Source organism: Flexivirga endophytica, assembly GCF_014640635.1.
Lineage (GTDB): Bacteria > Actinomycetota > Actinomycetes > Actinomycetales > Dermatophilaceae > Flexivirga > Flexivirga endophytica.
Genome location: NZ_BMHI01000004.1, coordinates 230687 through 344521 on the forward strand (window position 1 = coordinate 230687; position 113835 = coordinate 344521).

General features: G+C 67.0%; 108 protein-coding genes, 1 pseudogene and 1 riboswitch (1 of these 110 running past the window's edge). Of the genes and pseudogenes, 71 read left to right on the plus strand and 38 right to left on the minus strand.

Translation table 11 applies throughout. The features are described from left to right. On the plus strand, nt 1–4 hold the 3' portion of the coding sequence (locus IEX71_RS13060) for an enoyl-CoA hydratase family protein (RefSeq protein ID WP_188837480.1). It extends 755 nt beyond the left edge of the window; the window shows 4 of its 759 coding nt (coding positions 756–759); its start codon lies beyond the left edge, outside the window; its stop codon occupies nt 2–4. 14 nt (nt 5–18) lie between these two features. Here the strand turns inward: IEX71_RS13060 and IEX71_RS13065 are convergent, their stop codons facing one another. Further along, complete coding sequence (locus IEX71_RS13065; RefSeq protein ID WP_188837481.1) at nt 19–828, minus strand: SURF1 family cytochrome oxidase biogenesis protein; 810 nt, start codon at nt 826–828, stop codon at nt 19–21. Between the two features lie 33 nt (nt 829–861). On the opposite strand from IEX71_RS13065, the gene moaA reads away from it, so the two are divergent. After that, nucleotides 862–1878, plus strand: coding sequence for a GTP 3',8-cyclase MoaA (gene moaA, locus IEX71_RS13070; protein ID WP_188837482.1), 1017 nt, complete (start codon nt 862–864; stop codon nt 1876–1878). 76 nt (nt 1879–1954) lie between these two features. Here the strand turns inward: moaA and IEX71_RS13075 are convergent, their stop codons facing one another. Together IEX71_RS13075 and IEX71_RS13080 are read right to left on the minus strand one after the other, a co-directional pair. Next, nucleotides 1955–2176 (minus strand): hypothetical protein, encoded by a 222-nt coding sequence (locus tag IEX71_RS13075; RefSeq protein ID WP_188837483.1) that lies wholly within the window; start codon nt 2174–2176, stop codon nt 1955–1957. Further along, nucleotides 2173–2442 carry a DUF3099 domain-containing protein gene (locus tag IEX71_RS13080; protein WP_229749707.1) on the minus strand — a complete coding sequence of 90 codons (270 nt, stop codon included), beginning with the start codon at nt 2440–2442 and terminating at the stop codon, nt 2173–2175. Before IEX71_RS13080 ends, IEX71_RS13075 begins: the two co-directional genes overlap by 4 nt. 274 nt (nt 2443–2716) lie before the next feature. Here IEX71_RS13080 and IEX71_RS13085 point away from each other — a divergent pair, with 274 nt between their 5' ends. The 3 genes from IEX71_RS13085 (at nt 2717) to IEX71_RS13095 (ending at nt 6475) form a co-directional block, all read left to right on the plus strand. Continuing rightward, the gene (locus IEX71_RS13085) at nt 2717–3427 is read left to right on the plus strand and encodes a beta-ketoacyl-ACP reductase (protein ID WP_188837484.1); all 711 of its coding nucleotides are present in this window, start codon (nt 2717–2719) and stop codon (nt 3425–3427) included. 73 nt (nt 3428–3500) lie between these two features. Continuing rightward, nucleotides 3501–4268 (plus strand): enoyl-ACP reductase FabI, encoded by a 768-nt coding sequence (fabI, locus tag IEX71_RS13090; RefSeq protein ID WP_373284625.1) that lies wholly within the window; start codon nt 3501–3503, stop codon nt 4266–4268. 14 nt (nt 4269–4282) lie between these two features. Continuing rightward, the gene (locus IEX71_RS13095; RefSeq protein WP_188837485.1) at nt 4283–6475 is read left to right on the plus strand and encodes a tetratricopeptide repeat protein; all 2193 of its coding nucleotides are present in this window, start codon (nt 4283–4285) and stop codon (nt 6473–6475) included. A 44-nt stretch (nt 6476–6519) separates the two neighbouring features. Here IEX71_RS13095 and IEX71_RS13100 read toward each other — a convergent pair whose 3' ends face one another. Genes IEX71_RS13100 through glgC form a run of 5 tightly spaced genes read right to left on the minus strand, consistent with a single transcriptional unit; the run spans nt 6520 to nt 13451 of the window. After that, on the minus strand, nt 6520–7182 hold the full coding sequence (locus IEX71_RS13100) for a hypothetical protein (protein WP_188837486.1): 663 nt from the start codon (nt 7180–7182) through the stop codon (nt 6520–6522). Continuing rightward, nucleotides 7179–10028: a cyanophycin synthetase gene (gene cphA / locus IEX71_RS13105; protein ID WP_188837487.1), complete on the minus strand. Its 2850-nt coding sequence runs from the start codon at nt 10026–10028 to the stop codon at nt 7179–7181. Before cphA ends, IEX71_RS13100 begins: the two co-directional genes overlap by 4 nt. A 39-nt stretch (nt 10029–10067) precedes the next feature. Then, nucleotides 10068–10952 (minus strand): cyanophycinase, encoded by an 885-nt coding sequence (locus IEX71_RS13110; protein ID WP_188837488.1) that lies wholly within the window; start codon nt 10950–10952, stop codon nt 10068–10070. Beyond that, on the minus strand, nt 10945–12171 hold the full coding sequence (serB, locus tag IEX71_RS13115; protein WP_188837489.1) for a phosphoserine phosphatase SerB: 1227 nt from the start codon (nt 12169–12171) through the stop codon (nt 10945–10947). Before serB ends, IEX71_RS13110 begins: the two co-directional genes overlap by 8 nt. A gap of 29 nt (nt 12172–12200) precedes the next feature. Continuing rightward, nucleotides 12201–13451 carry a glucose-1-phosphate adenylyltransferase gene (gene glgC / locus IEX71_RS13120; protein WP_188837490.1) on the minus strand — a complete coding sequence of 417 codons (1251 nt, stop codon included), beginning with the start codon at nt 13449–13451 and terminating at the stop codon, nt 12201–12203. Between the two features lie 42 nt (nt 13452–13493). Here glgC and glgA point away from each other — a divergent pair, with 42 nt between their 5' ends. Beyond that, complete coding sequence (gene glgA / locus IEX71_RS13125) at nt 13494–14708, plus strand: glycogen synthase (protein ID WP_188837491.1); 1215 nt, start codon at nt 13494–13496, stop codon at nt 14706–14708. Here glgA and IEX71_RS13130 read toward each other — a convergent pair. Beyond that, on the minus strand, nt 14688–15440 hold the full coding sequence (locus tag IEX71_RS13130) for an Rv1486c family protein (protein ID WP_188837492.1): 753 nt from the start codon (nt 15438–15440) through the stop codon (nt 14688–14690). The two genes, glgA and IEX71_RS13130, sit on opposite strands and share 21 nt — an antisense overlap. A gap of 85 nt (nt 15441–15525) precedes the next feature. Here IEX71_RS13130 and IEX71_RS13135 point away from each other — a divergent pair, with 85 nt between their 5' ends. The 4 genes from IEX71_RS13135 to IEX71_RS13150 all read left to right on the plus strand — a co-directional run bounded on the left by IEX71_RS13135 (nt 15526) and on the right by IEX71_RS13150 (nt 19052). Beyond that, nucleotides 15526–16338 (plus strand): ABC transporter ATP-binding protein, encoded by an 813-nt coding sequence (locus IEX71_RS13135; protein WP_188837493.1) that lies wholly within the window; start codon nt 15526–15528, stop codon nt 16336–16338. Nucleotides 16339–16364: 26 nt separating this feature from the next. After that, nucleotides 16365–17132: a sulfite exporter TauE/SafE family protein gene (locus tag IEX71_RS13140; RefSeq protein WP_188837494.1), complete on the plus strand. Its 768-nt coding sequence runs from the start codon at nt 16365–16367 to the stop codon at nt 17130–17132. A 28-nt stretch (nt 17133–17160) separates the two neighbouring features. Then, nucleotides 17161–17988 carry a TrmH family RNA methyltransferase gene (locus tag IEX71_RS13145; protein ID WP_188837495.1) on the plus strand — a complete coding sequence of 276 codons (828 nt, stop codon included), beginning with the start codon at nt 17161–17163 and terminating at the stop codon, nt 17986–17988. Nucleotides 17989–18050: 62 nt separating this feature from the next. After that, the gene (locus tag IEX71_RS13150; RefSeq protein WP_188837496.1) at nt 18051–19052 is read left to right on the plus strand and encodes a hypothetical protein; all 1002 of its coding nucleotides are present in this window, start codon (nt 18051–18053) and stop codon (nt 19050–19052) included. Between the two features lie 16 nt (nt 19053–19068). Here the strand turns inward: IEX71_RS13150 and IEX71_RS13155 are convergent, their stop codons facing one another. Continuing rightward, nucleotides 19069–19608 carry a YbhB/YbcL family Raf kinase inhibitor-like protein gene (locus IEX71_RS13155; RefSeq protein WP_188837497.1) on the minus strand — a complete coding sequence of 180 codons (540 nt, stop codon included), beginning with the start codon at nt 19606–19608 and terminating at the stop codon, nt 19069–19071. A gap of 13 nt (nt 19609–19621) precedes the next feature. Then, nucleotides 19622–20653 carry an LLM class flavin-dependent oxidoreductase gene (locus tag IEX71_RS13160; RefSeq protein ID WP_229749708.1) on the minus strand — a complete coding sequence of 344 codons (1032 nt, stop codon included), beginning with the start codon at nt 20651–20653 and terminating at the stop codon, nt 19622–19624. Between the two features lie 78 nt (nt 20654–20731). Between IEX71_RS13160 and IEX71_RS13165 the strand changes: the two genes are divergently transcribed. The 5 genes from IEX71_RS13165 to IEX71_RS13185 all read left to right on the plus strand — a co-directional run bounded on the left by IEX71_RS13165 (nt 20732) and on the right by IEX71_RS13185 (nt 27139). Beyond that, entirely contained in the window at nt 20732–21499 is a 768-nt protein-coding gene (locus IEX71_RS13165) for a lysophospholipid acyltransferase family protein (RefSeq protein ID WP_188837499.1), read from the plus strand. A 122-nt stretch (nt 21500–21621) separates the two neighbouring features. After that, the gene (locus IEX71_RS13170) at nt 21622–23709 is read left to right on the plus strand and encodes a RecQ family ATP-dependent DNA helicase (protein WP_188837500.1); all 2088 of its coding nucleotides are present in this window, start codon (nt 21622–21624) and stop codon (nt 23707–23709) included. Nucleotides 23710–23771: 62 nt separating this feature from the next. Further along, complete coding sequence (locus tag IEX71_RS13175) at nt 23772–24818, plus strand: glucose 1-dehydrogenase (protein WP_188837501.1); 1047 nt, start codon at nt 23772–23774, stop codon at nt 24816–24818. Between the two features lie 140 nt (nt 24819–24958). Beyond that, nucleotides 24959–26350, plus strand: a complete 1392-nt coding sequence (locus IEX71_RS13180) for a DNA polymerase IV (protein WP_188837502.1) — start codon at nt 24959–24961, stop codon at nt 26348–26350. A gap of 33 nt (nt 26351–26383) precedes the next feature. Continuing rightward, complete coding sequence (locus tag IEX71_RS13185; protein WP_188837503.1) at nt 26384–27139, plus strand: class I SAM-dependent methyltransferase; 756 nt, start codon at nt 26384–26386, stop codon at nt 27137–27139. Nucleotides 27140–27149: 10 nt separating this feature from the next. On the opposite strand, the gene IEX71_RS13190 is transcribed toward IEX71_RS13185, so the two are convergent. Together IEX71_RS13190 and IEX71_RS13195 are read right to left on the minus strand one after the other, a co-directional pair. Further along, complete coding sequence (locus IEX71_RS13190; protein WP_188837504.1) at nt 27150–27602, minus strand: MaoC/PaaZ C-terminal domain-containing protein; 453 nt, start codon at nt 27600–27602, stop codon at nt 27150–27152. Continuing rightward, entirely contained in the window at nt 27593–28426 is an 834-nt protein-coding gene (locus IEX71_RS13195; RefSeq protein WP_188837505.1) for a PIG-L family deacetylase, read from the minus strand. The genes IEX71_RS13190 and IEX71_RS13195 overlap by 10 nt, the downstream gene beginning before the upstream one ends. A gap of 46 nt (nt 28427–28472) precedes the next feature. Here IEX71_RS13195 and IEX71_RS13200 point away from each other — a divergent pair, with 46 nt between their 5' ends. After that, entirely contained in the window at nt 28473–29315 is an 843-nt protein-coding gene (locus tag IEX71_RS13200; RefSeq protein ID WP_229749710.1) for a uracil-DNA glycosylase, read from the plus strand. A gap of 11 nt (nt 29316–29326) precedes the next feature. Here IEX71_RS13200 and IEX71_RS13205 read toward each other — a convergent pair whose 3' ends face one another. Then, complete coding sequence (locus IEX71_RS13205) at nt 29327–30058, minus strand: VOC family protein (protein WP_188837506.1); 732 nt, start codon at nt 30056–30058, stop codon at nt 29327–29329. Nucleotides 30059–30191: 133 nt separating this feature from the next. Here IEX71_RS13205 and IEX71_RS13210 point away from each other — a divergent pair, with 133 nt between their 5' ends. Beyond that, nucleotides 30192–31322, plus strand: coding sequence for a pyridoxal-phosphate-dependent aminotransferase family protein (locus IEX71_RS13210; protein ID WP_188837507.1), 1131 nt, complete (start codon nt 30192–30194; stop codon nt 31320–31322). A gap of 118 nt (nt 31323–31440) precedes the next feature. On the opposite strand, the gene IEX71_RS13215 is transcribed toward IEX71_RS13210, so the two are convergent. From IEX71_RS13215 to IEX71_RS13235, 5 genes are all read right to left on the minus strand, one after another. Beyond that, nucleotides 31441–32070 (minus strand): superoxide dismutase, encoded by a 630-nt coding sequence (locus IEX71_RS13215; protein WP_188837508.1) that lies wholly within the window; start codon nt 32068–32070, stop codon nt 31441–31443. A gap of 69 nt (nt 32071–32139) precedes the next feature. Further along, the gene (locus tag IEX71_RS13220) at nt 32140–32739 is read right to left on the minus strand and encodes a peroxidase-related enzyme (protein ID WP_229749711.1); all 600 of its coding nucleotides are present in this window, start codon (nt 32737–32739) and stop codon (nt 32140–32142) included. A gap of 17 nt (nt 32740–32756) precedes the next feature. Then, nucleotides 32757–33638, minus strand: coding sequence for a crotonase/enoyl-CoA hydratase family protein (locus IEX71_RS13225; RefSeq protein ID WP_188837509.1), 882 nt, complete (start codon nt 33636–33638; stop codon nt 32757–32759). Between the two features lie 95 nt (nt 33639–33733). Beyond that, nucleotides 33734–35344 carry a 4-hydroxyphenylacetate 3-hydroxylase family protein gene (locus IEX71_RS13230; protein WP_188837510.1) on the minus strand — a complete coding sequence of 537 codons (1611 nt, stop codon included), beginning with the start codon at nt 35342–35344 and terminating at the stop codon, nt 33734–33736. An 11-nt stretch (nt 35345–35355) separates the two neighbouring features. After that, on the minus strand, nt 35356–35931 hold the full coding sequence (locus IEX71_RS13235; protein WP_188837511.1) for a flavin reductase family protein: 576 nt from the start codon (nt 35929–35931) through the stop codon (nt 35356–35358). A gap of 188 nt (nt 35932–36119) precedes the next feature. On the opposite strand from IEX71_RS13235, the gene IEX71_RS13240 reads away from it, so the two are divergent. From IEX71_RS13240 to IEX71_RS13255, 4 genes are read left to right on the plus strand one after another with little or no spacing between them, the layout of a single operon-like run. After that, nucleotides 36120–37091 carry an AraC family transcriptional regulator gene (locus IEX71_RS13240; protein WP_188837512.1) on the plus strand — a complete coding sequence of 324 codons (972 nt, stop codon included), beginning with the start codon at nt 36120–36122 and terminating at the stop codon, nt 37089–37091. A 42-nt stretch (nt 37092–37133) separates the two neighbouring features. After that, entirely contained in the window at nt 37134–38951 is a 1818-nt protein-coding gene (locus IEX71_RS13245) for a glycoside hydrolase family 15 protein (protein ID WP_188837513.1), read from the plus strand. Beyond that, nucleotides 38948–40273, plus strand: a complete 1326-nt coding sequence (locus tag IEX71_RS13250) for a lipase family protein (protein WP_188837514.1) — start codon at nt 38948–38950, stop codon at nt 40271–40273. Before IEX71_RS13245 ends, IEX71_RS13250 begins: the two co-directional genes overlap by 4 nt. Before the next feature lie 21 nt (nt 40274–40294). Then, nucleotides 40295–41347, plus strand: coding sequence for an alpha-hydroxy acid oxidase (locus tag IEX71_RS13255; RefSeq protein WP_188837515.1), 1053 nt, complete (start codon nt 40295–40297; stop codon nt 41345–41347). Nucleotides 41348–41468: 121 nt separating this feature from the next. On the opposite strand, the gene IEX71_RS13260 is transcribed toward IEX71_RS13255, so the two are convergent. After that, nucleotides 41469–41915, minus strand: coding sequence for a pyridoxamine 5'-phosphate oxidase family protein (locus tag IEX71_RS13260; protein WP_188837516.1), 447 nt, complete (start codon nt 41913–41915; stop codon nt 41469–41471). Between the two features lie 145 nt (nt 41916–42060). Here IEX71_RS13260 and IEX71_RS13265 point away from each other — a divergent pair, with 145 nt between their 5' ends. The 4 genes from IEX71_RS13265 (at nt 42061) to IEX71_RS13280 (ending at nt 45909) form a co-directional block, all read left to right on the plus strand. Then, a complete protein-coding gene (locus IEX71_RS13265; RefSeq protein WP_188837517.1) occupies nt 42061–42969 on the plus strand; it encodes a universal stress protein in 909 nt (302 codons plus the stop codon). Between the two features lie 67 nt (nt 42970–43036). Beyond that, nucleotides 43037–44764 carry a sensor histidine kinase gene (locus IEX71_RS13270; RefSeq protein WP_188837518.1) on the plus strand — a complete coding sequence of 576 codons (1728 nt, stop codon included), beginning with the start codon at nt 43037–43039 and terminating at the stop codon, nt 44762–44764. Between the two features lie 6 nt (nt 44765–44770). After that, complete coding sequence (locus IEX71_RS13275) at nt 44771–45424, plus strand: response regulator (RefSeq protein WP_188837519.1); 654 nt, start codon at nt 44771–44773, stop codon at nt 45422–45424. A 38-nt stretch (nt 45425–45462) separates the two neighbouring features. After that, complete coding sequence (locus IEX71_RS13280) at nt 45463–45909, plus strand: pyridoxamine 5'-phosphate oxidase family protein (protein WP_188837520.1); 447 nt, start codon at nt 45463–45465, stop codon at nt 45907–45909. A 68-nt stretch (nt 45910–45977) separates the two neighbouring features. Here IEX71_RS13280 and IEX71_RS13285 read toward each other — a convergent pair whose 3' ends face one another. Together IEX71_RS13285 and IEX71_RS13290 are read right to left on the minus strand one after the other, a co-directional pair. Continuing rightward, nucleotides 45978–46412 carry a hypothetical protein gene (locus tag IEX71_RS13285; protein ID WP_229749712.1) on the minus strand — a complete coding sequence of 145 codons (435 nt, stop codon included), beginning with the start codon at nt 46410–46412 and terminating at the stop codon, nt 45978–45980. Between the two features lie 172 nt (nt 46413–46584). Further along, nucleotides 46585–47253, minus strand: a complete 669-nt coding sequence (locus IEX71_RS13290) for a hypothetical protein (RefSeq protein WP_188837521.1) — start codon at nt 47251–47253, stop codon at nt 46585–46587. A gap of 396 nt (nt 47254–47649) precedes the next feature. Between IEX71_RS13290 and IEX71_RS13295 the strand changes: the two genes are divergently transcribed. Genes IEX71_RS13295 through narI form a run of 5 tightly spaced genes read left to right on the plus strand, consistent with a single transcriptional unit; the run spans nt 47650 to nt 55692 of the window. Continuing rightward, on the plus strand, nt 47650–48864 hold the full coding sequence (locus IEX71_RS13295; protein WP_229749713.1) for an MFS transporter: 1215 nt from the start codon (nt 47650–47652) through the stop codon (nt 48862–48864). Further along, nucleotides 48861–52541: a nitrate reductase subunit alpha gene (locus tag IEX71_RS13300; protein ID WP_188837523.1), complete on the plus strand. Its 3681-nt coding sequence runs from the start codon at nt 48861–48863 to the stop codon at nt 52539–52541. Before IEX71_RS13295 ends, IEX71_RS13300 begins: the two co-directional genes overlap by 4 nt. Nucleotides 52542–52562: 21 nt before the next feature. Beyond that, nucleotides 52563–54227 (plus strand): nitrate reductase subunit beta, encoded by a 1665-nt coding sequence (narH, locus tag IEX71_RS13305; protein WP_188837524.1) that lies wholly within the window; start codon nt 52563–52565, stop codon nt 54225–54227. Nucleotides 54228–54268: 41 nt separating this feature from the next. Continuing rightward, nucleotides 54269–54943, plus strand: coding sequence for a nitrate reductase molybdenum cofactor assembly chaperone (gene narJ / locus IEX71_RS13310; protein ID WP_229749714.1), 675 nt, complete (start codon nt 54269–54271; stop codon nt 54941–54943). After that, entirely contained in the window at nt 54943–55692 is a 750-nt protein-coding gene (gene narI, locus IEX71_RS13315; protein WP_188837526.1) for a respiratory nitrate reductase subunit gamma, read from the plus strand. Before narJ ends, narI begins: the two co-directional genes overlap by 1 nt. A gap of 39 nt (nt 55693–55731) precedes the next feature. Here narI and IEX71_RS13320 read toward each other — a convergent pair whose 3' ends face one another. Genes IEX71_RS13320 through IEX71_RS13330 form a run of 3 tightly spaced genes read right to left on the minus strand, consistent with a single transcriptional unit; the run spans nt 55732 to nt 58959 of the window. Further along, nucleotides 55732–57120, minus strand: coding sequence for an MBL fold metallo-hydrolase RNA specificity domain-containing protein (locus IEX71_RS13320; RefSeq protein WP_188837527.1), 1389 nt, complete (start codon nt 57118–57120; stop codon nt 55732–55734). Then, nucleotides 57110–58045, minus strand: a complete 936-nt coding sequence (locus IEX71_RS13325) for a universal stress protein (RefSeq protein WP_188837528.1) — start codon at nt 58043–58045, stop codon at nt 57110–57112. Before IEX71_RS13325 ends, IEX71_RS13320 begins: the two co-directional genes overlap by 11 nt. Beyond that, on the minus strand, nt 58042–58959 hold the full coding sequence (locus IEX71_RS13330; RefSeq protein WP_188837529.1) for a universal stress protein: 918 nt from the start codon (nt 58957–58959) through the stop codon (nt 58042–58044). The genes IEX71_RS13325 and IEX71_RS13330 overlap by 4 nt, the downstream gene beginning before the upstream one ends. 240 nt (nt 58960–59199) lie before the next feature. Between IEX71_RS13330 and IEX71_RS13335 the strand changes: the two genes are divergently transcribed. From IEX71_RS13335 to IEX71_RS13380, 10 genes are all read left to right on the plus strand, one after another. Further along, complete coding sequence (locus IEX71_RS13335; RefSeq protein ID WP_188837530.1) at nt 59200–60237, plus strand: alcohol dehydrogenase catalytic domain-containing protein; 1038 nt, start codon at nt 59200–59202, stop codon at nt 60235–60237. A gap of 29 nt (nt 60238–60266) precedes the next feature. Continuing rightward, entirely contained in the window at nt 60267–60779 is a 513-nt protein-coding gene (locus IEX71_RS13340; protein WP_188837531.1) for a GNAT family N-acetyltransferase, read from the plus strand. Between the two features lie 3 nt (nt 60780–60782). Beyond that, entirely contained in the window at nt 60783–61811 is a 1029-nt protein-coding gene (locus IEX71_RS13345) for an ABC transporter ATP-binding protein (protein WP_188837532.1), read from the plus strand. Next, the gene (locus tag IEX71_RS13350; protein ID WP_188837533.1) at nt 61808–63388 is read left to right on the plus strand and encodes an ABC transporter permease; all 1581 of its coding nucleotides are present in this window, start codon (nt 61808–61810) and stop codon (nt 63386–63388) included. Before IEX71_RS13345 ends, IEX71_RS13350 begins: the two co-directional genes overlap by 4 nt. A 137-nt stretch (nt 63389–63525) precedes the next feature. Then, nucleotides 63526–64932, plus strand: coding sequence for an MFS transporter (locus IEX71_RS13355; RefSeq protein ID WP_188837534.1), 1407 nt, complete (start codon nt 63526–63528; stop codon nt 64930–64932). Between the two features lie 3 nt (nt 64933–64935). Beyond that, the gene (locus IEX71_RS13360) at nt 64936–65370 is read left to right on the plus strand and encodes a pyridoxamine 5'-phosphate oxidase family protein (RefSeq protein ID WP_188837535.1); all 435 of its coding nucleotides are present in this window, start codon (nt 64936–64938) and stop codon (nt 65368–65370) included. A 48-nt stretch (nt 65371–65418) separates the two neighbouring features. Continuing rightward, nucleotides 65419–66120 carry an ABC transporter ATP-binding protein gene (locus tag IEX71_RS13365; protein ID WP_188837536.1) on the plus strand — a complete coding sequence of 234 codons (702 nt, stop codon included), beginning with the start codon at nt 65419–65421 and terminating at the stop codon, nt 66118–66120. Further along, on the plus strand, nt 66117–67007 hold the full coding sequence (locus tag IEX71_RS13370) for an ABC transporter permease (RefSeq protein ID WP_229749715.1): 891 nt from the start codon (nt 66117–66119) through the stop codon (nt 67005–67007). The genes IEX71_RS13365 and IEX71_RS13370 overlap by 4 nt, the downstream gene beginning before the upstream one ends. Then, nucleotides 67004–67684 (plus strand): BON domain-containing protein, encoded by a 681-nt coding sequence (locus IEX71_RS13375; RefSeq protein ID WP_188837537.1) that lies wholly within the window; start codon nt 67004–67006, stop codon nt 67682–67684. The genes IEX71_RS13370 and IEX71_RS13375 overlap by 4 nt, the downstream gene beginning before the upstream one ends. Before the next feature lie 121 nt (nt 67685–67805). Then, complete coding sequence (locus tag IEX71_RS13380; protein ID WP_229749716.1) at nt 67806–69134, plus strand: glycoside hydrolase domain-containing protein; 1329 nt, start codon at nt 67806–67808, stop codon at nt 69132–69134. A 105-nt stretch (nt 69135–69239) separates the two neighbouring features. Here IEX71_RS13380 and IEX71_RS13385 read toward each other — a convergent pair whose 3' ends face one another. Beyond that, nucleotides 69240–69689: a universal stress protein gene (locus tag IEX71_RS13385; RefSeq protein ID WP_188837538.1), complete on the minus strand. Its 450-nt coding sequence runs from the start codon at nt 69687–69689 to the stop codon at nt 69240–69242. Nucleotides 69690–69709: 20 nt separating this feature from the next. Then, complete coding sequence (locus IEX71_RS13390) at nt 69710–69937, minus strand: SHOCT domain-containing protein (protein ID WP_188837539.1); 228 nt, start codon at nt 69935–69937, stop codon at nt 69710–69712. Nucleotides 69938–70173: 236 nt separating this feature from the next. Between IEX71_RS13390 and IEX71_RS13395 the strand changes: the two genes are divergently transcribed. The 5 genes from IEX71_RS13395 to IEX71_RS13415 are packed head-to-tail and all read left to right on the plus strand — an operon-like array spanning nt 70174 to nt 73225. Continuing rightward, complete coding sequence (locus tag IEX71_RS13395) at nt 70174–70443, plus strand: hypothetical protein (RefSeq protein ID WP_188837540.1); 270 nt, start codon at nt 70174–70176, stop codon at nt 70441–70443. Further along, nucleotides 70440–71384: an FAD:protein FMN transferase gene (locus tag IEX71_RS13400; protein ID WP_188837541.1), complete on the plus strand. Its 945-nt coding sequence runs from the start codon at nt 70440–70442 to the stop codon at nt 71382–71384. The genes IEX71_RS13395 and IEX71_RS13400 overlap by 4 nt, the downstream gene beginning before the upstream one ends. After that, a complete protein-coding gene (locus IEX71_RS13405) occupies nt 71381–71941 on the plus strand; it encodes a ferric reductase-like transmembrane domain-containing protein (RefSeq protein ID WP_188837542.1) in 561 nt (186 codons plus the stop codon). The genes IEX71_RS13400 and IEX71_RS13405 overlap by 4 nt, the downstream gene beginning before the upstream one ends. Next, the gene (locus tag IEX71_RS13410; protein ID WP_188837543.1) at nt 71938–73020 is read left to right on the plus strand and encodes an NADH-ubiquinone oxidoreductase-F iron-sulfur binding region domain-containing protein; all 1083 of its coding nucleotides are present in this window, start codon (nt 71938–71940) and stop codon (nt 73018–73020) included. The genes IEX71_RS13405 and IEX71_RS13410 overlap by 4 nt, the downstream gene beginning before the upstream one ends. Then, nucleotides 73007–73225: a ferredoxin gene (locus IEX71_RS13415; protein WP_188837544.1), complete on the plus strand. Its 219-nt coding sequence runs from the start codon at nt 73007–73009 to the stop codon at nt 73223–73225. The genes IEX71_RS13410 and IEX71_RS13415 overlap by 14 nt, the downstream gene beginning before the upstream one ends. Before the next feature lie 307 nt (nt 73226–73532). On the opposite strand, the gene IEX71_RS13420 is transcribed toward IEX71_RS13415, so the two are convergent. Continuing rightward, on the minus strand, nt 73533–74477 hold the full coding sequence (locus IEX71_RS13420; RefSeq protein WP_188837545.1) for a Dyp-type peroxidase: 945 nt from the start codon (nt 74475–74477) through the stop codon (nt 73533–73535). A 230-nt stretch (nt 74478–74707) separates the two neighbouring features. On the opposite strand from IEX71_RS13420, the gene tkt (IEX71_RS13425) reads away from it, so the two are divergent. The 6 genes from tkt (IEX71_RS13425) (at nt 74708) to IEX71_RS13450 (ending at nt 81408) form a co-directional block, all read left to right on the plus strand. Then, nucleotides 74708–76858, plus strand: coding sequence for a transketolase (gene tkt, locus IEX71_RS13425; protein WP_188837546.1), 2151 nt, complete (start codon nt 74708–74710; stop codon nt 76856–76858). Between the two features lie 97 nt (nt 76859–76955). Beyond that, nucleotides 76956–78092 carry a transaldolase gene (gene tal, locus IEX71_RS13430; RefSeq protein ID WP_188837547.1) on the plus strand — a complete coding sequence of 379 codons (1137 nt, stop codon included), beginning with the start codon at nt 76956–76958 and terminating at the stop codon, nt 78090–78092. Then, on the plus strand, nt 78089–78781 hold the full coding sequence (gene rpe, locus IEX71_RS13435; protein WP_188837548.1) for a ribulose-phosphate 3-epimerase: 693 nt from the start codon (nt 78089–78091) through the stop codon (nt 78779–78781). The genes tal (IEX71_RS13430) and rpe overlap by 4 nt, the downstream gene beginning before the upstream one ends. Nucleotides 78782–78813: 32 nt before the next feature. Beyond that, nucleotides 78814–79287, plus strand: coding sequence for a ribose-5-phosphate isomerase (locus tag IEX71_RS13440; RefSeq protein WP_188837549.1), 474 nt, complete (start codon nt 78814–78816; stop codon nt 79285–79287). A gap of 66 nt (nt 79288–79353) precedes the next feature. After that, a complete protein-coding gene (fbaA, locus tag IEX71_RS13445) occupies nt 79354–80373 on the plus strand; it encodes a class II fructose-bisphosphate aldolase (protein WP_188837550.1) in 1020 nt (339 codons plus the stop codon). A 9-nt stretch (nt 80374–80382) separates the two neighbouring features. Next, complete coding sequence (locus tag IEX71_RS13450) at nt 80383–81408, plus strand: 6-phosphofructokinase (protein WP_188837551.1); 1026 nt, start codon at nt 80383–80385, stop codon at nt 81406–81408. Between the two features lie 63 nt (nt 81409–81471). On the opposite strand, the gene IEX71_RS13455 is transcribed toward IEX71_RS13450, so the two are convergent. Continuing rightward, the gene (locus IEX71_RS13455; RefSeq protein WP_188837552.1) at nt 81472–82779 is read right to left on the minus strand and encodes a helix-turn-helix domain-containing protein; all 1308 of its coding nucleotides are present in this window, start codon (nt 82777–82779) and stop codon (nt 81472–81474) included. Between the two features lie 197 nt (nt 82780–82976). Between IEX71_RS13455 and hxlB (IEX71_RS13460) the strand changes: the two genes are divergently transcribed. The 3 genes from hxlB (IEX71_RS13460) to IEX71_RS13470 all read left to right on the plus strand — a co-directional run bounded on the left by hxlB (IEX71_RS13460) (nt 82977) and on the right by IEX71_RS13470 (nt 85710). Next, complete coding sequence (gene hxlB, locus IEX71_RS13460; RefSeq protein WP_373284644.1) at nt 82977–83579, plus strand: 6-phospho-3-hexuloisomerase; 603 nt, start codon at nt 82977–82979, stop codon at nt 83577–83579. Between the two features lie 70 nt (nt 83580–83649). Further along, on the plus strand, nt 83650–84273 hold the full coding sequence (gene hxlA, locus IEX71_RS13465; RefSeq protein ID WP_188837554.1) for a 3-hexulose-6-phosphate synthase: 624 nt from the start codon (nt 83650–83652) through the stop codon (nt 84271–84273). A gap of 138 nt (nt 84274–84411) precedes the next feature. Beyond that, a complete protein-coding gene (locus IEX71_RS13470; protein ID WP_188837555.1) occupies nt 84412–85710 on the plus strand; it encodes a helix-turn-helix transcriptional regulator in 1299 nt (432 codons plus the stop codon). Between the two features lie 15 nt (nt 85711–85725). Here the strand turns inward: IEX71_RS13470 and IEX71_RS13475 are convergent, their stop codons facing one another. Both IEX71_RS13475 and tal (IEX71_RS13480) read right to left on the minus strand, forming a co-directional pair. Continuing rightward, nucleotides 85726–86811, minus strand: a complete 1086-nt coding sequence (locus IEX71_RS13475) for a dipeptidase (RefSeq protein WP_188837556.1) — start codon at nt 86809–86811, stop codon at nt 85726–85728. A 6-nt stretch (nt 86812–86817) separates the two neighbouring features. Continuing rightward, nucleotides 86818–88035, minus strand: a complete 1218-nt coding sequence (tal, locus tag IEX71_RS13480; protein ID WP_308420979.1) for a transaldolase — start codon at nt 88033–88035, stop codon at nt 86818–86820. A gap of 159 nt (nt 88036–88194) precedes the next feature. On the opposite strand from tal (IEX71_RS13480), the gene zwf reads away from it, so the two are divergent. The 3 genes and pseudogenes from zwf to IEX71_RS13495 all read left to right on the plus strand — a co-directional run bounded on the left by zwf (nt 88195) and on the right by IEX71_RS13495 (nt 90287). Then, a complete protein-coding gene (zwf, locus tag IEX71_RS13485; protein WP_188837558.1) occupies nt 88195–89748 on the plus strand; it encodes a glucose-6-phosphate dehydrogenase in 1554 nt (517 codons plus the stop codon). Between the two features lie 60 nt (nt 89749–89808). Beyond that, nucleotides 89809–90048: pseudogene (locus IEX71_RS13490) on the plus strand (metal-dependent transcriptional regulator); the annotation flags it as partial. A 17-nt stretch (nt 90049–90065) separates the two neighbouring features. Continuing rightward, nucleotides 90066–90287: a FeoA domain-containing protein gene (locus tag IEX71_RS13495; RefSeq protein ID WP_188837560.1), complete on the plus strand. Its 222-nt coding sequence runs from the start codon at nt 90066–90068 to the stop codon at nt 90285–90287. Nucleotides 90288–90396: 109 nt separating this feature from the next. Here the strand turns inward: IEX71_RS13495 and thiC are convergent, their stop codons facing one another. The 5 genes from thiC to thiO are packed head-to-tail and all read right to left on the minus strand — an operon-like array spanning nt 90397 to nt 94813. After that, on the minus strand, nt 90397–92118 hold the full coding sequence (gene thiC / locus IEX71_RS13500; RefSeq protein ID WP_188837561.1) for a phosphomethylpyrimidine synthase ThiC: 1722 nt from the start codon (nt 92116–92118) through the stop codon (nt 90397–90399). Continuing rightward, complete coding sequence (locus IEX71_RS13505; RefSeq protein ID WP_188837562.1) at nt 92115–92738, minus strand: thiamine phosphate synthase; 624 nt, start codon at nt 92736–92738, stop codon at nt 92115–92117. Before IEX71_RS13505 ends, thiC begins: the two co-directional genes overlap by 4 nt. Continuing rightward, nucleotides 92735–93508: a thiazole synthase gene (locus IEX71_RS13510; RefSeq protein ID WP_188837563.1), complete on the minus strand. Its 774-nt coding sequence runs from the start codon at nt 93506–93508 to the stop codon at nt 92735–92737. The genes IEX71_RS13505 and IEX71_RS13510 overlap by 4 nt, the downstream gene beginning before the upstream one ends. A 1-nt stretch (nt 93509) precedes the next feature. Continuing rightward, the gene (gene thiS / locus IEX71_RS13515) at nt 93510–93716 is read right to left on the minus strand and encodes a sulfur carrier protein ThiS (protein ID WP_188837564.1); all 207 of its coding nucleotides are present in this window, start codon (nt 93714–93716) and stop codon (nt 93510–93512) included. Continuing rightward, entirely contained in the window at nt 93713–94813 is a 1101-nt protein-coding gene (gene thiO, locus IEX71_RS13520) for a glycine oxidase ThiO (RefSeq protein WP_188837565.1), read from the minus strand. Before thiO ends, thiS begins: the two co-directional genes overlap by 4 nt. A 36-nt stretch (nt 94814–94849) precedes the next feature. Next, a riboswitch (TPP riboswitch) is annotated at nt 94850–94962 on the minus strand. Nucleotides 94963–95335: 373 nt separating this feature from the next. Between thiO and pqqB the strand changes: the two genes are divergently transcribed. Further along, nucleotides 95336–96229 (plus strand): pyrroloquinoline quinone biosynthesis protein PqqB, encoded by an 894-nt coding sequence (pqqB, locus tag IEX71_RS13525; RefSeq protein WP_188837566.1) that lies wholly within the window; start codon nt 95336–95338, stop codon nt 96227–96229. On the opposite strand, the gene eda is transcribed toward pqqB, so the two are convergent. Both eda and edd read right to left on the minus strand, forming a co-directional pair. Next, entirely contained in the window at nt 96172–96915 is a 744-nt protein-coding gene (gene eda, locus IEX71_RS13530) for a bifunctional 4-hydroxy-2-oxoglutarate aldolase/2-dehydro-3-deoxy-phosphogluconate aldolase (RefSeq protein WP_188837567.1), read from the minus strand. The two genes, pqqB and eda, sit on opposite strands and share 58 nt — an antisense overlap. Continuing rightward, nucleotides 96912–98801, minus strand: a complete 1890-nt coding sequence (gene edd / locus IEX71_RS13535) for a phosphogluconate dehydratase (RefSeq protein WP_188837568.1) — start codon at nt 98799–98801, stop codon at nt 96912–96914. Before edd ends, eda begins: the two co-directional genes overlap by 4 nt. A 202-nt stretch (nt 98802–99003) precedes the next feature. On the opposite strand from edd, the gene hxlB (IEX71_RS13540) reads away from it, so the two are divergent. The 13 genes from hxlB (IEX71_RS13540) (at nt 99004) to IEX71_RS13600 (ending at nt 113771) form a co-directional block, all read left to right on the plus strand. After that, nucleotides 99004–99588, plus strand: a complete 585-nt coding sequence (hxlB, locus tag IEX71_RS13540) for a 6-phospho-3-hexuloisomerase (protein ID WP_188837569.1) — start codon at nt 99004–99006, stop codon at nt 99586–99588. Between the two features lie 128 nt (nt 99589–99716). Then, entirely contained in the window at nt 99717–101648 is a 1932-nt protein-coding gene (gene tkt, locus IEX71_RS13545) for a transketolase (protein WP_188837570.1), read from the plus strand. 127 nt (nt 101649–101775) lie between these two features. Next, a complete protein-coding gene (locus IEX71_RS13550) occupies nt 101776–103182 on the plus strand; it encodes a DNA-binding protein (protein WP_229749718.1) in 1407 nt (468 codons plus the stop codon). Nucleotides 103183–103599: 417 nt separating this feature from the next. Further along, the gene (locus IEX71_RS13555) at nt 103600–105012 is read left to right on the plus strand and encodes a DNA-binding protein (RefSeq protein ID WP_188837571.1); all 1413 of its coding nucleotides are present in this window, start codon (nt 103600–103602) and stop codon (nt 105010–105012) included. Between the two features lie 29 nt (nt 105013–105041). Then, nucleotides 105042–107270 carry a catalase/peroxidase HPI gene (gene katG / locus IEX71_RS13560; protein WP_188837572.1) on the plus strand — a complete coding sequence of 743 codons (2229 nt, stop codon included), beginning with the start codon at nt 105042–105044 and terminating at the stop codon, nt 107268–107270. A gap of 368 nt (nt 107271–107638) precedes the next feature. Then, nucleotides 107639–108256: an acetate uptake transporter gene (locus IEX71_RS13565; protein WP_188837573.1), complete on the plus strand. Its 618-nt coding sequence runs from the start codon at nt 107639–107641 to the stop codon at nt 108254–108256. 439 nt (nt 108257–108695) lie between these two features. Continuing rightward, nucleotides 108696–109154, plus strand: coding sequence for an MSMEG_3727 family PQQ-associated protein (locus IEX71_RS13570; protein WP_188837574.1), 459 nt, complete (start codon nt 108696–108698; stop codon nt 109152–109154). A 12-nt stretch (nt 109155–109166) separates the two neighbouring features. Then, nucleotides 109167–110891, plus strand: a complete 1725-nt coding sequence (locus tag IEX71_RS13575; protein WP_188837575.1) for a PQQ-dependent dehydrogenase, methanol/ethanol family — start codon at nt 109167–109169, stop codon at nt 110889–110891. 45 nt (nt 110892–110936) lie between these two features. Next, a complete protein-coding gene (gene pqqA / locus IEX71_RS13580) occupies nt 110937–111041 on the plus strand; it encodes a pyrroloquinoline quinone precursor peptide PqqA (RefSeq protein ID WP_188837576.1) in 105 nt (34 codons plus the stop codon). Between the two features lie 78 nt (nt 111042–111119). Beyond that, complete coding sequence (gene pqqC / locus IEX71_RS13585; RefSeq protein ID WP_188837577.1) at nt 111120–111812, plus strand: pyrroloquinoline-quinone synthase PqqC; 693 nt, start codon at nt 111120–111122, stop codon at nt 111810–111812. After that, on the plus strand, nt 111799–112077 hold the full coding sequence (pqqD, locus tag IEX71_RS13590; RefSeq protein ID WP_188837578.1) for a pyrroloquinoline quinone biosynthesis peptide chaperone PqqD: 279 nt from the start codon (nt 111799–111801) through the stop codon (nt 112075–112077). Before pqqC ends, pqqD begins: the two co-directional genes overlap by 14 nt. Further along, entirely contained in the window at nt 112070–113218 is a 1149-nt protein-coding gene (gene pqqE, locus IEX71_RS13595) for a pyrroloquinoline quinone biosynthesis protein PqqE (RefSeq protein ID WP_188837579.1), read from the plus strand. Before pqqD ends, pqqE begins: the two co-directional genes overlap by 8 nt. 10 nt (nt 113219–113228) lie before the next feature. Next, complete coding sequence (locus IEX71_RS13600) at nt 113229–113771, plus strand: manganese efflux pump MntP (RefSeq protein WP_188837580.1); 543 nt, start codon at nt 113229–113231, stop codon at nt 113769–113771. Nucleotides 113772–113835 lie beyond the last annotated feature (64 nt).

Consider the following 113835-nt stretch of genomic DNA (forward strand, 5'->3'; position numbering starts at 1 on the left):
GTAGCTGGTCGGGGCCTTCTACTCGTCTTCCTCGTCCCAGATGCGAACCTTCTTGGGCTTCTTCGGTTTCGGCGGTTTCGGGCCGTGCACCGCTTCCTGCTCCTCCTTCCAGCACCGGTAGAGCATCAGCAGGATCCCGCCGATGGCCGCGGCCCACCACTGCAGCGCGTAGCTGAAGTTGATCCCGGCATACGTGCCGGGGTCGGGCTTCGGTAGCGCGGCGAGGCCCTTCGTCGTCGCGGGCGCCGCCGGCTTCTCCGAGCGCATCAGCACATAGCCGCCGGTCAGCAGGTCGTCGTTGGTCAGCTCTGCGATGGTGTCGAGGTTGATCGAGGCGACCTGCCCGGGGACCGGCTTGTTGTTCTTGGCCTGCTCGCCGGGTTGCAGCCACCCGACGACGGTGACGGGGCCGCCCGGTGTCGGCGGGACGGTCTTTGGCTCGTTGGCGGTGCGGCCGTTCTCGAGCCAGCCACGATCGACCAGCACGGTCGGCCCGCTCTGCTGATCGAACGGTATGACGAGTTCGTAGCCGAAGTAGCCGTCGTTGGGACGGTTGCGCACCAGCAGCTTCTTCGCCGGCTCGTAATGACCGACCAGCTTCACCTGTCGCCACTTGTCGTTCGGCGACAGCTGGGTGTCCTTGTCGTGCAGGATCGAGGTGACCGCGACGGGTGCTGCGTTGTAGTTGTCGGAGACCTGGTGCTGAGACAGCGACTTGTCCTCGTACCGGTGCCACTGCCAGCGGCCGAGGAAGACACAGGCGACGGCCCAGACGACTGCGATCAACAACCAGGTGAGCCAGCGTCGGGTAAGTAGCCTGCGGAGCACACCCTGACGGTAACTGGCCTAGGCTGGAGTCCTATGAGCAGCCTCGAGAAGAACAGCGCAGGCCTGCCCGACACCTTCGGTCGGGTGGCCACCGACCTTCGTGTGTCGCTGACCGATCGATGCAATCTGCGCTGCACCTACTGCATGCCGGCCGAGGGACTGGACTGGCTGCCGAAGCCGGAGATGCTCACCGACGACGAGCTCGTGCGGATCGTGGACATCTTCACCCGGTTGGGTGTCACGTCGATCCGGCTGACCGGTGGCGAGCCGTTGCTGCGGCGTGGCCTGCCGGGCGTGATCCGCAGGTTCGCCGAGCTCGAGCATGCTCCGCGGATCGCCATGACGACCAACGGCATCGGGCTCGATCGGCTGGCCCAGCCGCTCGCTGACGCCGGTCTGCAACGCATCAACGTCTCGCTGGACACCGTCGACCCGGACCGTTTCCAGGAGCTGACGCGGCGCGATCGCTTCGCCGACGTCGAGCGTGGCATCAAGGCAGCACAGGACGCCGGCCTGCACCCGGTCAAGATCAACGCCGTCGCCATGCACGACCCGAGCGGCAAGGACAACCCCGCCGACCTCCTGCAGTGGTGTCTGGACCGCGGGCTGGAGCTGCGTTTCATCGAGCAGATGCCGCTGGACGCCGGACACACCTGGGAGCGGGACCGGATGCTCACCGGCATGGAGTTGCAGGAGCGTCTGGGGGAGCGATTCACCCTCACCGCGCTGCCTGACGAGGCGCGTGGCAGCGCCCCTGCGGAGCTCTTCGTCGTCGATGGTGGCCCGGCCACGGTCGGCGTCATCGCGAGCGTCACGGCGCCGTTCTGTGCGGCATGTGACCGCGTGCGACTCACGGCTGACGGTCAGGTCCGCAACTGCCTGTTCGCGCGTGACGAGGGCGACCTGCGTGGTCCCTTGCGGGCGGGTGCGAGTGACGAGGAGCTGGCCGACGTCATACGAGGGACGATGCTGGCCAAGCGTCGCGGCCACGGCATCGGCGACCCGGACTTCGAGCAGCCCGACCGCCCGATGTCCTCCATCGGCGGCTAGACCCCCACGAAGCTTCTGCCGCGCTGCGCTCCTCCGAGTACTTTGCGGGGCCCCGATCCTGGTGCAGCAATCTCGACTACTTGAGTTCCTCGATCGACTTGATCTCCAACGGGAAGCCGCGGAAGCTCAGGAATTCCGACAGCGTCGTGCGGTGCTCCGCGCAGGCCAGCCAGGTCTTGTGCCGGTCCTCGGCGTGGATCTTGGGGTTGCGCCATACGAGTGCGTACGACGCATCACGCCGGCACCCCTTCGCACTGCACTGGGTGGGCTGATCCGGCGCCGTTCCGGGGAGTCTCACGTGTGGTTGTGCAGCTGTCGGCGCTGGTCGGTGACCGGCCCCCGCCCGCGCACCTTCTGGCGTTTCTGGTTGGCGGCGTTGGCGCCGATCACCGCGACCTCCGGCAGCAAAACTGCGAGGCCCACGCAGATCCAGCGCATCGGTCCGTCGAGGTAATAGGCGAGCACGAAGGCGGCGGTGCGGATCCCCATCGCGATGGCGTAGTTGCGCATCCGGGAATCGAGGTCGTGTTTGCCCGGCAGCGGCAGATCGGTTGCCGACTGCACTGAAGGTTGATCGTTCCGCCGCGACACCCTGTAAGTCTAGGCGGGGTCCCCCGCGAAGTATCTCGGGGGAGCGGAGCGGAGGAGAGAACTTCGTGGGGTGCCTTGGCGGGGTCCCCCGCGAAGTATCTCGGGGGAGCGGAGCGGAGGAGAGAACTTCGTGGGGTGCCTTGGCGCCACGCCTGTGCGGCCCGTGCGGGCTACCGTCTGGTAGTCCAATAGCCTGTGCAGTCGTGGCTGTCCGGGCCACGTCAGTCCTGATGGAGGAGAGCGCCAGATGCCGCAGCACGTGTTGATCACCGGGGGAAACCGAGGCATCGGCCGGGCGATCGCGGAGGCGTTCGTGACGGCCGGTGACGACGTCGTGGTCACCTCACGCAGCGGCACCGACGGGCCGGACGGGGCGACGACAGTCGCCTGCGACGTCACCGACACCGCCTCGGTCGACGCCGCGTTCACGGCCGCCGAGGAGCACTTCGGCGGCCCGGTGGAGGTCGTCGTGGCCAACGCCGGCATCACCCACGACACGCTGCTGATGCGGATGACCGACGACGACTTCGACAGTGTCCTGGAGACCAACCTGACCGGCGCGTTCCGCTGTGCACGGCGCGCGACCAAGGGCATGATCCGCCGCAAGGGTGGCCGAATCATCTTTGTTTCCAGCGTGGTCGGTCTGATGGGTGGCCCGGGGCAGGTCAACTACGCAGCCTCCAAGGCTGGTCTGGTCGGTATGGCGCGCTCGATCGCCCGGGAGCTCGGCAAGAAGGCGATCACCGCCAATGTCGTCGCCCCCGGGTTCATCGACACCGACATGACCCGTGAGCTGCCGGAGGCGCAGCGCAAGGCGTATGTCGACTCGATCCCGGCTGCCCGGATGGCCGAGCCCGACGAGGTCGCCCAGGTGGTGCGGTTTCTTGCGAGTGACGCGGCGGGATACATCAACGGCGCCGTGATCCCGGTCGACGGCGGCCTCGGCATGGGCCACTGACCGCCATACGCACTCCGCCATACAGGCACTGACGACAACAACACCGAAGCAATACCGAGGCAAGGGAGTCGACGTGGCAGGCATCGTCGAAGGTAAGCGACTGTTGATCACGGGCATCACGATGGAGTCGTCCATCGCGTTCCACGTGGCCAAGATCGCGCAGGATCAGGGCGCCGAGGTGGTCCTCACGTCCTTCGGCCGCGTCATGCGGATCACTCAGACCATCAGTAAGCGGCTGCCGAAGACGCCGGAGCTGCTGGAGTTGGATGTCACGAAGAACGATGATCTCGACAGTCTCGCCGATCGGCTGAAGGAAGCGGGCTTCGACTCGCTCGACGGCGTCCTGCACTCGATCGGTTTCGCACCGCCCGGGGCGTTCGACTTCATGGCCGGGACCTGGGAGGACGCTGCGGTGGCGTTGCAGGCCTCGGCATTTTCCCTGAAATCCCTTGCCGTTGCTGCGCTTCCGCTGATGACGGCCGGGTCGTCGCTCGTCGGCCTGACCTTCGACGCGAAGTTCGCCTGGCCGGTCTACGACTGGATGGGCGTCGCGAAGGCGGCCTTCGAGTCGACCAACCGCTATCTGGCGCGTGACCTCGGTCCGAAGCAGGTGCGTTCCAACCTCGTGGCCGCCGGCCCGATCCGGACCACGGCTGCCAAGTCCATCCCGGGTTTCGAGCAGTTCGAGCAGGTGTGGGGCGAGCGGGCTCCGCTGGGCTGGGACATCACGGACCCGACCCCGGCGGCACAGGCGTGCGTGGCGTTGCTGTCCGACTGGTTCCCCGCGACCACCGGTGAGATCGTGCACGTCGACGGCGGCGTGCACGCCATGGGTCAGTAGCTACGATCACGATCATGGAGACCTCGGACGGCGTCACGGTCGTCGGGGCCCGCATCCTGCGCGGCCCGAACCTCTACTTCACCCGGCCGGCGGCCAAGATCACGTTGCGCGCGCCGTCCTATCTCGGCGGCGACTCGGAGCAGCTGAGGTCGCTCGCTCGCGAGATGGCGGTGCGGGCACGCGACACGGGTCGTCCCGACACCGAGGCGCGCCGCGGATTCGTGTTGCGCGTCGTGGAGCGTGCCGTGCGGCTGTTGATGCGGCAGGCCGGGGTCGTGCGGATCGGGGTGCGGGTGCGTCCGGGCGAGACCCTGGACGAGGTCGTCGTGGTGTTCGCGCTCAACAACGCAGGACGGGCTCGGGCGGTCACGGACGTCATCGGGCCGCTGCTGAGCGGACTGCTCGGCGCCGAACCTGTCGCGGACGTCTTCGCGAGGGCCGGCGAACACGTGCGATCCCAGCCGCCCGGTGAACGCGTGCGCGCACTACGACCGAAGGTTCCCGTGGTGGCGGTCACCGGCACCAACGGCAAGACCACGACAACCCGGCTGATCGCACATCTCGGTATGACGGCCGGCCTGCGCACCGGGTGGAGTTCGACCGACGGTGTGCTGGTGCAGGGCGAGGTGGTCGAGTCCGGCGATTACTCCGGACCGGGTGGCGCGCGTGCGGTGCTCGGTACGTCGGGTGTGCAGTTCGGAGTGCTGGAGACGGCTCGCGGCGGCATGTTGTGGCGTGGGCTCGGCACGGCATACAACGACGTGAGCGTCGTGACGAACGTCAGCGCGGATCACCTGGGAATGGACGGGATCGACACCCTCGACCAGCTCGCCGAGGTGAAGGCGATCATCACCAAGGTGACCAGGCCCAAGGGCTGGGTCGTGCTCAACGGCGACGATCCGCGCGTGTGGGCCATGCGCGCGACCGCCGGCGGGCGGCCTTGGTGCTTCAGTCTGAACTCCGAATCTCCTTCATTGCGTGAAGCGCTCGACGGTCACGGTCGGGGGATCACCGTCCTGGACGGCGACATAGTGGTGCTGCACCCAGGTGCCTCGCCGGACCGGCTGATCAGCCTGGTGGACGTGCCGATGACGCTCTCGGGACTGTCCGAGCACAACATCGCGAACGCCCTCGCCGGTGCGGCAGCAGGGCTGGGTGCGGGCTTGTCACGCGAGTCGGTGATCGAAGGGTTGCGGACGTTCACGCCCGATCACCGGCTGAACCCCGGCCGGATGAACATCTACTCCGTGTCGTTGCCGCAGGGCGGCGCGGCCACGGTGGTCCTCGACATGGCACACAACGAGGCCGGCCTCGAAGCGCTGCTTCGCGTCGGCCGAGGAATGGTGCGACCCGGGTCGCAGCTGCAGCTCGGGCTCGGCACCGGTGGGGACCGCACCGACGAGATCCTGGTGCGCATGGGGGAGCAGGCGGGCCTGGGCGCCGACCGGGTCCAGATCCAGCACAAGGAGCACTACTTGCGCGGGCGCTCCATGGAGGAGCTGGAATCATTTCTGCGGCAAGGCCTTTCGCGGGTCGGTGTGCTTCCGACGGCGTCGTGGCCCGACGAGTTCAGTGGTCTGACCGGGCTGCTGACCGCTGCGCACGACGGTGATGTGCTCGCGCTGATGACACACTCGCACTGGGCGAAGCTGCATCAGTGGTTGATGGAGCACGGAGCCACTGCGGACGACGCTTCCGTCGTACGCCGCAAGGTCGTGGCGGCGCGGGGCGAGCACGAGGCGGAGTCGGAGATCGCGCGGATCTGGTCGCTGGACGACGACCAGGCCCGGATCGAGGCCGCTCTCGTGCTGCACCGCCGGTTCCCCAAGGACGGACGGGTGCTCTACGAGCTGGCCGGTGCTCATGACTCCGCGGGTCGCGAAGCCGAGGCGCTGGAGCATTACGACCAGGCCCTCGCAGTCCGGCTCGACGAGCCTTACCGACATCGGGCGCTGCTGCAGAAGGCCTCCACTCTGCGGCACTTGGGCCGTCTGGAGGAGTCTCTCGCCATACTCGATCAGCTGGCGGAGGACTACCCGGACAACAGCGCCGTGGTGCTCTTCCGCGCGCTGACGCTGCACGACCTCGGGCGTGACGTCGAGGCATTGCGCGGTGCTGCAAGGCAATTGGTGGCCACGAGTGCTGAGCCGGATGTGCAGCGCTACCTGAACTCGCTCACGCGTTTCACGGCTGCCATAGGCGAATAACGGTCCAACACCCAGGGCCGTGTGGTCTCGATACGGCCTCGGGGCTACTCCGGGCGGCGCTCGGCCAGCGTGCGTATCCAGCGGTGATCGGGCAGGGTGCGCAGCAGCATCTCGTGCAGCCATTCGCGGCGTACGGGATCCAGCAGCGGCCAAGCCGCTTCGAAATCCTGCTGATCCTTCGGGCGCAGCCCGCGTGCCTTGTAAAGCAACTGGATCTCGGGGCGCAGATAGGGGATCCCGTCCTTGGTCCACAGTGCCTCGGACATCGGCATGGTGATCGATGGATCCCGTTTGTAGACCCACGTTTTCGCGTCGCCGGGCGCTAGCAGGACGTCATACTCCCAGGGTTGGTTCCAGGCGGGCCGCAGCCACACCTGACCGGAACCCTCGTGCGACACTTCGTCGAATGTCGCCGGGTCGTCGGCGAATATCGGCTTCAACGCTCCGGATCCGGCCGCCCAGACGTCATAACGACCGTGCACGAAGGCGCGAAAAGCGTCAACCTCCGAGCGCAGCACCGACACGTCGCAGTCGTCGTGCCGACGCGACACACCGGTGAAGGCTTCGATCGCCCAACCACCCGCGATGAACCACCTGCCGTCATACGCTTCGAGAAACGTCCGCACATCGTCCGGCGTACGCGGACGCCAGGGCCCGTAGACCGACTCGAACTGCTCGTCCGTCGGTGCCCACGACCCCGCGGTCATGACGGCTGGTCGGCGGGCTGCGCCTCGACCGCCTCACGCCACTCGGCATCCTCGAGCGCCGATGCCTCGGTCGCCTCGGTGGCGAGCTGCCGGGGATCCAGGTCCGGGTCGCCGGGCTGGTCGTCATCGGTGCGGGCGCCCGCATTCGCCTGGTGCGTAAAGCTTTCCAGCTCCGCAAGCACTGTGGAGTGCTGGTCGGCACACAGCATCACCAGGTCACCGGGGTTGGCCAGGTGCACGGCATGCCGCGTTGCGTCGAGCTCGTCGAGCACGGTCAGGACCTGGCGACAGCGTGCACCGTCGGCCATGGCCTCCCGCACACCCTCCTCGACGAGCGCCGCGGACTCACCGGGTGCGCGGCGACGCAGGTTGTCGTCCTCACGCAGCACCAGCACATCGAAGTACTGAGCAGCCGCCCGACCCAACTCCCGTATGTCGTCATCGCGCCGGTCACCTGCCGCGCCCACCATGCCGATGCGCGAGATCCGATGGTCCGCTGCGCCCTGCCGCTGGTCGACATACCCCTGCACGAACTCGCCGAGACGGTGCATTCCGGGCGGATTGTGGCAGTAGTCGACGAACACCTCGGCGTGATTGACCTCCACACGGTTCAGGCGGCCGGGGGAGAGATAGTAGGTCGTCGTGAACGTCCGCAGACCCTGCCGTATGTCGTGCAGCGGTGCACCGGCGGCGAACGCCGCACCGGCGGCGGCCAGGGCGTTGGCGACATTCATCCGCGCAGTGCCGCCGAAGGTGGAGGGCAGCAGGTGGGTCCACGCCAGTGGCATCGATCGGCGACCCTGCTTGAGAACGATCATCTCGCCGCGGTCGGACGGCTCCAGCACCACTGCGCGCGCACCGCGCCGGCACTTCTCGTCGATGAAGTCGCGCACCCGACTGCCGGGCGGCTCCATCGAGAACCACACGATCGTCCCCGAGCACCGGCGCCGCATGGCGCGGACCAGGGCGTCGTCGGCGTTGAGCACGGCATACCCGTCGCGTGGAACCGCTTCGACGACAACGGATTTGACCCGGGCCAGTTGTTCGAGAGTGTCGATGCCGTGCATGCCGAGGTGATCGGGCTGCACGTTGGTCACGATCGCGATGTCGTTGCGGTCGTAGCCCAGTCCCTCCCTCAGGATCCCCCCGCGCGCGACTTCCAGCACCGCGAAGTCGACTCGTGGGTTCTGCAGCACCATCCGGGCGGATCGGGGACCGGACGCGTCGGCCTTGATCACCAGGCGTTCATCGATCACGACACCGTCGGTCGAGGTCATGCCCACCTTGCGGCCCAAGCTCTTCATGATGTGCGCGAGCATCCGTGACGTCGTGGTCTTGCCGTTGGTGCCGGTCACCGCGACCACCGGAACACGCGAAGGCGAGCCGGGCGGGAAGAGCAGATCCACGACCGGCTTGGCGATGAACTGCGGCTCGCCCACCGTCGGATGGGTGTGCATGCGGAACCCGGGAGCGGCGTTGACCTCACAGATCGCGCCGCCCGTCTCACGTACCGGCGCAGTGATGTCGGGACAGATGAAGTCGATGCCGGCGACGTCGAGACCGATGAGTTGTGCTGCCTCCTCGGCGATCTCGACGTTGTCCGGGTGCGCGTCGAAGGTGCGGTCGATCGAGATGCCGCCGGTCGACATGTTGCCGGTCAGTGCCAGCTTGATCATCTCGTCCTGCGGCGGCACGTCGCTCATCGCATACCCCTGGTCGAGGACCAGCTCGACGGCGGCGTCGTCGACGACGATGCGGGTCAGCACCTTCTCGTGTCCGACGCCGCGGCGTGGGTCGGCATTCGTGATGTCGACGAGCTCCTGGACGGTGTGTTCACCGTCGCCGACGATGTGCGCGGGCACTCGCTCGGCGATGGCCGCCATCCGGCCGCCGATGATCAGGCACCGGTAGTCCTTGCCGGTGATGAACGACTCGACCTGCACCACGCCACGGCGGCTCTGCTCCGCGGCGAGCGGGAACGCATCCTGCACCTCGTCGGCCGACATCAGACCGAGGATGACGCCGCGTCCGTGGTTGCCGTCGAGCGGTTTGATGACCACCGGGAAGCCGATCTTCGTCGCGGCAGCGGCGGCGTCCTCGGCAGTGCGCACGGTGACGGCCTTCGGCACCGGAAGTCCTGCCGACCCCAGCAGGGTCGCGGTGAGGTTCTTGTCGCCGGCGATGTCGACGGCCAGCGCCGAGGTGCGCGACGTCATCGTCGCCCGGATCCGTTGGGCGTGGACGCCTTGGCCGAGTTGGACGAGGGAGTACTGGTTGAGGCGGTGCCACGGTATGTCGCGGCTGACGGCCTCGTCGATGATCGCAGCGGTCGACGGGCCGAACGCCTTGCGGCTCGCCACGCGGATGAACTTGTCCAGCTCGTCCTGGAAGACGAATTCGCCTGTCGGGACTACGAGTTCGTTGACGATCCGCACAGCAAGCTCACCGGCTGCGACGCCGACCCGCTCGTCGAAGAAGCCGAAGATCACGTTGTAGACGCCGGGACGACCCCGCTCGCCGCGTGTCTTGCCGCGGCGCATGTCGTGCCCAGCCTCCTGCTGGAGTTGCAATGCGACGTGCTCGGCGACGTGTCCGAGCCAGGTGCCCTCACGCAGCCGCTCCAGGAACCCACCACGGTGCCCCCGCGAGCAGGTGTGCTCGCTCAACCCGGGCAGCCACTCCACCAGTTGGTCGGTGAAACCGGGGAGCTTGTCGGTCGGGAAGTCTTCGAGTTCGCCGAGGTCGACCAATAGATGAACCGCCTGGTCGTATGCCCAGATGTTCGGGCCGCGATAGACCCGGGTGCGCAATATGTTCAGCTGCCCGGTGGTCGGCGACTGCTCCATGGTGGCTGCTCCTCTCGAGGATGTGATGGACGAAACCTGTTATCGACGAAGTGCGGCAGCAGCTGTGGCGGTGTCGTGGCGATCTCGGCTGGTGGAGACTGCCAGATCGGCATACTTCTCGGAAAAGTCTGTCAATGTTGCGGATTCGAGGTTGAACGTCGCACCGAAGGGCAGGGTGTGCACGATGGCACCGGTCACCAGCAGCGGGGCGTCGCGCTCGGCCTGATGAGCGTCGGTGACCGCGTTGCGTGCATCGACGACGAACACGGCGCCCGACCCGACGACGGTCAGCTCGGTGCCGTCGGTGATCTCCGCGGCAGTGTCCTCGTCGATGCCCATGCCGAGCAGGTTCGGAGAGGTCGCGACGAGCGACAGCAGCCGACCGTAGCGGGCCCGCTGGTCGAAATGCTGGTCCACGATGACGCCGGGGAGGAGTCCGAGCCCGGCGGTGAGCTGGCTCGAGCGTTGACGCGGAGTGACACCCTCGTCGCCCATCGAGATCATGAACTGGCTCATGATCGAGGCACCGGCAGAGGTCCCTGCGACCACCGCCCCACGCTCGTAGGCGCGCAGGATCGCGGCACCGAGAGGTGTGCCCACGATCAGTTGGCTCAACTTCAGCTGGTTGCCACCGGACAGGAAGATACCGGTGGCCCCGTCGACGAGCGCCTGTAGGTCAGCATCGCTGCTGTGTGCGCGGTCCGAGGGGTTGACCGAGTCGATCTGTGGCGCACCGAGCCGGGAGAAGACGGTCGAATAGACCTCGATGACCTCGTCCGGGACCGACGACGCGGTCGGGATGATCACGATGCGGGACTTGCGTCCGCCTGCCAGTCGCACGAACCGGCGCAGGATGGTGACACGACCGACCTTGTCCTCGGCACCACCGATGATCAGCAGGGATCGCGTGGCTGGATCAGACATGGGGCGAGTCTAAGCAGGCGCCGGGCTCCCTGTCGGGGTCGTCCGCCGAAGTGAGCCGGTCAGCCTCCTCCACATCCTCACGGGATATTCCGAGCATGAACAGCACGGTGTCCAGGTAAGGCACGTTGACACTGGCATCGGCCTGCTCGCGCACCACCGGCTTGGCGTTGAACGCGATCCCGAGGCCGGCCGTGGCCAGCATGTCGAGGTCGTTTGCGCCGTCGCCGACCGCGACCGTGCGCGACAACGGCAGGCCTTCGGCCTCGGCGAACCTGCGCAGCGCACGGGCCTTCTCGGCCCGATCCACGACCGGGCCTTCGACGCGGCCGGTCAATCTGCCGTCGCGGATCTCGAGCCTGTTGGCGTGGGCCCGATCGATCCCGAGCTCGGTGGCCAGCGGCTGCACCACCTCGATGAAACCCCCGGACACCACCGCGACGGAGAAACCCAGGCGGCGGACCGTACGCACCAGCGTGCGCGCCCCCGGCGTCAGTCGTATGGCGCGGCGTACGTCGTCGAGCACCGACACGTCCAGTCCGGTCAGGCACCGCACGCGCTCGTGCAGGCTCTGCTCGAAGTCGAGCTCCCCACGCATCGCCCGCTCGGTCACTGCGGCTACTTCGGCCTCGCGCCCCGCATGCGCGGCCAGCAGCTCGATGACCTCGTCCTGGATCAGGGTGCTGTCGACATCCATCACCAGGAGTCGTCGGCCGCGCCGGGCAAGCCCACCGGGGGACACCGCCAGGTCGACACCGAGTTCGGTGGCCAGCAGCGCGAGCACCCGACGCAGCTGCGGCACGTCGGCGCCCGACAGGTCGAGCTCGAGGGTGGTGACAGGGTCGCGGGACAACCGTCGGATGCGGTCGATGTTCGCGCCCTGGTCGCCGATGGCGGTGGTGATGGCGGCCAGGCTGCTGGCCTGCAACGGTGCGCCGAGCACGGCGACCGACGCCCTCCCGGTCCGGCGTGCCGGGTTGTCGCCGTGTCCGGGTTCGACAGTGACCGCGAGACCGGCTGCCGTGGCCATCTGCTCGATGGCGGCCGTCAAGGTCGCAGCATCGCCCTCGGGCTGCAGGAGAGCGGTGAGCAGGAGACGACCGCGGACGACGGCCTGCTCGAGATCGAGGACCACCGCACCCTCATCGGCCGCAGCGCGCAGCAGGCGCGCCGACACTGCGGGTCGATCTTGGCCCGTGAGAGTCACCAGAAGCGTGTTCATATGTGGAATCGATGATGGCACAGCAGATCTCACGTCGGTATGACGGTGCCCTTGCCGACGACCGTGATGCCCGACTCGGTCACGGTGAACCCTCGTGCGCGGTCTTCGTCGTGGTTGAGGCCGATGCTGGCGTTGTCCGGGACGTAGACGTCCTTGTCGATGATCGCGCGGCGGACGCGGCAGTGCCGCCCGATCTCGACGTTGTCCATCAGGATCGCGTCGTCGACCTGGGCGAACGAATGCACCTTGACGTTCGTCGAGAGCACCGAGTTGCCGATCACCGATCCGCTGACGATGCACCCGGGGGAGATCATCGACCCGGTCGCCATACCGCTGCGGTCCGAAGCGCCGTGCACGAACTTGGCCGGCGGATAACCGCTGTCGCTGGTGCGGATCGGCCAGTCGTAGTTGTAGAGGTTGAAGATCGGGTGGATGGACACCAGATCCATGTGTGAGTCGTAGAACGAGTCGATCGTCCCGACATCCCGCCAGTAGCCGAAATCGCGATCGGTGACGCCCGGGATGTCGTTGTCGCGGAAGTCGTAGGCGAAGGCCTCACCCTTGTCGACGAACGCCGGGATGATGTTGCCGCCCATGTCGTGCTTGCTGTCGGTGTCCTCGGCGTCGGTGGTGACGGCTTCAACCAGCGCATCGGTGTCGAAGACGTAGTTGCCCATGGACGCGAGCACCTCGTGCGGTGCGTCGGCGAGTCCCACCGGATCCGAGGGCTTTTCACGGAACGCGCCGATCTGTTGACCCTGGCCCTCCGCCAGCTCGATGACGCCGAACTGGTCCGCGAGCTCGATCGGCTGCCGGATGGCGGCGACGCTGGCACGTGCACCGGATTCGATGTGCCGGTCCACCATCTGGCTGAAGTCCATCCGGTAGACGTGATCCGCACCGACCACCACCACGATGTCGGGTTTCTCGTCGTGGATGAGGTTGAGACTCTGGTAGATCGCGTCCGCGGACCCGGAGAACCACTGCTTGCCGCGACGCTGCTGCGCCGGAACGGGTGCCACGTAGTTGCCGAGCATGGTCGACATACGCCACGTCTTGGCGATGTGCCGGTCGAGACTGTGTGACTTGTACTGGGTCAGCACGACCATCTTCAGGAAGCCGCTGTTGGCCAGGTTGGACAGCGCGAAGTCGATCAGTCGGTAGATCCCTCCGAACGGCACCGCCGGTTTGGCCCGGTCCGCGGTCAGGGGCATGAGCCGCTTGCCCTCGCCGCCCGCCAGGACGATCGCCAGCACGCTTGGTCCACCTCGTCTTGCCATGGACATAACCTACGGGGCCCGCAGGGGATAGCGTCAGTGGTTGTGAGAGTGGATCTGCTGACCAAGGAATATCCGCCCAACATCTACGGCGGCGCCGGAGTGCATGTGGCCGAGCTGGTGCGCGCGCTGCGTGGACTCGGTGACACCGTGCAGGTGCGCGCGTTCGGGAGTCCGGTGGCTGAGACGGACACGACCGGCTATCCGAACCTGCCCGAGCTCGACACCGCCAACGCGGCGCTGCAGACGATGGGAGTGGACCTGCGCATCGCCGACGACTGCGCCGGTGCGGACGTCGTGCACTCGCACACCTGGTACGCCAACTTCGCCGGCCATGTCGCGTCGCTGCTGCACGGCGTCCCCCATGTCGTGACCGCACACAGCCTGGAGCCGATGCGACCGTGGAAGGCCGAGCAACTCGGTGGCGGTTACCGCGTGTCGTCATACATCGAGCGCACGGCGTATGACGCGGCTGCCGCCGTGATCGCGGTCAGCCACGGCATGCGCAAGGACGTGCTGGCGAGCTACCCGGACCTGGACCCGGCCAAGGTGCACGTGGTGCACAACGGCATCGACTCGCAGCTGTGGCACCGCGACACCAGTGACGAAGCCACCGCGACGGTCCGCAGGCACGGACTGGACCCGGAGCGTCCCAGCGTGATCTTCGTCGGACGGATCACCCGGCAGAAGGGTCTGCCCTATCTGCTGCGCGCGGCTGCCGAGTTGCCTCCGGAGGTGCAGCTGGTCCTGTGCGCGGGTGCTCCCGACACCCCGGAGATCCTGCGCGAGGTCGAGGACCTGGTGGCCGGCCTTCGCGAGTCGCGCGATGGTGTGAGCTGGATCCCGGACATGCTCCCACGCGCAGAGGTCATCGCATTGCTTTCTGCTGCAACGGTTTTCGTCTGTCCCTCGGTCTATGAGCCGCTCGGCATCGTCAACCTGGAAGCTATGGCGTGCGGCTGCCCGGTGGTGGGCACCGCGACGGGCGGCATACCCGAGGTGGTCGCCGATGGTGAGACGGGTTGGTTGGTTCCGATCGATCAACTCAGCGATGGCACCGGCACGCCGAAGGACCCGGACCGGTTCGTCGCGGACCTGGCGCGCACGCTCACCGAGGCGGTGGGTGACGCGACCGAGGCGCGACGGCGAGGTGCGGCCGGCCGCGAGCGTGCCGTGCGCGAATTCGGCTGGGAGATCATCGCGCAGCGCACCCAGCAGGTCTACGACACGTTGGTGCGGTCAGGCACGCATTCCGGCTAGGTGCAGTGCTGCGGCCGTCGTCGCGTGTGCCATCGCCTGGTCGGTGGCGGCCTGCAGTTCGCGCAACGCGCGCAGCCGACCAGCGTCCGCTGCCACGTCGATGGCAGGTGAGTGGCCGAGTGCGAAATCGACTGCGGCACCGACTGTCCCGGCGGTCTGCAGGATCCGTATGGCACGTCCCGGCAGCCCTGATGGCAGCCCCCACTCGCGCAGGGTGGTGACCTCGTCCGCCTGGGCCCGCAGCGTCGAACCGGCGAACGGCTGGATGTCCAGCGATTCCAGGGCGGACGTCGCGTGCACGAGCCGGGTGCGTAGCTCACGCTCGATCTGCGACTCGTGCAGCTCCTCCAGCCGGTGAGCGGGTGTGGGCTCGCAGTCGAAGGCGGTGAGCCGGACCGCCATACCCTGATCGCCCTCGGGCCCGAAGATCTCGATCGACGGCACGAGCGCGCCGCCGATCGCGGGCACGTAGACGCACTCGCCCGAATCGGTTGCGGCAGCGGTGAGTTCGGGATTGCCACGTGGCAGGCCGGAGATGTCGCCGGCGCGGGGGAGTGCGCATGCCAGCACTCGCTCGCCGAAGTCCTGCCAGGTGGCCAGATGGCCGACGTCGCCCGCGACGTGGTCGGCGTCGGGCAACGCCTGCCGCACGGCCTCCTCGAGGTCGAGATGGCCTGCCCAGGCAGCGGTCACCCACAGGCTGAGTCGTACGGCGGCTGGCAGATCGGACATGGCGCCATCAAGGGTATGACGCAGGCCTTCCGTCAACCGCTGACCGGTCGCTCGTACGCGGCCCCGACGTCGTAAGGTGCGTGGCATGTCCGATGTGCTGGCACTCGCCGATGTGAGCGTGGTCCGCGGCAACAAGCGTCTGCTCGACGGCGTCGACTGGGAGGTCGAGGAGGGCGAACGCTGGGTCGTGCTCGGTCCCAACGGAGCGGGGAAGACGACGTTGCTGCAGATCGCCGCTGCCCGCATCCACCCGTCGGGGGGCGTCGCGGGTGTGCTGTCCGAAGTGCTGGGCGCTGTCGACGTCTTCGAGCTGCGGCCCCGAATCGGCCTGGCGTCAGCGACGATTGCCGAGCGCATTCCCAACGGCGAGCGTGTCGGTGACGTCGTCGTGACGGCGGCATACGGCATGGTCGGCCGTTGGCGTGAGTCGTACGACGAACTCGACCACGGGCGTGCCAAGGAGTTGCTGGACGCACTGGGAGCGGGACATCTGGTCGACCGGCGGTTCGGCACCCTGAGCGAGGGTGAACGCAAGCGGGTGCAGATCGCGCGAGCGCTGATGACCGACCCGGAGCTGATGCTGCTCGACGAGCCCGCCGCGGGGCTGGACCTCGGCGGGCGTGAGGACCTGGTCAGCAGGCTGGGGGAGATCGCCCTCGACATCGAAGCGCCCGCGCTGGTGCTGGTGACCCACCACGTGGAGGAGATCCCGGCAGGTTTCACCGACGTGCTGCTCCTCCGGGACGGCAAGGTCGTCGCGGCAGGCCCGCTCGAGTCGACGCTGACCGCCGAGAACCTCAGTGCGACCTTCGGTCTTGAGTTGACCCTGGAGCGAGTGGGCGACCGTTGGGCGGCCCGTGCCGTGCAACCGCCCCGTGGACGGCACGCCGCCGGCTGAGCCCGCTGCCGTAGGTTGTTCGCACCATGTCCCTGACCGAAATTCTGTTGATCACCCTTGCCGGCGTGGCGGCCGGCTGCATCAACACCATCGTCGGATCCGGCACCCTGGTCACCTTTCCCACCCTGCTGGCATTCGGCTATCCGGCGGTGCCGGCCAACATCTCCAACTCGGTGGGCCTCGTCGCCGGTGGTATCTCCGGATCGTGGGGCTATCGCGCGGAGGTGTCCGAGGCGCGAGCACGGCTCAAACAGTTCATGCCGATGTCCTTGCTCGGTGGCATCACCGGTGCCCTGCTGCTGATCTGGTTGCCGCCGTCGGCGTTCAAGGCGATCGTGCCGACACTCATCATCATCGGCATCGTGCTCGTCGTCATCGGTCCGTGGCTGCAGAAGCGCGCGGCGGCCAAGCACCTCGATGCATCGCAGGAGATGTCCCGTCCCCGCCGGATTGCTTTGCGGGCAGGGATTTTCGCGGCCGGCGTCTATGGCGGCTACTTCGGAGCCGCACAGGGCGTGCTGTTGATGGGTCTGATGAGTGCGATGCTCTCGGACCCACTCCAGCGACTCAACGGCATCAAGAACATCCTCAGCCTGATCGTCAACGCGGTCGCTGCCGTCACGTTCATCATCGTGTCGTTCGACAACGTACGGTGGACCGTCGCACTGCTCATCGCGATCGGCGCCTTCATCGGCGGGGTCATCGGTGCGAAGGTCGGCCGGCGGCTCCCGCCGTGGCTGCTGCGCACCGTCATCGTGATCGTCGGCGTGGTCGCGCTGACCCAGATGTTCTGACGAGCAGACCGATCTAGGGTTGCCGACTGTGCCAGTCATCGAGATCACCGACCCGGCCGACGAACGCGTGCGGGACTACTTCCGGTTGACCGACGTCGCGCTACGCCGCCGGCTCGAGCCGGAGAACGGCCTTTACCTCGCCGAGAGCGAGAAGGTCATCCGGCGCGCGCTCAGCGCCGGGCATCGGCCGCGGTCCTACCTGATGGGACGCCGCTGGCTGACCGACCTGGTCGACCTGGTGGAGCAGGCCGAGCGGGACGGAATCCCCGTGTATGTCGGAGCCGATGACGTCATCGAGGAGATGACCGGATTCCACCTGCACCGTGGCGCACTCGCGTCGATGCATCGGCCTGTGCTGCCGGCATACGGCGAACTCGTGCGGGACGCCCGGCGGGTGCTGGTCCTGGAGGACATCGTCGATCACACCAATGTCGGTGCGATCTTCCGCTCCGCGGCCGCGCTCGGGGTGGACGCGGTGTTGATCACGCCCCGCTGTGCCGATCCGCTCTATCGCCGCAGCGTGCGGGTATCCATGGGCACCGTGTTCCAGGTGCCGTGGACCCGCATCGAACCGTGGCCGGCCGCCGTCAGTGACCTGCAGGCCGTCGGATTCTCCGTCGCGTCGCTCGCCCTGCGGGAGGACGCGGTCAGCCTGGACGAGCTGGTCGCGGACCTGCCGGAACGCCTGGCCATCGTGCTCGGCACGGAGGGCGACGGCCTCGGAAGTCGGACCGTGGAGACCAGCGACCTCGTGGTGCGCATCCCGATGTCGGGCGAAGTCGACTCCCTGAACGTCGCTGCCGCCAGTGCGGTGGTGCTGTGGGCGACACGCCCCGAGAGCCCCAGGGCCCCATAACCACTTGTCGGGCAGTAGTTTCGGAAGAGTCAAGGCACTTCAGACCGTCCGGAAGGCACGTCATGGATACCAAGACCTGGTGGATCATCATCGCGATCATCGTGGTGATTCTGATCCTCATCCTCATCGCGGCATGGCAGGGGAAGCGCCGCAAGGCGGCGCAGCGTGAGGAGGCACACGCGCTGCGCAACAGGGCGCAGGAGAACGAGGGAACGGTCGTGGAGTCCCGCCAACGTGCCGAGACGGCGGAGGAGCAGGCCGAGCGGGCCCGCGCCGAGGCCGAGGAGAAGCAGCGTCGGGCCGATCAGCTCGAAGCCGAGGCTGAGCACGAGAAGAAGACGGCGGCGGCCGTCGAACGCGACCACCAAGAGACGTTGCGTAAGGCAGACAAGCTCGATCCGGACACACCGACCGACCGGCACGGCAACCGTGTCGAGGGCAGCGGGACAGGGCACGACGACGACGGCGGCGTCAGCGCCATTGATCCGGCCACCGGCCGGCCGGCTGAGGAATCCGCACGTCAGCAGGATCTCCGCGCGGACCGCCCGGCTCAGGCCGAGCGTGCGGTGGGTGACGACCAGGGTCCGCTGCATGGGGAGCGTCCGTTGCACGACGATCGCCCGGTCCAGGGCGAGCGTGCGGTGGGTGACGACCAGGGTCCGCTGCATGGGGAGCGTCCGTTGCACGATGATCGCCCGGTCCAGGGCGAGCGTGCGGTGGGTGACGACCAGGGTCCGCTGCATGGGGAGCGTCCGTTGCACGACGATCGCCCCGGCCACGACGAGCGCGAGACTCGTCCGAGGCACGAGGCGGGCCAGTACCGCCAGGACGGCCCGGTCCACGACGGGACCGGCGACGTCTCGCGCGATGGCGGCTCCGGGTCCTTCGACGGCGGCGACGGCCAGGAAGCCGGTGCGTCGCAGGCCGACGGAACCAGTCGTCGGTCGTTCGTGCAGCGCGCCAAGGACGCCGTGAAGGGCGACAAGGGCCCCGAGGACGGCGGTCAGCCCGAGGGCGGCTGGGACCGTTTCAAGGATGTCGACGGCCCTGACGGACGCCACTGAGCGCTGACGTCAGAGGCTATTTCGCCTGGTAGGACGCCGTGATGACACCACGGGCGAGCAGATTGCCGCCCGTGGTGAACATCGTGACAGCGGGACTCGCGGAGTCGTCCAGGCCCAGGTCGTCGCCCACCGCGTGGACGGCGAACATGTAGCGGTGCGGCCGGTCGCCGACCGGCGGTGCCGCACCGTCATACGCCTTGTCACCGAAGTCGTTCCGGACGTGGAACGCGCCGGCGGGCAGGTTCTTGCCGTCACCCGCGCCGAGGTCGAGGGAGGTCACGTCGGCCGGTATGCCGAGCAGCAGCCAGTGCCAGAAACCGCTCGGTGTTGGCGCATCGGGGTCGAAGCAGGTGACGACATACCCCTTGGTGCCTTCCGGGGCGCCGGACCAGGACAGCTGGGGCGAGGTGTTGCCACCGGTGAATCCCCAGTTGTTGTAGACCTGTTCGTTGGGCAGGGTGTCCCCGTCGGCGAACGTCTCGCTGGTCACCGTGAGCGACGCGGTCTGCGGCAGCAGGGAGTAGGGGTCAGGGGCTTCAGGGCGTTCGAGATCCATGACTCCAACGTACTTACGCTGCGCACGCTGCGCGAGCGGCCTCGGCGATGAGCGTGTACGACGCCTGCCGCTCCGACGGATCGTGCACGTTGGTCGTGATCATCAACTCGTCGGCACCGCAGGACCGGGCCCGCGCGGTGATGCCGGCGTAGACCTCGTCCGGCGTGCCGGCCGTGACGAAACGCCCCAGCCCGTCGACCAGATGTTGCTCGATTTCGGTCCATTCGTGCGCCACTGCCTCCTCGGGCGTGGGTAACGGCCCCGGCCGGTTCTGCCGCAAACGGACGGTGGACAGCGCTGCCGCGCGCTCGAGTTCGCTTGCGCGCTGGGGTGTTTCGGCTGCGATTGCGGAGACCGCGAGCATGCTGTGCGGCTCCGTCAGACCGTCGGGCCGGGCGTTCGGCTGGAAAGCGTTGCGGTAGGCGTCGAAGGCGTCCGTCGGGTCGACACTCCCGAAATGGCCGGCGAAGGCGAAGTTGGTGCCGAGCAGGCCGGCGGCCTGGGCGCCATACATGCTGGAGCCGAGGATCCAGATCGGCGGCAGCGGCACGTCGGTGGGCTGCGCGCTGATCGGGGCGAACGGGTGGTCGTCGGGGAAGCCGTCGACATACGCACGGAGTTCGGCGTACTGCTGCGGGAAGTCGTCAGCCGCCAGCGCCTCCTTGCTGCGGCGCAGCGCGAAGGCGGTCAACTGGTCGGTGCCGGGTGCCCGGCCGAGTCCGAGATCGATGCGGTGCGGATGCAGAGCTTCCAGCACCCGGAACGTCTCCGCCACCTGCAACGGAGCGTGGTTCGGCAACATGATGCCGCCTGCGCCGACCCGGATGCGCTGCGTGGCTGCCGCGATCGTCGCGATCATGACGACTGGCGAGGAGCTGGCGACGCTGGGCAGATTGTGGTGCTCGGCGACCCAATACCGTTGATAGTCAAGGGATTCAGTGTGTTGGGCGAGTGCGATGCTCTCCTGTAGCGCGTCCGAAGCGGTGCGGCCTGCGGCGATGGGGGAGAGATCCAGCACGGAAAGGGGTATGGCGGCATCAGTCACGTCTCCTGCAACACCGACCGTTGGCTCCGGCATTCCACGGGTCGGACGGGCAAGCTACGAGTCGGTAGGGTTCGCCAGATGGAACCCATCTATTCCGGCGTCATCAACTTCGCGCGGGGCGTCTTCGCCGTGCAGGGATTGAAGTTCGAACGCACCGGCTCCGAGAACATCCCACGCACCGGCGGAGCGGTGATCGCGATGAATCACATCGGCTATTTCGACTTCTCCTACGCCGGCTACTCGGCGCGTGACGTCGGACGGCTGGTGCGTTTCATGGCCAAGAAGGACGTCTTCGACCACCCGGTCTCCGGTCCGCTGATGCGCGGCATGAAGCACATCCCGGTGGATCGTTCGGCGGGCGCGGGTGCTTACCGGGCGGCCGTCGACGCGCTGCGCAGCGGTGAGCTGATCGGTGTCTTCCCCGAGACGACCATCTCCAGGTCGTTCGAGTTGCGTGACTTCAAGTCGGGTGCGGTCCGTATGGCGCAGGAGGCGGGTGTGCCGGTCATCCCGTTGATCATCTGGGGTTCCCAGCGGGTGTGGACCAAGGGACAGCCGCGCAACATGCGGCGGCCCAAGGTGCCGATCCGGCTGGATGTCGGTCCGCCGATCCACATCGCGGCCGACGCGGACGTCGACGGTGAGACGTCGGCACTGCGTGCGCGGATGGAGACGATGCTGCACGCGGTGCAGGAGGCCTACGAGCCGTTGACCGGAGACGATCTGAAGTATCTGCCCGCGCGGCTGGGTGGCACCGCTCCGACCTTGGAGGAGGCCAACGCCATGGACGCGGAGGAAGCCAAGGAGAAGGCTGCCAAGCGCGCCGCGAAGCGTCGCATTGAGTAGGCCGTGAGGCGCCGCATTGAGTAACCGGCGAGGAACGAGCCGGTGTATCGAAACGAACGAGCGGCCGTATCGAAATGAGTTGACGTCGACGGGTTGTCGGTCGTCGGAGGCAGGCTGACAGCATGAGTTCCGTGACTGCTCCGACGATCGAATCCGCCGCCGCCGAAGTGCTCGACGTCCTGGCCGGCCCGGGCGCGACCTTGCGCGACGGCCAGCTCGAGGCGCTGCAGGCGTTGACCCGACCGGGTGCGCGCGTGCTGGTGGTGCAGGCGACTGGTTGGGGCAAGTCCGCCGTCTACTGGATCGCCACCTCCTGGCTGCGGGCGCAGGGACGCGGGCCGACCCTGGTGATCTCCCCGCTGCTGTCGCTGATGCGTGACCAGGTCGCCGCCGCTGAGCGGGCCGGGCTGCGGGCCGCGACGCTCAACAGCTCCAACATCGGCCAGTGGCAGCAGATCGAGGAGGACCTCGCGGCCGGGTCGATCGACGTGCTGCTGGTGTCGCCGGAGCGGCTGGCCAACCCGACCTTCGGCGCGCGGGTGATGCAGTCACTCACCGGTGCGCTCGGCCTGGTCGTCGTCGACGAGGCGCATTCGGTGTCCGACTGGGGGCACGACTTCCGGCCCGACTACCGCCGGGTCACCGACGTGTTGCGCAAGCTCAACCCGCAGACGCCGGTGCTCGCGACGACCGCGACGGCCAATCGCCGGGTAGTCGACGACATCGCTTCCCAGTTCGGCGATCACACCGTCGTGCTGCGCGGTCCGCTGGCCCGCGCCAGCCTCCAGCTGGCGGTGCTGCCGCAGTTGGACCCGCTGCAACGATTCGCGTGGGTCGTCGACCACCTGCCACAGCTGCCGGGATCCGGCATCGTCTACACCCTCACCGTCGCCGACGCGGAGCGGCTGACCGAGGCCATCCGCAGCAGGTATGGCGCGGACGCGCCGGTCGCGGCATACACCGGCCAACTGGACTCCGACTCCCGTGAAGCGCTCGAGGAGGACCTGCGCGGCAATCGGGTCAAGGCGCTGGTCGCGACGTCGGCCCTCGGTATGGGCTATGACAAGCCGGACCTGGGGTTCGTCATACACGTCGGTGCTCCGCCGTCTCCGGTGTCCTACTACCAGCAGGTCGGCCGTGCCGGCCGCGCGATCGACCATGCGCTGGTGGCTCTGTTGCCGTCCGCCGGCGATGACGGCGTGTGGGACTACTTCGCGACCGCGACCATCCCCAAGGAGCCGCAGGTGCGGCGGCTGCTCGACGCGCTCGGCGGTGCCGAGCAACCCATGTCCGTTCCACAGCTGGAGGCCGAGAGCGGCCTGCGCCGCACCAAGGTCGACCTGCTGCTCAAGCAACTCGCGGTCGACGGCATCACCGAGCGCACCGCCGACGGCTGGACCGCCACCGGCACGCCGTGGAGCTACGACCAGGAGCACTACGACGGAGTCCTGGCGGTCCGGCGCCGCGAGGCGGACATCATGCGCAGCTACATCCGCGGTGACCAGTGCCTGATGCAGCTGTTGCAGCAATCGCTGGACGACCCGGAGGCGGAGCCGTGCGGCCGCTGCTCGGTGTGCCTGGGCCGGCTGCCCGAGCCGCTGCGGCCCGATCCCGCGGCCGAGACCGTGGCGGGCGTGCGTCAGCTGCTGCGTTCCCAGCAGCAGGTCCTCGAGCCGCGCAAGATGTGGCCCGGCGGCGCGTTCGGGCGGCGGGGCCGGATCCCTGCCGGTGAAGCGGCCGAGGAGGGACGGGTGATCGTCCATGCGGACGCCGCCGAGTGGGGCGACCTGCTCGCCGGTGCGCTGCGCTCGGATGCGCCGCCACCTGCCGAGCTCCTGGACGCGTGTGTGCGCACGTTGGCCCAGTGGACATGGAGTGAGCGGCCGGAGTCGATCGTGGCGCTGAGCGCGGCCGGTCATCCGCAGCTGGTCGGCGGTGTCGCGGACGCGCTCGGCTCCGCGGGTCGCCTGCCCGTGCAACGCTGGGCGGTCGACGGCACACCACCGGCGGATGCCACCTCGGTCGACGAGGCGACCTTCTGGCGGGACGCGCTCGAGCGCAGCGAGTTGCCGGATGTCGCCGGCCGCGCGGTGCTGCTGGTGATCGACGCCTCCGCCTCCGGCTGGGTCGTGACGGTGGCCGCGGCTGCACTGCGTATGGCGGGCGCTCGCGTCATACTCCCGCTGTTGCTTCATCGCTCTATCGGCTGACGCCACCGGTGGTTGGCCGGCGGTTCACGGGATTGCCCGAGTCGTCCGGTAGCTTCAGAAGCATGCGAGCACTCACAGTCATTCCTGGACGATCCGACAGCCTGGCGGTGGAGGACATGCCCGCACCGGACACCGCGCTGGGCGACGTGTTGGTCGACGGCGTCGCCGTCGGCGTGTGCGGCACCGATCACGAGCTCTCCCAGGGTGATTACGGTTGGGCTCCGGAGGGTTCGGAGCGCCTGATCCTTGGACACGAGTCGCTCGGCCGGGTGCGCGAAGCACCGGACGGGAGTGGTTTCGCAGCCGGCGACCTGATCGTCGGTGTGGTCCGGATGCCCGACCCGAAACCGTGCGGCGCCTGCGCACACGGGGAGTGGGACATGTGCCGCAACGGCGAATACACCGAGCACGGCATCAAGTCGCTGCACGGATTCGCCGCAGAGCAGTGGCGAGTGCGTTCCGAGCACGCCGTGAAGCTGGACCAGGCGCTGGAGTCGGTGGGCATGCTGATGGAGCCGACCACCGTCGTCGCCAAGGCGTGGGAGCAGGTCGACCGCATCGGCGGCCGCGCCTGGTTCGAGCCGAAGTCGGTGCTGATCACCGGCGCGGGGCCGATCGGACTGCTCGCGGCAATGATCGGCGCCCAGCGTGGGCTGGACGTGCACGTGCTCGATCGGGTGAATGACGGGCCGAAGCCGCAATTGGTCGAGGACCTCGGCGCCCGCTACCACAGCGAACCTGCCGACAAGGTGATCGACGAGATCCAACCGGACGTCATCATCGAGGGCACCGGCGCGACCCCGGTGGTCAACGCGGTGCTGGCCAACCCGAAGCCGTATGCCATCACGATCCTCACCGGGATCTCGGATCCCGGCGAGACGGAGACGGTCGATCTCGGCACCATCAACCGCACGGCGGTGCTGGGCAACAGCGCCGTGGCGGGCTCGGTCAACGCCAACCTGCGGCACTACGAAGCCGCCGCCGAAGCGTTGGCTGCTGCCGATCTCGGCTGGCTGGAGCGGCTGGTCACCCGCCGTGTCCCGTTGGAGAAGTTCGCTGAGGCGTTCACGCCGCAGGACGACGACGTCAAGGTCGTGCTGACACTCTGACCCGGTCCTGCGACGGCGATGTCACACCTCTCGGGAAGAATGGATCAGTGAAGTTCGATCAGCACAGGCTCAGGTGGCCTGAGATGCGTCGGCGTTGGAGGGAGCTTGCGACCCACAACGCCGACGGAACGTAGGCCCCTGTGCGTTCTACGGCCAGCATCATGCATCTGGACCTCGATGCATTCTTCGCGGCCGTCGAGCAGCGGGACAAGCCGTCGTTGCGCGGCAAGCCGGTGTGTGTGGGTGGCATCGGAGCACGCGGGGTCGTCGCCACCGCGTCCTACGAAGCACGACGTTTCGGGGCGCGTTCGGCCATGCCGACTGCCGAGGCCCGTCGTCGTTGCCCGTCGGGCACGGCGTTCCTCTATCCGCGTGGCGACGCCTACCGGGCGTCCAGCCGGATCGTGATGGACATTCTGCGCAGCGTGTCGCCGGTCGTGGAGCAGGTGAGCGTCGACGAGGCGTATGTCGACCTGGCCGCCGGTGCCGACCTGGACCTCAGCCCTGAGGGAGTCCGCACGGTGGCGCAACGGTTGATCGACGAAATCCGTGCAGCCACAGGCGGATTGACGGCATCCGCCGGTGTCGGGACCTCGAAGATGCTTGCCAAGATCGGCTCCGAGCTCGAAAAGCCCGCCGGACTCGTCGTCGTGCCGCCCGGTCGTGAGTTGCAGCTGCTCGCCCCGCTGTCGGTGCGGGTGGTCAGCGGCATCGGCCCCGCCACCGAGGCTCGGTTGCGCAGCTTCGGGGTCGAGACCGTCGCCGACCTACAGCGGATGGAGCGCACCGACCTGGTGAGCATCTTCGGGTCCGCACAGGGCGGCAGCCTGCACGAGTTGGCCCGGGCGCACGACGACCGCGAGGTCGTCGTGGAGCGCGAGGCCAAGAGTGTGTCGGCGGAGGAGACCTTCGAGCACGACGTCGTGGACCGCGAGGTGCTCGACGCTGAGCTGGTCAGCCTCGCCCGGCGGACCGCTGCTCGCCTCGGCAAGTCCGCCGCTTTTGCCCGGACGGTCACGATCAAGGTCCGGCAGCACGACTTCGCGACCTCGACGCGGTCCGAGACGCTGCTGCACCCGACCGGCGACGCGGGCGTCATCTTGGATGTCGCCCGGCGGTTGCTCGCCGGGGTCGATGTGTCGAACGGCTTGCGCCTGTTGGGTGTCGGCGTCTCGGGGTTGGGCACGCACGCCCAGGAACAACTGCGGTTCGACCCACCGGACGACGCACCCGCGGCACAACCGCCGCTCGACGGTGCGGACATCGATGCAGCCGACGCCGAAGTGCCGGCGACCCCTGCCGGCGACGTGCGGCGGACACCCGGGCCGGCGGCATACAGCGGTGACGGCCCGCCGACCTGGTGGCCGGGGCAGGACATCGCGCACACCGAGCACGGAGCCGGCTGGGTCTGGGGCAGTGGCCTCGGGCGCGTGACGGTGCGTTTCGAGGGCCCGACGACGGCGCCCGGCCGCGTGCGGACCTTCGCCGCGGACGACCCCGAGCTGCGCAAGGCCGACCCACCACAGTGGTGAAAACCGGTTGACCGCGGCGGCACGATGGATGGCATGCGTTCGTATGACGACCTGATCGAGGAGGCGGCGAGCGTCGACGTGTCGGGCTGGGATTTCTCCTGGCTGGACGGCCGGGCGACTGAGGAGCGACCGGAGTGGGGCTACTCCCGGCTGCTCGCAGCAGCGCTGGCCGAGGTCGACACTGCGCTTGACCTGCAGACCGGCGGCGGCGAGGTGATCGACGCCGCTGCCCAGCTCCCACCGCACACGACGGTGACGGAGGGCTGGCCACCGAACGTCGAGGCAGCGCGAAAACGACTGCAACCGCGAGGTGTTCGAGTCGTGGCGCTCGACGAGGACGCGTCGTTGCCGTTCGCCGACGCCACCTTCGACCTGGTCACCGCACGCCACCCCATCGCCTCCCACTGGTCCGAAACCGCGCGCGTACTGCGTCCTGGCGGCCGCTACCTAGCCCAGCACGTCGGCCCGGCGTCGGCGTTCGAGCTGATCGAGTGGTTCCTCGGACCGCTGTCGGACGACATCCGCGATGGGCGGCATCCACGCCATGACCGGGAGGGCGCGACCACTGCCGGATTAGTCGTCGACGAGATCCGCACTGCCCGGTTGCGCATGGAGTTCTTCGACATCGGCGCAGTCGTGTACATCCTGCGCAAATGTGTGTGGTGGGTGCCGGACTTCAGCGTCGAGCGGTATGCCGACCGGCTGCGCACGCTCGATGCGGTCATCCGGCAGGACGGCGCGTTCGTGGCTCACTCCAGCCGTTTGCTGGTGCGCGCCCACCGTCCCTGAAGCGGCGCCGTCAGTGCGCAGGTGTCCGGTGTCGTGACCGCACCAGGCAGTCCAGCTCCAACTCGAGCACCGGCTTGCCGTGCTGATTGCGCAAGCGGCCGTCGACCACGACGGCGCACCTGCCCGGCCCGTCCGGGGTGACCGAACGCACGGTCGCCGAGCAGTGCAACACGTCTCCGGCACGCACCGGGCGTAGGAACTTGACGTGCCGGAACGCTCGTCCCGCGATGACGTCGTAGCGCTGATAGACCGCCGTGACGACGAGCCGCTGATAGATCGACATGGTGTGCAGTCCGCTGGCGATCAACCCGCCGAACTCGCTGTCACCGGCACGCTCCGGATCCACATGGAAGTACTGCGGGTCCCACTGCGCGGCGAAATCGCGTGCGTCACCGTCGGTGACTTCGTAGCTGCCGCAGTCGATTTCGTTACCGACGGGCAGGTCCTCGGCGCTCAGCAGCATGCGGACCGCTCAGCTGCCGCGTCGACCAGCGAGGCATCCAGGAACCAGCCGTGCACCATGCCGTCGGGTCGGCCACGCTCGATGAAGTATTCGGTCCCGAACCCCGCAGCGAACACTGTGTCCGGCATGGCCATGAAGGTGCCGATGTCGGAGACCTGACTGCGGTGGGACTGCATGGCGGCCCGGATCCGGCCCAGGTAGTCCGACACGTCGACCGCCCAGTGCAGGTCGGCCTCCGGCATACCCATCGGGTTGCCGTCGTCCATCGGCCCGTCCGGGTCGAACGGGATGTCCATGCCCGCGTCCCGGGCCGCCTGCATCGAGGAGCGCATGACGTCGCGGTTCATCGTCTCCTCGAGGACCCGCGGCGCGTGCGCGGCCAATTCGGCGGCCGCGTAGGTCACGGCGTGCACCTTGACGTGATCGGGATGGCCGTAGCTGCCGTGCCAGTCGTAGCCGATCAGGACGTCGGCCCGCTCATCGTCCAGGATCGCGGCCAGCCGGGCCGCGGCTTCGGCAAGCGGCGCCTGGTGGAAGCACTCCGGGTCGGAATTCTGCTCCCAGCCGGTCATCCCGGAATCGCGGTAGCTGAGCCAGGCGACGCGGGCGGTGCCAGTCACCTGAGCCGATGCCTCGGCCTCGGCACGTCGCCGGTCGGCGAGCGTCTCATGAGGGCGGAGGTCGTCAGGGACCTCACCGTGCTCGCCGCCGGTGGCGTAGACGACGACCACGCGGTGGCCTTCGTCGGACGCGCGGGACATCGAACCGGCGGTCTGTGAGCTCTCGTCGTCGGGGTGGGCGTGGAAGAACACGATGGTCGACACTCAGTCAATCTTGGCACCAGACACCGACACCCGATACAACCGGGGGATGACCATCCCGATGAGCGATCCGCATCCCGTCACCGGCCAGCTCTTCGAGTCTCCGGTGACCCCGGGCAGCGGTTGGCCGGGGGACACCGCGACGGCCGAGACGCCTGTCGCCGGATCCGCGGCCGGCGTGCGAAGCCTCGCCCGCTCTGCCGGTTCGATCAGTGAGCTCAACACCGCGGTCTCCGTATGCCGGGCCTGCCCACGTCTGGTGGCGTGGCGGGAGACGGTTGCCACCACGGGCCGCCGCAGGTCGTTCGCGGACGAGCCCTACTGGGGCCGGCCCGCTCCGGCATTCGGGGACCCGGACGCAACCCGGCTGATAGTGGGCCTGGCGCCCGCGGCTAACGGCGCGAACCGGACCGGCCGGATGTTCACCGGGGACCGCTCCGGTGACTGGATCTTCGCCGCCTTGCACCGCGGCGGTTTCGCGACGCGGTCGACGTCGGTCGCAGCCGGTGACGGCCTCGAACTGCACGGTATCCGGATGACGGCACCGGTGCACTGCGCGCCGCCGGCGAACAAGCCCACCACCGAGGAGAAGGCGACCTGCCGGCCCTGGCTGGAGAAGGAACTCCAGCTCTCGCAGGAGAACCTTCGGGTCATCCTGGTGCTGGGTGGAATCGGTTGGGACTCCACGGTTTCCACGGCCCGCGCCATCGGGTGGCAGATCCCGCGGCCGAAGCCGAGATTCGGGCATGGTGCTCGCGCCACGCTGCTGAGCCCGTCCGGCCCGGTGGAGCTGGTCGGCTGCTATCACGTCAGTCAGCAGAACACCTTCACCGGCCGGCTCACCGAAGCCATGCTCGACGACGTCATCGCGACCGTGCGAGAGCTCGGCTGAGGGGGCAGGGGCTACGGCGCCACCAGTAGGCAGAACTCCGTGCCGTCCGGGTCGGCGAGCCCGACGGCTCCGTCACAGACGGGTCCGTCCCAGTCGGTGGCGCCGAGGGACTTCAGCGCCGCCGTTGCATCGGCAAGATCGGCGTCGTTTGCCACTGCCAGGTCCAGATGCACCCGGTTGTAACCCGTCTGCGGTGCCACGTCCCCGCCGCCCCAACTGATCTTGGTGCCGCCGCTCGGAGCCTGTATGGCGGTCTCCTCGTCCTGGTCCCAGACCAGCGGCCAGCCCAATGCCCGGCTCCAGAAGCGGCCGACATCCTCGGTGCCGTCACATGCGAAGCAGCCGATAGTTCCGGTGCCGGCGAGGAAGTTGTTCCCGGCGGGGATCACACAGAACTCGTTGTCCTCGGCGTCCGCGAGCACCGTGTGGTCGGCGTCCGCTCCTTGGCCGATGTCGATATGGCGGGCGCCCGCCGAGAGTGCGCGCGCCACCGTCTCCGACTGGTCGGCCGGCGACTCGCTGGTCAGGTCGAAGTGCCCGCGATTCGGAGTCATCTTCGGCTCCGGTCGATGTACGAAACGGATGAGCGGCTGTCCCGGCGTCGTGACGGTCAGGGTCTGACGGCCCCTGTCGTCCGGCTTGACAGGCCGCCGCAGCACCGCTGACCAGAAGTCGGCCTGTCGTCCGGGGTCCTGCGCGCCGAAGGTGATCGCGAACAGCCGGGCGGGGTTTCGAGCAGGCATCGTCGTCTCCATGGTCGGGTGTGTGACGACGGTAGGAGCCGAGCACGTGAGCCGGCCAATGATTTTCCGCCGACCGCGCCCGGGAGGTGGACCTACCTACCGCCGACCGCGCCGGATGTGGCACGGTGCGATCGTGAACTTGCCACACGATGACATCGACCCCGACGGCCTGCTGGAGTACTCGGTCGTCTTCACCGACCGTTCGCTCAACCACATGTCGCAGCGATTCGTGCGCGTCATGCAGGACATCCTCGACGTGCTGCGCACGACATACAGCGCACACACCGTCGCGATCGTCCCCGGTGGCGGTTCCTACGGCATGGAAGCGATCGCCAGACAGCTGGCGACGGGCAAGCGCGCCCTCGTCATACGCAACGGTGCGTTCTCCTATCGTTGGTCGCAGATCTTCGACGCTGGCGACATCCCGGCCGAGGCGACCGTCTGCCCGGCACGGCCGGTCAGCGACGAGCACCAAGCGGCCTGGCAGCCGGCGCCGCTCGACGAGGTCATCGCGGCGATCCGGGCGAAGCGCCCCGAGATCGTCTTCGCGCCGCACGTCGAGACGGCGTCCGGGATCGTCCTGCCGGACGACTACCTCCGCTCGGTGTCCGAGGCCGTGCACGAAGTCGGCGGGCTGTTCGTGCTCGACTGCGTGGCCTCGGGTGCGCTCTGGGCGGACATGGGCGACCTCGGCGTCGACGTGCTGCTCACCGCACCGCAGAAGGGCTGGAGCGGCACGCCGTGCGCGGGTTACGTGATGCTGAACGATGCCGCGCGTGCCGCCGTGCAGGCATCCACCTCGACCAGCTTCGCGATGGACCTCAAGAAGTGGCTCTTCATCACCGAGTCGTATGTCGAGGGTCAGACGCCATACCACGCGACCATGCCGACGGACGGTCTGGCTCACAACGCCGAACTCATGCTCGAGGCGCGTGAGATCGGCCTCGAGAAGCTGCGTGCGGCACAACTCGACCTCGGTGCCAAGGTGCGCGCCGTGCTGGCCGATGCCGGTCTGAAGTCGGTCGCAGCCGACGAATTCGCCTCTCCCAGTGTGGTTGTCGTGCACACCGACGACCCGGAGCTGAAGAGCGGTGCGAAGTTCAAGCAGGTGGGCCTACAGGTCGCCGCCGGTGTGCCGCTGCAGTGCGGTGAGCCGGAGGACTTCTCGACGTTCCGGCTGGGCCTCTTCGGGCTGGACAAGCTGACCGACGTGGACGGCACCGTGGAGCGCTTCAAGACTGCGCTCGCGAAGCTGAACGCCTGAGGGAGTTGCCGCACCGAGCCGGCCCCCTTGCCGAATGACGGCTTCTTCGGCGACTGACGGCGCAATCTGACCGTCACTCGCCGAGAGGGCCGTCACTCGGCAGGGGTCTGTCTGTCGCTCAGGGTTGCGGGACGATCAGACCCGCCGTCTGGGTGCGGGCCCGCGCGAAGCGCTCCGCGACGTCGGCCCAGTTGGCGATGTTCCACCAGGCGTCGACGTACTCGTTCTTGACGTTGCGGTACTGCAAGTAGAAGGCGTGCTCCCACATGTCCAGCATCAGCAGAGGCGTGAGGCCGACCGGCAAATTGCCCTGGTGGTCGTAGAGCTGACAGATCACCAGGCGGGCGCCGAGGCTGTCCCAGGCGAGGATCGACCAACCGGACCCCTGGATCCCCAGCGCGTTGGCCGTGAAGTGCGAGCGGAACGCGTCGAACGAGCCGAAGAACTCGTCGATCGCCTGCCCCAACTCGCCGTCCGGCTTGTCGCCGCCGTCCGGGCTCATGTTCGGCCAGAAGACCGAGTGATTGACGTGCCCCGCCAGGTTGAACGCGAGGTTCTTCTCCAGCAGGTTGACCGGCCCGAGCTGCTCGGTCTCGCGTGCTTCGGCGAGCTGCTCGATCGCGGTGTTGGCGCCCTTGACGTAGGTCGCATGGTGCTTGTCGTGGTGCAGCTCCATGATCGCGCCGGAGATGTGCGGCTCGAGGGCGGAGTAGTCGTACGGAAGGTCCGGAAGGTCGTAGTCGGACACGGTGATCACCTTTCGCGAGGACGTGACTCTAAATGCGACTATGTCGCATATGGCCACCGTATCCCGCGGTCACGACTCCTTCGGCACGCGGCCCATCAGGTAGAACTCCTTGTTGGGCATCAGCCCGCTCCAGTGCACGAGGCGGTTGCTCATCGAGAAGAACGCGGTGATGGCACCGACGTCATAGACGTCTTCGTCCGAAAGCCCGTGCGTACGCAGCAGATCCAGGTCGGCATCGACGATCTCCGAGGGACGGGCGGCCAGCTTCACCGCGATGGAGATGACGGCGTATTGCCGATCGTCGAGGTCCGCCTTGCGCCAGTCGGTCGCGAGCTGGTCTGAGATGTAAGGGTTCTTGCTGCGTATCCGGGCGATCGCACCGTGCGCGACCACGCAGTAGAGACAGTCGTTCTCGGCGCTGGTCGCCACGACGATCATCTCGCGGTCCGCCTTGGACAGTCCCGGCGTCTCGCGATCCATCAGTGAGTCGTGGAAGTCGAAGAAGGCCCGCATCTCGGCCGGTCGCTGCGCGATCCCGATGAACACATTCGGGATGAACCCGGACTTCTCGCTGACGAGCGCGATGCGCTCGCGGAGGTCGTCCGGCAGGTCCTCCACGTCGACCACGGGGAAGCGCTTCATGATCTCGGGATCCATCCGGCCGGCCATCGCAGTCTCCTTCTGTCTCAAGGCTTTTCGTCGATCCAGGCATCGTAGAACCCGGGCATTGCGGACGCCCGCCCGGTGAAGTCCGGTGCGCGCTTGGCCAGGAATGCCTCGACCCCTTCCTTCCCGTCGCCGACACTCGTCCAGAACATCGCCAGCGAATCCACCCGGTGGGCGTCCGCGGGGTGGTCGTACGTCGGGTTGCGCCGCAGCAGTTGTCGGGTCAGCGCCACTGCGACGGGGGAGCGACCCTTGGTCCAGCGGTCGGCCAGGGCGCGTGCCGCCGGCAACAGTTCGTCCGGCTCGTATGACGTTGCGGCCAAACCGTTCTCGACGGTCGCAGCCGCATCCAGGATCTCCGCGGAGAGTGCGAGATCCAGCGCGCGGGGGAGTCCGACGATCCGTGGCAGGAACCACGACGACGCTGCTTCCGGCACGATCCCGAGCCGGCCGAAGACCAGGCCGAAGCGAGCCTTCGTAGAGACCAGCCGGGCGTCCATGGCGAGGGTCATCGTCGCTCCGATGCCGACGGCCGCCCCGTTGATCGCCGCGATGACCGGCTTCCTGCAGTCGTGGATCGCGAGAGTGACGCGTCCACCGGTGTCGCGAACCCGGGCCACGGAGGGATCGGACAGGTCGCTCATGTCCGCGAGCGACGGTCGACGGCTCTCGTCGAGCCCGAACACGTTGCCGTCGGCCGACAGGTCCATGCCGGCGCAGAACGCCCGTCCGGAACCGGTCACGATCACCGCGCGGATCGCATCGTCGTCGTTCACCTCGCGGAAGGTGCGCTCCAGCTCCTCGGCCATGGTCACGGTGAAGGCGTTCAACTGCTCGGGCCTGCTCAGCGTGACCGTGAGGACGCCGTCGTCGACGTGCTGCTCGATGGTCCCGAAAGCCATCCGGGTCTCCTTCCGACACAAGTGATGAGCCGGGATCGACCTTAGACGCGAACGCCCCGACCCTCCTGCGGGCCGGGGCATTCGTGCACGGTGGTTCAGCGACCGAGCAGGTCGAAGTCCGCGGGTGACAGCAGGTCCGGCACCGTCCAGCCGTCGAGGTCGTACTCGCTCATGAACTGCTCCGCGAGTCCCCGCATCGACGCGGCGCCACCGCGCGCCTCCGCGGCGAACAGCAACTCGGCCTTCACATTCTCGTGGTTGCCGGAGTAGTTGCGCTCATACAGCTCGTGCCGACCGCCGAACTCCGAACCGATCGAGTCCCACAGGGCTTTCATCACCTTGACCCGATCCACGGCGGTGATGCCGTTGGACCCGCGCACGTACTTGTCGAGGTAGGGCCGCACCGCGTCGCTCTTGAAGTCCTCCGCGCTCGAGGGAAGGTAGATCAGGCCCGATGCGACGTCCTGCTCGATGATCTCCTTGATCCGCGGGTAGCCCTGGATCATGAACATGCGATAGGTCAGTCCGTACTCCAGCTTCGGTATGACGGCATCGCCGATCCACGGCTCGGGGTCGCGCGCCATCGACTCGGTGAGTGACCAGAAGAGGTTCCGCCACCCGAGCACCTCGCCCACGCGCGTCTGCACGCCGCGGAAGCCTCCTGAGCCGGTCGAGTCCAATGCCTTCATCAGCAGGCCGGCGATGAAGTCGAGCTTGACCGCCAGGCGGGTGCAGCCCTGGAAGGTGAACCGGGGGAGGAACCCCGACTGTGGGAAGAAGCTGTTGATCCGGTCGACGTCGCCATACATGAAGACGTTCTCCCAGGGGACCAGCACCTTGTCGAAGATGAAGATCGTGTCGTTCTCGTCCATCCGGCTCGACAACGGGTAGTCGAACGGTGTGCCGAGCTTCGCCGCGGCTTCCGTGTATGACGTGCGGCAGATCAGTTTGATGCCCGGTGCGTCCATCGGCACCGTGCAGATGAGCGCGAACTCCTTCTTGCCGATGGGCAGCCCGTAGTGTGCGATGAAGTTGTAGTTGGTGATCGCCGAACCGGTCGCGACCACCTTCGCGCCGCTGACGATCAGGCCGGCGTCGGTCTCCTTCTCGACCTTCATGTAGACGTCACCGACCTCGTCCGGCGGCAGCTGACGGTCGACCGGCGGGTTGATGATCGCGTGGTTCCAGTAGAGGACCTTCTCCTGCGACTCGCGGTACCAACGCTCGGCATTCGCCTGGAACGGAGCGTAGAGCTCCTTGTTGGCGTGCAACGTGCCGAGGAAGCTGGCCTTGTAGTCGGGGGAGCGGCCCATCCAGCCGTAGGTCATGCGCGCCCACGTGGCGATCGCGTCGCGTTCCTTGATCAGGTCGGCCGATGACTTCGGGGTCTTGAAGAACGGCATGGTGACGCCGCCGCTGCCGGTGTCGGTGGGTGAGGTCAGCGCATCGACGTGCTCACCGGTGTGCAGGGCGTCATACAGCCGGGCCGTCATACGAACGGGATTGGCGAATGCCGGATGCGTCGTGACGTCCTCGACGCGTTCGCCGCGCAGGTATATCTCACGGCCGTCCCGCAGGCTCTCGATGTACTCGTCGCCGGTCATCGGGCGGGTCGCGTAGGTCTGCGGCTGGTTGGCCGGATGATCGGCGGCAGGGTTCGTCTCGCCGTCGAAGACGTTCTCTGGCGCTGTGGTCGTCTGGGTCATGGTCGGTCCTTTCAGATGCCCGGCGTCGCGGCGACGGACTGCGGTGTGATGGCGGTGAAGCGGGTGTCGGCGTCGAACCAGCCGCTGAGCGAGTCGTCCTGGAAACCGGTCCATTTCGTGGCTGCCCGGTCATCTCCGATGCCGTGGAAGGAGCTGCGGTAGAACAACAGCGGATCCACGTCCCGGACGGCCGCGTCGAGGATCCGGCCGGTGAAGACGATGTGGTCACCGCCGTCGTGGTCGGCCCACGGTTCGCACGGGATCGAGGCTGCCGAGCCACACAGGATCGGACCGGCGGGGCCTTCGTCCCACTCGGGGTCCCGGTCCATCGGGCAGCCGGCGAAATGCATCGCCAGGTCCAGTTGGTCACTGGCCAGGATGTTGACGGTGAAGGCCGCACCTCTCAGGTAGGTGCACGCCTTCGAGCTGCGGGTCAGGGCGACCTGGAGCAGGGGCGGCTCGAGCGACAGCGGCATGAAGGCGGTCACCGTCGCACCGTGTGGGGTGCCGTCCTCACGGGTGCAAGTGATGATGGTGACGCCCGTGGCGAACTCGCCGAAGACGGTTCGAAGTACTCGTCCATCCATGCCTGATCTCCTTCCTGTTCGGGTGATGGAAGACGTTAGGAACGATGTGACGCACGCAACAATCCGGATCGCGCACCGACGATCCGGAATGCGAAACCAGCACGTTCGACCCCGGTCCCGGACCGGCGGGATCCGGTAGCTTGAGGGCCTGCACCGGTGAGTGGCAGTGCACGCACGAACGGATTGACATGCAGGACAACCGCGGTGGTTCGGTGACGTCGGTCGACTGGGACGAAGCGTCCAGCTCGGTAGCGGCGGCCTACTTCCCGCATGACCTGCGGGTGCTCCGTGCCGACCAGCACGCGCGCATGGCGCTGCGCCACGTCACCTTCGGTCCGCTCACCGTTGCCAGCATCGGGTGGGGCGCCGACGTGTCCGTCGAGTCCGGCCATCCCGGTGCCTATGCGATCAATGTGCCGCGCAGTGGCTACCTCGAAGCGCAGATCGACGGGCGCGAGGTTTCGTCGGTCGACGGTCTTGCGACCGTCTGCCCGCCCGACACGATGACGCGGATGTCAAGGTGGTCCAAGGACTGCACCATCACCGGCGTCAAGATCGACAGGGACCTGCTCGCGCGGGACGTGCTCACCCTCGCCGCGCGCAACGAGTCCGACATACCGGCCCAACTCGACCTGCGCACTCCTGAAGGACGCAGCTGGATCGAATTGGTCACCTCGCTGGCGAATCAGGCGCTGGCTGCCCCGGCCATGGAGCGCAATCGCGCGGTCGGCGAGCACATTTCGCGCGCGATCAGCGCCGCGTTCGTCGCGGCCGCGTTCCCGGACCAGGAGACGTCGTCGACACCGGCCCGGCCCCGCATCGTCACGCGCGTGATCGACGCGATCGAGGCGGATCCGGCAGCGTCCTGGACAGCTGCCGAGCTCGCGCAGGTCGCCGGCGTCGGGGTGCGACGCCTGCAGCGTGGTTTCCAGGAGTACATCGGCAAGTCGCCCTCCCAAGTGCTGCTCGAGATCCGCCTGGAGCATGCGCATCGCGCGCTGCTGTCCGACCCGCAGGCATCGGTGGCAGACATCGCCTGGACCGTCGGATTCACCCACCTCGGTCGCTTCGCTGCGGCATACCGCGAACGCTTCGGGCAGACGCCGTCCCGGACCCGTGCCCTGATCTGCGGCAGGACGTCCGTTGAGGCGCACAAGTAGCTGTCGGGCTCGGTCCCGGGCCGGTGTGGCAGCATCCGAAGCATGAGTCGGATCGAGGACTACGCAATCGTCGGTGACCTGCAGACGGCCGCCCTGGTCAGCAATGAGGGCTCGGTGGACTGGCTGTGCCTGCCGCGATTCGACTCGTCGGCGTGCTTCGCCGCCTTGCTGGACGGCCCGGAGGCCGGCTGCTGGGTCCTGGCACCGGTCGACGGCGGCGGCTGCACCCGCAGACGCTACGTGGACGAGACGCTCGTCCTGGAGACCGAGTGGGAGACCGAGCAGGGCACCGTCCGGGTGATCGACTTCATGCCCCCGCGGGGTCATGCTCCGGACATCGTGCGGATCGTCGAGGGTGTCAGTGGGAGCGTTCCGATGCGCGGCCGGCTCACCCTGCGCTTCGACTACGGCAACGTCCGGCCGTGGGTGCACCATGATGGCGACCAGATGCTCGCGGTGGCCGGGCCGGATGCCGTTCGGTTGCGCACACCCGCGCCGAGGCGCGGCCAGGACTGGTCGACGGTCTCGGACTTCACCGTCTCCGCCGGGGAGCGGGTGCCCTTCGTGCTGACCTGGTCGCGCAGCCATGAGCCGCGGCCGGAGGTGGTCGACGCGGAACGAGCGCTGCAGGACACGCTCACCTATTGGCAGGACTGGTGTGACCGTGGCCATGACCTCGACGGCCCCTACCAGGATGCGATCCGGCGTTCCTTGCTGACGCTGAAGGCGTTGACCTATCAGCCGACCGGCGGGATCGTGGCCGCGGCGACGACGTCGTTGCCCGAGCAGATCGGGGGTCCACGGAACTGGGACTACCGCTACTGCTGGCTGCGCGATGCGACATACACACTGCAGGCGCTGATCGCGGGCGGTTATCTGGACGAGGCGAACGCTTGGCGTGCCTGGCTGCTGCGCGCCGTTGCCGGCGACCCCGCCGACCTGCAGATCATGTACGGCCTGGACGGCGCCCGCCGGCTCCCGGAGAACGAGTTGCCGTGGCTGCGCGGCTACGAGGATTCCGCACCGGTGCGGGTCGGCAACGCCGCCGCGGATCAGCTGCAGCTCGACGTGTGGGGCGAGACCCTCGACGGGCTCGCGCTGGCCCGTGAGGCGGGACTGGCCAGCACCGAGGACGCCTGGGACGTCCAGGTCGCGCTGATGGAGCACCTCGAAAGTGTTTGGGACCAGCCGGACAACGGGCTGTGGGAGGTGCGAGGCCCACGGCGGCACTTCACACACTCGAAGGTGATGGCGTGGGTGGCGGCGGACCGGATGGCCAAGGCCGTCCGCCGACATCCGTCGCTCGACGGACCGGTCGAGCGCTGGGAATCGTTGCGCGACACGATCCACGCGGACGTGCTCGCGCACGGCTTCGACAAGGAGCGCAACACCTTCGTGCAGTCGTATGGCGCCACCGCCCTCGACGCGAGCGTGCTGATCATCCCCAGGGTCGGATTCCTGCCCGGGGACGACCCGCGGATGCTCGGCACGATCGACGCGATCAACAAGGAGTTGACGCGGGACGGCCTGGTGCTGCGCTACCAGAACTCCGAATCGGACGACGGGTTGCCCGGTGACGAGGGGCTCTTCCTCGCCTGCTCGTTCTGGATGGTCGACGCGCTGCACTTCGCCGGCCGGCAGACCGAGGCCGTCGCGCTTTTCGAGCGCCTGCTCGATCTGCGCAACGACGTCGGGTTGCTCAGCGAGGAGTGGGACCCGCAGCAACGGCGCCAGCTGGGCAACACACCGCAGGCGTTCAGCCACTTCGCGCTGGTGACCAGTGCGCTCCAGTTGCACGCCGGCCGCGGACATGGCAGTCACGAGCCGATCCGGCACCCCGGCGTGCCGAGCGCCCGATGAGCACATCGGCCCGCACGAGCGGGTGGTCCGGCCAGGCCGAGCACACCGACGAGCGCACGACGGCGCCGGTCCCGCCGGCGGAGGACCCGTTCCGGCGGCCACCGCCCGGTTGGGAGACCGCCGCACCCGGGACTCCCTTGCGCAGCCGAGACGTCACCGTCGCGTTCCTGGGGCGAATTCCCTTGCAGGCAAAGGCTGTTCAGGTGCTCTACCGGACTGCCGACATGCACGGCGATGCTGCGACGACCTGCACGACGGTGTTGCTGGCCGACGATGCGGCACCGGCCGAGGACCGCGCGATCCTCTCCTTCCAATGCGCGATCGATTCGTTGGCGCCGGAGGCCTTTCCGTCATACACCTTGCGTCACCGGGCGCCGACCACCGGTGAGGTGGTCCAGCTCGAATTGCTGCTGATCGCAAACGCGCTCGCCCGGGGGTGGGCGGTGTCGGTCCCCGATCACGAAGGAATGCAAGGCAATTGGGGCGCACCGCGCGAAGCCGGACACTGCGCGCTGGACGGCCTGCGCGCGGCGCGGCAGCACAGCGGCTTCGGTGTCACCGAGCAGTCCGCTGTGACGATGTGGGGCTACTCCGGCGGTGGATGGGCGACGTCGTGGGCCGCCGAGATGGCCCGCGACTACGCACCGGAGCTCAACGTGGTCGGCGCGGTCCTCGGCTCGCCGGTCGGCGATCCGGAGTTGGTCTTCCGACGCGCCAACGGGCACTTCTTCGCCGGTCTGGCCGGGTTGGCCATCGCGGGTCTGATCCGCAGCTACCCGGCGATGCACGCGCTGGTGGACGAGCACGTCGATGCCCGGGGACGCGCGCTGCTCGACGGGGCCATCGTGTGGCGCACCCGGCAGGCGATCACCCGTATGGCGTTCACGGACTTCGGCAAATACATGGATGTTCCGGTGTCCGCGTTCCTCAGCAAACCGGAGATGCAGGAGGTCTTCGCCGACATCCGGCCGGGTCGTGGGACGCCGGCCATGCCGCTGTTGGTCACGCAGGCGGTGCACGACCAGATCGTGCCGCTGGGTGGGATCGACCGCATGGTGGCGGGGTGGGTCGGCCGTGGCGTCCGGGTGACCTACGTGCGGGACCGGGCGAGCGAGCACTTCCTGCTGCACATCGTCTCCGCGCCACTGGTGCTGGGATGGCTCACCGACCGCATCTCGGGGGTGGCGACGAGCGGTTCTTCGACCGTGACGGTGCGCTCGGTGCTCGCACCACTGGGGCGGTTGGCCAGCGGCATACGCCTGCTGAAGGTGTGTGGGAGGGTCTTGCGCGGCGCCCCGCTCAGCGGCGGGTCAGCGGGCTGAGGACACGAGGAAGGGAACGCGATGCACGCGCAACTCGAGGAGCTGCGGGCCAGGGCCGAGCAGGTGTTGTCGGCGGACACCTGGAGCTATCTGAGCCGAGGCTCCGGTGACGAGCGCACCGTGCGCGAAGCACACGACGCGTGGGACCGCTACCGACTACGACCCCGGGTGTTGCGCGACGTCTCGGAAGTGACCACCGGTCTCGATCTCTTCGGGCGGTGGCGGACTCCGATCGGCATCGCTCCCACAGCTTTCCATCAGTTGCTGCATCCGGACGGTGAGGTCGCGACGGCCGCCGGTGCGGCAGCGGCCGGCGCGCCGTTGGTCCTGTCGAGCCGGTCCACGCGTCGCATCGAGGATGTCGCGGCTGCTGCCGCCGGGCCGTGGTGGTTCCAGGTCTACCTGATGCGCGAACGATCGGTCATCGCCGCGCTCGTCGAACGCGCCGCTGCTGCCGGCGCGACCGCGATGGTGCTCACCGTCGACACGCCATACGTCGGCCACCGGGCGCGCAGCGCAGCGCTGAGCCGCCCGCTGCCGCTGAGCGACGACCAGGCACTGATCAACGTCCGCGACCACCTGTCGGACGAGGTGCCCGACATCTGGGAACAGATCGACCAGCGTGCGGATCTTAGTGTCGACGACGTCCGGTGGGTGACTGAGACGTCCGGACTGCCGGTGATCGTCAAAGGGGTCCTGCGCGGCGATGACGCTGTTGTGGCGGTGCAAGCCGGGGCGTCCGGGGTCTGGGTCAGCAACCACGGCGGCCGACAGCTCGATCGCGCTGTCCCGACGGCTACCGCGCTCCCGGAAGTCCTTGCTGCCCTGGACGATTCGTGTCCGGTGATCGTTGACGGCGGAGTGCGTGACGGATTCGACGCGCTTGTCGCCCTCGCGCTCGGTGCCAGTGCGGTGATGCTGGGCAGGCCCGTCATGTGGGCGCTGGCCGCAGGGGGTCGTGAGGCGGTGTCGAGCGTCCTGCAGGAGCTGACTGACGAACTCCGCCACGCGATGGGCCTGGCCGGCGCGAGGTCGCCGGCGGACCTCGATCCGTCGATGGTCACAACGCGCTGACCGAGGACGGGCCAAGGCCGGGATCAACAGGATCCTGCAACTGCGAGCCATCCGTCGCCACACGGGAGCACCGGTAAGGGTAATGGCGCGCGGACCTCGCGCAGTCGCATCATCCTTTCTCCTAGGCGTTGTGCGTGGGCGTCGCGGTGTATCCGCCGCTGACTTGGATGCGACGGCCGGTGATGGAGTCGGGTTCGATACGCAGGACAGTCGGCTTCGGGCCGTCCTGCCACGGAAAGACCGGCAGTTGCAGGGCGTCGAGCACCTCGTGCAACCGCTCGACCGATCTGGCGGTTCCCTTGACGACGACGCTCCACGCCTGCGCGCTGTCCGCGTCGTATCCGTCGACCTCGAACGCGACCGGGTGTCGGTCGGCGGCGGCGAGTTTGGTGCCTGCACCGGTTCGCAGCACGATCGTGCCGTGGTCGACCAGATGATTGACCGGGAAGACATCGGGGCGGCCGTCGACGCTGACAGCGAGGCGGCCGACCGGCACAGATCGCAGCAGCGCCCAACAGTCCGACACCGGTAGGTCGGTTGTCTGTGAGTGTTCGCTGGTGGTGTTCATGCCGTAAGGGTCCCGCGGCCGGCCGCTGGTGGGCAGGGCCCTTGGTCCCGGGTCACAGTCGGGACCTTTGGCCCTCGTTCAGTCCCCCGGGGCGAAGGAACCTGGAGTGGTGAACCACCCGCGAACACCACTGAAGGAGAACGCCATGACCATTCACGTTCCGACCGACGCGATCGTCGTCGGCGTCGACGGCTCGGAGCAGAGTTGGGAGGCATTGCGATGGGCTGCACGGGCGGCCGACGCAGCCGACCGACCGCTGCATCTGTTGCACGCCGAGGGCGCACTGATGTCGCCATACCAGATGACCGTCACCGAGGACCCGATCGACAACATCTGCGATGAAGCACTCGGTGTCGTGGCCCATCATCACCCCAACCTCGCTGTCAGCTGGTCGCAGCCGTCCGAGTCGCCGGTCCCGGCCCTCGTTGACGCGTCGGCAGTGGCGAGCGAGATCGTGCTGGGGTCTCGTGGCACAGGAGCAGTGCGTGGCGCGGTCCTGGGGTCCGTGACGACGCAGGTCTCCGCATCGGCACATTGCCCCGTCGTCGTCGTCCGCCATGCCCTCTCGGACCGTCAGCAAAGGGGTTCGATCGTCGTAGGTGTCGACGCCCGGCCAGACGGGGTAGCCGCGCTGGACTTCGCCTTCGCGGAAGCGGAGCGCCGGGGGCTACCGCTCGTAGCGGTCCTGTGCTGGCAGTTGGATCGGATGGACTTCGCCAGTGGCGTGCCGATGCCCGGAGGGGACATGAAATCCATCCATCGGCACTACCGAACCATTCTCGAAAGCGCCCTGGTCGACGGTCGCTCGCGGCATCCGAAGGTCCAGGTGACAGGCGATGTCGTGTGCGCGCCCTCCACGAGCGCGCTCGTGGAGCGCAGTGCCAGCGCATCTCTGCTCGTGGTCGGCACCCGCGGGCATCACGAGCTGGCCGGTCTTGTGCTGGGGTCCGTCAGCCAAGGTGCGATACGGCGCTCTCACTGCCCGGTCGCCGTGGTGCCGGCGGTGCACATCGGGCACGCCAAGCGCACCAATCACCAGCACAGCACAGCGTGAAGCCCGCTGGGTGCGCGATTCCCACCGTTCTTCGCCGGATGTTCGTCGCGATCCCTACGCTGGCAACATGCCTGATGACGAGCGATCCCGGCTGATGCCGACCCCGTCCGCGTTGGATCTGGACGATCTGATCGGCGAGCTTCGGGCGCGGGCTCAGATGTCGGATCGGGCGCAAGAACGGTTGACCCACCTGTTGGACGCCGTGATCGCGGTGACCGCCGACCTTGAGTTGAGTGAAGTCCTTTCCAGGATCGTCCGCGCTGCGTGCGAGTTGGTCGATTCCCGCTACGGAGCGCTCGGGGTCATCGACCGCGACAAGGAGCACCTGGTGGAGTTCATCACCCTGGGGCTCACCGCAGACGAACGGGCGGCGATCGGTGACCTGCCCCACGGCAAGGGCGTGCTGGGCCTGCTGATCCGGGAGCCGATGCCGCTGCGGTTGCCGGACCTGTCCGCGCATCCGTCGAGCTATGGGTTTCCGCCCAACCACCCGCCGATGCACACCTTTCTCGGTGCGCCGGTCCGGATCAGGGATGAAGTGTTCGGCAACATCTACCTCACCGAGAAGGCGAACGGCGGCGATTTCACCGACGACGACGAGGCGATCCTGGTTGCGCTGGCGGCGGCCGCAGGCGTGGCGATCGACAACGCGCGGCTGTACGAACGATCTCGGCGGCAGCGTGCCTGGGTTGAGACCACCAGTGAGCTGAGCCAGCGCCTGTTGGAGGGATCATCCGAGAGCGAAGCCATGTCGTTCCTGGTGGCAGCCGCAGTCCAACACGCCTATGCCAGTGCAGGATTCGCTGCCCTTCACGACGAACTCGGCCAGCTCGTGGTGGTCACCGAAGGTGGTGCGGCAGCAGGTCAGGAGACGCAGTTGCACGCCCCGGCGTGGCGGCAGATCGTCCGGGCGGGAAAGACAGTCCTACTCGGCGAAGCGGCTGAGGACGGTCCGCCTCCGGACGAGCACCTGACCGCAGAAGTGGCTGAGATCGTCAATGACGGCGATGGCCCCGTCGCTTTGCTGCCCATCACAGTCGGACGTGAAGACGTCGGTGTGCTCGTCGTGACATGGGTATCCGGGCGGGAGTCGGTCGCGACAGAGATGATCGACCTGTTGACCGGACTGGCGGAGCACACCGGACTCGCACTGCTCGCGGCCCGTGCGCAGGACGACCGCTCCCGACTGTTGTTGCTGGAGGATCGTGACCGGATCGCCCGTGACATGCACGACCACGTGATCCAACGCCTCTTCGCGACGGGGCTGTCATTGCAAGCGGCAGGGCGGCTCGCCACCCATCCGACCGTGCGCGCCAGGATCGACGCGTCGGTGGAAGACCTGGATCGAGCCATCAAGGACATCCGCCAAGCCATCTTCGAGCTGCATCGCATCGAGAGTCCGACGCTGTCGGGGGCGCTGAGCGATCTGGCGGAAGGTGTGGCCGGCACCTTGGGGTTCCGACCCGAACTGGTCATTCACGGGCCACTGGACTCGCTGCCCGAGGAGATCTCCTCGGACCTTCTCGCAGTCCTGCGAGAAGGCCTCTCGAACGTCGCTCGTCACGCCAATGCGAACTCGGTGACTGCAACGATCGACTGCGACTCATCACTCAGGGTCACGGTCGCCGATGACGGCAACGGTGCAGCACCCGGGCCACGTCGCAGCGGCCTGGCCAATCTCGCTGACCGCGCCCATGCACGGGGCGGCTCGCTGGTCGTCGAGCCCGCGCTCCCGCACGGCACGGTCCTGCGCTGGTCCATTCCACTTTCCATCGGCACCCAGCGAAAGGGCTGACTGCACATGGCGATTCGAATCTACCTGCTCGACGATCACGAGGTCGTACGGCGAGGTGTGCGTGAGCTGCTCGACGCGGAGCCGGACTTCGAAGTGGTCGGTGACGCCGGGACCGCCGCGGAAGCGCGACGCGACATCGTGATCCTGCAGCCCGACGTCGCGGTGCTCGACGCACGACTCCCGGACGGTTCGGGTATCGATGTCTGTCGCGACGCGCGCTCCGCGGTCCCGGCGCTGCGCGCCCTCATCTTCACCTCGTACGACGATGAACACGCCCTCGAAGCGGCTGTTCTCGCGGGTGCCGCGGGCTATCTGCTGAAAGACATCAGGGGCCCGAGCCTGACCGACGCAGTGCGTGCCGTGGCCACCGGACGCAATCTGCTGCGCGAAGGGGACGCAGATCGATTGCGTGAACGCTGGATGGCGGCGGCTCCAACGGATCACCGGTTGCAGCTGCTGACACCGCAAGAACGGCGGATCCTCGATCACATCGCGCGCGGCATGACGAATCGGGAGATCTCCGAGCACCTTCATCTCGCCGAGAAGACGGTGAAGAATTACGTCACATCCGTGCTGTCGAAGCTGGGCCTGGAACGACGCACCCAGGCAGCGATCTTCGCTATCACCCACTCGGAGCGCGGGCAAGGTCGAGACGCCTGACCTGCGCGGGCAACGTGGCGACAGTGGACACTTGAACCATGAACAGTCAGAGTTCCGGCTCGGTCAGTCACCTCTCCGCCGGCGAGTGCTGGGAACTGGTGCGTTCGGCATCGGTCGGCCGGTTGGCTGTGACCGTTGACGATCGGCCGGACATCTTCCCGCTCAACCATTGGGTAGATCATCAGACGGTGGTGGTCCGGACTGGAGCCGGCACCAAGCTCGCGGGGGCGATCGGGCACCACGTGGCGTTCGAGGTGGACGGATACGACGAGGACTCACGCGAGGCGTGGAGCGTCGTGATCAAGGGGTTCGCGTCATCGGTGGAGCAACTGCACGACGTCCTCCATACGTTGCAGTTGCCGCTCGTCCCGTGGCAAGAGGGCGCGAAGCCCTTCTTCGTCCGGATCGAGCCGGGCACCATCAGCGGCCGACGCTTTCGCATCGCAGGTGCCGACCGCGCGGACCGACGACATCGCGACCGATGAACTGCACACCACATGGCAACGGGCTCGGCGTCCTGGCGTTCGTCGAGCCCGTTCGGTGGTGCACCGATTCAGGAAAGCACCGGAAAGCGCCTGACGATCGCAGTCTGCTGCCACCAGGAACCAAGTCCGAGCGTGTGACCGGCGTCCATGAGGGGTAGCGCAAGGATTGCGATCGCATAGATGAGGTGGTCGTCCATGAAGGGATTGTTGGCCGGCGGGAGCACGACCGACCACATGAGGACCAGCATCGTGGCGGCGGCGACGGCGGATGCGCGCATGGCGATGCCGGCGCAGAGCCCGACGCCGATCGCGAGGAGGCCGAGCATGAAGAGCCAGTCGGCCCAGGCCTGTCCGGCGACCTGTCGGTAGGTGCCGGCGAACGGACCTGCTGCTGAGAAGTGCAGGAATCCGTACGTGGGACTGCCGCCGTGGATCCAGGCCAGTTTGCCGGTGGTGTCGTGTCCGAGTCCGAACGTTTTGTCGAGGAAGGCCCAGAGGAACACCCACCCAAGGCTGAGTCGGAGGAGTGCGAGCAGGTAACGACGGGGCGACGAGGCTTTCGGCCGGGCCGCCGGTCCGGCCGGGCGGCTCACGTGCAGACCGACACGCGCTGGCGGCGTGTGGCGGTGTCTCGATGGCGCGGAAAGTCTCATGGGGTTCTCCTCTGTTCGCCCGTCATGACGGGTCTTCGATGACAGGATCAGCGTCGCGTGGCTCGGGCGGGTCGGGCAGAGCCGAAAGTCCCGTGTCCTGCGCCGTCACCGCGTCGGAGCTGCGACCGGACGGGTACGGGTGTAGGTGCTTTCCCCAGTCGACCTGGGCGAGCGCCACCAGCGCCGCAAGCATCACGAGCTGCAGCAGCACTCCGACCGGGGACGTGAGCGACCCGGTGATCACCTCGGAGGCGTCGGTGCTTTTGAGAGCGTGGGCGCCGCCGACATAGATGCTGTAGCTCACCAGCCGGCCGGCGAAGAAGGCGACGGTGAACGTCGTCAGGCGTGCGCGAATGAGGCCTGCGGCCTCGAAGAGTTGCGCCGATGGGATGGGCGAGAGCGCGAAAAGTGCGAGCGCGGCAACGGACCCGGCACGGCGCCCCAGCAATACCGAACCGGCAGCTGCGAGGTTGCGCCGCTGCTTTCCAGGAAGATGCTGCCCGATCCCGCGGGTTGCCCGAGCGAGCGCCACTCGCCCGGTTGCTGCTGCGACGGCGCCTGTCGGCACCAGTGCGATCTCCACGAGATCGCCGTGCAGGTAGAAGAGGACGAGCACCGCCCAGGTCGGTGGACCGAAGGCCGGGAGCAGATTGATGCCGAACACGACTGCGAACACGACCAGGTACGTCATGTCAGACCCGGCCAGGGGTGGGCGAATCGGAGTTCTTCTCGCGTCAGGTGAGTGCACATGGGTCTTCAGGATGGGAGGGCGTGCCCCGGCCGTGGAGGGGCGAAGGTCCCGAGACGTCGCCGCACGATCGCCCGGCCCAGGCGTTGGCAGCGTCGTCCGATCAACACGCGCGGTCCCGGCTGTGGACCCGGGACTTCAGTCCCTACCGGGTGTCTTGCGGCGGCACCATAATCAGCACGGGGAACTGCGCACCCACGGCATGTCGTGGCTGCGATGAAGACTTCGACTGGCACGCTCGGCAGCAAGGAGGCATCTATGTCCGCGTCATCGGATTCGGCTGGTCCATCCGCCGGTCGACGACATATCCGCGATCATCCTGGGCCCCAACTCGCTCTGGTGACAGTCGGTTTCGCGATCAACTTCTGGGCGTGGGCGCTGATCAGTCCGCTCGGACCGCTCTTCAGCCCCGACAAGTCCAAGCTTGGGCCGGGCGCCTACGACACGGCGGTGGGCTGGCTGCCGTTCAGCGATCATCAGCCGCTGTCTGCCAGCCAGGCCAGTCTGATGGTTGCGGTGCCGGTGATCGTCGGCTCGATCGGACGCATCCCGGCAGGTGCCCTCACCGACAAGTTCGGCGGCCGCGTGATGTTCCCGATCATCTCCGCGCTGACGATCATCCCGGTGCTGGTCATCGGCTTCTGGGCGCAGAGCTCGTTCGTTGCGCTGCTGCTCGCTGGAGTGTTCCTCGGTCTCGGCGGCACCTCCTTCGCGGTCGGTGTGCCGTTCGTCAACGGGTGGTTCCCGCCGGAGAGGCGCGGTATGGCGATCGGCATCTTCGGTGCCGGCATGGGCGGCACGGCCATCAGCGCGCTCACGACCGTCAACATCTTCAAGGCGCACGGACAGTCCACCCCGTTCGTCATCGTCGCCATCGCACTGGCCGTCTATGCGGTGATCGCCTGGTTCGTAATGCGCGACGCACCGGGTCGAGTCGCACCCACGACTCCGCTCGCCGAGCGGCTCCTCTCGACGGCGAAGCTGCCGATCACCTGGCAGGCCGGCGTGCTCTACACCATCGGGTTCGGCGGTTACGTCGCGTTCTCGGTCTTCCTGCCGCTCTACCTGAAGAACGCCTACACGCTCAGCGCGGCAGACGCTGCAAACAAGATGGCCGGATTTGTCATCATCGCGGTCATCATGCGACCGATCGGGGGCACACTCGCCGACAAGCTCGGGTCGATCCCGGTGCTCGCGGCATGCTTCGGAGTTGTCGCGGTGTGCGCCGCGATCGCCGCAGGCGAGCCACCGTTGCGCGGCTTCGGCACGCCGGTCTTCCTGATCATGGCCGCGGCATTGGGTGCATCGTCCGGTGCAACGTTCGCCCTCATCGCCCAAGCGACCGAACCCGCCCGAGTCGGCGGTGTCACCGGACTTGTCGGAGCAGCAGGCGGACTCGGCGGTTTCGTGCCACCTTTGGTCATGGCCTACATCTACAGCGCGACGCGCTCCTATGCGATCGGCATGTGGCTGCTCGCGATCTGCGCGGCGCTCACGCTGGTGCTGACGCTGACCGTCATACGCCGCACAACTCTGGAGGAGCGATCCATATGAGCGCAGGTTTGGACGACAAGCTTTCCGACGCACTGGTCGGAACGCGACGATTCTTCACCCGGGCGCAGGTGTCGGACGATCATCGGGCGATGTATGCCGAGGGGGGACGCGCGGGAGACTCGTTCTATCGGGATCGCTGGAGTCACGACAAGGTCGTCCGGTCCACCCACGGGGTCAACTGCACCGGCTCGTGCTCCTGGAAGGTCTACGTCAAGGACGGGATCATCACCTGGGAGGCGCAGCAGACCGACTACCCGAGCACCGGCGCCGACAAGCCGGAGTACGAGCCGCGCGGCTGCCCCCGTGGGGCGGCCTTCAGCTGGTACACCTATTCGCCGACGCGGGTGCGTTACCCCTACGTGCGAGCGACGTTGCTGACCATGTTCCAGGAGGCGCGGGCGCAGTACGGCGACCCGGTCGTCGCCTGGGCGTCGATAGTGCAGGACGCCGAAAAGGCTTCTCGTTACAAGAAAGCCCGCGGCAAGGGCGGCCTGGTCCGTGCATCCTGGGCGGATGCGGTGGAGATGATCGCCGCCGCGCATGTCTACACGATCAAGCGCCACGGCCCCGACCGGATCGCCGGCTTCTCGCCGATCCCGGCCATGTCGCAGGTCAGCTACGCCTCGGGTGCTCGGTTCAACGAGCTGATCGGCGCGCCGATGCTCAGCTTCTATGACTGGTATGCCGACCTGCCGGTGGCCAGCCCACAGATCTTCGGTGACCAGACGGATGTTCCCGAGTCCGGCGACTGGTGGGACGCCGCCTACCTGATCATGTGGGGCACCAATGTGCCCCTCACCCGCACGCCCGACGCGCACTGGATGACCGAGGCCCGTTACCGCGGCCAGAAGGTCGTGGTGATGAGCCCCGACTACGCCGAGAACGTGAAGTTCGCCGACGAGTGGCTGGCTCCGGCACCCGGCACCGACGCGGCCCTTGCGATGGCGATGGGACACGTCGTGCTGCGGGAGTTCTTCGTGGACGGACACGTCGACTTCTTCGATGACTACGTGAAGAAATACACCGACCTGCCGTTCCTGGTCACCGTCGAACGACAGAAGGACGGCAGCTGGAAGCCGGGCAAGAACCTCGTCGCGGCCGACTTCGAAAACGCTGCGCGCACAAGCGAGAACGCGCTCTTCAAACCGGTCGTGTTCGATGAAGGGACCGGTGCACCCGTCGTGCCGAACGGCACGCTCGGGCACCGGTTCGGCGACGAGGGTGTCGGCAAGTGGAACCTCGACCTGGAGAACCTGAAACCGCAGCTGTCCTTCTGGTCCGAAGCAGCGGAGTCGGTCGCGGTGCGGTTGCCGCGGTTCGACGCACCCGACGGCCAGGCGGTCCACGAGGAGCGCGGAGTGCCCGTCATACGCGTTGGGGAGCACCTGGTCACGACAGTCTTCGACCTGATGTTGGCGCAGTACGGCGTGGGTCGACCGGGTCTGCCCGGGGTGTGGCCGGAGGGGTATGACGACCCGCGGGTGCCCTACACGCCGGCCTGGCAGGAGGAGATCACCTCCGTCCCGGCGGAGGCGTGTGCGCGGATCGCGCGGGAGTTCGCTCGCAATTCTGTTGACACACAAGGTCGTTCGATGATCTTGATGGGTGCCGGGACAAACCACTGGTACCACTCCGATCTGGTCTACCGGGCGATGCTGATGCTCACCACAATCACCGGCTGTCAGGGCCGTAACGGCGGTGGTTGGGCCCACTACGTCGGGCAGGAGAAGGTCCGCCCGCTGATGGGCTTCCAGAACGCCGCGTTCGCGCTGGACTGGACACGGCCGCCGCGGCACATGACCCAGACTGCGTATTGGTACGTCCACACCGGTCAGTACCGCTATGACACCTTCCTGGCCGACACGGTCGGTGCCGGGATGAGCGCCTTTCCGGGGCAGACCATCATGGACCTGCTGCTCAAGTCGGCGCGGATGGGCTGGTCGCCGTCATACCCGACCTTCGACAAGAGCTCGATCGAGATCCCCGACCTCGCCGCGAAAGACGGTGTGGACGTGAAGGACTGGGTGGTCGACAAGCTGAAGTCGGGCGAGCTGAAGTTTGCGCTCGAGGAGCCGGAGAACCCGGAGAACTACCCACGGGTGCTGACTCTGTGGCGCTCCAACCTGCTGGGCTCGAGCGCCAAGGGCGACGAATACTTCCTCAGGCACCTCCTCGGTGCGGAGGGTGCGGTCACTGCTCGCCAAGCGGCGCCGGAGCAGCGTCCGCGGGACATCGCGTGGGCCGACGAGATCGTCGACGGCAAACTGGACATGTTGATGACGATCGACTTCCGAATGACCAGCTCGACGCTGTTCTCGGACGTCGTGCTGCCGGCCGCGACCTGGTACGAGAAGCACGACATCAACACGACGGACATGCACCCGTTCATCCATTCCTTCAACCCGGCGATCAGCCCGCCCTGGCAGAGCAAGACCGACTGGGACGCCTGGAAGGAGATTGCAAAACGCTTCTCCGAGTTGGCGGTCGACCACCTCGGCACGCGCACGGACCTCGTCGTCAAACCGCTGTGGCACGACACCCCCGAGGCGATGGCCACCCCGCACGGCGTGGTGCGCGACTGGAAGCTCGGCGAGTGCGACCCGATCCCCGGCAAGACGATGCCGGCGCTGATCCCGGTCGAGCGCGATTACACCGCGGTCTACGACAAGATGACTGCGGTCGGCCCGCTGCTGGACACGCTCGGCACGACCTGCAAGGGGATCACGTATGACGTCGGCGCCGAGGTCGAGAAGCTGCGCCAGGAGCACGGTGTCGTCGCCACCGGACCGGCGGCCGGCCGGCCGCGACTGGACACCGACATACAGGTCGCGGAGATGATCATGATGCTGTCCGGTGCGACCAACGGGCATCTGGCGACCCAGGGTTTCCGCACCCAGGAGCAGCGCACCGGCCAGCGGATGCACGACCTGGCAGCCGAAAGTGAAGGCAGGAGAATCACTTTCGCCGACACCCAGCTGGCACCGCAACCGGTGATCACCACTCCGGAGTGGTCCGGCTCGGAGACCGGTGGCCGACGCTACAGCCCGTTCACGGTCAACATCGAGCGGCTCAAGCCCTTCCACACCCTCACCGGACGGCAGCACTTCTACCTCGACCACGACTGGATGCTGGCGATGGGGGAGGCGCTACCGACCTACCGACCACCGCTGGACATGACCCGACTCTTCGGCGAGGCGGAGATCGGCGCAACCGGCGAACTCGGTGTGTCCGTGCGCTATCTCACGCCGCACAACAAGTGGTCGATCCACTCCGAATACCAGGACAACCTCTTCATGCTGTCGTTGTCCCGTGGTGGTCAGACGGTCTGGATCTCCGACCAGGACGCCGCCAAGGTGGACATCCGGGACAACGACTGGGTGGAGATGGTCAACCGCAACGGCGTCGTCGCCTGCCGCGCCATCGTGTCGCACCGCATGCCGGAGGGCACGGTCTACATGCACCACGCGCAGGACCGGCTGATCGACGTGCCCCTGACCCAGCGCGATCAGAAGCGCGGCGGCATACACAACTCGATGACCCGGATCATGATGAAGCCGAGTCACCTGATCGGCGGCTACGCGCAGCTGTCCTACTTCTTCAACTACATCGGTCCGACCGGCAGCAACCGCGACGAGGTCACCATGATCCGCAAGCGCACTACACCGGTCGAATACTGAGCAGGGAGAGGGGTTTCGATCATGAAGGTAATGGCACAGATGTCCATGGTGATGAACCTCGACAAGTGCATCGGCTGTCACACCTGCTCGGTCACCTGCAAGCAGGCGTGGACCAACCGGGCCGGCATGGAATACGTCTGGTTCAACAACGTGGAGACACGGCCCGGCCTCGGCTACCCGCGCACCTGGCAGGACCAGGACGAGTGGAAGGGCGGCTGGGAGCTGCGTCGGAACGGGCGGTTGACGCTGAAATCGGGGAACCGGCTGAAGAAGCTGGCCAGCATCTTCAGCAACCCGAAGCTGCCGAGCATCCAGCACTACTACGAGCCGTGGAGCTACGACTACGAGACGCTGCTGGAGTCGCCGGTCACCAGGAACTACCCGGTGGCCAGGCCCTATTCGCTGTTGTCCGGCAAGCCGATGAATGTCGAGTGGTCGGGTAACTGGGACGACGACCTCGCAGGGTCCGGCGAGCACGCGGTGAAGGACCCGATGCTCAAGGGCATCGAGGACAAGGTGAAGTTCGAGTTCGAGCAGACCTTCATGTTCTACCTGCCGCGCATCTGCGAGCACTGTCTCAATCCGGCGTGTGCTGCATCCTGCCCGAGCGGTGCGATCTACAAGCGCGAAGAGGACGGCATCGTCCTGGTCGATCAGGACAAGTGCCGCGGCTGGCGCATGTGTGTCAGCGGATGTCCGTACAAGAAAGTCTATTTCAACCACAAGACCGGCAAGGCCGAGAAGTGCACCTTCTGCTATCCGCGGATCGAGGTCGGCATCCCGACCGTGTGCGCGGAGACGTGTGTCGGCCGGCTGCGCTACATCGGCATCATGCTGTATGACGCGGACCGGGTGCTCGACGCCGCCTCCGTCGAGGACGATCAGGACCTCTACGAGGCTCAGGTGGGTTGCTTCCTCGACCCGTACGACCCCGAGGTGCAGCGCGCCGCGGAGGCGGACGGCATACCCGGGGACTGGATCGAGGCGGCCAAGAAGTCACCGGTCCGACGCCTGATCATGGACTACCGGGTTGCGCTGCCGCTGCACCCGGAATACCGCACCATGCCGATGGTTTGGTACATCCCGCCGCTGTCTCCGGTCGTGGACGTCGTCAAGGAGACGGGCTACGACGCTGAGGACAGGGGCAATCTCTTCGCCGCGATCGACGCTCTACGGATCCCGGTCGAGTACCTTGCCAATCTCTTCACCGCGGGCGACGTCCCGACCGTGGACAAGGTGCTGCGGAAGATGGCCGCGATGCGTTCGTTCATGCGCGACATCAACCTCGGCGGGGACCCGGACGAGGAGATCGCCGCATCGGTCGGCATGAGCGCGGAGGACATGTACGAAATGTTCCGCCTGATGGCGATCGCGAAGTATGACGAGCGCTACGTCATACCGACTGCGCACAGCGAACAAGCCCACGGGCTCGAGGAATTGGCCACCGAATGTGCGGTCGGCGACTACGACCAGGGCAGTCCGTTCGGTGAAGGATCCGGGCAGGGGGCGCTCACTCCGGTGGCGATCGAGAACTTCAACATGCTCAAGGAGCGGCAGACCTCGGACCACGACGCGTCGGTCACTGGCGGTTCCAAGCGTGGGCGGGTCAACCTGCTCAATTGGGATGGTCGCGGGATGCCCGAGGGTCTCTTCCCGAAGCATCCGGACGACGGGCCGAAGCAATGAAACCCCTTCGCTGGCAACGTCATCGACGGACAACCACCGGCTTGCCGGACGATGTGCTGGCTGCAGCCTGGCAGTCGGTCTCGCTGCTGCTGGAATACCCTGACGCCGAAGCGGTGCGATCGTTCTCGACGATCCGCGAGGTCGCGCTGCAGCTGCCCTCGGGCATCGGTGGTCAGTTGACTATGTTCTTGGACGACGCCTCGGCAATCCCGCTGGCGGACCTGCAGGCCGATTACGTCGACACCTTCGACGTCACCCGCAAGTGCAGCCTGCACCTGACCTACTTCAGCAGCGGCGACACACGCCGGCGTGGGGTCGAACTGGTGGAGTTCAAGCAGGCTTACCGGCACGCAGGGGTCGAGCTGGCCGATGACAGCAGCGAGCTGCCCGACTTCCTACCGGTCCTGCTGGAGTTCGGTGCGTTCACCAGCAGGGACACCGCATGGAAGCTGCTGAACGATCACCGGGTCGGCGTCGAGCTGCTGCACCGTGCACTCGTGCGACGCGAATCCCGTTGGCTACCAGTGGTCGAGGCGCTGCGCACGACACTTCCATCGTTGGGTGAGGACGACGAAGTCGCGCTCGCCGCGTTGATAGCCGCCGGCCCGCCCTCGGAGGACGTGGGCATCGACAGCTCGCCATACAGCCTGGACCCGCGGCTCAACCCGCGACCCACACCCATCGATCTCGGCATGCCGAGGACAGGAGCGTCCTGATGGCCCTCTTTCTCTGGGTGATCGTGCCCTATCTGTGTTTTGCGGTGTTCATCGTCGGGCACTTCTGGCGTTATCGCTACGACAAGTTCGGCTGGACGACGCGCAGCTCACAGCTCTACGAGAACAACCTGCTGCGCTGGGGGAGTCCGATGTTCCACTTCGGCATGCTCGGTGTGCTGGGCGGCCACATCATCGGCCTGGTCATCCCGAAGGTCTGGACCGATGCCCTCGGCATCTCGGAGCACGGTTACCACATCATCGCGCTGGCCGGCGGGATCCCGGCGGGTCTCATCGCACTGGCGGGTCTTGTCATCCTCGTCTATCGCCGTCGCGTCACTGGGCCGGTCTTCTCGGCGACCACGAAGATGGACAAGGTGATGTATGTCTTCCTCGCTGCTGCGATCGTGCTCGGTGTTTGGAACACGTTGGCATCAGGGCTGTTCCACGTCGGCGGTGAATACAATTACCGCGAAGGCGTCAGCCTCTGGTTCCGCGGAGTATGGACGTTCAACCCTGATGCGGACCTGATGGGTGAGGCTCCCTGGGGTTTCCAACTGCACGCCATGGTGGCGATGGTCCTCTTCGCTTTGTGGCCCTTCACCCGGTTGGTCCACGTCTTCAGTGCACCGATCGGCTACCTCACCCGGCCCTACATCGTCTACCGCTCGCGCGACGAGCGACCCGGTCAGGGCACCGGATCTCGTGCGCCACAACGTGGTTGGGACAAACCGACCCTGCAGAAGAAGTAGTTCGCGGTCAGGACAGATAGACCGGAGAGCCTTTCCGGTCTATCTGTCGAGCCGTACGACTTCCCCCAGCGTGGGTACCACCACACACCATCCGGTCTGCTTGCGGATCCGGCGAGCCAGTGCCCGTCTCGATTCGTCCTCCCCGTGGACCAGGTAGACGACCTCGGGCGGCGTGGGCATCTCCCGCAACCAGGAGACGATCTCGTTGGCGTCGGCATGCACCGAGAAGCCCTCGTCGACAGCCACGGTCGCTCGCACGGGCACGTAGCGGCCGTACAGCTTGAGCTCGGTCGCGCCGTCGGTGAGTGTGCGCCCCGGAGTGCCCGACGCTTGGTATCCGGTCAAGATGACGGCATTCCTCTCGTGGGGCAGCATGCACAGCAGATGGTGCACGACCCGACCACCGGTTCCCATGCCGGACGCGGACACCACGATCGAGGGTTCGGGGGGTGTGTTGAGGACGATGGACTCCTGCGCGCTGCGTGCCAGCCGCAGGTCGAGACCACCGGCGATGGCGTCCGGTAGATCGAGACGTAGCTCGTGACGCATCGACGGGTTCCGGTAGATCTCCCAGGCAGCCAGTGCCATCGGGCTGTCGACATACACCGGTACACGAGGGATCAGCCCAGAGCGGGTGAGGTCGTCCAGCGTGCGCAGCACGATCTCGGTCCGGTCCAGCGCAAAGGCAGGGATCAGCACCGATCCGCCACGTCGGACGGTGTCCCGAACGGTTTGAGCGAGCACGTCGTGGGCGGCGATGGGAGGGTGTGTGCGGTCGCCGTAGGTTGATTCCAGGACCACGGTCCGGGCCGCGGGCGGCGGTTGGCGGGGCAACAGGATGGGATGGCCGCTGCGACCGAGATCCCCTGAGAACAAAACGGTTTCACCGCCAAGGTCGACCAATGCCGACGCGGCTCCGAGGATATGACCTGCTCGGGTGAAGGTGACGGTGATGTCGTCGACGATCTTCTGTGTGACGCCGTAGTCCACCGGTGTCAGCAACCTACTGGCGTCATCGGCATCAGCTGACCGGTACAGCGGTGCCGGCACCCGGTGTCGGCTGAATTGGCCGGTGAAGGCTGCTTGCGCATAATGCTCCTGCAGGTGCGCGCTGTCGCGCAGCACGAGCGGCGCCAACCGTGAGGTTCCTGGCGTGCACCACACGGGCTCGCGGTAACCGGACCGGGTCAGGAGCGGGAGCCGGCCGCAATGGTCGAGGTGGGCGTGGGTGAGCACCACGCCGTCGATGTCCGTGGGTGAGAAGGGCAGCCGCTGCCAATTCCGCTGCCGCCATTGCCGATCGCCTTGGTACATGCCGCAGTCGACGAGCACGTCATGACCGCCACGATGTAGCAGGAACATGCTGCCGGTGACGGTGCCCACGGCACCGTCAAAGGTCAAGGTGACTGGTGTTGCACTATTGCTCATCAGCGATCCCTTCGGTGGTGGCGGCCTCCGTGACCGTATGACGGGGCCGCACGGTTCCTTCCCGGGCGACCAGAACCGGGCACGCGGCATGCCGCAGGACAGGCTGGCTGACAGAGCCCAGCACCACCCCGGATACTTCGTGACGGCCACGGGACCCCAGCACCAGCAAAGAAGCCCGTTCGCTGTGTGCTACGAGCAGCTCGGTGGGGTGACCGTCGGTGACGTGTATTTCCACGCCGACGGCCGGATGATGCTGTGCCGTCGCGGCCACGATCCGTTCGATACGCCCGCGCTCCAGGAATCCGTACTCAGTCGCGTGCACCACTACCAGCGAGCGATCACCTGCCTCGGCTTCCCGAAACGCTGCCTGTAGCGCGTCGTGGTCCCTCGTGCCATCTTCTAAACCGACGACGACGGGTCCCGACCGAAGACCGCCGGGTCGGGTCCGCACCACGACGACCGGGCAACGCGCATCGGCGACCAGTTCGACAGCGGTGGAACCTGTCACGACTTGTTGCAGCGGTCCGTGCGCGCGAGTGCCGACGACGACCAGGGTGGCGAAACGGGACGCCCAGGTCAGCGCCGGCAGCGCCGAGCCGTACGGCTGACTCCAGGTCACGGCGACTCCGGCACCGCTGTCGGTGAGGGCCCGCAGGGCCTCGGTGACACAACCCGCCGGGTCCGACTCGAATTCACTCGTGCCGTGCGAGTCGGGCCACAGCGGAGGTTGGACCGCATGCATCAGGTGCAGGGGAAGGCCGCGCGACACGGCCTCGGCGGTGGCCCACTCGAGAGCGGCCGTGCTCTGTGGCGAATGGTCGAGACCAACCACGATCGCGTGGGCCGGGATCGATGACTTGTCGCCGCGTTCCATCTGGTGCACAGCCGGGTGCGAGGGGGTGCCGGCGTTCTCGACTGTGCTCATGACCGCGCACCCGCCGGCCTCTCGTCGGCTGCGACAGCCATCGTCGTTCTTCCCCCGCGAACCACGAGTACGGGGCAGGCGGCAGACCGGACCAGGTCCTGGCTGACCGACCCGAGGACAGCGCCGCCGATCTCGCCACGACCCCGAGAACCGACAACCAGCAGGGCGGCGCCGGCGGAATAGTGCTGCAGGGTCCGCGCCGCGCCGTCATGCACCGCGTGCACAGTGACCCCGACATCCGGATGGCTACGTGCGTGAGCCGCGATTGTTCGTTGGAGGAGTGCCGTCTCATGACTCCGGGCCTCGGACTCGGGCAGGCCTTCCAGTTCGAGGCCGTCGACGACCGTCGACGCGTCGACGTTCCAGGTGTGCACGACCACCAGGTCGACCTGTCGGCTGTGGGCCTCCTCGAACGCTGCATCCAGCACAGCGGTGAACGACTTGTCGCCTCCGATGCCGACGACCACTGGCGCGTTCGGCCGCGGGATCGGCGTGTCCGCGCGCAGGACGGCCACGGGGCATCGCGTCTCTGCAATGAGCTCTGTCGCCACCGAACCCAGGACAATCTGGCTCACCGCACCGCGGCCGTGCGAGCCGATGACCGTCATCCGGGCGGCCTGGGCGCCGATCGCCAGCCGGGCTGCCGGATCCCCGGCGCGCTGCGACCAGGTCACCTTCAGGTCGGGATCCCAGTCCCGGAGCATCACCAGCGCATCCCCGACGACCTTTCGCATCGGGTACGGGGTGCCCTCCGCAACCAGATGCACCCATGCCAAATCATCCAGTACATGCATGAGATGTAGCGGGACGTGCCGCCGGCGGGCTTCGTCAGCCGCCCAACTGAGTGCACGTGCACTGTGCGCCGACTCGTCCAAGCCGACCAGAACCGCGCCGAGGGGGACATCGGTGTCCATCGGGAACCCCTTCCGTTGTGTGCTGTCCGGTCCAGCTTCGGCCGACGCCTCGCACCGGGCCAGGGACCAACGTCCTCAGTTCGCGGTGGAAGAGGGGTCATTGGTCCCTGTGCACCGCCCCTCTGCCCGGCGTGTACTCATCGGTGACGGGTCCGCGACAAGAAGGGTTCACCCATGACAATCAGCAGCGAATCATCAACAGCGCCAACGCGAATGGCGTCGGCTGCAGGGACTGAGACGATGCACGCCGTCGTCTATCACGGCGACGGCGGCAAGTCGTGGGACGAAGTACCCCGGCCGGTGATCGAGTCCGCCACGGACGCCGTCGTCCGGGTCGACGCCGTCACCATCTGCGGCACGGACCTGCACATCCTGCGCGGTGACGTGCCCGAGGTGTCGGCCGGCCGGATCCTCGGCCACGAAGCGGTCGGCACCGTGGTCGCGGTGGGTTCCGGCACCACCCGCAGCGTCGGGGACCGCGTGCTGGTTTCCTGCATCTCCGCCTGTGGGAACTGCAGCTACTGCAAGCAGGAGCGCTACGGGTTGTGTCAGGGCGGCGGTGGCTGGATCCTCGGCCACACGATCGACGGCACCCAGGCCGAGTTCGTGCGGGTGCCGTTCGCCGATCGCTCGACCCACCTCATCCCGCCGGACGTCAGTGACGAGGAAGCGCTGATGCTCGCCGACATCGGACCCACCGGTTACGAAGTCGGCGTCCTCAACGGTGGTGTCGAGCCCGGTGACACCGTCGTCGTGGTCGGCGCCGGTCCGATAGGCCTGTCCGTCATACAGAGTGCCCGGCTGTTCAGCCCGTCCCGGATCATCGCCGTCGACCGGGAGTCGGCGCGCCTGGATGCTGCGCAGCGGTTCGGCGCCGTCGTCGTGGTCGACAACACTCACGACGACCCGTCCGCTGTCGTGCGAGAACTGACCGACGGACTGGGTGCCGATGTCGCGGTCGAAGCGGTCGGCATCCCCGAGACGTTCGAGCTGTGCACCCAACTGATCCGTCCCGCCGGTCGGGTCGCCAACGTCGGCGTGCACGGCAAGCCGGCCACCTTGCACCTGGAACAGCTGTGGCCCCGTGACGTCACGATCACCACCGGACTGGTCGACACGTCGTCGACACCCATGCTGCTGCGGCTGCTGCAACGTCGCCTGCTGGACACCGGCCGGTTCGTCACGCACCGGTTCGCCCTGCACGAATTCGCCGAGGCGTATGACGTCTTCTCCCGTGCCGGTGACACGCACGCGCTCAAGGTCGTCCTCACCCGTTGACCGGACCGCAGCCATCTTCGGAGGTACCCATGCGACCGGCAACCGTCCGGATCCGTCCTTTCCGCGCGACGGACGGCACCGCCGTGCGTGCGCTGTTCGACCGGTGGAGCGATCAATCCACGTACTACCGGTTCTTGTCGGTGTCGCGCTCGCCGGCGGTGGGCTATGTCGATGCGCTGGGCGACCCGGAGCGAACCATGTACGCGGTGGTGGCGACCGGGGACACGGGCAAGGTCATCGGTGTCGGCTCGTTGCATCGAGCCGCGCACAACAGTGCGGAGTTCGGGCTCGCCGTGGACGACAGTGCTCAAGGGCACGGCGTCGGGACGCGGCTGCTGGCAGCCCTGTTGCGCAACGCGCGCCAGCAGCAGCTGGCTGTCCTGAACGCCTATGTCGAACCGGGAAACCACCGAATGCTGGAACTCGTCACCGACGAATTGCCCGATGCCACAAGAGAACTCCGTGACGGCGTCATCACCGTCACGGTGCCGGTGAACGCCGCCGTGCATCACTGGTCCACCCACGTCAACGCGGAGGTGTAGAAGATGAGCCACGACTTCGTGGGGCGCCCCACCGGGACACACCAAGCACGCCGGTCCCGGACACCGATTTTCCAAGTCCATGACAGTGGCAACGATCGGAGTGAGGAGCGGATCACCCTGGACGCGATCACCATTCGCGGCTTGCACAAGAGGTATGGCGATGCCACCGCGCTCGCCGCCCTCGACCTGCGAGTGAGAGAAGGGGAGGTGCACGGATTGATCGGACCGAACGGCGCCGGGAAGTCGACCACCATCCGCATCCTGCTCGGGTTGTTGCGTGCGGACTCCGGCAGCGCGCGTGTCCTCGGGCTCGATCCGTGGTCGCAGGCGACATCGTTGCACCGGTGCCTGGCCTACGTGCCCAGTGACGTCGCCCTGTGGCCCAACCTGACCGGTGGCGAGGCGATCGACCTGCTCGGTTCCCTGCGAGGCGGTGTGCGGCGAACTCGACGTGACCAGCTGATCGAGCGCTTCCAGCTGGACCCGACGCGCAAAGGACACACCTACTCGACCGGGAACCGCCAGAAGGTTGCGCTCGTGGCGGCGCTGTCCGCCGATGTCCGCCTGCTGCTGTTGGACGAGCCGACCCGGGGCCTGGACCCGCTGATGACGTGTGCCTTCCAGGAAGTGCTCGCCGAGCGCAAGCAGGAGGGCCAGACCGTGTTGCTGTCCAGCCACATCCTCAGCGACGTGGAGGAGGTTGCCGATTCGGTGACCATGCTGCGCGCCGGGAGGGCTGTCAGCAGCGACAGTCTCCAGCGGCTGCGGAGCCTGGCCCGGACCGAGGTGCGCATGGATCTGCGGACCGCTCCGACGCAGCGTCAACTGGCCACGCTCGACGGACCGCAGAACGTCGCTCTCAGTGAGCTGCCCGGCTCGGGTCCGGCACACTGCCGACTGACCTTCACCGCCGCCCCGGACCAGGTGGGCCACCTGGTCACCGCCTTGAACCCGAACGGCATCACCGCGATGGTGTGCACGCCTCCCTCGCTGGAAGAGCTCTTCCTGGAACAGTTCCGGTCGGCACCATGAACCACAACGCCGGAACCGCCACCTTGCTGAAGGTCGCCCTGCGCAGAGACCGGGCGATGGTCACCGTCACCCTGCTGCTGGTCACCCTCTTGGTCGCTTCCTCGGACCGGGCGACCCGCGATCTCTACCCGCACGGTGCCACTGTCCCGGCCGGGCTCGTCGCCACGATGCGCAACAAGGCGTTCGTGGCGATCTACGGGCAGCTCCCGCACGCGGCATCCATCGACGCCATGGGCGTCGCCAAGGTGCTGCTCCCCGCCGGACTGGCCGTCGCGGTCCTGGCGCAGGTGATCGTGCGCCGGCACACGCGCGCCGATGAGGAATCGGGGTTGGCCGAACTGATCGGCGGGCAAGTCGTCGGCCGGCACGCTGCACTGAGCGCCGCACTCGTGCTCGCGGCGGGGGCCGTCCTGGCCGGCGCAGCACTGTCGACCATCGGTCTCTGCCTCGTCGGTGCACCGGTCGGCGGGGCCCTGGACTTCGGCCTGTGCGTGACGGTCGTCGGGCTGACCGGCGCCGGGATCGCGGCGGTCAGCGTGCAGGTCGTGGGGAGCACTCGCGGCGCCGGACAACTCGGTCTCGGGGCGCTCGGCGTCCTCTACCTGGTTCGCATGATCGGTGACACCACCGATCCGGGGTTGAGCTGGCTCAGCCCCGTCGGATGGGCCGAGAAATCAGCACCATTCGCACAGAACAGATGGTGGATCGTGATTCCCGGTGTGGTCGTCTTCGCGCTGTTCGTGCAGGCGGCATACCTGCTGCTGGACCGCAGGGACCTCGGTGCCGGCCTGGTGCAGTCACGTCGGGGGAGGGGGCGCGGGCGGATCCACGGAGCACCGGGTCTGACCTGGCGACTGTTGCGTGGCACCGTCGCCGGGTGGCTCGTGTGTTTCGGCCTGCTCGGCATCGTCGTCGGCAGCCTGACCAGCACTCTGACGGCATCGGCCGACTCCGCGGTGCAGGACATGCTGCGCACGCTCGGCGGCGGACAAGGGTCGTTCATCAACCTCTATCTGGCGACCGAGATCTCGATCTGTGCACTGATCGCGACTGCATCGGGTATCGCCGTGACGGGCCACCTGGCCGCGGAGGAACGTGCTCAGCGGTTGGACCAACTGCTCGCCACGCCGCTCAGCCGCAGGCGGCTGCTCGCGCCATACGTCGTGGGCGCCGTCGCTCTGCCGGCCGGCCTGATGCTGGTGTTCGCCGGGCTGATCGGACTGGCGGACCGGGTCACCGCGTCCGGTACCCGACTCGACATGATCGCGCTGCTGCGGTCGGCCGCGGTCACCTTCCCGGCCATGTGGGCGACCATCGCCGTCAGTGTGCTCATACTCGGGATCCGCGCAGCCTGGACGCCGATCAGCTGGGCACTCCTCGTGCTGGCCGGGACCGTCGCACAGTTCGGTGGCCTTCTGTCCCTGCCGGCCTGGATGCGCACCTGGTCGCCCTTCGACCACCTCGCCGCCTTCCCCGCGAGCCGCGTCGATCTCGCGACCGTCACGGCGACGACCGTCGTTGCGGCGCTCCTGACCGCGGCCGGGAGCTACCTGTTCATGCATCGCCAGATCGACTGAGAACACACGGGTTTCGCGCAAGTCCCGACTTCGGGACTTTGGTCCATGTCGGAAGGGTCGCGCACCGGCGACAGTGGATACGTTCGAGCAGCCGTGTCGGACATTCACTTTCGCACTGACACCCAAGGAGTTTCACCATGTTCGCGTCCACCACCTCGGCGACGAGACCTCGGCGGCACAAGCCTGCTGGAAGCGCGGCCGAGCCGGTCAGGCGCGGCGCATGGTTCCAACTCGCCCTGGTGACAGTCGGATTCGCGATCAACTTCTGGGCGTGGGCACTGATCAGTCCGCTCGGCCCGCTCTTCAGCCCCGACAAGCACAAGCTCGCGCCGGCGGCCTACGACAAGGCTCTGCACTGGTTGCCGTTCAGCGACCACCACCCGCTCACCGCCGGCCAGGCGAGCCTGTTGGTCGCCGTGCCGGTGGTCGTCGGGTCGCTCGGCCGGATCCCGGTCGGGGCGCTGACCGACAAGTGGGGCGGGCGTGTCATGTTCCCGCTGGTCTCGGCGGTGACGATCGTTCCGGTTCTGGTGCTCGGCTTCTGGGCGCAGTCTTCCCTGGTCGCGATGCTGATCGCGGGTGTGTTCCTGGGTATCGGTGGCACGTCGTTCGCGGTGGGAGTGCCGTTCGTCAACGGGTGGTTCCCGCCGGAGAGGCGCGGTATGGCGATCGGCATCTTCGGCGCCGGCATGGGCGGCACGGCCATCAGCGCCTTCACGACGGTCAATCTCTTCAAGTCACACGGTGGGTCGACACCGTTCGTCGTCGTCGCCGTCGCGCTGGCGCTCTATGCGGTCGCCGCACACCTGTTGCTGCGCGACGCGCCGGAGCGCGCCATACCGACCACACCCTTGGTGAAGCGCCTCATCGGAACCGCCAAGCTGCCAGTCACCTGGCAGGCCGGCGTGCTCTACACGATCGGGTTCGGCGGCTATGTCGCGTTCTCGGTCTTCCTGCCGCTCTACCTGAAGAACACCTACACGCTCAGTGCAGCGGATGCCGCGACGAAGATGGCGGGGTTCGTCATCATCGCGGTCATCATGCGACCGATCGGTGGCACCCTCGCCGACCGGCTCGGTTCGGTCCCGGTGCTCGCGAGCTGCTTCGCGGTAGTTGCAGGGTGCGCGGCCCTCGCAGCGGGTGAGCCGCCTCTGCACGGTTACGGCACACCGGTCTTCCTGGTTCTGGCCGGGGCGCTGGGTGCCGCGTCGGGGGCGACATTCGCGTTCATCGCACAGGTTGCTGACCAGGCCCGAGTCGGTGGAGTGACCGGCCTGGTCGGTGCAGCCGGCGGCCTCGGCGGTTTCGTGCCACCGCTGGTGATGGCCTACATCTACAGCGCCACACGGTCCTATGCGATCGGCATGTGGCTGCTCGCCGCCTGCTCGCTCGGCGCTCTTGCTCTGGCCGTGACGGTTGTTCGGCATACCGCACTCACGGCCGCGGCACCGCCGGCCGGCGCTGCGTCAGCGCGGCGAGGTCTGGCCGACGTCCCCGGGACCAAAGGCCCTGCCAGCCATGGCTGTTCAGACGCGAGTGTGTGACCTATGCAAACATCGACACATCCACGAACCCAGCAACTTACCACCGAGCAGTGCATCGCGCTGCTCCAGGACGCAGCGATCGGCCGACTCGGCGTGATCGTCGCCGGACGCCCGGAGATCTACCCGGTCAACCACGCCGTCCACGAGGGCGACATCCTCTTCCGGACCGGCTCGGGCACCAAACTGGACGCCGCGGTCGGCGAGCACGTCGCCTTCGAGGTCGACGGCTACGACGCCGAGACGAAGACGGCATGGAGTGTGCTGGTGACCGGTTTCGCGACCGAGGTGGCCCGGCTGCACGAAGTCCTGGACCTGCTGCGGCTTCCGGTCTTCCCCTGGGAGCCGGGTGCGAAGCCCCACCTGATGCGGATCCACCCCGAGACGATCAGCGGCCGGCGCTTCGCTGCGGTCGACCTGTTGCGGACCTTCGCGACCTGACGGCCGCCGAGGTGGACACTCGGTGGGTGACGAAGCAGCCCGCGATCCGTGCACGCCACCCTCGATGTGTCGTTGCACGGCAACGCGGTGTTGCACGACCTGACCTTCGATGTGCCGGCGGGTGCGGTGGTGGGACTCATGGGTCCGTCCGGCTGCGGCAAGACGACCCTGATGCGTTCGATCGTCGGCGTGCAACGTGTGGCGTCAGGCGAACTCACCGTTCTCGGGCAGCGGCCCGGATCGGCCGCTCTGCAACACGACGTCGGATACGTCACCCAGGCAGTCAGCGTCTACCGAGAGTTGACCGTGTCTCAGAACGCGACGTATTTCGCTGCGCTGCAGGGACATTCGCGGGACAGCGCCGACCGGGCAATTGCAGCTGTTGGGCTCGCCGACCTGGCCGGTCGCCGGGTGGACCGGCTCTCCGGCGGGCAGGCGAGCCGGGCGTCGCTCGCCTGCGCACTCATCGGAGCACCTGCGCTCCTGGTGCTCGACGAGCCGACGGTCGGTCTCGATCCGGTCACCCGCGAGGAGATCTGGAGTCACCTGCAGTCGGTGGCTGCGCGAGGTGCCACGTTGCTCGTGTCGAGTCACGTGATGGACGAGGCCGCACGATGCGACAGCGTGCTGTTGTTGCGCGACGGTCGGTTGCTCGCGCATCTGTCTCCCGCCCAACTGCTCGACCGAACCGCCGCCTCGTCATACGACGAGGCTTTTCTGCGGCTCATCCGCTCCGAGGAGACGCCGTGAGCGCCCGGATCCTCGGCGCGACGATCCGCCGCATCCTGCAGCAGCTGCGTGCCGACCCGCGGACCGTGGCGATGATCATCGCGGTGCCGGCGCTGCTGCTGACCCTGCTCTACTTCATCTATGGCGGCGGTCCCGTGTTCAACCGAATTGCCCTGACAATGCTCGGGATTCTGCCCATGCTGGTGATATTCCTCATCACCTCTGTCGCCATGCTGCGCGAGCGGACCTCCGGCACGTTGGAACGCCTGCTGACCACCCCGCTGCACCGAGCGGATCTGCTCGCCGCATATGGCATCGCCTTCAGCCTGGCTGCCACCGCCCAATCGGTTGTGCTGGTGTGCGTGAGCGTGTGGGCCCTCGGTGTGACCACAGCAGGCCCGATCGTGTGGGTGCTACTGGTCGCGGCGGTCTCCGCCGCCGTCGGGGTGGCCACCGGACTGTTGGCCAGTGCCTTCGCGCGCACGGAGTTCCAGGCTGTCCAGTTCATGCCGCTGGTCATCGGTCCGCAGATCTATCTGTGTGGCCTGCTCGTTCCGCACAGCTCGATGCCGCGGTCTGCAGGCCCTCGCCGACATACTGCCCATGACGTATGCCGTCCGTGCGCTCACCGCCATCGGCGACCAGCCGTCACCGACGGGGGACGTGCTGCGAAACGTCGCAATACTCGCGGCGTTCGCGTCGGCGGCCCTCATCCTCGGCGCTGTTTCGATGCCGCGCCAAACCCGATGACCGCAGAGATACTGGGTGACAGCCGTCTTCAAAGAGCATGGACCAAGGACCTGCATCCGGTCAGGAGCGCATGCCGGCTCAGCTGGGTGCGTATGTCGCACTGTCGGGACCTTCGGCCCTCTTCCCGTCTCGGTGCGAGGGGCAACCTGAGTACATGACACAGACACACACACGAACACAGCAAATCACCGATCACGAGTTGAAGAGCAGCGTCACCGAGGAGTTGTCCTGGGCGTCCAACGTGAATGCCGATAACGTCGGCGTGTCCGTCAATAGCGGCGCGATCACCCTGTCGGGACAAGTGAACACGTACCCCGAGAAGTCAGCCGCGGTCGCGGCGACACTGCGCGTGGCAGGTGTCACCTCGGTCGCCGACGAGATTGTGGTGTGGTCCCATCAGGCCGCCCGCGACGACACCGGCATCGCGGCGCACGCCCGACAGGCCCTCGAAAGAAGCAGCTCCGTGCCTCGCACTGTGCAAGCCATCGTCCACGATCACCAGGTCACGCTGACCGGCACGGTTCCGTGGAACTATCAACGCAACGTCGCCGGCCGGATGATGGAGAACCTGCCAGGCGTGCACTCGGTGCAGAACGACATCAAAATCGTTCCGCAGCTGCCATTCGCCGCAGACTCGGCGAAGCTGAACATTCGGGCGGCACTGGTGCGGAACGCGCAGGTCGAGGCCGATCACATCCACGTCCATACCAACGGCACCGAGATCGAGTTGACCGGGACGGTGCAGACCTGGGCGGAGCGCAGCCAAGCGGGGCACATCGCCTGGAACACTCCTGGGGTGACGAAAGTGCACAACAACCTTCACATCGCCCGTTGAGAAGCCGACGCGCACCGTTGTGTCGTCAAACGCAGAGGTCCCTCGAAAAGTACTGAACGGTGGTCGATCTCGGGACTTTGGTCCATAGTCGCAGGCGTCGACCACGGCGACCATATGGTTCATGTTCCACATCACGTTCCACCTGGGTCGGCCGCTGGCCTGGATGTTCTCGAGTCTCCTCGCGGCAGTGGCCATCACCTTCGGGTCCGTACCGTCCGCCGCTGCCGTGCCGGCGACGTCCGTGACCTACCCGACCGGCTCGAGCGCAACCCGGTTCAGCGGCTTGGCGTTCGACACCTGCACCGCGCCCACGACCGCACAGATGATGGCCTGGCGCGCTTCCTCGTACCGCGGGATAGGCGTCTACATCGGTGGCGCCAACCGCACCTGTGCCCAACCTCAACTGACGGCGACCTGGGTCACCACCGTGAGCCGACAGGGGTGGGCCATCGTGCCGATCTACATGGGACTTCAGGCACCGTGCACCTATCGTCCCAACGCGCAGAAGATCACCCCGAGTCTTGCTGCGGCACAAGGCAAGTCGCAGGCTGCCGACGCCATCACCAAGGCACGCGCCCTGGGTATGCGACCGGGGAGCGCCATCTACGGCGACATGGAGCACTACGACGCGACGAATGCTTCTTGCCGCACGGCGGTGCTGACCTATCTGTCCGCGTGGACCAAGGAACTGCACCGACAGGGATTCGTCTCCGGGGTCTACGCACATCTCTACTCCGGCGCGCTGCACCTCTCCCAGACCTACAGCTCAACGGTCTATGCACGACCGGATGCGCTGTGGATCGCCCGATGGGATCTCAACCCGTCACTGACCGGTTGGTCGGGGATCTCGAACCTGCACTGGTCCAACGGTCAGCGCGGCAAGCAGTACCGCGGTGACCACACGGAGACCTGGGGCGGGGTGAGCCTGAACATCGACAGCGACCGTTTCGACGCGCCCGTGGCGACCGTCGGTCTGCCCTTCAAAGTCATCAGCACGGTGCCCCTGAACTATCGCAACGCACCGACCACGAGCGCCACGGTCCAGGGTTCCTACGCCCCCGGTACGACGCTGCGGGTGGTGTGTCAGACGTACGGAACCACGGTGCACAGCACCGCGGTCTGGGACCGCTTGAGCAACGGGGCCTACGTCACCGACTACTACCTCAGCACGCCGTCCAAGACGACATACAGCAAGCCGCTGCCGAAGTGCACCTATCCGTACCAGACCACTCCGCCGAGTCTGAACCGTCGTGCCGGCCCGGGACCGACCTACGCGCTACGCGGGACGCTGCCGGAAGGTTCGCTGGCCTGGGTCTCCTGCCAGTCGCGCGGATCGTCGGTCTACACGACTTCGGTCTGGGGCCGCCTCTCGGACGGTTCCTGGGTGAGTGACTACTACGTATCGAGCCCGAGCAGTACGACCTACAGCTCGCCCATCCGGCGCTGCTGAACGGGACCTTTGGCACCGGCGCCCGTGCGATCGGGCTCATGGTCTGCCGCTACGTTCCCGCGCTGGCAGACGTGATGAGTGCCCACCGACGGCGGGGCACTCCGCCTAACACTCGGCGATTTCGGTGTGCCGGTCGCCGTCGGCCGGCGTCGGCAGCACGACCACCGGACAAGCTGCCATCCGCGAGCAGTACTCGCTCGTCGAGCCGAGCGCCGCATGCCGGATCGAGCCGACCCCGTGACTGCCGATGACGAGCAGGCTCGCCCGCTGGGAGCGAGCCACCAGAACCTCCTCGGGGACGCCCGTCTCGATCTCCTCCGAGATCGGTGGCCCGTCGGACACATCGCTGCAGGCTTCCTTGACCACTTGGGCGCGGAGATCTTCCGCGGCCTGACCAGTGGCGGCACCGTACGAGCCGGCGTGCCACACCGTGACGGCCTCGATGGCGCAGCCGCGTAGAGACGCCTCGCCGATGGCCCAGCGCATCGCCCTCAGCGACCCCGTTGACCCATCGACGCCTACGACGATGACGCGGTTGTCGTGCTCGATCGACATGTTCATCCCTCCATCATGCTTCAGCGCCGCAGCACGGACTGTTCTCTGAGGAACTCGTCCACGTCGATCTCTCCGCGGGCGAGGCGCAGTCGCAGCGCACGCTCTGCCTCGGACAGAGGTTCCTGCGATCGATCCCGATAGCTCGCCCGGATCAGCACGATCGTGCAGGCGAGGAGCGCCACACCGACCACGAACCCGCAGACCGTCATCCAGGCGTCGGCGTTGTCGACCCCATCTGACCAACCCATCATCACGAACCTCCTACTGAACGATTTGCGACCAGCCTGACTCTCGGACACCGAACGTCACAGGGTCGAAGGTCCTTGGGCAGTGCGTCGATTCCGCAGCGATGCCTACTGATTCGGCCGGTGTCACCGGCTCTACATGGCGTCGCGAAAGACTGCACATGTCCATAGCCGGTGCTGAGGCGGTTGAGAAGTTCGCCCCGCAGGATTGAAGGCGTAGCTCTGGAAAGGATTTCGTCATGATCGCCGCAGTTCGTAATGCACGCCGCCTCAGCCGCGCTGCGCTGGGCCTGGGTGCCGTCGCCACGCTCGCGCTCACCGCACATCTCGCGGTCGACGCACCGACCAACTCGGCATCGACCAGTCCCTCGACGGCCAAGTCGGCGCCGGCCACGACACCGACCACATCAGGGCCGTCGTCCTCCTCATCCAGCACCTTCAGCACCGTGCCTTCGGTGAGCGCGCCGTCGTCGACGCAGCCGACGCACGCTCAGTCGCACTCGTCATGACCGGATCGTTCGAGTTCCGAGCGCTCGGTGTCGACTGCCGCATCGTGGGGGCCGACGAGAGCGCCCTGCCGGACGCAGGTGACCTCGCTGTCACCTGGTTGCTCGACCTCGACGCCACGGCCTCACGGTTTCGCGCCGACTCCGAGGTGGCGCGACTGGCAGCGATGTCGTCCCCGCACAGGACCATCACGGCGCCCGCCACGCCACTCCTGCGGTCGCTGATCCAGGACGCATTGTGGGCGGCGGATGTGACCGGTGGGCTGGTCGACCCGACGCTCGGCCGGGCGATGGAGGCCAACGGGTATGACGCCGATCTCGACGACATACTCTCTCGACAGGTTGACGAAAGTGTCTCTGCGGGCAAGAAATTCACGACGACTCCGAGTACGCTGCGGGACCTGAGCCTCGACCCGGCGGCGGGCACCGTCACCTTCGCGACCGGCACGTTGATCGATCTGGGTGCGACGGGCAAGGCCACGGCGGCCGACCGGCTGGCCGCCGACCTCGCCGCTGAGCAAGCCGGTGGTTTCCTGGTCGACCTGGGCGGCGACGTTGCCGTGGCGGGCGAGCCACCCACCGGCGGCTGGGTGATCGCCACCGACGATGCGCCGGCCGAGAACGCCCGCATCACGGTCACCAGTCACGGGGTGGCTACCTCCGGCATCGATCGACGCCGCTGGCAGGTGGGTGGGGCCACCCGGCACCATCTGCTCGACCCGACGACCGGTCGACCGGTGGCACGTACCTGGTGGCGGGTGACCTGTGTCGCCGCATCCGCCCTCGAGGCGAACACGGCAACGACGGCCGCCATCGTGCTCGGTGACGCCGCAGTCGCCTGGCTGACCACCCGGGGCATCCCGGCCCGGCTGGTGTCCGAGCAAGGGGAAGTGCACTTCACACCCGGCTGGCCACGGGTGTTCCTGGGGGAGCGAGCGTCATGACGTTCCTGTGGTACGTCTCCCGGGCGACGGGCGTGATCAGCATCGTGCTGATGACGACCGTGATGGTGCTGGGCATGTTCCTCTCCGGCGCCCGGCGCAGTGTGGGCAGCCGGACGACGATCGTGCAGTCCGTGCACCGCAGTCTGGCGCTCGGCATGCTGGTGTTCCTCGTGCTGCACATCGCGACCGCGATCATCGACACCTACGTGCACATCAATGTCGTCGCGGCGGTGCTGCCGTTCGCCTCGTCATACCGTCGTTTCGCCGTCGGCCTCGGTGCGCTCGGCGCCGACATCGTGGCCGCCGTCGTCGTGACGTCGTTGCTGCGGCGCCGGATCAGTGAACGCGTCTGGCGTCTGGTCCACCGGTCCAGCTTCGTGATGTGGCCGCTGACGCTGTGGCACGGCATCTCGATGAGCACCGGCAACGAGCCACTGCTCCGTTTCACCACGATCGGCTGCGGCGTCATCGGCACGGCAGCCGTGCTGTGGCGGCTGGCCGGCACCCACCACGACAGCGCCCGTCGGCGCGAAGTCCTACGGCAGGAGTGGACATGAGCCTGACAGACCTACTCGACGAGGCCGGACTGACCGGTCGGGGCGGCGCGATGTTCCCAACCAGCGTCAAGCTGCGGGCCGCCTTCGACAACCGTGCCGAGCTCATCGTCAACGCCTGCGACGGCGAGGTCGGGACGCACAAGGACGCGCTGGTGGTCGCCGAGCACCTGCGCGAGCTGGAGCACGGAGCCGGCCTGGTCGCGCGGAAGGTGCACTGGGCGGCCCACCGTGGCAGCGACACCGAGGACCGTCTCCTGGAGGCCGGGCTGCGCGTCCTTTCGGTGCCGGCACGGTATGTCGCCTCGGAGGAGTCCGCACTGGTCAGCCTGCTGCACGGAGGGCTGGCCCGTCCCGTGATGCGACACGAGCCGATCGCCCGCGGCGGGAGGGACTCGCAGGGGCACCGCCTGCGTCCGACGCTGGTCCTGAACGCCGAGACCGTATGGCGGATCAGCCAGATCGCGCAGTACGGACCGGGCCGGTTCCGTGGTTTCGGCACGCCGGACGAGCCGGGTCCCCGGTTGGTCACCATCGGCGGCAGCGTTGAGCGGCCGGGTGTCTATGACACAGCAGCCGGTGTGCCCATGCGTGAATTGCTCACCGCCGCAGGTGCTTTCGAGGTCGGCGCGGTCGGGATCGGCGGACTCAGCGGCGGCTGGCTCTCGGCGGGCGATGCGTGGTCCGTGGCCTGGTCGAACGCGGCGCTGGCACCACACGGGCTGCGCACGGGCACCGGGGCGATCCATGTCCTCGAGCGCTCGGCGTGTCCGCTGCAGTACGTCACGCGGTTGGCGCGATTTGCTGCGGGGGAGTCCGCAGGGCAGTGCGGACCGTGCATGTTCGGCGTGCCCGCGGTCGCCACACAGGTTGCGCAACTCGCCGACGGTGCGCTGGCGTATGACGAGTTCGCGCTGTTGCAGCAGCGACTTCGCCTGCTGCCGGGCCGCGGTGCCTGCCGATACCCGGACGGCATTGCCGGCTTCATCTCGTCCGCGCTGCGGACCTTCCGGGCCGATGTCGAAGCTCACCTCGCGGGTGCGTGCGTCGCGATGAAGGAGCGGGCCGGTGCGGCGCGCTAGGCGGGAGGCGGAGGTCGCCGAGGTCATCGTCGACCGGGTCGCCTGCACCGCGCACGGTGTCTGCGCCGTCATGTCGGACGGTGCTGTCGAGCTCGATGAGTTCGGCTACCCGATCCAGTCCCGGCTGACCCTGCCCCCCGAGGAAGCACGTGTGTTGGTGGAGGCGTGCCCTGCCCGCGCTCTGCTGTTCAGGCGCCCCACCTGACGTCATACGGTGCGGTCGACCGGCAGGGTCACGGTGAACGTCGTGTCGCCCGGCACGCTGGCGATGTCGAGACTTCCGTCGTGTGACCGAGCGACGGCGTGCCCGTTCGCCAACCCGAGACCGGTGCTGTCCCGGACTGTCCTGACGGTGAGGCGAGCGCGCGAACGGTGACTCAGCAGACGGGATCGCGCACTTGTCGGTCATCGTGCGGCACGACAAGCATGATGCGCCCATGATTGCCAGCCAGTTGGCACCCCTGACAGCACCGATCACCGCGACGTGACCGGACCGGCGCCGATTCATCTGCTCAGCCGTCGAGGTCGGCGATGAACTGGCGGGCCGGCACGAAGAAGGTCGAGCCGGTGACGGCGGTCGAGAAGTCGAGAATCCGGTCGTGCAGCGGCGGCGGCGCACCGATGAACATGCGCTCCAGCATCCTCTCGATCACCCACAAGTACCGCGAGTAGCCGATGAAGTAGGTGCCGTACTCGCCCTTGCCAGGGTTCGCGAACGGCATGTTGTCACGCAGGATGTCGTGTTCGCCGTCCTCGTCCTCGATCGTGCACAGCGTCTTGTGCGCCTTCTGCTCGTCTGCGCCGGCGTCGGGCAGCTCGAGGTTGTCGAACTTGGTGCGGCCGATGATGGCCTCCTGGGTCTCGGTCGACTGGCTGCGCCAGTCGCCCAGGTTGTGCAGGTACTTCTGGGTCACGACGTAGCTGCCGCCGGCGTATGCCGGGTCCTCCGACCCGACGATCGTGTCGTGCTCGGCGTCCGGTCCACTCGCGTTCGCAGTGCCGTCGACGAACTCGAGCAGGTCACGGGCGTCGAAGTACCGGAAGCCGGCGACGTCGTCGACGGCGGTCGCCGCAGCGCCGAAGGCCTCCAGCAGAATCTTCTCGAACTCCACGATCAGGCCCATGTTGTCCGCACGAATGTGGAACAACAGATCGCCTGGGGTCGCGACGGCGGTGTGCTTGGCACCCTTGATCTCGGAGAACGGCCTGAGCTCCTTGGGAGCCGGCTTGCCGGTGAGGCGGTCCCAGACACGATGGCCGATGCCGACATTGCAGCTGAAGAAGTTGTCCGCGGCCCGGATCCGCACGTTCTTGACGAGGTCGTCCGTGCTGGCAACCACGGAGCGGGCGGTCCGCATCGCCTCCTCGGTCTCGTCGATCGTCAATACCAAGAACGCCGCCGACTGGCTGAGTGGCTTGGCGACGTCCTGTGGTTGTGGTGTGGCGACCTCACTCATGCCGGAAGGTTATGACACCGCCCGAGCATCATCGCGATCCCGGCGCCAGCTCGTGTCCGGCGACAGCGCCGTCGGGGTGGGTCAGCGACGTGGGGCCAATCCGAAAGTGTAGTGAGAACCGTCACAAAACAGCGTTACCACTACCCCTTTGGTCCGGACAGGATGGTCATCAACCCACGAAGCAGCCATTCGGCCCCGCAGATCGACGATCACCTCGAAGGGACAAGACAGTGACTACAACAGCCACCTCCACCCCGCCCCCCGCCGCACCCGCCGAGCTGGACTGGACCGACGTCGACAAGCGCGCGGTCGACACCATCCGGGTGCTCGCGGCCGACGCTGTCGAGAAGGTCGGCAACGGCCACCCTGGCACCGCGATGAGCCTGGCACCCGCCGCGTACCTGCTGTTCCAGAAGCTGATGCGGCACGACCCGGCCGATGCGCAGTGGTCAGGCCGGGACCGTTTCATCCTGTCCCCGGGGCACTCCTCGTTGACCCTGTACCTCCAGCTCTACCTGTCGGGATACGGCCTGGAGATGAAGGACCTGGAGGCACTGCGCACGTGGGGGTCCCTGACGCCCGGTCACCCGGAGTACAAGCACACAGCCGGTGTGGAGATCACCACCGGCCCGCTGGGCCAGGGTCTCGCATCTTCGGTGGGCTTCGCCTACTCGCAGCGACGTCTGCGTGGTCTGCTCGACGCCGACGCACCGGCTGGGACCAGTCCGTTCGACCACACCATCTGGGTGATCGCCTCCGACGGTGACCTGCAGGAGGGCGTGACCTCCGAGGCGTCCTCACTCGCCGGACACCAGGAGCTGGGCAACCTGGTGGTGGTGTACGACGAGAACCACATCTCCATCGAGGACGACACCGACATCGCCTTCACCGAGGACGTTCTCAAGCGGTACGAGTCGTATGGCTGGCACACCCAGCGGGTGGACTGGACGAGCACCGGCGAGTACGTCGAGGACGTCGAGGCGCTGTATGACGCTCTCGTCGCGGCGAAGTCGGAGACCTCCCGCCCCTCGATCATCTCGTTGCGCACGATCATCGGGTACCCCTCGCCGAAGAAACAGAACACCGGCGGGATCCACGGCGCGGCGCTCGGCGCTGAAGAGGTCGCCGGCTTGAAGGAGGTCCTGGGCTTCGACCCGCAGGTCAGCTTCGAGATCGACGACGACGTGCTGGCACACGCCCGTGCAGTGGTGGGGCGCGGAACGGCGGCCCGTGCGGAGTGGCAGGAGTCGTTTGCCGCCTGGCAGTCGGCCAACCCGGACCTGGCCAAGCTCCTGCAGCGGATCGAAGCAGGCGAGCTGCCGGCCGAGCTGGACAGCGTCCTGCCGGAGTTCCCGGCGGACAAGGACGTCTCCACCCGTGCAGCGTCCGGCAAGGTCATCAACGCGATCGCGGGCGTGATGCCGGAGCTGTGGGGTGGGTCCTCCGACCTGGCCGGCTCCAACAACACCACGATCGAGGGAGCGCCGTCCTTCATCCCGGCGTCGCGTTCGACCCAGTCGTGGACGGGCAATCCCGAGGGTCGGGTGCTGCACTTCGGCATCCGTGAGCACGCCGCCGCGTCGATCGTGAACGGCATCCACCTCAGTGGTCCCACCCGTGCGTACTCCGGCACGTTCCTGATCTTCAGTGACTACCAGCGTCCGGCCATCCGGCTGTCCGCACTCATGGGCGTGCCCTCCATCTACGTGTGGTCGCACGACTCGATCGGCCTGGGCGAGGACGGCCCGACGCATCAGCCCGTGGAGCAGCTGGCCACCCTGCGCGCCATACCGGGCCTGGACGTGGTCCGACCCGGTGACGCCAACGAAGTGGCGGTCGCGTGGAAAACCGTCCTGGGCAACCAGGAGAACCCGGCCGGACTGGTGCTGACCCGCCAGAACATCCCGGTCTTCGCCCGTGGCGAGGGTGCCGCCGCCGGAGACACCTTCGGCTCGGCCGAGGGCGCGGCGCGCGGCGCCTACGTGCTCGCCGAGGCGTCCCGTGACGGTGCCACCGTGCCGGCGCAGGTGCTGCTGATCGCCACCGGCTCCGAGGTCCAGCTCGCTGTCGAGGCGCGCGAGGCCCTGCAGGCCGACGGGATCGCCACCCGGGTGGTCTCGGTCCCGTGCCTGGAGTGGTTCAACCAGCAGGACGAGGCCTACCGCGAGTCGGTCCTGCCCAGCTCGGTCACCGCCCGCGTCTCCGTCGAGGCCGGCCTGGACCTGACCTGGAAGGGCATCGTCGGCGACGCCGGCCGCAGCGTCAGCCTCGAGCACTACGGGGCCTCGGCTGACTACCAGCGTCTGTTCCAGGAGTTCGGGATCACCACGGAGGCCGTCGTCGCCGCCGCTCGGGACTCCATCTCTGCCGCCGCCAACTGAGCGGACGGCCACCCACTTCGGTCGGCGTTCCGTGGGGCTCCTCCGGGGCGCCGACCGAAATCCACCTGATCACCCTTTGCACGGAAGAAGGCACGACATGCCCACTTCGACTCCCACCGCCCAGCTCTCCGCAGCCGGCGTGTCCATCTGGCTGGACGACCTGTCCCGCGAGCGACTGGACAGCGGCAGCCTGCAGCGTCTGATCGACGAGAAGAACGTCGTCGGCGTGACCACCAACCCGTCCATCTTCCAGGCCGCGATCACCTCCGGAAGTGACTACGCCCCCAAGATCGAGCAGCTCGCCGGACAGGGTGCCGGCGTCGACGAGGCGATCTTCGAGATCACCACCGCCGACGTGGCGGACGCGTGCGACCTGTTCGCCGGCACCGCCGCCGCGACACAGGGCGTCGACGGCCGGGTCTCGATCGAGGTCGACCCTCGCCTGGCATGGGACACGGAGGGCACGATCGCCGAGGCGAAGCGGCTGTACCAGAAGGTCGCCAAGGACAACGTGCTGATCAAGATCCCGGCCACCGTCGAGGGCCTGGGCGCGATCACCGCGGTGCTCGCCGAGGGCATCAGCGTCAACGTCACCCTGATCTTCTCCCTGGACCGTTACCGAGCGGTCATCGACGCCTTCCAGAGCGGCCTGGAGCAGGCCAAGAAGAGCGGACACGACCTGTCGCAGATCCACTCGGTGGCGTCCTTCTTCGTCTCCCGCGTGGACACCGAGATCGACAAGCGGCTGGACGCGCTGGGCACCCCGGAGGCTGCCGCGCTGCGCGGGAAGGCCGCGCTCGCCAACGCGCGACTGGCCTACCAGGCATACGAGCAGGAGTTCGCCACCGACCGCTGGTCGGCCCTGGCCGCAGAGGGTGCTCGTCCGCAGCGCGCCCTGTGGGCGTCCACCGGTGTCAAGGACCCGGCATACCCCGACACCCTGTATGTCACCGAACTGGTTGCGGCCGACGTGGTCAACACCATGCCGGAGAAGACGCTCGACGCGACGTTCGACCACGGTGAGGTCACCGGTGACACGATCTCCGGCACGTATGACGAGGCCGCCGCGGCACTGAAGGCGCTCGAGGACCTGGGCATCTCGTACGACGACGTCGTGGGACAGCTGGAGTCCGAGGGACTGGAGAAGTTCGTCGCCAGCTGGTCCGAGCTCCTCGCCGACGTTCAGAACGCGCTGAAGACGGCCTCGGGTTCGCTGAGTCAGGCACGGTCATGAGCGCCCAGACCTGTCGCATCAACCCGAGCATCCTGTCGGCCGACTTCGCCAACCTCGAGGCGGAGCTGGCGCGGATCAGCAACGCCGATGCCGCGCACGTCGACGTGATGGACAACCACTTCGTGCCGAACCTGACCCTCGGCCTGCCCGTGGTGGAGCGGTTGCAGAAGGTCAGCCCGGTGCCCCTGGACGCCCACCTGATGATCGCGGAGGTGGATCGCTGGGCCCCGGCGTATGCCGACCTCGGCCTGTCGTCGGTGACCTTCCACGTCGAGGCGTCCAGCGCTCCGATCAAACTGGCGCGGGAACTGCGCGCACGCGGAGCCAAGGCGGGTATGGCGCTTCGACCGGCCACCCCGATCGAGCCCTACCTCGACATACTCCCCGAGCTCGACATGCTCCTGATCATGACCGTGGAGCCCGGTTTCGGCGGTCAGTCGTTCCTGGACGTCACGGTGCCGAAGATCCGCCGCGCCCGCGCCGCCATACAGGGTGCGGACCTCGACCTGGCCATCCAGGTCGACGGCGGCATCACCGAGGAAACCATCACCCGTGCCGCGGAGGCCGGTGCCGACGTGTTCGTCGCCGGCTCGTCGGTCTACGGCAAGCCGTCGCCCGCCGACGCCATCGAAGCGCTGCGCGCGGGCGGCCTGCTCGCGATGTCGCGCCAGCCGGCGCACTCGAGCTGACTCCGACCACCCTTCCCCGAAAGGCCCCACCCATGCGCGTACACATCGCGACCGACCATGCCGGTCTGGAGCTGAGCGCAGCTCTGATCGACAGCCTCTCCGCCAAGGGCTACGAGATGGTCGACCACGGCCCCTCCAACTACGACGCCGAGGACGACTACCCGTCGTTCTGCATCAATGCGGCACAGGCCGTCGTCAGCGACCAGGCCGCCGGCGTCGACGCCCTCGGCATCGTGCTCGGAGGCTCCGGTAACGGTGAGCAGATCTCCGCGAACAAGGTGAAGGGTGTGCGCGCGGCGCTGGTGTGGAACACCGAGACGGCGACGTTGGCTCGCGAACACAACGACGCCAACGTCGTCGCCGTGGGCGGACGTCAGCACAGCGTCGAGGAGGCAACCGCCCTCATCGAGGCATTCCTGGCCGAGCCGTTCAGCAACGCCGAGCGCCACCGGCGCCGCATCGGCAAGATCGCCGGTTACGAGGCCACCGGCGAGGTTCCGGACTGAGTCCGGCCCCTGGCGGCACCCGCCACCCGCAGCCACGACCGTTACAGCGTCAGTGAGAAGGAAGCCATGCCCATTGCAAGCCCGGAGACCTACTCCGAGATGATCGACCGCGCCAAGGCGGCCGGATTTGCGTACCCCGCGGTCAACGTGACCTCGTCACAGACTCTCAACGCTGCTCTGCAGGGCTTCGCCGACGCCGGTTCCGACGGCATCGTGCAGGTCTCCACCGGAGGCGCGGCGTACTGGTCCGGCGCGGGGATCAAGAACATGGTCGCGGGGTCGCTCAACTTCGCCGCGTTCGCCCGTGAGGCCGCGCGCAACTACCCGGTCAACATCGCCCTGCACACCGACCACTGCCCTCGGGAGAAGCTCGACGACTTCGTGCTGCCGCTCCTGACGGCCTCGGAGGACGCCGTCAAGCGCGGCGAGAACCCGATCTTCAACTCCCACATGTGGGACGGCTCCGCCGAGAGCCTGCAGGACAACCTGCACATCGGTCGCGAACTCCTGGCTCGTGCTGCCGCCGCCCACATCATCCTCGAGGTCGAGATCGGCACCGTTGGTGGTGAGGAGGACGGCGTCGAGAATGCCATCAACGACAAGCTCTACAGCACTGTCGCGGACGGGCAGGCGACCATCGAGGCACTCGGTGCGGGCGAGCACGGTCGGTACCTCACCGCCTTGACGTTCGGCAACGTGCACGGCGTCTACAAACCCGGCAACGTCAAGCTGCGCCCGGAGATCCTTTCCGACATACAGGAGAAGGTCGGGGCCACAGTCGGGAAACAACGACCGTTCGATCTCGTCTTTCACGGCGGATCGGGGTCGACCGAGCAGGAGATCAGCGATGCGGTCTCCTACGGCGTGGTCAAGATGAACATCGACACCGACACCCAGTACGCCTTCACCCGCCCGGTCGCCGGCCACATGATCGGCAACTACGACGGCGTCCTGAAGGTCGATGGCGAGGTCGGCACAAAGAAGTTGTACGACCCGCGGACGTGGGGTGCCGCCGCCGAACAGGGGATGGCGGCCCGCATTGTCGAGGCCGCCACCCAACTCGGTTCCGCCGGCAAGTCGATCTGACCTCGTGCCATGAAGATCGGCATCCTCACATCCGGGGGAGACTGCCCCGGACTCAACGCGGTCATTCGCGGCGCGGTGCTGAAAGGTATCGCCGTCCACGGGCAGAAATTCATGGGCTACCGGGGTGGGTGGCGCGGGGTCGTCGAGGGGGACGCCATCGAGTTGCCGCGCCGGATGGTCCGCGGGATCGGCAAGCTGGGCGGCACGATCTTGGGCACCTCGCGCACCAACCCGTTCGAGAACGGTGGCGGCCCTGACGTGATCGGGCGTCACATGGCCGATCTGGGCATCGACGCCATCATCGCGATCGGCGGAGAGGGCACGCTGGCCGCGGCGAAGCGGCTCTCCGATGCCGGGATCAAGGTCGTCGGGGTGCCCAAGACGATCGACAACGACTTGGACGCCACTGATTACACCTTCGGATTCGACACCGCGATCGAGATCGCGACCGAAGCCATGGACCGACTGCGGACCTCCGGTGAGTCGCACCATCGGTGCATGATCGCCGAGGTGATGGGACGGCACGTCGGGTGGATCGCGCTGCACTCCGGGATGGCGTCGGGCGCCCATGTCATTCTCATACCGGAGCAACAGGTGAGCATGGATCAGATCGCCGGATGGGTGAAACTCGCCGACGAGCGTGGCCGGGCACCGTTGGTGGTCGTCGCCGAGGGGTTCACCACCGACGAGATGCAGCAAGCGCACTCCGAGAACGGTCTGGATGCCTTCGGCAGGCCGCGGCTGGGCGGCATCGCGAACCAACTCGCGCCGGAACTCGAGGCCCGCACGGGGATCGAGACCCGAGCCACGACCCTCGGCCACATCCAACGCGGGGGGACCCCTACCGGGTTCGATCGGGTGCTCGCGACCCGGCTCGGGATGGCGGCCATCGACTCCGTGGTGGATGGCCAGTGGGGAACCATGGTCTCGCTGCGCGGCACCGAGATTGTCCACGTCGAGCTCGAGGATGCGCTCGGGCAACTCAAGGTCGTGCCGCAACACCGCTACGACGAGGCCCGCATCCTGTTCGGGTAGCCACGGCAGAACTCGTCAGACGACGGGACGACTACCCACCTGACCGTCGTGAGACGGTGCTGCTCACTGGATACCGTGACTGTGCGCCAGCGCGATCGCCTCGGTGCGCGATCCCACGCCTAGTTTCTTGAACAGTTTGCGCACATGGAACTTGACGGTGTTCTCGCTGATCCCCAGGCTGACTGCGATGGCGCGGTTTCGGAGTCCGGCTGCGAGCAGCTGCAGCACTTCCAGCTCCCGGGCGGCGAGGTTCCACCCGGCGATCTCACCGGACGGGGCCGCGGGCGGATCCAGCGGAAGCGTCACGAAGACATCCGCCCCCCAACCCGACATGACGTCCAAGCGCAGCTGTCCGGACAGAGCTTCCACCTGCCGATTCAGCCGGCTGATGTTGGGTGCCGACGCAGACAGTGCACCGCTTCCGTCGTCGCGGATATTGATCAGCAGGTTTTCCCCATCACAGTCCCACTGGGTCCGGATCCTGCTGATCGCGGGCTGCTCCATCATCGCCAGCACCAGGCCACGGACGATCGCCCGGGCCGCGTGTCCGACCTCACCGGGCAGCGCGCGCCCGTTCAACGGGGGTTCGATGAACTCCACGTCGATTCCGCTGAAACGCGTCAGTGGACGCAGATCCTCGCGTAGCCGCTCGAACGCCGTGGCCACCGGCTCCTCCACCATGTCGGTGGTGCGGTCGCTGAGGGTTCGCAGCTCGATCAGCGCCTTGGCGGTCAGGTCGGTGACGGTCGACCGAGCAGTGGCGTCGTCGAGGCCGGACGAGCGCAGCGCGGCGAGCAAGGTCTCCAGGGTGGTCGAGTGCAGGTCGGTCAACTCCGCGGTCACCCGCACCCGTTCAGCCGAGGCCGCTCGTGATTCCGCCAGGTATGACGGCGGCGCGTCCGTCACCTTCTCGTGGATCCTGCGGGCTGCGAGACCCCACAGATAGGTGACGACCTCCAACCGGTCGCCGCACTCCTCCCGCTCGGCCGGGTCCGGGTCGGTCAGGATCAGCAGCGCCCGGCTGGACGGGTGCTGGAGCGCCAGCACGGGTCGTGTCCGGTCGCCGACCGCGGCCTCGCCGAACCAGGGAACCTCGTCCGGAACGAGCGCGCGGAGCGCGTCCAACTCGGCTATCGACACGCGGGAGATGATCTCCTCGTCGCCGGCCTTCTTCTGCGGCCTTCCGGTGCAGTCCTCGGTGAAGATGATCAGCGCGCTGCCGGCCACGTAAGGGACGGTGGCCTCCCGCAGCCGGTCGGCGATCTGCGCCAGCGGGGCATCGGTCACCGCAGCCACGCTGTTCAGGAGCTGCCACGGCAGGTCGAGGTGGGCGTCGGAGTGGGCATCGAGGTGGTCATGGAGGTGGGTCATGTGCGTCCTCTGAAGTCACCGGTCGGGATTCGGCGTACCCGCACTTGGCAGTGTGCAGGAACGAAACAACTCGAAAGTGTAGTGAAGACCGTCACAAAACAGTGTTCCACCTATCACTTCGATCCGAAAGCATGGTGACCATCGCCGCAGCAGCCATCCGGGTCGCTACGGATCACCCACCGAGCCGAAGGGATCACATCGTGACCTCCGCAGTCACTTCGACGCCCGCCGTGTTCAGCTCTTCCGAAGACATTGCTCGCAACCTACGCCTCGTCAGCAGTGAGATCACCGAGACCGTCGGCAAGATCGACGCGACCGAGTTGGCCGCCCTTGCCGAGCACCTCGGCCGGTCGAGCCGCGTGTTCGTCGCCGGCGCAGGCCGGAGCGGGCTGGTGCTCCGGATGACTGCGATGCGGTTGATGCACCTGGGCCTCACCGTGCATGTCGCCGGAGACACCACCACCCCCGCCATCGATGCCAGCGACCTGCTAATCGTGGCCTCCGGATCCGGCACCACTTCGGGCGTGGTGAAGGCTGCCGAAACCGCCTCCCGGATCGGTGCCCGCATCGGCGTCTTCACCACCAATGCCAGTTCTCCGTTGGCGAAGCTCGCTGATGCCGTTGTAGTCGTCCCTGCTGCGCAGAAGACCGACCACGGGTCGACCGTTTCGCGACAGTACGCCGGGTCCCTGTTCGAGCAGGCGCTGTTCGTCGCCACCGAGGCACTCTTCGCCTCGCTCTGGGACAACGACGCGTCGCCCGCGGAGGAGTTGTGGCTGCGCCACGCCAACCTCGAGTAGGTCGCCGGTCGATCCCCTGACCAACAGTCCAACCACACATCGCACATCACTAGAAGAAGGAAGACACATCATGAAGCTGCAAGTCGCCATGGACGTGCTGACCACCGAGGCTGCGCTCACGCTGGCCGGGCAGGTCGCCGAATTCGTCGACATCATCGAACTCGGCACCCCGCTGGTGAAGAGTGAAGGACTGGCCGCGATCACCGCGGTCAAGGAAGCCCACCCGGACAAGATCGTCTTCGCAGACCTGAAGACCATGGACGCCGGTGAGCTCGAGGCGGACATCGCGTTCAAGGCCGGCGCCGACCTCGTCACGATTCTGGGCGCCGCCGACGACTCGACCATCGCCGGTGCTGTCAAGGCCGCGACCGCTCACAACAAGGGCGTCGTCGTCGACCTGATCGGCGTGGCCGACAAGGTCACTCGTGCGAAGGAGGTTCGCGCATTGGGCGCGAAGTTCGTCGAGATGCACGCCGGCCTGGACGAGCAGGCGCAGCCCGGTTACGACTTGAACGGGCTGCTCAGCTCCGGAGAACAGGCACGTGTCCCGTTCTCCGTCGCCGGCGGAGTCAACCTGAAGACGATCGGCGACGTGCAGCGCGCCGGTGCCGACGTCGCAGTCGTCGGCGGATCCATCTACAGCGCCGACGACCCGGGCCTGGCCGCCAAGCAGCTTCGCGCCGCCATCGCCTGAAGTTCCGTGCCGCCAGGGGGTGGCGTCCCAGAGCCGAGAGGCCGAGGGGCGCCACCCTCCCTGCATTTACACAGGCTCGTACGTTGACGGGCTCACTCATTTTCGACAGGTGGACGTACTACTGGACAGGTGGTGACCATGGACGACGTCGAGCAGTCACAGTCAGCTCGGTGGGTCGACATGCGAAAGGTGGTCGACGGCCCACTCCCCGATATCGCGGCGCGGCTCTCCGCGTTCCTGGGCACGAGATCTCACGATGCGTTGGTGATCTTCACGCGGGAATGCACCGGGCGCCCCCGGAAAGTAGCCGGTAAGAAGGACGTGGTCGCCCGGGTGACGATCGAGGAATTGGAAGCGATCAAGGAGTCGCTCGAACTGGGAACCAGCTGCGACTCGGAGGCTGTCCTCGCCGGATCGAAACACCGGATCTGGGCGGTCCGCGACCTCAGCGACATTCTCCTCGTGATGGTCCCGACGCATCTGCGGGCGACTCTGAGTCTCGAGGAGGTCGCGGCGATGTTCGGGCTGGTGGCCATGGCCATCCACCACCAGGTGGCTCAGGCCAGTCCGGACTACCTCGCGGAGTCCCGGGCGGCATCGAGCGAGCGCGCCCGCACGATCGTCGAACTGACCGGGGTACATGAGGCGACCCTGTCCACCATCCTGGGAACCCTGCGGTCGCGAGACCTCGACGATCGCCGTGCCCGCATCACGGCCAGCGAAACAGCGTCCGCCGCGCTCACCTCGTTGCGATCCACGAGCGCCGTCGACCGCGAACTGTCAGAGGAAGCTGTGACCACGGCGTTCGCCCGATTGCAAGGCGAACTGGGGCCGTTGTTGAAGTTCCAGGAGGTCGACGTCGAGTACGCCGCGCCGCCCGCTGACGGCCGCCCGCTGCCCGGCGAAGTCGCCGTCGCGGCGCGTGCGATGGTGCGCGCAGTCGTCCTCGCCTGCTGTGCCCAGCCTGCGCTGGACCGCTTGCGGATCGCGTGGGATTGCGACGGCGAGAACGTTCTGCTCGAGATCCGCGACAACGGGCCGGGCTCGATCGACAGCAATGCGCTGAGCCTGCAACTGATGGGACGCCTACGAACCCTCAGAGGGCAATTGGAGGTCGACTCGATCCCCGGGTGGGGAAACTGCGTGAAGCTGACGCTTCCACTGGATCCACCTGCTGCTCGACCCGACGAGCACCTGCTGTCGAGCTTGAATCCCCGAGAGATGGAGGTGCTGGGTCACCTTGCGGAGGGCAAACGCAATCGCACCATCGCCGACGAACTCGGAGTCACTCAGAGCACCATCAAGTTCCACGTGGCCAGCGTGCTGAGGAAGCTGGAAGTGGCCAACCGGGGCGAGGCGGCAGCCGTCGCGATCCGCGCAGGCGTTGTTTCGACCGGGTCAGCGGGAGCCGGACATCTGGTCGCTGCGCGGGGCTGACTGGACCTCAGAGTCTCAGAGTGTCGCGGTCGCCACGTCCTCCGATGCCCGGAGTACGCGGATCGCGTTCTCGCCCGCAAGCTTCGTGCGGTCGGAGCACGACCATCCACGGTCGACAAGTGCGGCGAACAGTCTCGGATAACCCGACACATCCTCGAGGCCGCTCGGCATGTCCTCCGCGCCCATGTAGTCGCCACCGATCCCGACGTGGTCGATGCCCGCGACCTCGCGTACGTGCTCGATGTGATCGACGACCTGATCCAAGGTGGCGGTCGGGCATGGTGACGCGGTGCTGAGATCGTGGACCAGCCGGCGGTAGTCGGGGTCGCCCTTGACGACCCCTCGCTGCTGCGCCGTGTCCGCGAGGTCCTTGTTCCATTGCCGCACCTCTGGTGACACGAAGGCGGGCAAGAAGGTCACCATGCAGACGCCGTCGTTGTCGGCCAGAGTTTCAAGGACATCATCGGGGACATTTCGTGGATGGTCGCACAGTGCACGGGCCGAGGAATGGCTGAAGATCACCGGAGCGGCACTGACCCGCAGGGCGTGTCGCATGACGTCCGGCGACACGTGGGAGAGATCGACCATCATTCCCAGTCGATTCATCTCGCGTACTACGTCCACACCGAACTCGGACAGTCCGCGGAGTACGGGTTCATCCGTCGCAGCGTCCGCCCACGGCACATTCTTGTTGTGCGTCAGCGTCATGTACCGCACACCGAGTGTGCGCATCACGCGGAGCACCGGAAGTGACTCGTCGATGCAGTGACCGCCCTCCATGCCGAGCAGCGAGGCGATCCGAGAGCCTGACGCCACGACCTCGTCCGCGGTGGTCGCGAGCACCAGACGTTCGGGATATCGAGCGACCAATCGGTGGATGAAGTCGATCTGTTCGAGTGTGGCCATCACGGCCGCGGGACCCGAGTACAGCTCGGGGGAGACGTAGACGGACCAGAACTGCCCACCGACCTCGCCCGCAGCGAGCCGCTGAAGGTCGGTGTGGAGCCCTGGAACCCGGCATGTCAGGTCCACCAGATCCAAATCGCAGGCGTACTGCTGTCGCATTGCCCAGGCGAGATCGTTGTGCCCATCGATGAGCATCGGCATTCACCCTTCCCGGCGAAGCGTTCGCAGTTGTTCTTCGGTCGTGTCGAGCAGCGCTTTCCACGCGACCGTGAATTTCTCGACGGCCTCGGCTTCCAAAGTGTCGAAAACATCCGCGAGATCGACACCCGCGGCCTCGAGACGGCTGAACAACGCCTGCCCCGAGGCTTCCTTGCCCGAAAGCGTGTCACCTTTGACCCGCCCATGGTCCGCGAAGGCATCGATCGTCGTCTCCGGCATCGTATTGACGGTGTTCGGAGCGACCAGTTCCTCGACATACAGCGTGTCTGGATAGTCCTTGTTCTTGACCCCTGTCGACGCCCACAACAGCCGCTGCGCATTCGCTCCGAACACATCGAGTTGTCGGAACCGTGTGCCGGTCTCGAACACCCGCTGGTAGGCCGCATACGCCAGCCGCGCGTTGGCGAGCGCTGCTCGCCCGCGCAGTTCGAGTGCCTCCGGCGTGTTGATCTTCGTGAGCCTGTTGTCGGTCTCCGTGTCGACACGAGAGACGAAGAAGGAGGCGACCGACTGGATACGCGACAGGTCATGTCCAGCGGCCTTGGCTGCTTCGAGTCCGTCGAGGTAGGCATTCATCACGAGTTCGTAGCGCTCGACAGAGAAGATCAGGGTCGCGTTGACGCTGATGCCTTCCGAGACCACTTGGTTGATGGCGGGGACGCCGGCAGCAGTGGCAGGGATCTTGATCAGCAGATTGGGGCGGTCGACGATCTTCCACAGTTCGACGGCCTGTGCGGCGGTCTCGTCGGTATCGTGCGCAAGGCGCGGATCGACCTCGATGGACACCCTGCCGTCGACCCCGCCGGTCCTGTCGAACTGTGCCGCAAGAACGTCGCACGCCGAGCGCACATCGTCCGTTGTCACCGTGCGGACGGTTGCGTCGACACCGGCACCGCGGGTGGCGAGCTCGCGTAATTGTGCATGGTACGAGCCGTCGTTGCTGAGCGCGGCATGGAAGATGGCCGGATTCGTGGTGACTCCGACGACGGACTTCGTGGCTACGAGTTCCGCCAATCTTCCGGACTCGATGCGCTCGCGAGACAGATCGTCGAGCCATACCGACACACCTACCTCGCACAACTCCTCGAGGTTGGTGTTCTGGGTCATTGCGGTCGTCCCTTCCGGTGTCGTGTTCGGGTTCCGGCGCCGGTCATGTGTCGGCGCCAGGTGGCAGCGCGGTCGATCCGGTGTCCGGAGCATGTCTAGTCGCGATCGCAGGCCATCTCACCTGGTCAAAGGGGGAGCGGGTACTAGTCGCTCGGCGAAGTGCCAACAGCTGTCAGGCCTTCGAGACTGGTTCGGTCGCATTGTGTCCGGACGCGCCGGGCAGCGCGCGAAACGACTTGGAGAAAAACAGAAGTGACCGTGTCCCACGTCCAGGAGAGAAATCGGTACGACAACAGGCCGGTCATCAGCGACATCGGCGAGATCCGGGAGGGGCAGACGGGGCAGCTCCCGGCGGTCACCGGACCGGCTTCGATGGTGCTCTTCGGCATCACCGGTGACCTGTCGCGCAAGAAGCTGCTTCCCGCAATCTACGACCTCGAGCACGCAGGTCAGCTGTCGCCGGATTTCGACCTGGTCGGGTTCGCCCGCGACACCTCGAACCTCGAGACCCTCCTGCGGGAGTCCGTTGCCGCCCACGCTCGCACTCCGTTCGACCCGCAGGTGTGGGCCAGGCTGAAGCAGCGGATCCACTTCCACCAGGGGACGTTCGAGGATTCCTCGGCATTCGAGGCGCTCGGGTCCCTGCTTGCACAGCTCGACCTCCTACGCGGAAAGCCAGCGAACTACGTCTTCTACCTCTCGATCCCGCCGTCGGCGTTCGAGACGGTGTGCGCGGGCTTGTCCGGTGCCGACCTCCACCGGCAGGAACACGGATGGCGCCGGGTCGTGGTCGAGAAGCCGTTCGGCCACGACCTGGCCAGTGCACGCGCACTGGGCGATGCGCTGGAGCAGGCGTTCGAGCCGTCGTCGATCTATCGGATCGACCACTACCTGGGCAAGGAGACCGTCCAGAACATCTTGGCCCTCCGGTTCGCCAACGGCATGTTCGAACCGCTGTGGAACAACCAGCACATCGACCACGTACAGATCACGATGGCTGAGAGCGTGGGCGTCGAAGGGCGCGCGGGCTATTACGACGGCATCGGCGCAGCGAGGGACGTCATACAGAATCACCTGCTGCAGTTGCTCGCCCTGATCACGATGGAGGAGCCGCTCAGCTTCGACGCGGACAGTATCGCGGCTGAGAAGATCAAGGTGCTTTCCGCGGCCCGGTTGATCGGCCCGCTCGATCAGACCACTGCCCGAGGTCAGTACGGCGCGGGGATCCGCGACGGTGTCGTGCTGCCCGGCCTGGCCCACGAGCGGGGTTTTCCCGCAGACTCGACGACCGAGACGTTCGCAGCGCTCACGGTGGGCGTCGAGACACCACGCTGGGCGGGGGTGCCGTTCTACATCCGCACCGGAAAGCGTCTCGCGCGGCGCACGACCGAGATCGCAGTCGCTTTCGCCGGCCCGACCCGTGGCGCCTTCCTCGCCCGGACCGTACCCGTCGAGAACCTCCTGGTCCTACGGGTGCAACCCGACGACGGCATCGAATTGCACATCGGCGCCAAACGACCGGGAGGTGGCATGAACATCGGGCCGGTCACTCTCGATCTGGACTTCCGGTCAGTCTTCGCCGCCGCACCCGCTGCCTACGAGCGCTTGATCTGTGACGTGCTCCGTGATGACGCCACCCTCTTCCCTCGGCGTGCGGAGATCGAGTTGTCGTGGCAGTTGATCGACCCTGTGCTGGAGTTCTGGGCCAGTGACGCCCAGCCCGACAGCTACGAGTCGGGATCCGCGGGGCCGGACGCTGCGGCCGAGATGCTGGGGCGTAGTGGACGCGTATGGCGACCGCTCTGAGGGACCGATGTCGAACTGACTGATGATGCCCTGACACGGGCGCAGAAGAAGGATCTGAAGATGCGGGATCTGGTCGACACGGTGGAGATGTACCTGCGCACCATCTACGACCTGGTCGAGGAAGGCGTCGTCCCACGCCGCGCGCGCATTGCTGAACGCCTCGATCAAACGCAACCGACGGTGGGCGAGACCGTCGCGCGGATGCAACGTGACGGGCTTGTGCGCGTGCTCGAGGACCGAGCGTTGGAGCTCACGGATGCTGGTTTCGAGCGAGCGGCTTCGGTGACGCGCAAGCGACGCTGATTCGGCTTCTGGACGTGCGGCCCGGCTCCCCGGTCCCGGTCGTCATCCGGACCATTTCGGAACGAGTGCAGGCTGATGCGGCCACCATGTCCCGGCTCCGTATGGCCGGAGTCGCGCCGGGCGCACGGGTCACGGTGGAGACAGGGAGTGGCGTGGTCACGCTCATCGGTCCCGACGGGGTCCGATCCGATCTCTCGGCGGGGACGGCCGAGGCTGTGCACGTGCAGGTGCTGTAGGGCGCAACAGTCGATGCACCGCGGTGGCGCGGGAAGCGAGGCCGTTCGGTGTGTGGACGAACCAGCACATAGGACGGCCTCGCCGCACCGTTGCTCGAACCTCAGTCGGCTATCGGCGCTGACCTGTTGTGGCGTCCGCCGGTTCGACATAGACCGATGAGCCCAACTCGACGAAGGTCCGTGACATCTCGTCCATGCCGGCCTGCGCGGCCTCCCGATCGCGAATGTCCTGACTGATCCGCATCGAGCAGAACTTCGGGCCGCACATGGAGCAGAAGTGCGCGGTCTTGGCTGCGTCCGCGGGCAGCGACTCGTCGTGGAAGGCGCGGGCCGTCTCCGGGTCGAGCGACAGGTTGAACTGGTCCTCCCAGCGGAACTCGAAGCGTGCCTTGGACAGCGCGTCGTCCCAGTCCCGCGCGTTCGGATGACCCTTGGCGATGTCGGCGGCGTGCGCCGCGAGTTTGTAGGTGATCACCCCGGTCTTGACGTCATCGCGATTCGGTAGCCCGAGGTGCTCCTTCGGGGTGACGTAGCAGAGCATCGCGGTGCCGTGAGCACCGATGGTTGCGGCCCCGATCGCGGACGTGATGTGGTCGTAGCCGGGCGCGATGTCCGTGGTGAGCGGGCCGAGGGTGTAGAAGGGTGCGCCGTGGCACCAATCCTGTTGCAACCGGACGTTTTCCGCGACCAGGTGTAGCGGAACGTGCCCCGGCCCCTCGACCATGACCTGCACGTCGTGCTCCCACGCCCGCTCGGTCAGTTCGGCAAGGGTGCGCAACTCGCTGAGTTGTGCGTCGTCGTTGGCGTCGGCGGTGCAGCCCGGCCGGAGGCCGTCGCCGAGGCTGAAGGCCACGTCGTACTGCGCGAAGATTTCGCAGAGGTCGTCGAAGTGGGTGTAGAGGAAGTTTTCCCGGTGGCCGGCCAGGCACCAGCCCGCCATGATCGAGCCGCCGCGGGAGACGATGCCGGTGATGCGCTCGGCGGTGAGAGGGACGTAGCGCAGCAGGACACCGGCGTGGATCGTCATGTAGTCGACGCCTTGCTCGCACTGCTCGATCACCGTGTCGCGGAAGATCTCCCAGGTCAGGTCTTCTGCGCGACCGTCGACCTTCTCCAAGGCTTGATATATGGGCACCGTGCCGATGGGCACGGGCGAGTTGCGCAGGATCCATTCGCGGGTCGTGTGTATGTCGTCGCCGGTCGACAGGTCCATCACCGTGTCGGCGCCCCACTGCGTGGCCCAGGTGAGCTTCTCGACCTCCTGCGCGATCGAACTGGTCACGGCGGAGTTGCCGATGTTGGCGTTCACCTTCACCAGGAAGCTACGGCCGATGATCATCGGCTCGCTCTCCGGGTGGTTCACATTCGCCGGGATGATCGCGCGTCCTGCGGCGACCTCGCTGCGCACCAGTTCGACATCGCAGCCTTCACGTGCGGCGACGAATCGCATCTCGGCCGTGACTTGTCCGGCTCGGGCATAGTGCAGTTGGGTCACCGTGCGCCCGGTCGTCGCGCGGCGCGGGGCGCGATGCGTACCGAGCCACTCCTGTGAGGACTGCCCGCGGCGGAGCGCGGATCGTCCATCGTCCGCGAGCGACCGGCCACGGGCCTGATAGGTGGCGGTGTCGCCGCGACCATCTATCCATCCGGTGCGCAACGCGGGCAGCCCATGCTGCGGGTCACTGCCCGGACCGGACGTGTCGTAGAGCCGGAACGGTGCGTTGGGCTCGCCGGTGCTCGGGGTGGGGCCGAGGGTGACCTCGGTGAAAGGGACGCGGAGGTCGGATCCGAGCTGCTGATGGACCTTGCGACGTCCTGGTGTCTGGGTCATTGCTGTTCCTTGGAGTTGGTTGAGGTCATGAACACGGTTGCGGCGGAAAGGTATTCGAGCGCCAGCGAGCGAGGGTCCGGCGCGCGCATGAGGGCTCCCATGACGGCTGCGCCTGCGGCGCCGGCGACGGCCAGTTGGTCCAGGTCGGTCGGTCGGACGCCACCGACCGCCAACACCGGAAGGTTGCCGGCGTCTGCTGCCAGCGCGCGCACTCCCGGGGCACCGAGTGGGGGGCCGTAGCCCGGTTTGGAGGTCGTCGCTGCGTACGGGCCGACCACCACGAAATCGGCCCCATTGATCCGGGCCTGCTGGACCTCGTCCGAGTTGTGCACCGATCGACCGGTGAGGGCACATGCGCGGGTGGGCCACGGTGCGTCGTGGGAGAGGTGGCAGCCGGCGCTGTCCGACCGGGCGGTGCGGGTGAGAATGACCGTGTCTTCGTCGACGCATGCGCGGACGCGGGCCAGCAGCTCGTCATACCGAGTGGGTGAGAGGTCACGCTCCCGCAACAGCACATGCGAGATGCCGGCTGAGACGCACGGTGCGACGACCGCCTCGAGTGGTCGTCCGACGGTCTGCGTCCGGTCGGTGATCAGCAGCAGCCGCGGCACTGCGGTCATTGTCCGACCATCCCGACGAACGGTGAAGAGGCCCGAGCCAGAGTGCTTTTCGGGATCCGACCCGCGCGCCGCGCACCGTGACCCGCAGCAACGGCATCACGCATCGCCGCGGCCATGAGCGCGGGCTGTTCGGCGCGGGTCACGGAGGTTGCCAGCAGCACGGCCGAACAGCCCAGTTCCATCGCCAGGGCGGCGTCGGAAGCTGTCCCGATACCGGCGTCGAGCACGACGGGTACGTCGACCTCGCCGCAGATGAGCTCGATGGCGTGTGGGTTGCGGATGCCGAGGCCGGTCCCGATCGGTGAGCCGAGGGGCATCACTGCGGAGCAGCCGAGCTCGGCAAGCCGGCGGGCGACGACGAGATCGTCCGTCGTGTACGGCAGGACACGGAAGCCGTCCTTGATCAGCTGTTCTGCCGCGTCCAGCAGCTCGACGCAATCGGGCAGCAGTGTCCGGTCGTCCGCTATCACTTCGAGCTTGACCCAGTCGGTCTGGATGGCCTCCCGAGCCAGCTGGGCCGTCAGAACCGCTTCTCGCGCGGTGCGACACCCCGCGGTGTTCGGCAGCACGTGCACCCCGGATGCCTGGATGGTCGGCAACAGCCCGCTCACCACCGCTGCTCCGGATCGGCGCATGGAGACGGTGACGACCTGGGTGCCGGTGGCGGTGATGCACTCCGCGAAAGTGCTGGCTGTCGAGATGCCTCCGGACCCCAACAACAGTCGACTGGTCAGCTCTCGACCGGCGAGTTCCCATGTGTTGGAGGGCATTTCATCCTCCTTGGCAGGGCTGGATGATCTCCAGCTCACTGTCGGGAGGAACAGCAGTCGCATCCCACTGCGAGGCGGGTACCACCGCTCCGTTGAGAGCGACGGCGAACCACGTCCCCTCCATGCCCTCGGTGGTGAGGGTCTGGCGCAGCGTGATGCCAGGCTGCCAGGTTCGTGCGTCCCCGTTCAATCGATAAGTGTGTGTCATGACAGGTCTCCTTGAGAGAGGGCGTGGACAACGCGGTCGCCGACGATCTCGGCGGTCAGCGGGGCAAGTAGGAACCCGTGCCGGTAGTGCCCGGTCGCAACGGTGAGTCCCGGACGAGGCGAACTGCCCAGCAGCGGACGGTTGTCCGTCATCGCGGGACGCAGGCCGACCCTATGAGCGACGATCGCGGCGTCGCGAAGTTCGGGTACGACGGTGGTCGCTGCCACCAGCAGGTCGTGGGCTGCGCGCACGGTCGGATTGGTGTCGGCACCGACCTGCTCGGAGGTCGCCCCAACGGTGAGGTGATGATCGTCGTGGGGTACGAGATAGACCGGCACCCGGTCGACACGAGTGCGGATCATGGCATGGACCGCGGGCGCGGCGACCTCCAGATCGATCAGTTCGCCCTTGACCGGTCGAATGCCGTCGTGGCCACTCAGGTCGGTGGGAAGCACTCCTGGCGCTGCTGCGGTGCCACTTCGCCACCCCGCCGAGAGCACGACGTGGTCTGCGAACACTGTCCCAGCGGCAACGTCGATACCTACCACGCGCTCGCCGGTGACCCGAAGTCGGCCGACGCCCTCGACCAGCTCGGCGCCAGCCTTTCGAAGTGCGGACCGCAGGGCGTTCAGGGCCCGATTGCGTTCGACGCAAAGGTCATTCGGCAACCAAGCGGCGCCACGAACTGTGGTCGCGATACCGGGTTCGCGACGACGCAACTCGGATCGGTCGAGCAGTTCCGCCGCCACACCGGCGTCTGCCAGCAAGCGCAATCGGCGGTCCAAGCGAATTTCTTCGTCCTGGTCCATCGCGACGAGCAGAGTGCCGGTTCGGCGCAGTTGGAGTGGTGCGCCACCACACCGTGCCAGCGCGGCAGCGAACTCCGGCCATCGACGCTGTGAGAGAGATGTCAACTCCCACAGGTCGGGCTCGCCGTGTTCGAGTTCGGCCGCCGCAGAGATCATTCCGGCCGCGACAGGGGAACTGCGGCCGGGTAGTTCGGCGTCGACGAGTACGACCTCCAGCCCGCGACCGACCAATGACCAGGCAACGCTGAGGCCCACGATGCCGCCGCCGAGGACAGCGACGCGGGTCACAGCAGGACGTGACGGGTCCGCAGGGACAGCAGATGGAGTGCAGTCATAACTTCTCCTTGCGCCGGCATGATCCGGATCAAGTCTGGTGACGGTCGGGGCGGTGTCAGCCCCCTCTCAGCCCGGTACCCCGGACTCCCGCGAAGGACGGTGGTGACCGTAGCACGACATCAGGTGGCCGTGCCCGGATCACCGGTCGGTGTCGGCGAAATGCCGAGGCCCCGGGGACCGTAGGGGTCGACACGACATGGCGGTCGTGAGATGTCGTCCCGTGATGAACGGCCGCATACGGGCAGTGAACGGTGGGGCGTGGAGGGCAGGCGGTCAAGCATGGTCGTAGGACACGTGGAGGTTTAGCGTCATACGTTCATCACAAAATCGGTCTGCAAGAATGCACTTCGGATACTGTTGGTAGACATGGGATTTCGCTTCTGGCGATCCCGTTCTGACCCATCCGGAACAAATGCCGCGCCGGGACTTGGTCCCGGTACCCTGAGCCAACCACGACACAAGGATGAGATCTACATGTGGATCCGCGTGCTGGGATCGGCGGCCGGAGGCGGCTACCCCCAATGGAACTGCACGTGTCCTCCGTGTCGAGCGGAGCGCAGCGGTGGGCGGCCGTGCGTCTCGCGCACGCAATCATCGATCGCGGTGAGCGCTGATCGAGAAAGCTGGTTCCTGTTCAACGCGTCACCGGACATCCAGGCGCAGATCGAGTGCTTCCCCGCTCTGCATCCTGACGACGGAAGGATCGTGCCTCTGCAGGCGGTGTTCCTCACCGACGCGGAACTCGACCACACCCTGGGACTGCTCCTGATGCGAGAGGGCCGAGGACTCGAAGTGCACGCGACGGAATCGGTGTACGAAACGCTCAGCAACGGCACCGGCATCCTGCGGACGCTCGAGGCATATTGCCCGGTCACCCGACGATCGGTGACGCCGGGCGCCCGAACCGAGTTGGGGACGGGGCTGTCGTACGTGGCGTTCGACGTGCCCACCAACAAGAAGATGCGGTTCAGCGGCGCGGACGAGTACGGCAGGGTCGTGGGCTACCGGATCAGCGACACAACGTCCGGTCGGAGCCTCGTCTACCTACCCTGTGTCCAGCAACTCACCGACGAGATTCTCGACGAATTGGCCGGCAGCTCTGTGCTGCTGGTCGACGGGAGCTTCTGGCGGGACGACGAGATGGCCAGCCTCGGCCTGGCCGACAAGACCGCTCGTGACATGGGGCACGTGCCGATCGACGGGCCGGACGGGAGCCTCGAGCTGCTGCGTTCGTTGCCGATCAACCGCAAGATCTACATCCACATCAACAACACGAACCCGATCCTGCTCGACGACTCACCGGAGCGGTGTCACCTCGACCGGCGCGGTATGGAAGTTGCCGTGGATGGGTTGGAGATTGAGATCTGAGCAGCCAGAACGCCGACGGATTCGCCGACGCGGAAGGCCGCAGCTGCGCGCGCCAGTCCGGTGATCTGTTCCCAGTCCTGCTGCACGACGGCATCCTGGGGGGTGAGCCAGGTACCACCGACACAGCCGACGTTGGGCATCGCGAGCCAGCCGGCTGCCGTCCGCGGACTGACTCCACCGGTCGGGCAGAAACGCAGTTGGGGGCACGGCCCCGCCACGGCTGACAGGTACTCCCGACCACCGCTGGCTTCGGCCGGGAAGAACTTCTGCACGGTGAGACCCGCCTCGGCCAGGGCGAGCATCTCGGTGAGGGTGCTGGCTCCCGGAAGCAGCGGCAGGCCGCTGTCGATCGCGGATTCGAGCAACCGTGGCGGTGAGCCAGGGGTGACGAGGAATTGCGCTCCGGCATCCACGACCTGTCGCACCTGTGCGGGGCCGAGAACGGTACCTGCGCCCACGACGATGCCAGGGACTTGCGACGCGACCCGCTCGATCGCGGCGAGTGCGGCACTGGAGCGCAGAGTGATCTCGATGATCGGTATGCCGCCCTGCACCAGTGCTTCCGCGAGCGGCACCGCGTGGGCTACATCGTCGATGACCACGACGGGGATGACCGGCGCGATGTCGAGGACGTCAGACGGGGTCGAGATCGTCGGTCTGGTGGCTCCCGTTCGGTTGACACTCATCGCGACTCCTCCACAACCGGCCCGCCGGACACGATTGCCGCAGACCTGGGCTCCTGACTTGGCGGGCCGAATACGTGCGCGCCCTCGTCGGCGCGGCCGACCGCAGCCCTGAACATGGCGAACAATTCGCGTCCCATACCCACGGCGTCCTCAGTGACCCGCGGCTCGGACGGCCGATCTGCAAACTCGCCGCCATCGACGAGGACGTCGATCCGACCACTTCGCGAGTCGACGCGGACCAGGTCACCGTCGTGGATCCTCGAGATCGGGCCACCGTGCACGGACTCGGGTGTGACATGGATGGCCGCCGGGATTGAACCTGATGCACCGCTCATTCGGCCGTCGGTCACCAGCGCCACCGCGTGTCCTCGCTTCTGCATGGCCGCGAGCGACGGTGTGAGGGCATGCAGTTCAGGCATGCCGTTGGCAGACGGTCCTTGTTCGCGCAGGACGACCACGACGTCGCGGTCGAGTTCGCGACGGGAGAAGGCGCGCAAGAACGCCACCTGATCGGTGAACACGCGCGCTGGCGCTTCGACGACTCTGTGTTCGTCGCGGAGCGACGAAGTCTTGATGACTGCTCGACCGAGCGTCCCCTCCAGGACACGCAACCCGCCATCGGGTGCGAACGGACGGTCTGCCGGGCGGAGGACTGAGAGGTCGCTCGACGCGGTGCTCGGGACGAAGTCGACTCCGCCATCGGCTCCGAGGACCGGGCGTCGCGAATATTGCCGCAGTCCTGGACCGGCGAGGGTGAGGACATCCTCGTGCAGCAGGCCCGCGTCGAGCAGGGTGCCGACGAGGAACGGCGTGCCACCTGCGGCATGGAAGTGGTTGACGTCGGCCGGACCATTGGGATAGATCCGCGCCACCAGCGGCACCACGCCGGACAACAGGTCGAAGTCCTCCCAGCGCAGGTCGACGCCGGCGGCGGCGGCAATAGAGACGAGGTGCATCGTGTGATTGGTCGATCCGCCGGTCGCGAGCAGGGCAACGACACCGTTGACGATCGATCGCTCGTCGACGACGTGCCCTATGCCGTACGGACGCTCACTCGCCGCGATGTCCACCACTCGTCGCGTGGTCGCGGCCGTGACGGCATCACGTAGCGGGTCCTCGGGGTGGATGAAGGCCGCTCCGGGCAGATGCAGACCCATGACGTCCATGAGCATCTGGTTGGAGTTCGCAGTGCCGTAGAAGGTGCAGGTTCCCGGGGAGTGGTATGACGCGACCTCACTTGCCAGCAGCGCGTCACGGTTGATCTCACCAGCGGCATACGCTCTGCGCGTCTCGGCCTTCTCCGCGTTGGAGCGTCCGCTCGCCATCGGCCCGGCCGGTATGAGTGCAGCGGGCAGGTGACCGAACGCCAGCGCGCCGGTGACCAGACCGGGCACGATCTTGTCGCAGACGCCGAGGAGTAGCGCGGCGTCGAAAACATCATGTGACAACGCGATCGCCGTCGACATCGCGATGACGTCACGGCTGAAGAGGCTGAGCTCCATGCCGTCGCGACCCTGCGTGATGCCGTCGCACATCGCCGGCACACCGCCCGCGACGCGCGCCACTGCACCGGCCGACCGTGCCGCTGACTTGATGTGTGCCGGATAGTGCTCGAACGGTGCGTGTGCGGACAGCATGTCGTTGTAGGCGGTGACAATGCCGACGCTCATGCCCTCGTCTGCGGACAGCGTGTCCCGATCGCTGCCCGCGCACGGTGCGACCACGTGAGCCAGGTTGGAGCAGCCGAGGTCGACGCGTGCGGGGCGCAGGCTGAGCTGAGCAGCGGATCGGTCGACCCGTTGCAGGTATGCCTTGCGACCTGCTCGACTGCGGTCGGTCAGCTGCCGGGTGACCTCGGCGACGACTGAGTTGAGGGCGGTTGACATTTGGGGACTCCTGGGCACTCGGGGTAGTGCAGCGGGCGGCGCTGACCGCCACCGATGGGTTCCCGCCTCAGTCTTCGGCAATCACGCTGCGGGCGGCACTGGCCAACAGGCCAGCCAAGACCGGTCTTGCTACCGGGTGTCCAAACTCACTCGTGGCGACATTGTGAATGCCCAACGGACCGCAAAGAGCTGAGGAGCGATCATGACTGTCACCGAGAAGGAAGCCATCGGCACGAGTTTCAGCGCTGGACGACGCATCGTGCTCGCTGAGAACGAGCGTTTGCTGAATTCTGTTCAGCCCGATCAGTGGGACCGCGCTGGAGACCTGATCACGAGTGCACGGGCCGTCTTCGTGATCGGCAACGGTCGCAGTGGCTTGGCCATCCAGATGGCTGCCATGCGGCTGATGCATCTCGGCCTGCAGGTGCACGTCGCAGGCGAGGTCACGGCGCCGGCCGTGGGTGCGGGGGATGTGCTGATCGCGGTTTCGGGATCGGGCACGACCGGTTCGGTGGTGGGGGCTGCTGACGTCGCGAAGAAGGTCGGCGCATCGGTCTTGGCGATCACGACGGCACCCGACTCACCACTCGCTCAGCGTGCCGATGAGGTGCTCGTGCTGCCGGCGGCCGACAAGCAGGACCACAGTGCCTCGATCACCAGTCAGTACGCGGGCAGCCTCTTCGAACAATCGGTGCTGCTGGCGTCGGACGCGCTCTTCCAGGCCCTGTGGAGCAACGAAGACCAGACGGCCGAGCGCTTGTGGGAACGGCACGCCAACATCGGTTGAGTCCTCGACGAAGCCCTGATCCCCGCGCGACGGCTCGTCGAGTTCTTCGAGGCTCGATGCCGGCCTCGGCGCGTGGGCGCGGCCGGGGGGCCACTGCAGCAACCGACCTTTCCTTGAGAGGCAGCCTGATGACTGACACCCTTGACCCGACGGTCTTGTCCGTCGAAACCGACCGACTCGCGGTGAGCACCCTTCGGTTCCTCGCTGCGGACATGGTCGAAGCGGCGAATTCGGGGCACCCGGGTATGCCGATGGGCGCCGCGCCCATGGCATGGACGTTGTGGAGTCGGCACCTGCGGCATGATCCGGCCGACCCGGAGTGGCCGGACCGCGACCGGTTCGTGCTGTCGGCCGGTCACGGCTCGGCCCTCCTGTATGGGCTCCTGCACACCTTCGGTTACCACCTGCCCGTCACCGAGCTACACAATTTCCGGCAGCTGGGGTCACGGACTCCCGGGCACCCGGAGTACGGCGACACCCCGGGCGTCGAGTCGACCACGGGACCGCTGGGCCAAGGACTGGCCATGTCGGTGGGTATGGCGCTGGCGGAGCGCATGATGAACGCGCGCTACCCCGAGCTGACGGACCATTACACCTACGCCATCGTCGGCGACGGTTGTCTGATGGAGGGCGTCAGCCACGAAGCGGCATCGTTCGCCGGCCATCACCAGCTCGGCCGGTTGGTGGTGTTGTGGGACGACAACGACATCACCATCGACGGCAACGTCGACCGCGCATCCAGCGACGACCAGCTCGCTCGGTTCGCGGCATACGGCTGGCACACCGAGCAGGTGCTCGACGGTAATGACATAGCTGCGATCGACGCGGCGATCACCAGGGCGAAGGCGGATACGCGGCCCAGCTTCATCGCAGTTCGCACCGTCATCGGAGCGGGCGCCCCCGGAGTCGAAGGCACCCCCAAGGCACACGGGTCCCCACTGGGCGAGGCGGTTCTGGCGGAGACCAAGGCTCTGGCGGGGTGGGACCACCCTCCGTTCACCGTGCCGGCGTCCGTCCGAGAGGTGGCCGCGCAGTGGACCCAGGCCGGAGAGCACGCGCATGCGGTGTGGCGTGAGCAGGTCGCAGCGCTGAAGAAGGCCGCGCCGGAGCGTGCTGCGGAGTTCGACCGCGTCCGGAACGGAGCGCTTCCCGCCGGTCTCTCGCGTGCTCTCCGCGAGGTCGTCGGAGACACCCCACGGGCCACGAGGCAGTCCTCTCAGGCCTGCCTCGACGCCGCGCGCCGGGTGATGCCGGAGTTGGTGGGAGGCTCGGCCGACCTGTCCGGGTCGACCGGCACCGTGTGTGGCGACCTGGTGAGCAGGAACGACTTCTCGGCGGGCGCGATCGCGTTCGGTATTCGCGAGTTCGGCATGGCAGCCATCATGAACGGCATCAGCCTGCACGGCGGCTTCCGCGTCTTCGGCAGCACCTTCCTGGTCTTCGCCGACTACTTGCGGCCGGCGTTGCGCTTGTCGGCGCTGATGCGACAGCCCGTCATCTACGTCCTCACCCATGACTCGATAGCGGTCGGAGAGGACGGACCGACACACCAACCCGTCGAACATGTCGAGTCGCTGCGGCTGATCCCTGGTCTGCAGGTGCTCCGGCCGGCGAACGACGCCGAGACCGCGGAAGCATGGCGGCTGGCACTGGAATGCACCGACGGCCCGACCGCGCTGATCCTGTCCCGACAGGCGTTGCCCCAGGACACGCCCGCCAAATTCGACGGGCAGCTCCCGGTGACGATCGAGATCGTCGCGACCGGGTCCGAGGTCGCGCTGGCGGTGGACGTCGCCGAGGCGCTGCGTGCCGACGGCATCGGCGTGCGCGTGGTGTCACCGCTCGACCGGACGCGGTACGTTCCGGACCCCTCGGCGACCATCGTGAGCATCGAGGCCGGCAGCACGTCCGTCTGGGACGGCATCGCCGACGTCGCCATCGGTATCGACACGTTCGGCGCCAGTGGCCCGGGCGGGGCTGTTCTCGCGCACTTCGGGTTCACGGTCGAGGCGGTGGCTTCCCGTATTCGCGAGCATCTCGCTGGAGCGATCACGTACTGACCGCAGCGAGATTCTTATTGCATCTGGGTCGAGTACCTCACCTACCCGAACATCTGGTCCACAGCTCCAGTGGTCCATGACATCGGTGGAGTGGCGGACGAATGAGCACACTGAAGGCGGTTCCTGAATGACGATCACCTATCAACGAGACCGGCTGGCCCCGCGCATGGGCGCGCGGGAGGAGGTCTACGGAGCTTGGGAACGCTTCGTCAAGGGCGAGAACGATATCCGCGGCATCCGACCGGAGATCGCGATCTCGTGGCAGCGTTCGCGTGACCAATACGGGGTCGATCCTTTCCTTCCGGAAGCACCGACCGCGGTCTCCCAAGTGGTGCACTCGTTCGATCAGGATGTGGCTTTCACCGAACTCGGCTTCCGGGCTGCCGCGATGGCACACGAGATCTCAAAGGTCGGTGGCATCGTGGTCGTTGCCGATGCTGGGGGGCGGGTCCTTGCGGCGTGGGGAGACAAGGAGACTCGCGCCGTCGCAACCGAGGGCGGACTCGCACCGTGGTACTGCTGGTCCGAAGGTGCCATGGGGACGAACGGCATGGGGACTGCGCTGGCGGCGCGGCACGCGGTGATGATCAGGCAGTCGGAGCACTGGTGTCAGTCATTCCACGACTGGTCCTGCGGCGGCGTCGCGATCAGGGACGTGGTCACCAAAGAGCCGATAGCGGTCTTGAACATCTCCTGCTGGCGTCATGAGCTGCCACATACTGCTCGGGCCTGGCTGGACAAGGTCGCCGCGCACACACAACACAGCTTGCGGGGGCGCGCCCACAACAGTGGAGCGCAACTGCTGGCTGCCTACACGAATGCACGAGGCCGTACCAAGGAGCCGCTCGTTGCGGTCGACACCGCAGGTGCGGTGGTGATCGCCGACGATGCGGCCAGTGTGATCCTCGGGGTGCCCGCCAACATGCCCGCAACCGACGCTGCAGTGCGTTGGACGCCCCAGCTTCCGTCTTTCCTGCATGCGGCGCGTTACGCAACAAAGCAGGCGGAGTCCGCTCCCGACTGGAGCGGCACGACGCACATCCAAACAACCCTGTCGGACGAGCGATCGTCGATCGGGATCGAGCCCGTCTTCGCGCATGGCAGCTTGATCGGACATCTGATCGCCTTCGGCGCATTCGCGGGGGAGCAGTTTCAGCAACAGGCCGAAGAGGGCGGTGTCTTGCGTAGCGAAGCCCGTCGGGTCGTTGCGCTCCGCGAAGAGAACAGGATGGTCCTGTTCGCTGCCTCCGAGGTCTCTGTCGCGGTGGCGGACAGCACCGGAGTCTGGTTGGTCTCGGATGACGGGCGACTTCGATCTGCTCAGTCAACCCTGGACGGTCTGGAGAATGACCTTTCAGACACCGGAAGCTTCCTGCGCGTGCATCGCCAGTATCTCGTCAACCTCAGCCGTGTTCGAGAGGTCGAGCGCGGAGAAAAAGGCGAACTCATTGTCGTGATGTCAGATCCGGATCGGACCGTCGTGCCGGTGTCACGTCGAAACGCCCGGGCGGTGCGCCGTGCGCTGCGCATCTGAAGCACAGTGCCGACCGGTGCCCGGAACGCTGGGGGCACCGTCAGAAGTCGACGTATGGACCGGCACGACTGGTGAACGACTGGTGAACGGCCATCGAATGCCGGTGAGCGGTCCGTCCCAAGTACTGAACGGTCGTTGCCGACGGGTAACCCGAACGGCGACGGTCCCGCGTAGGCTGTGACCCAGCACACACGGCTGCGACGATACGCGCTTTCAAGGTGCGGCGAGCACCTTGGAGCAGTGGCCGACCGAGACCCGGTCGACTGGACCCGACTGGACCGTGCTGGCCCGCCGACCGCGGCTGGGCACGGAGGTGCAGCGCGCCATACGAACCAGGACCGGCGCGGCATGCCGCAGAGTGACCGAGCCCCGGCACCACGGCAACCATCGAGCCGAGCAGACCGAAAGAGGACTCTGATGACCGAGGTGCACCGACGAGCAGAAGAGACCGGCCTCGTGAGCGGGGCCTCGGTCAAGGACGCCTGGGAGCGCTTCGTCCAGGGTGAGGACGACGTTCGAGGAGTACGTCCGGAGATCGCCATCTCATGGCACCGGTCCCGGGACCAGTACCGCGTCGACCCTCACCTGTCCGAGGCGCCGGTAGCTGTCGCGGAGCTCGCGCATCCGCTCGAGCACGACGTGGTCTTTGCCGAGCTCGGTTTCTGCTCAGCGTCGATGGCGCACGAAGTCGCCAAGGTCGGCGGCGTGGTCGTCATCGCCGACGCTGCGGGCAGGGTGCTGTCGGAGTGGGGTGACAAAGCCACGCTGTCCGCGGCGCACGGGGCCGGCCTGGCTCCGTGGTTCTGCTGGTCGGAGAGCGCCGTCGGCACCAACGGCATGGGCACCGCGCTCGGCACCTACAACCCGGTGGTGATCCGGCGTGAAGAACACTGGGCCCAGGCGTTCCATGACTGGAATTGCGCTGGTGTCGCTGTGCGCGATGTAGTGAGCAGGGAGCCGATCGCGGTCCTGAACATCTCGTGCTGGCGCAGCGAACTGCCTGCCGCCGTACGTTCCTGGCTCTACAACGCCGCCACTCACACCGACCGCACACTGCGGACGCGTGCCCGCGACGGAGGGGCCGAACTCCTTGCGGCATACCAGCAGGCAAGGGCCCGGTCGCTCGATCCCCTCGTCGCCGTCGACACCTCGGGCAAGGTCGTGCTGGCCGACGAGGTGGCAAGTGTGCTGCTCGGTGTGCCGAGCAATACGCCGGCGATCGATCCCGCGGTGCGCTGGATTCCGCAGCTGCCGGAATTCATGCACGCTGCCCGGTTCGCGAGCAAGCAGGCGCGCTACGACCCGAACTGGTCCGGGTCGACGCAGATCTTCACCCATCTCACCGCCGACGAACCCGCGCCGATCGGGATCCGCCCGGTGTTCCTCTACGGCAACCTGGTCGGTCACCTGATCTCCTTCTGCGCTTCGGACGGCGAACAACTGCCGCAGGCGGACGCGAGTAGCGCGCTTTCCACGGCCCGTACCCGAACGGGATCGGACAGGGTCGTCGGTGTCCGTGACAATCGCACCGTGCTGGTCCGGAATCCGGAGATATTGCTGGCCGAAGCAGCCGACAGTGACGTGTGGCTGTCGACGGACCAGGGCAGGCTTCGGTCGGCGGCCGCCGGACTGGACAAACTCGACAACGAACTCGCCGGAGCGGGGTTCCTTCGCGTGCATCGCAGGTATGTCGTCAACCTCAATCGGGTCCGGGAGATCGAGCGCCGCGACAAGGGCGAACTCATCCTCGTCATGGACGATCCGGACGGCACGACGGTGCCGGTGTCGCGACGGAATGCCAGTGCCGTGCGTCGTGCGCTGGGGATCTGACCGGTCGAGTCACCACGGAAGGAGTCATCGTGCCCGAGAATCCCGACACTCACGTCTACCGCACCTACGACAAGGTTGTGGACGAAGGAAAAGCTGCTCACGAACGCACTCAGCTGGGTGCCGCACCGGAAGACTGGTGGCCCGCGCGTCTTGACCTGCGTCCGCTGAAGCCGCCCTCGGGGAGCCCGTTGGACGAGGACTTCGACTACGCAACAGAGTTCGCGTCGCTCGACCTCGATGCGCTGGCGCGCGACGTGGACGAAGTGCTGACGACGCCGCAGGAGTGGTGGCCCGCCGACTTCGGCCACTACGGCCCTCTCATGCTGCGGATGGCCTGGCACTCGGCAGGCACCTACCGCACTCGGGACGGTCGCGGCGGCGCTGGAGCCGGCCTGCAGAGGTTCGCTCCGCTGAACAGTTGGCCCGACAACCGCAACCTCGACAAAGCACGCCGCCTCTTGTGGCCGGTGAAGCAGAAGTACGGCCGCAAGGTCTCCTGGGCCGATCTGATGATCTTCGCCGGCAACCGCGCACTGGAGTCGATGGGGTTCAAGACTTTCGGTTTCGGTGGGGGCCGCGAGGACGCGTGGGAGGCGGACGAGACGTACTGGGGCCCGGAATTCAAGTGGCTTGCGGACGAACGACACAGCGGGATGCGGGAACTCGAGGAGCCCCTTGCCGCAAGCGACATGGGCCTGATCTACGTCGACCCGCAGGGGCCGGCGACCAACCCGGACCCGGTGCTCTCGGGCCGTGACATCCACCAGACGTTCGACCGGATGGGCCTTACCGACGAAGAGACCGTGGCGCTGATCGCCGGTGGGCACACCTTCGGCAAGACACACGGGACCGCCGATCCGGGGACCTGCCTCGGGCCGGAGCCGGAGGCGGCTCCGCTGGAGGCGCAGGGATTGGGCTGGGCCTGCTCCCATGGAGCCGGGAACGGCCCGGATCTGTGCGTCAGCGGGTTGGAAGGGATGTGGACTCGCACACCGATCACCTGGGACCACACCTTCCTGGAGACGCTCTACGAGTACAAGTGGGACGTCGAACTCAGCCCGGCGGGTCAGTGGCAGTGGATCCCGAGCGATGGGCAGGGCGAGGACACCGTGCCGGATCCGTTCGACCCGGACAAGAAGCACCATCCGGTGATGCTGACGACAGACCTGGCGCTGCAGGAGGACCGGGCCTACGATGCGATCTCGCGGCGATTCCTCGCGAATCCGGAGCAGTTCGAGGACGCGTTCGCGCGGGCCTGGTTCAAGTTGACGCACATCGACATGGGCCCGATCGAGCGCTACCTCGGCCCGCAGGTGCCGACCGAGCGACTGATCTGGCAGGACCCGGTCCCCGAGGTCGATCACCCGCTGGTGGACGCCGCCGACATCGCTGCCCTGAAGGCCGAGGTACTGGACTCGGGGCTCACGGCGTCGCAACTGATCCGTACGGCGTGGGCCTCGGCCTCGAGTTTCCGCAAGAGCGACAAGCGCGGAGGCGCGAACGGCGCGCGAATCCAGCTGGAGCCGCAGCGCAGTTGGGACGTCAACGAGCCCGAGATGCTGGGCATGGTGCTGGGCACCCTGGGACAGCTACGGGACTCCTTCAATGCACGCCAGGACGGCGGCAAACAGATCTCGCTCGCCGACCTGATCGTGCTCGGCGGGGGAGCCGCGGTCGAACACGCCGCCGAGGCGGCGGGTCATCCCGTCGACGTGCCGTTCCGGCCGGGACGCACCGACACCACGCAGGAGTGGACCGACCCCGAGTGGTTCGCGCCGTTGGAGCCGGAGGCGGACGGATTCCGCAACTATCTCGCGAAGGGCAACCGGTTGCCGCCGGAGCACCTACTGATCGATCGGGCGAGTCAACTCACGCTGACTGCGCCGGAGATGACCGTGCTGCTCGGCGGGCTGCGCGTGCTCGGCATCAACCATGGCGAGTCTCCCCTCGGGATGTTCACTGCGACTCCGGGAGTGTTGACCAACGACTTCTTCCTGAACCTGCTCGACATGAACACTGAGTGGGTGCCGTTGGCGGAGGACGACGCTCCGACTCAGACCTACGAGGGCCGCAGCCGGACCACCGGCGCAGTCAAGTGGGTCGCAGGGCCGGTCGACCTGGTCTTCGGAGCCAACTCCGAGCTGAGAGCGCTCGCGGAGGTCTACGGCAGTCGGGACGCAGCGGAGAAGTTCGTCCGCGACTTCGTCTCCGCGTGGGACAAAGTCATGAATCTCGACCGGTTCGACCGGCAGGTCTGACGTGCTCGACCGGCGGGTCGGATCCGCGGTGCGGGCGAGAATGTGACTCAGATCTCACGGTGAGCGGCGCCCGGCGGCGGTTGAGCGGGCAACTCCCACGGTCCGGTGGTCAGGTCTGGCCCCCGTGCGGTGACAACGCATACGGTGCACGACACTGCAGATCGGCCGAAGCGCTCACAGGAGCGAATCGCCTTGCTGGCTCAGGGGATCACGAGCGTGATACCCCGGCGGTGAGGGAGCCGGGAGGCTCAGCACAGCGGCCCGACAGGCCGGGCGAAGCCACAACTTCACCAGCTGCGAGGTTGCAGCCCCAGCCTGGTCAACCGACTGAGCCGGTCTGCGTCCCTACACCCAATTGGAGGACTTCAATGTCCGAAGCACTCATCGAAACCACAGCCACGCCTGAGGCGGCCCCGGCCGCAGCCAGTTCCGTGGGCGACCCATTCCCGCTCGGGCTGATCTCGTTCGGGATCTCGTCGGTCGTGCTGGCCAGCGTCATGTCCGGCATGTTCGACGCCACCGGTATGTCGGCGGTGCTCCCGGTGGCCATCGCACTCGGCTTCTTCACCGAGCTGATCGCGGGCCTGCTGCACTTCGCCCGAGGCGAGACCTTTCCCGGGCTGGTATTCACCATCTTCGCTGGATTCTGGGGCAGCTACGCGCTGCTGGTCCAGTTCTACTCGCCGGATGTCGTCAAAGCCGGCGGCGATCCCACCAACGTGACAGGGATATACCTACTCGCCTGGGGAGTGATGACCGCCTACCTGGTGATAGCGGCACTGCGCACCAACCTGACGACGATCGTGATCCTAGGCCTACTGGCCCTGGTGTTCCTGATCGCATCGTGGGGCACGTTCGCAGGTAGCACCGGTATCGGCCACACCGCCGGCTATGTCCTCCTGATCACCGCCATCGTGGCGTTGTATGCGTCCGCGGCGATGATCGTCAACCACACCTGGGAACGGACCGTGTTGCCGATTCCCTGACACGTACATGTCGCGGCCCACTCGCCGCTCACCCGAGACCCTCTGTTCGCTTCTGCGAGCAGGGGGTCTTCGGGTGAGCGGCACCACCACGCGGGTGCGCGCCGGGGTCATCCGCTGTGCCGCAACGCACCTCCAGGCAGCAAATATGTGACCCACGTCTCAGCCAAGCGGTGGCATATGAGTGGTGAACGGCAGGTTGCGCCGACCCGGCGGTGGGCTCTGTTCCACGGGGTTGCAGCGTCCTACCGTTTTGTCATTGCCGGGTCGGATCAATCGATTCGAGAGACCGACTGATCCGAGGAAACAACGGCGTGATGCACGACAGACGCCCGCGGGTGGGTTGCTGCAGAGCCACCGCTCACGAGCGTCATGAAACGGCGAAGCCGCTTCAATCCTGAAAGTTCAAGTAATCCCCATGAGGAGGTGACGTCCTATGCCCATGAAGACTCAAGACCGATCAGAACTCCTGAGCAAGCTCGGCCTGGACGGACAGAACAAGGCAACAATCGGGCGAGTGCTCAGCACCGGCTCGATCGGTGAGGCCACCGAGCGTCCCGACGGCACGATGGAAGCAACCATCCGGATCGGCGAGGACGAGATGTCCTGGGAGCCGTCCATCCTGGTTCTGCCGCACGGTGGTACCTGCGAGCTGACGATCATCAACGATGACACGAACACCCACGCCTGCCTCTTGCCGAGCAACGGTGACAAGAAGTTCATCGGCCTGCTCAACGGCTCCAAGGGCACGGCGACGATCGAACTCGACGGGCCGGGCTACTACTGGTACGGGTCCCCCGCAGGCAACGACGAGGGCCGCGGGTTGACCGCTGCCATCGTCGTGTCCGGCGAGGTGCCGCCAGAGGCCAAGCTCGACCGACCCGCCCAGTCGCGGCCGTAGAAAGGAAGCACAATGACCACCATTCCAGAAGCGCCCGAGAGCACCAGCCCGAAGGGCGAGTACATCGACGCCGGCAAGGCGATCAACCACAGCCAGCTCAGCAGCTTGAAGCACAGCGCGCCGAACGTGACCAAAGGTATCGACTACGAGCGGATCCTCAAGGCACGCACGGCGGAGCCGCAGAACTGGATCACTTACTACGGTGCCTACGACGGCCAGCGGCACAGCCTGCTGGACCAGATCAACACGGACAACGTCAAGAAGCTGAAGGTCGCCTGGATCCATCAGGCCAGCTCCACCGGCCTGATCGCCTCCACCTCGACCTATGCGTTCGAGGCATGCCCCCTGGTCGTTGACGGCATCATGTTCGTCACCGGCTGGGACGGCTTCCTCTGGGCGCTCGACGCGACGACGGGAGAGCAGCTCTGGCGCTACAAGCACGCAGTGCCGTTCGACATCACGTTGTGCTGTGCCAACGTCAACCGCGGTTGCGCGGTGGCGAACGGCAAGGTCTACATGGTGACCCAGAACGCCCAGTTGCTGTGCCTGAATGCCACCAACGGCGAGAAGATCTGGCACAAGGCCATTGGTGACGTCCGCGCTGGTGAGAGCGCCTCGCTCGCACCGCTGGTCATCAAGGACACCCTCATCACCGGCTCCGCCGGTGGCGAGTATGGCGTCCGCGGTCACATCGACTGCTGGGACCTGGAGACCGGCGACCACAAGTGGCGGACCTACACGGTCCCGAAGCCCGGAGAGCCGGGCTCGGAGACCTGGCCCGCCGACGGTGAGGCCTGGGCACGCGGCGGCGGCAACCACTGGGTCACGGGTACCTATGACCCGGAGTTGAACCTCTACTTCGCGGGCACCGGCAACCCGGGACCGGACTTCGACGGCGAGGTGCGCGAGGGCGACAACCTCTACACCGACAGCGTCGTGGCGCTCGACGTGGACTCCGGTGAGATCAAGTGGCACTACCAGTTCACCCCGCACGACCTGTGGGACTACGACTCCACCATGGAGATGACGCTGTTCGAGCGGGACGGCAAGAAGTTGCTGGCCCACTTCGACAAGAACGGGTACATGTTCGTGCTCGACCGGACCAACGGCGAGTTGCAGCACGTCACTCCGTTCGTGGACCGCATCGACTGGGGCGTCATCACCCGTGATGGCAAGGTGACCCCGCGGAAGTACCCGGAGAAGGAGGGCGAGCCCGTCCACTTCTTCCCCGGACCGGCCGGTGCGAAGGAATGGACGCACGCTGCGTACAACCCGAACCACGACCTGTTCTATGTGCCGGTCGCCGACGTGGGTGCCACTGCCACTCGTCGCCGTCGAGAGTTCAAGGAGGGTATGCCGTACTGGGGTGCCGCCGTCGAGGTCGACATCGACAACATGGCCGGATCCGTCAGCGCGTTCGACTCCCACGGTGAGGAGAAGTGGCGCTACCGGATGGACATGCCGATGGCAGCGTCGATCCTGTCCACCGCAGGCAACCTGGTCTTCGCGGGCAAGCCCACCGGTGAGTTCATGGCGTTCCACGCCGAGACCGGCGAGAAGCTCTGGGAGTTCCAGTGCGGTAGCGGTCACCACAGCAGTCCGATGACCTACACGGTGGACGGCAAGCAGTACATCGCCGTGCCTGTCGGCTGGGGTGGCTGGCTCGAGGGCATCATCCCGGGCATGTCCGCCCAGGGTCACGGTGCCTCGCTGATCGCCTTCGAGCTGTCGGACTGACACCTACTACCAACCGAATCAGAACAGAAAGAGAGAGGAAACACCATGGAGCGACAGACTGAGACCAGGACCATGTGGGAGGCCCCCGCGATCACGGAGATCCGCGTCTCCGCTGAGGTCACGGCCTACGTGGCCACCTCGGACAAGTAAGTCTCAATACAGCTGCTGTGCACCGGGTCGCTTCGCGGCCCGGTGCCCAGCTCGTGTCTCCCTGGAAGGAAGGAAACGATGACCGAGGTACTGACGCCTGATGAATTCGAGGCCGGACTGCGCGAGCACGCCAAGCGCTACCACTCCGAGCATCCCTTCCACCAGCGGATGAATGACGGCGAATCCACGCAGGACGAGATTCGTGGGTGGATCGCCAACCGCTTCTACTACCAGGTCAACATCCCGCGCAAGGACGGCGCGATCCTGAGCAATTGCCCGGACCGCGAGGTACGCCGGCGTTGGGTCCAGCGCGTCATCGATCACGACGGGACTGCCGAGGGCAACGGCGGGATCGAGTCGTGGCTTCGGCTCGGGGAGGGCGCCAGCCTGACCCGCCCGGAGATGGAGGACCAGCGACACATCCAGCCAGGTGTCCGTTTCGCGGTCGACGCGTACGTCACCTTCACCCGGACCAAGCCATGGGTCGAGTCCGTCGCCTCATCGTTGACCGAACTGTTCGCGCCCGACCTGATGGCAAACCGCCTCGCAGCCTTCGAGCGGTACTACACCTGGATCGATCCGGCGGCGCTGGCGTATTTCCGATCCCGACTCACGCAGGCACCACGGGACTCCGAGCACGGCCTGGAGATCGTCCGGAAACACTGCGTGACCGCCGAGACTCAAGCAGCCGCGTTCGCGGCCCTGTCCTTCAAGTGCGACGTGCTGTGGAGCATGCTCGATGCGATCGACCAGGCCTATGGCAATCGTTGAGCCGATGATCGTCCCGCGGATCGCCCCCCACGTCCGGATGAGGTATGACGCCGCGCGCGGCCAGCACGTGCTGCTCTCACCGGAGCGGATCGTGGTCGTCAACGAGACGGCGACGGCGGTGTTGGAGTTGTGCGACGGAACGCGCTCCGTCGAAGAGATCGTTACCGAGCTGCGCGCGCGGTACGACGAGGTGTCCGAGGACGATGTACGGCACCTGCTGGATGAACTGAAGGCCAAGCACTGTGTGGAGGTCACTGATGGATAGCCCTTATGGGTTGCTCGCCGAACTCACTTACGCCTGCCCGTTGCAGTGTGCCTACTGCTCGAATCCGTTGGCGCTGGACGAGTACCGCGAGGAGCTGACGACGCAGGAGTGGCAGCGCGTCATCACCGAGGCCGCAGAACTCGGTGTCTTGCAGCTGCACCTGTCCGGTGGTGAGCCGTTGCAGCGTCGCGACATCGTCGAGCTGGTGCAGACGGCGAGCGACCTGGGCCTCTACACAAATCTGATCACCAGCGCCATCGGCCTGTCCGAACGCCGGGCCGAGCAGCTGCGGGAGGCTGGACTCGACCACGTCCAGATCAGCATTCAGGCCGACCAGCAGAACCTGTCCGACCAGATCGCCGGCGTCCGCTCCTTCGAACGCAAGCGCGAGGCAGCTAACCTCGTGCGTCGGCTCGGCTGGCCGATCACCTTGAACGTCGTGCTGCACCAGCAGAACCTCGACCACATCGCCGGCATCCTGGAGATGGCGGAGGACATGGGCGCCGACCGGATCGAGCTCGCGAACACGCAGTACTACGGCTGGGCGGGCCTCAACCGGAGCGGGCTGATGCCGAGCCGGGAGCAGTTGCGCCACGCGGAGGAGGTCGTCCGAGAGGCTCGAGAGCGGGTCGGGGACCGGATGGAGATCATCTACGTCATACCGGATTACTACAGCCGCTATCCCAAGCCCTGCATGGACGGGTGGGCCAGCCGACAATTCACCGTCACACCGAACGGTGATGCCCTGCCGTGCCCGGCCGCGCAATCGCTGCCGCTGCCGAAGGCCAACGTCCGCGAGCACTCGGTTGCCTGGATCTGGCAGGACTCCCCGCTCTTCAACGAATACCGCGGCACGGACTGGATGCCGGAGCCGTGCCAGAGCTGCGACCGGAAGGAGCTCGATTTCGGCGGCTGCCGTTGCCAGGCGTTCGCACTCACCGGCGATGCCAGTCGCACCGACCCGGTCTGTCACCTGTCACCGGACCACGGGCTGGTCGAGACGGTCGTGGCGGAAGCGAACGACCCGGCGCGACCGAGCGGCGCAACGTTGACTCCTCGCCCTCACCCGCGCCGGCTGCAGCCGCGCACGGTGACGGTGCCGCTGACGACAGCGGAGACATCTGCACCGACTTCCCTCTGAAAGGAGCACCGTGTTCGCCCTGATTGCGCTCGGCTTCGGCCTGGGCATGGACAACTTTCGAACCTCGGTTGTGCTCGGCGGGCTGAAGCCGAACCTTCGGGAGTCGGCGAAGACCTCGTTGATCTTCGCGATGTGGGACGGGATCGCGCCCCTGATCGGCATGTTGATCGGCGCATATCTGAGCACCCAGATCTCCGAGACAGCGGACACCATCGCGGCGGTCGGCCTCGCGCTCTACGGCTTCTTCATCATCGTCAAGGCGTGTCGCGAATCGGAGTGTGCCGACCCGGACCTGAAGACGGCGCGTCGGTGGCTGCCGATCCCGCTCAGCATCGACAACGTGGTCGGTGGCGCGGCGATCGGGCTCGCCGGCTACTCGCCCTGGGTCGCGCCCTTCGTCTTCGCGTTCACGACCTTCGTGCTGTCGCTCGCCGGTCACCAGGTGGGCCGGGCGGTCGCCAACTTCGTACCGGGGCTGCGCACGGATCTGCTGTCCGGGCTCGCGTTCGTGTTGATGGCTGGGATGGTTGTGGTCGGGATCGGTGACTTCTGATGACCGACCGGCTTGATCGTGCCCGGGCCGAGCCCACCGTGACTGACGAAAGGTTGGAGCCATG

What these genes read in the sequence shown, in the direction of transcription:
- moaA (WP_188837482.1), top strand. Translation starts at nt 862, where the DNA reads ATGAGCAGCCTCGAGAAGAACAGCGCAGGCCTGCCCGACACCTTCGGT.
- IEX71_RS13085 (WP_188837484.1), top strand. Translation starts at nt 2,717, where the DNA reads ATGCCGCAGCACGTGTTGATCACCGGGGGAAACCGAGGCATCGGCCGG.
- IEX71_RS13095 (WP_188837485.1), top strand. Translation starts at nt 4,283, where the DNA reads ATGGAGACCTCGGACGGCGTCACGGTCGTCGGGGCCCGCATCCTGCGC.
- IEX71_RS13100 (WP_188837486.1), bottom strand. Translation starts at nt 7,182, where the DNA reads ATGACCGCGGGGTCGTGGGCACCGACGGACGAGCAGTTCGAGTCGGTC.
- cphA (WP_188837487.1), bottom strand. Translation starts at nt 10,028, where the DNA reads ATGGAGCAGTCGCCGACCACCGGGCAGCTGAACATATTGCGCACCCGG.
- IEX71_RS13110 (WP_188837488.1), bottom strand. Translation starts at nt 10,952, where the DNA reads ATGTCTGATCCAGCCACGCGATCCCTGCTGATCATCGGTGGTGCCGAG.
- serB (WP_188837489.1), bottom strand. Translation starts at nt 12,171, where the DNA reads ATGAACACGCTTCTGGTGACTCTCACGGGCCAAGATCGACCCGCAGTG.
- glgC (WP_188837490.1), bottom strand. Translation starts at nt 13,451, where the DNA reads ATGGCAAGACGAGGTGGACCAAGCGTGCTGGCGATCGTCCTGGCGGGC.
- IEX71_RS13130 (WP_188837492.1), bottom strand. Translation starts at nt 15,440, where the DNA reads ATGTCCGATCTGCCAGCCGCCGTACGACTCAGCCTGTGGGTGACCGCT.
- IEX71_RS13135 (WP_188837493.1), top strand. Translation starts at nt 15,526, where the DNA reads ATGTCCGATGTGCTGGCACTCGCCGATGTGAGCGTGGTCCGCGGCAAC.
- IEX71_RS13140 (WP_188837494.1), top strand. Translation starts at nt 16,365, where the DNA reads ATGTCCCTGACCGAAATTCTGTTGATCACCCTTGCCGGCGTGGCGGCC.
- IEX71_RS13150 (WP_188837496.1), top strand. Translation starts at nt 18,051, where the DNA reads ATGGATACCAAGACCTGGTGGATCATCATCGCGATCATCGTGGTGATT.
- IEX71_RS13155 (WP_188837497.1), bottom strand. Translation starts at nt 19,608, where the DNA reads ATGGATCTCGAACGCCCTGAAGCCCCTGACCCCTACTCCCTGCTGCCG.
- IEX71_RS13165 (WP_188837499.1), top strand. Translation starts at nt 20,732, where the DNA reads ATGGAACCCATCTATTCCGGCGTCATCAACTTCGCGCGGGGCGTCTTC.
- IEX71_RS13170 (WP_188837500.1), top strand. Translation starts at nt 21,622, where the DNA reads ATGAGTTCCGTGACTGCTCCGACGATCGAATCCGCCGCCGCCGAAGTG.
- IEX71_RS13175 (WP_188837501.1), top strand. Translation starts at nt 23,772, where the DNA reads ATGCGAGCACTCACAGTCATTCCTGGACGATCCGACAGCCTGGCGGTG.
- IEX71_RS13185 (WP_188837503.1), top strand. Translation starts at nt 26,384, where the DNA reads ATGCGTTCGTATGACGACCTGATCGAGGAGGCGGCGAGCGTCGACGTG.
- IEX71_RS13190 (WP_188837504.1), bottom strand. Translation starts at nt 27,602, where the DNA reads ATGCTGCTGAGCGCCGAGGACCTGCCCGTCGGTAACGAAATCGACTGC.
- IEX71_RS13200 (WP_229749710.1), top strand. Translation starts at nt 28,473, where the DNA reads ATGACCATCCCGATGAGCGATCCGCATCCCGTCACCGGCCAGCTCTTC.
- IEX71_RS13205 (WP_188837506.1), bottom strand. Translation starts at nt 30,058, where the DNA reads ATGCCTGCTCGAAACCCCGCCCGGCTGTTCGCGATCACCTTCGGCGCG.
- IEX71_RS13220 (WP_229749711.1), bottom strand. Translation starts at nt 32,739, where the DNA reads ATGGCCGGCCGGATGGATCCCGAGATCATGAAGCGCTTCCCCGTGGTC.
- IEX71_RS13225 (WP_188837509.1), bottom strand. Translation starts at nt 33,638, where the DNA reads ATGGCTTTCGGGACCATCGAGCAGCACGTCGACGACGGCGTCCTCACG.
- IEX71_RS13230 (WP_188837510.1), bottom strand. Translation starts at nt 35,344, where the DNA reads ATGACCCAGACGACCACAGCGCCAGAGAACGTCTTCGACGGCGAGACG.
- IEX71_RS13235 (WP_188837511.1), bottom strand. Translation starts at nt 35,931, where the DNA reads ATGGATGGACGAGTACTTCGAACCGTCTTCGGCGAGTTCGCCACGGGC.
- IEX71_RS13240 (WP_188837512.1), top strand. Translation starts at nt 36,120, where the DNA reads ATGCAGGACAACCGCGGTGGTTCGGTGACGTCGGTCGACTGGGACGAA.
- IEX71_RS13245 (WP_188837513.1), top strand. Translation starts at nt 37,134, where the DNA reads ATGAGTCGGATCGAGGACTACGCAATCGTCGGTGACCTGCAGACGGCC.
- IEX71_RS13250 (WP_188837514.1), top strand. Translation starts at nt 38,948, where the DNA reads ATGAGCACATCGGCCCGCACGAGCGGGTGGTCCGGCCAGGCCGAGCAC.
- IEX71_RS13255 (WP_188837515.1), top strand. Translation starts at nt 40,295, where the DNA reads ATGCACGCGCAACTCGAGGAGCTGCGGGCCAGGGCCGAGCAGGTGTTG.
- IEX71_RS13260 (WP_188837516.1), bottom strand. Translation starts at nt 41,915, where the DNA reads ATGAACACCACCAGCGAACACTCACAGACAACCGACCTACCGGTGTCG.
- IEX71_RS13265 (WP_188837517.1), top strand. Translation starts at nt 42,061, where the DNA reads ATGACCATTCACGTTCCGACCGACGCGATCGTCGTCGGCGTCGACGGC.
- IEX71_RS13270 (WP_188837518.1), top strand. Translation starts at nt 43,037, where the DNA reads ATGCCTGATGACGAGCGATCCCGGCTGATGCCGACCCCGTCCGCGTTG.
- IEX71_RS13275 (WP_188837519.1), top strand. Translation starts at nt 44,771, where the DNA reads ATGGCGATTCGAATCTACCTGCTCGACGATCACGAGGTCGTACGGCGA.
- IEX71_RS13280 (WP_188837520.1), top strand. Translation starts at nt 45,463, where the DNA reads ATGAACAGTCAGAGTTCCGGCTCGGTCAGTCACCTCTCCGCCGGCGAG.
- IEX71_RS13290 (WP_188837521.1), bottom strand. Translation starts at nt 47,253, where the DNA reads ATGACGTACCTGGTCGTGTTCGCAGTCGTGTTCGGCATCAATCTGCTC.
- IEX71_RS13300 (WP_188837523.1), top strand. Translation starts at nt 48,861, where the DNA reads ATGAGCGCAGGTTTGGACGACAAGCTTTCCGACGCACTGGTCGGAACG.
- narH (WP_188837524.1), top strand. Translation starts at nt 52,563, where the DNA reads ATGAAGGTAATGGCACAGATGTCCATGGTGATGAACCTCGACAAGTGC.
- narI (WP_188837526.1), top strand. Translation starts at nt 54,943, where the DNA reads ATGGCCCTCTTTCTCTGGGTGATCGTGCCCTATCTGTGTTTTGCGGTG.
- IEX71_RS13320 (WP_188837527.1), bottom strand. Translation starts at nt 57,120, where the DNA reads ATGAGCAATAGTGCAACACCAGTCACCTTGACCTTTGACGGTGCCGTG.
- IEX71_RS13325 (WP_188837528.1), bottom strand. Translation starts at nt 58,045, where the DNA reads ATGAGCACAGTCGAGAACGCCGGCACCCCCTCGCACCCGGCTGTGCAC.
- IEX71_RS13330 (WP_188837529.1), bottom strand. Translation starts at nt 58,959, where the DNA reads ATGGACACCGATGTCCCCCTCGGCGCGGTTCTGGTCGGCTTGGACGAG.
- IEX71_RS13335 (WP_188837530.1), top strand. Translation starts at nt 59,200, where the DNA reads ATGCACGCCGTCGTCTATCACGGCGACGGCGGCAAGTCGTGGGACGAA.
- IEX71_RS13340 (WP_188837531.1), top strand. Translation starts at nt 60,267, where the DNA reads ATGCGACCGGCAACCGTCCGGATCCGTCCTTTCCGCGCGACGGACGGC.
- IEX71_RS13345 (WP_188837532.1), top strand. Translation starts at nt 60,783, where the DNA reads ATGAGCCACGACTTCGTGGGGCGCCCCACCGGGACACACCAAGCACGC.
- IEX71_RS13350 (WP_188837533.1), top strand. Translation starts at nt 61,808, where the DNA reads ATGAACCACAACGCCGGAACCGCCACCTTGCTGAAGGTCGCCCTGCGC.
- IEX71_RS13355 (WP_188837534.1), top strand. Translation starts at nt 63,526, where the DNA reads ATGTTCGCGTCCACCACCTCGGCGACGAGACCTCGGCGGCACAAGCCT.
- IEX71_RS13360 (WP_188837535.1), top strand. Translation starts at nt 64,936, where the DNA reads ATGCAAACATCGACACATCCACGAACCCAGCAACTTACCACCGAGCAG.
- IEX71_RS13375 (WP_188837537.1), top strand. Translation starts at nt 67,004, where the DNA reads ATGACACAGACACACACACGAACACAGCAAATCACCGATCACGAGTTG.
- IEX71_RS13380 (WP_229749716.1), top strand. Translation starts at nt 67,806, where the DNA reads ATGTTCCACATCACGTTCCACCTGGGTCGGCCGCTGGCCTGGATGTTC.
- IEX71_RS13385 (WP_188837538.1), bottom strand. Translation starts at nt 69,689, where the DNA reads ATGTCGATCGAGCACGACAACCGCGTCATCGTCGTAGGCGTCGATGGG.
- IEX71_RS13390 (WP_188837539.1), bottom strand. Translation starts at nt 69,937, where the DNA reads ATGGGTTGGTCAGATGGGGTCGACAACGCCGACGCCTGGATGACGGTC.
- IEX71_RS13395 (WP_188837540.1), top strand. Translation starts at nt 70,174, where the DNA reads ATGATCGCCGCAGTTCGTAATGCACGCCGCCTCAGCCGCGCTGCGCTG.
- IEX71_RS13400 (WP_188837541.1), top strand. Translation starts at nt 70,440, where the DNA reads ATGACCGGATCGTTCGAGTTCCGAGCGCTCGGTGTCGACTGCCGCATC.
- IEX71_RS13405 (WP_188837542.1), top strand. Translation starts at nt 71,381, where the DNA reads ATGACGTTCCTGTGGTACGTCTCCCGGGCGACGGGCGTGATCAGCATC.
- IEX71_RS13410 (WP_188837543.1), top strand. Translation starts at nt 71,938, where the DNA reads ATGAGCCTGACAGACCTACTCGACGAGGCCGGACTGACCGGTCGGGGC.
- IEX71_RS13420 (WP_188837545.1), bottom strand. Translation starts at nt 74,477, where the DNA reads ATGAGTGAGGTCGCCACACCACAACCACAGGACGTCGCCAAGCCACTC.
- tal (WP_188837547.1), top strand. Translation starts at nt 76,956, where the DNA reads ATGCCCACTTCGACTCCCACCGCCCAGCTCTCCGCAGCCGGCGTGTCC.
- rpe (WP_188837548.1), top strand. Translation starts at nt 78,089, where the DNA reads ATGAGCGCCCAGACCTGTCGCATCAACCCGAGCATCCTGTCGGCCGAC.
- IEX71_RS13440 (WP_188837549.1), top strand. Translation starts at nt 78,814, where the DNA reads ATGCGCGTACACATCGCGACCGACCATGCCGGTCTGGAGCTGAGCGCA.
- fbaA (WP_188837550.1), top strand. Translation starts at nt 79,354, where the DNA reads ATGCCCATTGCAAGCCCGGAGACCTACTCCGAGATGATCGACCGCGCC.
- IEX71_RS13450 (WP_188837551.1), top strand. Translation starts at nt 80,383, where the DNA reads ATGAAGATCGGCATCCTCACATCCGGGGGAGACTGCCCCGGACTCAAC.
- IEX71_RS13455 (WP_188837552.1), bottom strand. Translation starts at nt 82,779, where the DNA reads ATGACCCACCTCCATGACCACCTCGATGCCCACTCCGACGCCCACCTC.
- hxlA (WP_188837554.1), top strand. Translation starts at nt 83,650, where the DNA reads ATGAAGCTGCAAGTCGCCATGGACGTGCTGACCACCGAGGCTGCGCTC.
- IEX71_RS13470 (WP_188837555.1), top strand. Translation starts at nt 84,412, where the DNA reads ATGGACGACGTCGAGCAGTCACAGTCAGCTCGGTGGGTCGACATGCGA.
- IEX71_RS13475 (WP_188837556.1), bottom strand. Translation starts at nt 86,811, where the DNA reads ATGCTCATCGATGGGCACAACGATCTCGCCTGGGCAATGCGACAGCAG.
- tal (WP_308420979.1), bottom strand. Translation starts at nt 88,035, where the DNA reads ATGCTCCGGACACCGGATCGACCGCGCTGCCACCTGGCGCCGACACAT.
- thiC (WP_188837561.1), bottom strand. Translation starts at nt 92,118, where the DNA reads ATGACCCAGACACCAGGACGTCGCAAGGTCCATCAGCAGCTCGGATCC.
- IEX71_RS13505 (WP_188837562.1), bottom strand. Translation starts at nt 92,738, where the DNA reads ATGACCGCAGTGCCGCGGCTGCTGCTGATCACCGACCGGACGCAGACC.
- IEX71_RS13510 (WP_188837563.1), bottom strand. Translation starts at nt 93,508, where the DNA reads ATGCCCTCCAACACATGGGAACTCGCCGGTCGAGAGCTGACCAGTCGA.
- thiS (WP_188837564.1), bottom strand. Translation starts at nt 93,716, where the DNA reads ATGACACACACTTATCGATTGAACGGGGACGCACGAACCTGGCAGCCT.
- pqqB (WP_188837566.1), top strand. Translation starts at nt 95,336, where the DNA reads ATGTGGATCCGCGTGCTGGGATCGGCGGCCGGAGGCGGCTACCCCCAA.
- eda (WP_188837567.1), bottom strand. Translation starts at nt 96,915, where the DNA reads ATGAGTGTCAACCGAACGGGAGCCACCAGACCGACGATCTCGACCCCG.
- edd (WP_188837568.1), bottom strand. Translation starts at nt 98,801, where the DNA reads ATGTCAACCGCCCTCAACTCAGTCGTCGCCGAGGTCACCCGGCAGCTG.
- hxlB (WP_188837569.1), top strand. Translation starts at nt 99,004, where the DNA reads ATGACTGTCACCGAGAAGGAAGCCATCGGCACGAGTTTCAGCGCTGGA.
- tkt (WP_188837570.1), top strand. Translation starts at nt 99,717, where the DNA reads ATGACTGACACCCTTGACCCGACGGTCTTGTCCGTCGAAACCGACCGA.
- IEX71_RS13550 (WP_229749718.1), top strand. Translation starts at nt 101,776, where the DNA reads ATGACGATCACCTATCAACGAGACCGGCTGGCCCCGCGCATGGGCGCG.
- IEX71_RS13555 (WP_188837571.1), top strand. Translation starts at nt 103,600, where the DNA reads ATGACCGAGGTGCACCGACGAGCAGAAGAGACCGGCCTCGTGAGCGGG.
- IEX71_RS13565 (WP_188837573.1), top strand. Translation starts at nt 107,639, where the DNA reads ATGTCCGAAGCACTCATCGAAACCACAGCCACGCCTGAGGCGGCCCCG.
- IEX71_RS13570 (WP_188837574.1), top strand. Translation starts at nt 108,696, where the DNA reads ATGAAGACTCAAGACCGATCAGAACTCCTGAGCAAGCTCGGCCTGGAC.
- IEX71_RS13575 (WP_188837575.1), top strand. Translation starts at nt 109,167, where the DNA reads ATGACCACCATTCCAGAAGCGCCCGAGAGCACCAGCCCGAAGGGCGAG.
- pqqA (WP_188837576.1), top strand. Translation starts at nt 110,937, where the DNA reads ATGGAGCGACAGACTGAGACCAGGACCATGTGGGAGGCCCCCGCGATC.
- pqqC (WP_188837577.1), top strand. Translation starts at nt 111,120, where the DNA reads ATGACCGAGGTACTGACGCCTGATGAATTCGAGGCCGGACTGCGCGAG.
- pqqD (WP_188837578.1), top strand. Translation starts at nt 111,799, where the DNA reads ATGGCAATCGTTGAGCCGATGATCGTCCCGCGGATCGCCCCCCACGTC.
- pqqE (WP_188837579.1), top strand. Translation starts at nt 112,070, where the DNA reads ATGGATAGCCCTTATGGGTTGCTCGCCGAACTCACTTACGCCTGCCCG.